The sequence below is a fragment of the Shewanella sp. 10B genome (genome assembly GCF_023475885.1).
GTDB classification, from domain to species: domain Bacteria; phylum Pseudomonadota; class Gammaproteobacteria; order Enterobacterales; family Shewanellaceae; genus Shewanella; species Shewanella mangrovisoli.
In genome coordinates this window covers 865,071-980,413 of the sequence record NZ_JAMDJO010000001.1, presented here as the reverse complement: position 1 = coordinate 980,413, position 115,343 = coordinate 865,071, and the positions used below count along the sequence as shown (strand labels likewise).

95 protein-coding genes, 1 tRNA gene and 2 pseudogenes (2 of these 98 cut by a window edge) are annotated in these 115,343 nt (G+C 47.6%); 34 read left to right on the top strand and 64 right to left on the bottom strand.

The window, feature by feature from the left end:
• The 6 genes from recB to M0415_RS04135 form a co-directional block, all read left to right on the top strand.
• A protein-coding gene (recB, locus tag M0415_RS04165; RefSeq protein WP_249555463.1) for an exodeoxyribonuclease V subunit beta crosses the window boundary here: on the top strand, positions 1–2,368 show its 3' portion. The gene continues 1,409 nt to the left of window position 1, outside the view; 2,368 of the gene's 3,777 nt are visible here — the last part of the coding sequence; the start codon falls outside the window, past its left edge; its stop codon occupies positions 2,366–2,368.
• Positions 2,365–4,488, top strand: a complete 2,124-nt coding sequence (gene recD / locus M0415_RS04160) for an exodeoxyribonuclease V subunit alpha (protein WP_249555465.1) — start codon at positions 2,365–2,367, stop codon at positions 4,486–4,488. The genes recB and recD overlap by 4 nt, the downstream gene beginning before the upstream one ends.
• Positions 4,489–4,552: 64 nt before the next feature.
• Positions 4,553–4,933, top strand: coding sequence for a hypothetical protein (locus tag M0415_RS04155; RefSeq protein ID WP_220058148.1), 381 nt, complete (start codon positions 4,553–4,555; stop codon positions 4,931–4,933).
• Positions 4,934–5,013: 80 nt separating this feature from the next.
• Complete coding sequence (locus M0415_RS04150) at positions 5,014–5,676, top strand: class I SAM-dependent methyltransferase (RefSeq protein ID WP_249555469.1); 663 nt, start codon at positions 5,014–5,016, stop codon at positions 5,674–5,676.
• 533 nt (positions 5,677–6,209) lie between these two features.
• Positions 6,210–7,517, top strand: coding sequence for a methyl-accepting chemotaxis protein (locus M0415_RS21430; RefSeq protein WP_283771436.1), 1,308 nt, complete (start codon positions 6,210–6,212; stop codon positions 7,515–7,517).
• Positions 7,518–7,687: 170 nt separating this feature from the next.
• On the top strand, positions 7,688–8,326 hold the full coding sequence (locus M0415_RS04135) for a 3'-5' exonuclease (protein WP_041412652.1): 639 nt from the start codon (positions 7,688–7,690) through the stop codon (positions 8,324–8,326).
• A 106-nt stretch (positions 8,327–8,432) separates the two neighbouring features.
• On the opposite strand, the gene M0415_RS04130 is transcribed toward M0415_RS04135, so the two are convergent.
• Together M0415_RS04130 and M0415_RS04125 are read right to left on the bottom strand one after the other, a co-directional pair.
• Positions 8,433–9,473, bottom strand: coding sequence for a LacI family DNA-binding transcriptional regulator (locus tag M0415_RS04130; protein ID WP_249555471.1), 1,041 nt, complete (start codon positions 9,471–9,473; stop codon positions 8,433–8,435).
• Between the two features lie 217 nt (positions 9,474–9,690).
• Positions 9,691–10,407 carry a DUF3334 family protein gene (locus tag M0415_RS04125; protein WP_011717202.1) on the bottom strand — a complete coding sequence of 239 codons (717 nt, stop codon included), beginning with the start codon at positions 10,405–10,407 and terminating at the stop codon, positions 9,691–9,693.
• Positions 10,408–10,756: 349 nt separating this feature from the next.
• On the opposite strand from M0415_RS04125, the gene M0415_RS04120 reads away from it, so the two are divergent.
• The 5 genes from M0415_RS04120 (at position 10,757) to crr (ending at position 15,554) form a co-directional block, all read left to right on the top strand.
• The gene (locus M0415_RS04120; RefSeq protein WP_011717203.1) at positions 10,757–12,394 is read left to right on the top strand and encodes a methyl-accepting chemotaxis protein; all 1,638 of its coding nucleotides are present in this window, start codon (positions 10,757–10,759) and stop codon (positions 12,392–12,394) included.
• Between the two features lie 165 nt (positions 12,395–12,559).
• Complete coding sequence (locus M0415_RS04115; protein WP_220053251.1) at positions 12,560–12,955, top strand: ACT domain-containing protein; 396 nt, start codon at positions 12,560–12,562, stop codon at positions 12,953–12,955.
• Between the two features lie 23 nt (positions 12,956–12,978).
• The gene (locus M0415_RS04110; protein WP_011717205.1) at positions 12,979–13,236 is read left to right on the top strand and encodes an HPr family phosphocarrier protein; all 258 of its coding nucleotides are present in this window, start codon (positions 12,979–12,981) and stop codon (positions 13,234–13,236) included.
• Positions 13,237–13,268: 32 nt separating this feature from the next.
• Complete coding sequence (ptsP, locus tag M0415_RS04105) at positions 13,269–14,972, top strand: phosphoenolpyruvate--protein phosphotransferase (RefSeq protein ID WP_249555473.1); 1,704 nt, start codon at positions 13,269–13,271, stop codon at positions 14,970–14,972.
• 72 nt (positions 14,973–15,044) lie between these two features.
• Positions 15,045–15,554, top strand: a complete 510-nt coding sequence (gene crr, locus M0415_RS04100; protein WP_011622534.1) for a PTS glucose transporter subunit IIA — start codon at positions 15,045–15,047, stop codon at positions 15,552–15,554.
• A gap of 157 nt (positions 15,555–15,711) precedes the next feature.
• Here crr and M0415_RS04095 read toward each other — a convergent pair whose 3' ends face one another.
• The 3 genes from M0415_RS04095 to trhO all read right to left on the bottom strand — a co-directional run bounded on the left by M0415_RS04095 (position 15,712) and on the right by trhO (position 18,118).
• Positions 15,712–16,068, bottom strand: coding sequence for a hypothetical protein (locus M0415_RS04095; RefSeq protein WP_249555475.1), 357 nt, complete (start codon positions 16,066–16,068; stop codon positions 15,712–15,714).
• Between the two features lie 95 nt (positions 16,069–16,163).
• Positions 16,164–16,628, bottom strand: coding sequence for a hypothetical protein (locus M0415_RS04090; RefSeq protein WP_249555477.1), 465 nt, complete (start codon positions 16,626–16,628; stop codon positions 16,164–16,166).
• 497 nt (positions 16,629–17,125) lie between these two features.
• Complete coding sequence (gene trhO, locus M0415_RS04085) at positions 17,126–18,118, bottom strand: oxygen-dependent tRNA uridine(34) hydroxylase TrhO (RefSeq protein ID WP_249555479.1); 993 nt, start codon at positions 18,116–18,118, stop codon at positions 17,126–17,128.
• 272 nt (positions 18,119–18,390) lie between these two features.
• On the opposite strand from trhO, the gene M0415_RS04080 reads away from it, so the two are divergent.
• Entirely contained in the window at positions 18,391–19,062 is a 672-nt protein-coding gene (locus tag M0415_RS04080; protein ID WP_249555481.1) for a glutathione S-transferase, read from the top strand.
• A 121-nt stretch (positions 19,063–19,183) separates the two neighbouring features.
• Positions 19,184–19,408, top strand: coding sequence for a hypothetical protein (locus tag M0415_RS04075; RefSeq protein WP_109286141.1), 225 nt, complete (start codon positions 19,184–19,186; stop codon positions 19,406–19,408).
• Positions 19,409–19,547: 139 nt separating this feature from the next.
• On the opposite strand, the gene M0415_RS04070 is transcribed toward M0415_RS04075, so the two are convergent.
• Both M0415_RS04070 and M0415_RS04065 read right to left on the bottom strand, forming a co-directional pair.
• Positions 19,548–21,305 carry a SulP family inorganic anion transporter gene (locus M0415_RS04070; RefSeq protein ID WP_086903276.1) on the bottom strand — a complete coding sequence of 586 codons (1,758 nt, stop codon included), beginning with the start codon at positions 21,303–21,305 and terminating at the stop codon, positions 19,548–19,550.
• Positions 21,306–21,499: 194 nt separating this feature from the next.
• On the bottom strand, positions 21,500–22,126 hold the full coding sequence (locus M0415_RS04065) for a LysE family translocator (protein ID WP_249555484.1): 627 nt from the start codon (positions 22,124–22,126) through the stop codon (positions 21,500–21,502).
• A gap of 92 nt (positions 22,127–22,218) precedes the next feature.
• Between M0415_RS04065 and M0415_RS04060 the strand changes: the two genes are divergently transcribed.
• Positions 22,219–23,577, top strand: coding sequence for an aminotransferase-like domain-containing protein (locus M0415_RS04060; protein WP_249555486.1), 1,359 nt, complete (start codon positions 22,219–22,221; stop codon positions 23,575–23,577).
• 130 nt (positions 23,578–23,707) lie between these two features.
• Here M0415_RS04060 and M0415_RS04055 read toward each other — a convergent pair whose 3' ends face one another.
• Positions 23,708–25,582: a choice-of-anchor I family protein gene (locus M0415_RS04055; RefSeq protein WP_249555488.1), complete on the bottom strand. Its 1,875-nt coding sequence runs from the start codon at positions 25,580–25,582 to the stop codon at positions 23,708–23,710.
• A 481-nt stretch (positions 25,583–26,063) separates the two neighbouring features.
• Between M0415_RS04055 and M0415_RS04050 the strand changes: the two genes are divergently transcribed.
• The 3 genes from M0415_RS04050 to ilvN all read left to right on the top strand — a co-directional run bounded on the left by M0415_RS04050 (position 26,064) and on the right by ilvN (position 29,966).
• Positions 26,064–27,287 carry a multidrug effflux MFS transporter gene (locus tag M0415_RS04050; RefSeq protein WP_425383146.1) on the top strand — a complete coding sequence of 408 codons (1,224 nt, stop codon included), beginning with the start codon at positions 26,064–26,066 and terminating at the stop codon, positions 27,285–27,287.
• 466 nt (positions 27,288–27,753) lie between these two features.
• Entirely contained in the window at positions 27,754–29,472 is a 1,719-nt protein-coding gene (locus tag M0415_RS04045; protein ID WP_249555490.1) for an acetolactate synthase 3 large subunit, read from the top strand.
• Positions 29,472–29,966 (top strand): acetolactate synthase small subunit, encoded by a 495-nt coding sequence (ilvN, locus tag M0415_RS04040; RefSeq protein WP_011622520.1) that lies wholly within the window; start codon positions 29,472–29,474, stop codon positions 29,964–29,966. Before M0415_RS04045 ends, ilvN begins: the two co-directional genes overlap by 1 nt.
• Before the next feature lie 134 nt (positions 29,967–30,100).
• Here the strand turns inward: ilvN and M0415_RS04035 are convergent, their stop codons facing one another.
• The 14 genes from M0415_RS04035 to trmJ all read right to left on the bottom strand — a co-directional run bounded on the left by M0415_RS04035 (position 30,101) and on the right by trmJ (position 40,459).
• Positions 30,101–30,544 carry an Hsp20 family protein gene (locus M0415_RS04035; RefSeq protein WP_011622519.1) on the bottom strand — a complete coding sequence of 148 codons (444 nt, stop codon included), beginning with the start codon at positions 30,542–30,544 and terminating at the stop codon, positions 30,101–30,103.
• A 304-nt stretch (positions 30,545–30,848) separates the two neighbouring features.
• Positions 30,849–31,280, bottom strand: a complete 432-nt coding sequence (gene ndk / locus M0415_RS04030) for a nucleoside-diphosphate kinase (protein ID WP_011717218.1) — start codon at positions 31,278–31,280, stop codon at positions 30,849–30,851.
• A 221-nt stretch (positions 31,281–31,501) separates the two neighbouring features.
• Positions 31,502–31,669 carry a hypothetical protein gene (locus tag M0415_RS04025; RefSeq protein ID WP_041412653.1) on the bottom strand — a complete coding sequence of 56 codons (168 nt, stop codon included), beginning with the start codon at positions 31,667–31,669 and terminating at the stop codon, positions 31,502–31,504.
• Positions 31,670–31,866: 197 nt separating this feature from the next.
• Positions 31,867–32,064 (bottom strand): Fe-S cluster assembly protein IscX, encoded by a 198-nt coding sequence (gene iscX / locus M0415_RS04020; protein WP_011622517.1) that lies wholly within the window; start codon positions 32,062–32,064, stop codon positions 31,867–31,869.
• 68 nt (positions 32,065–32,132) lie between these two features.
• Complete coding sequence (gene rimK, locus M0415_RS04015) at positions 32,133–33,032, bottom strand: 30S ribosomal protein S6--L-glutamate ligase (protein WP_011622516.1); 900 nt, start codon at positions 33,030–33,032, stop codon at positions 32,133–32,135.
• A 155-nt stretch (positions 33,033–33,187) separates the two neighbouring features.
• Complete coding sequence (gene fdx, locus M0415_RS04010) at positions 33,188–33,523, bottom strand: ISC system 2Fe-2S type ferredoxin (protein ID WP_011622515.1); 336 nt, start codon at positions 33,521–33,523, stop codon at positions 33,188–33,190.
• A gap of 8 nt (positions 33,524–33,531) precedes the next feature.
• A complete protein-coding gene (hscA, locus tag M0415_RS04005; protein ID WP_249555492.1) occupies positions 33,532–35,394 on the bottom strand; it encodes a Fe-S protein assembly chaperone HscA in 1,863 nt (620 codons plus the stop codon).
• Between the two features lie 67 nt (positions 35,395–35,461).
• Positions 35,462–35,986, bottom strand: coding sequence for a co-chaperone HscB (hscB, locus tag M0415_RS04000; RefSeq protein ID WP_086903272.1), 525 nt, complete (start codon positions 35,984–35,986; stop codon positions 35,462–35,464).
• 15 nt (positions 35,987–36,001) lie between these two features.
• Positions 36,002–36,325 carry an iron-sulfur cluster assembly protein IscA gene (iscA, locus tag M0415_RS03995; protein WP_011072278.1) on the bottom strand — a complete coding sequence of 108 codons (324 nt, stop codon included), beginning with the start codon at positions 36,323–36,325 and terminating at the stop codon, positions 36,002–36,004.
• A gap of 14 nt (positions 36,326–36,339) precedes the next feature.
• Positions 36,340–36,723: a Fe-S cluster assembly scaffold IscU gene (gene iscU / locus M0415_RS03990; RefSeq protein WP_011072277.1), complete on the bottom strand. Its 384-nt coding sequence runs from the start codon at positions 36,721–36,723 to the stop codon at positions 36,340–36,342.
• A 37-nt stretch (positions 36,724–36,760) separates the two neighbouring features.
• Complete coding sequence (locus M0415_RS03985; RefSeq protein ID WP_249555494.1) at positions 36,761–37,975, bottom strand: IscS subfamily cysteine desulfurase; 1,215 nt, start codon at positions 37,973–37,975, stop codon at positions 36,761–36,763.
• A 78-nt stretch (positions 37,976–38,053) separates the two neighbouring features.
• Positions 38,054–38,515, bottom strand: coding sequence for a Fe-S cluster assembly transcriptional regulator IscR (iscR, locus tag M0415_RS03980; RefSeq protein ID WP_006081858.1), 462 nt, complete (start codon positions 38,513–38,515; stop codon positions 38,054–38,056).
• Positions 38,516–38,866: 351 nt separating this feature from the next.
• The gene (cysE, locus tag M0415_RS03975; protein ID WP_011626050.1) at positions 38,867–39,688 is read right to left on the bottom strand and encodes a serine O-acetyltransferase; all 822 of its coding nucleotides are present in this window, start codon (positions 39,686–39,688) and stop codon (positions 38,867–38,869) included.
• Between the two features lie 45 nt (positions 39,689–39,733).
• The gene (gene trmJ / locus M0415_RS03970; RefSeq protein WP_249555495.1) at positions 39,734–40,459 is read right to left on the bottom strand and encodes a tRNA (cytosine(32)/uridine(32)-2'-O)-methyltransferase TrmJ; all 726 of its coding nucleotides are present in this window, start codon (positions 40,457–40,459) and stop codon (positions 39,734–39,736) included.
• A gap of 154 nt (positions 40,460–40,613) precedes the next feature.
• On the opposite strand from trmJ, the gene suhB reads away from it, so the two are divergent.
• The gene (suhB, locus tag M0415_RS03965) at positions 40,614–41,417 is read left to right on the top strand and encodes an inositol-1-monophosphatase (protein ID WP_023265639.1); all 804 of its coding nucleotides are present in this window, start codon (positions 40,614–40,616) and stop codon (positions 41,415–41,417) included.
• A gap of 115 nt (positions 41,418–41,532) precedes the next feature.
• Here suhB and lolE read toward each other — a convergent pair whose 3' ends face one another.
• The 3 genes from lolE to M0415_RS03950 form a co-directional block, all read right to left on the bottom strand.
• A complete protein-coding gene (gene lolE / locus M0415_RS03960) occupies positions 41,533–42,783 on the bottom strand; it encodes a lipoprotein-releasing ABC transporter permease subunit LolE (RefSeq protein ID WP_249555497.1) in 1,251 nt (416 codons plus the stop codon).
• Entirely contained in the window at positions 42,780–43,475 is a 696-nt protein-coding gene (lolD, locus tag M0415_RS03955; protein WP_249555498.1) for a lipoprotein-releasing ABC transporter ATP-binding protein LolD, read from the bottom strand. Before lolD ends, lolE begins: the two co-directional genes overlap by 4 nt.
• 95 nt (positions 43,476–43,570) lie before the next feature.
• Complete coding sequence (locus tag M0415_RS03950) at positions 43,571–44,803, bottom strand: lipoprotein-releasing ABC transporter permease subunit (protein WP_249555500.1); 1,233 nt, start codon at positions 44,801–44,803, stop codon at positions 43,571–43,573.
• A 94-nt stretch (positions 44,804–44,897) separates the two neighbouring features.
• Here M0415_RS03950 and M0415_RS03945 point away from each other — a divergent pair, with 94 nt between their 5' ends.
• The 3 genes from M0415_RS03945 (at position 44,898) to M0415_RS03935 (ending at position 50,115) form a co-directional block, all read left to right on the top strand.
• Positions 44,898–45,518, top strand: a complete 621-nt coding sequence (locus tag M0415_RS03945; RefSeq protein WP_249555502.1) for a hypothetical protein — start codon at positions 44,898–44,900, stop codon at positions 45,516–45,518.
• Between the two features lie 86 nt (positions 45,519–45,604).
• Positions 45,605–49,087 (top strand): transcription-repair coupling factor, encoded by a 3,483-nt coding sequence (gene mfd, locus M0415_RS03940; RefSeq protein ID WP_249556602.1) that lies wholly within the window; start codon positions 45,605–45,607, stop codon positions 49,085–49,087.
• Positions 49,087–50,115: a peptidoglycan binding protein CsiV gene (locus M0415_RS03935; protein WP_249555504.1), complete on the top strand. Its 1,029-nt coding sequence runs from the start codon at positions 49,087–49,089 to the stop codon at positions 50,113–50,115. Before mfd ends, M0415_RS03935 begins: the two co-directional genes overlap by 1 nt.
• A 143-nt stretch (positions 50,116–50,258) precedes the next feature.
• Here the strand turns inward: M0415_RS03935 and M0415_RS03930 are convergent, their stop codons facing one another.
• The 3 genes from M0415_RS03930 to nagZ all read right to left on the bottom strand — a co-directional run bounded on the left by M0415_RS03930 (position 50,259) and on the right by nagZ (position 52,777).
• A complete protein-coding gene (locus tag M0415_RS03930) occupies positions 50,259–50,531 on the bottom strand; it encodes an acylphosphatase (RefSeq protein WP_011622502.1) in 273 nt (90 codons plus the stop codon).
• A gap of 596 nt (positions 50,532–51,127) precedes the next feature.
• Positions 51,128–51,667 (bottom strand): alpha/beta hydrolase YcfP, encoded by a 540-nt coding sequence (gene ycfP / locus M0415_RS03925; RefSeq protein WP_109286191.1) that lies wholly within the window; start codon positions 51,665–51,667, stop codon positions 51,128–51,130.
• A gap of 81 nt (positions 51,668–51,748) precedes the next feature.
• Positions 51,749–52,777 carry a beta-N-acetylhexosaminidase gene (gene nagZ, locus M0415_RS03920; RefSeq protein WP_249555506.1) on the bottom strand — a complete coding sequence of 343 codons (1,029 nt, stop codon included), beginning with the start codon at positions 52,775–52,777 and terminating at the stop codon, positions 51,749–51,751.
• A gap of 384 nt (positions 52,778–53,161) precedes the next feature.
• Between nagZ and M0415_RS03915 the strand changes: the two genes are divergently transcribed.
• Positions 53,162–54,538 (top strand): L-serine ammonia-lyase, encoded by a 1,377-nt coding sequence (locus tag M0415_RS03915; RefSeq protein WP_249555508.1) that lies wholly within the window; start codon positions 53,162–53,164, stop codon positions 54,536–54,538.
• A 113-nt stretch (positions 54,539–54,651) separates the two neighbouring features.
• On the opposite strand, the gene M0415_RS03910 is transcribed toward M0415_RS03915, so the two are convergent.
• Positions 54,652–55,392, bottom strand: a complete 741-nt coding sequence (locus tag M0415_RS03910; protein ID WP_249555510.1) for a hypothetical protein — start codon at positions 55,390–55,392, stop codon at positions 54,652–54,654.
• Positions 55,393–56,013: 621 nt separating this feature from the next.
• Between M0415_RS03910 and M0415_RS03905 the strand changes: the two are divergent.
• Positions 56,014–57,067, top strand: a pseudogene (locus M0415_RS03905) (IS3 family transposase).
• A 9-nt stretch (positions 57,068–57,076) separates the two neighbouring features.
• Positions 57,077–57,574 (top strand): annotated as a pseudogene (locus M0415_RS03900) (IS5 family transposase); the annotation flags it as partial.
• A gap of 224 nt (positions 57,575–57,798) precedes the next feature.
• Here M0415_RS03900 and M0415_RS03895 read toward each other — a convergent pair.
• The 9 genes from M0415_RS03895 to M0415_RS03860 all read right to left on the bottom strand — a co-directional run bounded on the left by M0415_RS03895 (position 57,799) and on the right by M0415_RS03860 (position 67,698).
• Positions 57,799–59,160, bottom strand: a complete 1,362-nt coding sequence (locus M0415_RS03895) for an McrC family protein (protein ID WP_088211631.1) — start codon at positions 59,158–59,160, stop codon at positions 57,799–57,801.
• Entirely contained in the window at positions 59,160–61,364 is a 2,205-nt protein-coding gene (locus M0415_RS03890; RefSeq protein ID WP_249555512.1) for a DUF8426 domain-containing protein, read from the bottom strand. The genes M0415_RS03895 and M0415_RS03890 overlap by 1 nt, the downstream gene beginning before the upstream one ends.
• Before the next feature lie 53 nt (positions 61,365–61,417).
• A complete protein-coding gene (locus M0415_RS03885) occupies positions 61,418–62,104 on the bottom strand; it encodes a hypothetical protein (protein ID WP_088211629.1) in 687 nt (228 codons plus the stop codon).
• Between the two features lie 21 nt (positions 62,105–62,125).
• Positions 62,126–62,224 carry a hypothetical protein gene (locus M0415_RS21510; RefSeq protein ID WP_502957154.1) on the bottom strand — a complete coding sequence of 33 codons (99 nt, stop codon included), beginning with the start codon at positions 62,222–62,224 and terminating at the stop codon, positions 62,126–62,128.
• Between the two features lie 6 nt (positions 62,225–62,230).
• Complete coding sequence (locus tag M0415_RS03880) at positions 62,231–63,157, bottom strand: helix-turn-helix transcriptional regulator (protein WP_249555514.1); 927 nt, start codon at positions 63,155–63,157, stop codon at positions 62,231–62,233.
• 62 nt (positions 63,158–63,219) lie between these two features.
• Complete coding sequence (locus tag M0415_RS03875; protein ID WP_249555516.1) at positions 63,220–64,140, bottom strand: hypothetical protein; 921 nt, start codon at positions 64,138–64,140, stop codon at positions 63,220–63,222.
• Positions 64,141–64,519: 379 nt separating this feature from the next.
• A tRNA-Ser gene (locus M0415_RS03870) sits at positions 64,520–64,607 on the bottom strand.
• A 204-nt stretch (positions 64,608–64,811) separates the two neighbouring features.
• Entirely contained in the window at positions 64,812–66,806 is a 1,995-nt protein-coding gene (locus tag M0415_RS03865; protein WP_249555518.1) for a methyl-accepting chemotaxis protein, read from the bottom strand.
• A gap of 259 nt (positions 66,807–67,065) precedes the next feature.
• Positions 67,066–67,698 carry a YchE family NAAT transporter gene (locus M0415_RS03860; protein WP_011622460.1) on the bottom strand — a complete coding sequence of 211 codons (633 nt, stop codon included), beginning with the start codon at positions 67,696–67,698 and terminating at the stop codon, positions 67,066–67,068.
• A gap of 317 nt (positions 67,699–68,015) precedes the next feature.
• Between M0415_RS03860 and adhE the strand changes: the two genes are divergently transcribed.
• Complete coding sequence (adhE, locus tag M0415_RS03855) at positions 68,016–70,616, top strand: bifunctional acetaldehyde-CoA/alcohol dehydrogenase (RefSeq protein WP_249555520.1); 2,601 nt, start codon at positions 68,016–68,018, stop codon at positions 70,614–70,616.
• Positions 70,617–71,122: 506 nt separating this feature from the next.
• On the opposite strand, the gene M0415_RS03850 is transcribed toward adhE, so the two are convergent.
• The 13 genes from M0415_RS03850 to M0415_RS03790 all read right to left on the bottom strand — a co-directional run bounded on the left by M0415_RS03850 (position 71,123) and on the right by M0415_RS03790 (position 92,357).
• Positions 71,123–71,656 (bottom strand): cell division protein ZapC, encoded by a 534-nt coding sequence (locus M0415_RS03850; protein ID WP_249555522.1) that lies wholly within the window; start codon positions 71,654–71,656, stop codon positions 71,123–71,125.
• Positions 71,657–71,856: 200 nt separating this feature from the next.
• The gene (gene pyrD / locus M0415_RS03845) at positions 71,857–72,876 is read right to left on the bottom strand and encodes a quinone-dependent dihydroorotate dehydrogenase (RefSeq protein WP_011622457.1); all 1,020 of its coding nucleotides are present in this window, start codon (positions 72,874–72,876) and stop codon (positions 71,857–71,859) included.
• 62 nt (positions 72,877–72,938) lie between these two features.
• Entirely contained in the window at positions 72,939–77,783 is a 4,845-nt protein-coding gene (locus M0415_RS03840) for an NAD-glutamate dehydrogenase (protein ID WP_249555524.1), read from the bottom strand.
• A 265-nt stretch (positions 77,784–78,048) separates the two neighbouring features.
• The gene (locus M0415_RS03835) at positions 78,049–80,364 is read right to left on the bottom strand and encodes an efflux RND transporter permease subunit (protein ID WP_249555526.1); all 2,316 of its coding nucleotides are present in this window, start codon (positions 80,362–80,364) and stop codon (positions 78,049–78,051) included.
• Between the two features lie 31 nt (positions 80,365–80,395).
• The gene (locus M0415_RS03830) at positions 80,396–81,406 is read right to left on the bottom strand and encodes a YCF48-related protein (RefSeq protein WP_220053270.1); all 1,011 of its coding nucleotides are present in this window, start codon (positions 81,404–81,406) and stop codon (positions 80,396–80,398) included.
• Between the two features lie 55 nt (positions 81,407–81,461).
• Positions 81,462–82,826, bottom strand: coding sequence for a DUF1329 domain-containing protein (locus M0415_RS03825; RefSeq protein WP_011622453.1), 1,365 nt, complete (start codon positions 82,824–82,826; stop codon positions 81,462–81,464).
• A 12-nt stretch (positions 82,827–82,838) separates the two neighbouring features.
• Positions 82,839–84,881 carry a DUF1302 domain-containing protein gene (locus tag M0415_RS03820; RefSeq protein ID WP_249555529.1) on the bottom strand — a complete coding sequence of 681 codons (2,043 nt, stop codon included), beginning with the start codon at positions 84,879–84,881 and terminating at the stop codon, positions 82,839–82,841.
• A gap of 335 nt (positions 84,882–85,216) precedes the next feature.
• Positions 85,217–85,435 (bottom strand): DUF2835 domain-containing protein, encoded by a 219-nt coding sequence (locus M0415_RS03815; protein ID WP_011716791.1) that lies wholly within the window; start codon positions 85,433–85,435, stop codon positions 85,217–85,219.
• A 513-nt stretch (positions 85,436–85,948) separates the two neighbouring features.
• A complete protein-coding gene (gene pepN / locus M0415_RS03810) occupies positions 85,949–88,498 on the bottom strand; it encodes an aminopeptidase N (RefSeq protein ID WP_249555535.1) in 2,550 nt (849 codons plus the stop codon).
• Positions 88,499–88,583: 85 nt separating this feature from the next.
• Entirely contained in the window at positions 88,584–90,635 is a 2,052-nt protein-coding gene (prc, locus tag M0415_RS03805; protein WP_249555537.1) for a carboxy terminal-processing peptidase, read from the bottom strand.
• A gap of 28 nt (positions 90,636–90,663) precedes the next feature.
• A complete protein-coding gene (proQ, locus tag M0415_RS03800; protein ID WP_086017251.1) occupies positions 90,664–91,305 on the bottom strand; it encodes an RNA chaperone ProQ in 642 nt (213 codons plus the stop codon).
• A gap of 278 nt (positions 91,306–91,583) precedes the next feature.
• Positions 91,584–92,042, bottom strand: coding sequence for a free L-methionine (R)-S-oxide reductase MsrC (msrC, locus tag M0415_RS03795; protein WP_249555539.1), 459 nt, complete (start codon positions 92,040–92,042; stop codon positions 91,584–91,586).
• A 15-nt stretch (positions 92,043–92,057) separates the two neighbouring features.
• Positions 92,058–92,357 (bottom strand): YebG family protein, encoded by a 300-nt coding sequence (locus M0415_RS03790; protein ID WP_088211616.1) that lies wholly within the window; start codon positions 92,355–92,357, stop codon positions 92,058–92,060.
• Positions 92,358–92,563: 206 nt separating this feature from the next.
• On the opposite strand from M0415_RS03790, the gene M0415_RS03785 reads away from it, so the two are divergent.
• From M0415_RS03785 to M0415_RS03775, 3 genes are read left to right on the top strand one after another with little or no spacing between them, the layout of a single operon-like run.
• Complete coding sequence (locus M0415_RS03785; RefSeq protein ID WP_011716786.1) at positions 92,564–93,199, top strand: paraquat-inducible protein A; 636 nt, start codon at positions 92,564–92,566, stop codon at positions 93,197–93,199.
• Position 93,200: 1 nt separating this feature from the next.
• Entirely contained in the window at positions 93,201–93,818 is a 618-nt protein-coding gene (locus M0415_RS03780; protein WP_011716785.1) for a paraquat-inducible protein A, read from the top strand.
• Positions 93,805–96,441 (top strand): PqiB family protein, encoded by a 2,637-nt coding sequence (locus tag M0415_RS03775; RefSeq protein WP_249555541.1) that lies wholly within the window; start codon positions 93,805–93,807, stop codon positions 96,439–96,441. The genes M0415_RS03780 and M0415_RS03775 overlap by 14 nt, the downstream gene beginning before the upstream one ends.
• Before the next feature lie 161 nt (positions 96,442–96,602).
• Here M0415_RS03775 and M0415_RS03770 read toward each other — a convergent pair whose 3' ends face one another.
• Positions 96,603–97,829 (bottom strand): spore maturation protein, encoded by a 1,227-nt coding sequence (locus M0415_RS03770; protein WP_249555546.1) that lies wholly within the window; start codon positions 97,827–97,829, stop codon positions 96,603–96,605.
• Between the two features lie 146 nt (positions 97,830–97,975).
• Here M0415_RS03770 and rsmF point away from each other — a divergent pair, with 146 nt between their 5' ends.
• Positions 97,976–99,424: a 16S rRNA (cytosine(1407)-C(5))-methyltransferase RsmF gene (gene rsmF, locus M0415_RS03765; protein ID WP_249556603.1), complete on the top strand. Its 1,449-nt coding sequence runs from the start codon at positions 97,976–97,978 to the stop codon at positions 99,422–99,424.
• Between the two features lie 325 nt (positions 99,425–99,749).
• Here the strand turns inward: rsmF and M0415_RS03760 are convergent, their stop codons facing one another.
• The 9 genes from M0415_RS03760 to apbC all read right to left on the bottom strand — a co-directional run bounded on the left by M0415_RS03760 (position 99,750) and on the right by apbC (position 106,999).
• Complete coding sequence (locus M0415_RS03760; RefSeq protein ID WP_249556604.1) at positions 99,750–100,538, bottom strand: TatD family hydrolase; 789 nt, start codon at positions 100,536–100,538, stop codon at positions 99,750–99,752.
• Between the two features lie 353 nt (positions 100,539–100,891).
• Positions 100,892–101,218: a PilZ domain-containing protein gene (locus M0415_RS03755; RefSeq protein WP_011622439.1), complete on the bottom strand. Its 327-nt coding sequence runs from the start codon at positions 101,216–101,218 to the stop codon at positions 100,892–100,894.
• A gap of 6 nt (positions 101,219–101,224) precedes the next feature.
• On the bottom strand, positions 101,225–102,181 hold the full coding sequence (gene holB / locus M0415_RS03750) for a DNA polymerase III subunit delta' (RefSeq protein ID WP_249555548.1): 957 nt from the start codon (positions 102,179–102,181) through the stop codon (positions 101,225–101,227).
• On the bottom strand, positions 102,175–102,804 hold the full coding sequence (gene tmk, locus M0415_RS03745) for a dTMP kinase (RefSeq protein WP_249555550.1): 630 nt from the start codon (positions 102,802–102,804) through the stop codon (positions 102,175–102,177). Before tmk ends, holB begins: the two co-directional genes overlap by 7 nt.
• The gene (gene mltG, locus M0415_RS03740; protein WP_249555552.1) at positions 102,801–103,811 is read right to left on the bottom strand and encodes an endolytic transglycosylase MltG; all 1,011 of its coding nucleotides are present in this window, start codon (positions 103,809–103,811) and stop codon (positions 102,801–102,803) included. The genes tmk and mltG overlap by 4 nt, the downstream gene beginning before the upstream one ends.
• Positions 103,808–104,617 carry an aminodeoxychorismate lyase gene (gene pabC, locus M0415_RS03735; protein WP_249555554.1) on the bottom strand — a complete coding sequence of 270 codons (810 nt, stop codon included), beginning with the start codon at positions 104,615–104,617 and terminating at the stop codon, positions 103,808–103,810. Before pabC ends, mltG begins: the two co-directional genes overlap by 4 nt.
• A gap of 5 nt (positions 104,618–104,622) precedes the next feature.
• Complete coding sequence (gene dcd, locus M0415_RS03730) at positions 104,623–105,204, bottom strand: dCTP deaminase (RefSeq protein WP_011622434.1); 582 nt, start codon at positions 105,202–105,204, stop codon at positions 104,623–104,625.
• A gap of 29 nt (positions 105,205–105,233) precedes the next feature.
• The gene (gene udk, locus M0415_RS03725; RefSeq protein WP_011072566.1) at positions 105,234–105,872 is read right to left on the bottom strand and encodes a uridine kinase; all 639 of its coding nucleotides are present in this window, start codon (positions 105,870–105,872) and stop codon (positions 105,234–105,236) included.
• An 11-nt stretch (positions 105,873–105,883) separates the two neighbouring features.
• Positions 105,884–106,999 carry an iron-sulfur cluster carrier protein ApbC gene (apbC, locus tag M0415_RS03720; RefSeq protein WP_249555556.1) on the bottom strand — a complete coding sequence of 372 codons (1,116 nt, stop codon included), beginning with the start codon at positions 106,997–106,999 and terminating at the stop codon, positions 105,884–105,886.
• Between the two features lie 160 nt (positions 107,000–107,159).
• Between apbC and metG the strand changes: the two genes are divergently transcribed.
• Together metG and M0415_RS03710 are read left to right on the top strand one after the other, a co-directional pair.
• Positions 107,160–109,190, top strand: a complete 2,031-nt coding sequence (gene metG, locus M0415_RS03715; RefSeq protein WP_249555563.1) for a methionine--tRNA ligase — start codon at positions 107,160–107,162, stop codon at positions 109,188–109,190.
• A gap of 270 nt (positions 109,191–109,460) precedes the next feature.
• Complete coding sequence (locus M0415_RS03710) at positions 109,461–110,417, top strand: AEC family transporter (protein ID WP_023267346.1); 957 nt, start codon at positions 109,461–109,463, stop codon at positions 110,415–110,417.
• Positions 110,418–110,494: 77 nt separating this feature from the next.
• Here M0415_RS03710 and M0415_RS03705 read toward each other — a convergent pair whose 3' ends face one another.
• Positions 110,495–111,247 (bottom strand): Nif3-like dinuclear metal center hexameric protein, encoded by a 753-nt coding sequence (locus tag M0415_RS03705; protein ID WP_249555565.1) that lies wholly within the window; start codon positions 111,245–111,247, stop codon positions 110,495–110,497.
• Between the two features lie 60 nt (positions 111,248–111,307).
• The gene (locus M0415_RS03700; RefSeq protein ID WP_069455124.1) at positions 111,308–111,778 is read right to left on the bottom strand and encodes an outer membrane lipoprotein; all 471 of its coding nucleotides are present in this window, start codon (positions 111,776–111,778) and stop codon (positions 111,308–111,310) included.
• A 54-nt stretch (positions 111,779–111,832) separates the two neighbouring features.
• Between M0415_RS03700 and aat the strand changes: the two genes are divergently transcribed.
• From aat to infA, 3 genes are all read left to right on the top strand, one after another.
• Entirely contained in the window at positions 111,833–112,543 is a 711-nt protein-coding gene (gene aat / locus M0415_RS03695) for a leucyl/phenylalanyl-tRNA--protein transferase (protein WP_249555567.1), read from the top strand.
• Complete coding sequence (locus M0415_RS03690; RefSeq protein WP_249555569.1) at positions 112,533–113,249, top strand: arginyltransferase; 717 nt, start codon at positions 112,533–112,535, stop codon at positions 113,247–113,249. The genes aat and M0415_RS03690 overlap by 11 nt, the downstream gene beginning before the upstream one ends.
• A gap of 82 nt (positions 113,250–113,331) precedes the next feature.
• Positions 113,332–113,550 carry a translation initiation factor IF-1 gene (infA, locus tag M0415_RS03685; RefSeq protein WP_006081934.1) on the top strand — a complete coding sequence of 73 codons (219 nt, stop codon included), beginning with the start codon at positions 113,332–113,334 and terminating at the stop codon, positions 113,548–113,550.
• Positions 113,551–113,654: 104 nt separating this feature from the next.
• Here infA and clpA read toward each other — a convergent pair whose 3' ends face one another.
• Positions 113,655–115,343, bottom strand: partial view of an ATP-dependent Clp protease ATP-binding subunit ClpA gene (clpA, locus tag M0415_RS03680; protein ID WP_249555571.1) — the 3' portion only. 579 nt of this gene lie beyond the right edge of the window; 1,689 of the gene's 2,268 nt are visible here — the last part of the coding sequence; its start codon lies beyond the right edge, outside the window — the gene reads right to left on this strand; it ends in the stop codon at positions 113,655–113,657.

Below are 115,343 nucleotides of genomic sequence, written 5' to 3'. Positions count from 1 at the left end.
CAATCTGGTGGCCGGAGTAAATCATTTATTTGCCCAGCATTCGGATCCTTTTATCAGCCAATCGATTCCCTTCGATCCAGTAAAGACGCCAGCCAGTGCGGCGGCCAAACAACTCGTTGAGCATGCGCCCAATAGTGCCGCACTGCGGTTAAAACTCTTGAGTGAAGGCGAAACTGGGCTCAATAAGGCCAGTGCTCGGCAAACCTTGGCCGAAGACACCGCCGCCGAAATAACCCGTTTGCTGACGCAGGCCGCCAATGGTCAATGCCGTACGCCCAAAGGGCCATTAATTGCTAAAGATATCGCCATCTTAGTGCGTGATAGAAACGAAGCGGCCGTGATGAAAACCGCGCTGAGCAAGCGCCAGATTGGCGCCGTCTTTTTAAGTCGCGACAGCGTATTTGAAACCGTCGAAGCGCGGGAAATGGCGCTCATTCTGCGCGCCTTGGCCAGTCCCAAGGACGAGCGTGCCCTGCGTAGCGCCCTTGCGACCGCCCTGCTTGGTTATCGCGCCGAGCAAATCCATGCCTTTAACCAAGATGAAGAGCAGCGCCAAAAACTGCTAGAGCAGTTTTTTGAGCTGCACCAGATCTGGCAAAAACGCGGCATTATGCCGGCGCTGCTCAGCCTAGCCAATGCCACCCAGATGGTTGCGCGTCTGCTGCATTCCCCTGTTCCGACAAGCATTGACCAAGCGGAGCAAGATGCTGCCGCTCATCTTGAGGCGAGCAATGGCGAACGTCGACTCACGGATTTTCGCCACTTAGCCGAGCTGTTACAGCAAAAGGCGACTGAAATCGATGGGATCAGTGCCCTGCTCAACTGGTATGAGCAACAACTGATTGATAACACAGGGACAGATGAACAGCAGCTGCGCCTTGAAAGCGAGCAAAACTTAGTGCAAATCGTCACCATCCATAAGAGTAAGGGGCTGGAATACCCAGTGTGCTTTGTGCCCTTTGTCAGCCTTGCGCGGGACAATCGCCGCCGCCCGACGCCCATGCTCTACCACAGAACCAATGCCGATGGCGCGCAGGAGCTGGTATGGGATTTAGAAGGCACGGATGAAGGTTGGGAACAGGCAAAACAGGAAACCTTAGCCGAAGATCTGCGTCTGCTCTATGTGGCGCTCACCCGCCCCGTGTACCTGTGTTATTTGTACATCGCCAACCATAGCCGCATGTTAAAGGCGGGGCTTAAAAGCCAGCTGCATGAAACCGCCATAGGTTATCTGCTTGGGATCACTGACACTGATTGTGATTTTTCACGCCTACAACATGCCGCCAAGGCACTGGTCGCGGGTCTCGAGGCGAGTCAACCTGCGATCAGCATTGAAGTGGTGGCCGACGACATTGCGGCTAACAAACTGCATACGGGGGGAAGTGATTCTCATACCTTGAGTGCCCGCAAGGTCAGCCGTCAGTATCGCACTCCATGGCGCGTCGGCAGTTATTCTGGCTTAGTTAAAAATGCGCCCCACGCTAAAGCCACTCCAGGCGCCGATGATGAGGTCAATGCCGTATTGGGGACCGATACCACAAACAGCGCTATTGACCCCTTGTGGCAAGGAGTTGAACCGCAAGCACAACCTCTGCTCAATCGCTTTAGTTTTGAGCGCGGCGCCAACGCGGGTAGCTTTATGCACTTAGTGCTTGAGTTAATTGATTTTACCCAAGCTCAAATCGACTTACCTCGAGAGCTACCTAAGGCCATGTTGCAATACGGCATTGCCCCCGAATGGCAACCCGTATTAGAGGATTGGTACCTTGAGGTATTACAAGCACCACTGGCATTAATGGCGCAGGATAATCAGCTTATTAATCCCGAGCTGTGTTTAGCCGCACTCGCGCCGCAGCACACCTTAGTCGAGATGGAGTTTTACCTACCTCTGAATCGCTTAAAGGATACTGAGCTTAATCAACTCCTTGGGCAATTTGGCTACGATACCGAGCTGCAGTTTGATGAATTACAGGGCATGCTTAAGGGGTTTATCGACTTAACCTTTGAATATCAAGGCAAGTTTTACATTGCCGACTATAAGTCGAACCATCTGGGGGATAATATTCAAGCCTATCATCATAGTGCGCTAAAACAGGCGATTGGCGATCATAGGTATGATTTGCAATATATTCTCTACTCCCTTGCGCTGCACCGCTATTTAGCGATGCGCTTGCCCAATTATGATTACGATACCCATATTGGCGGTTGTTATTATTTGTTTTTACGGGGAATGTCGGTGCAATATCCTGGCTTTGGTATTTATTATGATAAACCGCCCAAGGCGCTTATTTTGGCCTTAGATGCGTTGTTTCAGCGCAGCCTAGAGACAAGCACAGTGAACCAACAGGATACGGGAGCAATGGCATGAACCACAGCACCGAACTGACTCCCCCAAAAGAATCAACCCAATGGGTTGAAGCTGGCGCACTCAGACTCAAGGCGCCACTCACAGAGCTGCTCAAATACTGGGAAAAGGAGCGGCTGATCACCCCGCTCGACCGCCATTTTGCCCTCGAGATGGCAAGGCTTCATCCTAATGATGCCCAAGAGCCGCTGTTTATGCTGCTGTGCGCCCTGTTAAGTCAACAGCTCTCGGCCCAACATACCTGCCTAGTGCTCGAACATATAGTGCCAATGAATCCGATGGCGGAGCCGGTTAATCACTGCCAGATCCGTTTGAGCCTGCCAGAGCTGATTGCAAGGCTACAAAATTTTGAGGCCGTTGGTGAACCTCACAGCAATAAGCCACTGATTTTTGATGGCGGTCGACTCTATCTTGAGCGTTATCATCATTTCGAAACTGAGGTGGCCAACGCCCTGACGAGGCTATCTTCGAGTCAGCCCGTCAACACCACGGATAAATATTCAGACGCGCCGCTACGCAGGCAGCTCGATTACTTATTTCCAAATGCAGCATCTTCCCATGCAACACCAGCCCTTGAGCCTCATATCGACTGGCAAAAGGTGGCGACGGCAACGGCGCTCGGCAAGAAGCTTGCGGTGATCACCGGAGGCCCTGGCACAGGCAAAACCACCACAGTGACTAAGTTACTGTTGTTACAGCAATTAGGCTCACCAAAACAGATAAGACTCGTCGCCCCGACAGGTAAGGCCGCCGCCCGTTTAAGTGAATCGATAAAGGCCTCGAAAGCAAGACTCGAGCAGGAGCTCAAACAGGCTCAAGCGACAAATAAACAAGAACAAAGTCACGAAACTCAAGCGCTGTTAGCCGCGCTCAAGCAAGTGCCGGAAGAGGCATCAACCTTACATCGTCTGCTGGGTGTAATTCCCAATTCGGCGCAGTTTCGTCACCATCAGGGCAATCCCCTGCGGCTAGATCTCTTGATTGTCGATGAAGCCTCAATGGTCGATTTGCCTATGATGTATAAGCTGCTCACGGCCCTCCCCGAACAGGCGGGTTTGATCCTGCTTGGGGATCAGGACCAACTGGCCTCGGTTGAAGCAGGCGCCGTGCTAGCCGATATTTGCGCAGGCCTAAAATACGAGTCGGAGCAACACTCTGAATGGCGAATGCGTTATAGCCAAGCTCAGGCCGAACAATTGAGCAAGCTCACCGGCTTTGACTTACGCGCCTATATTCACCGCGAGCCAAAGATTGGCGACAGTTTGTGTATGTTGACCCACAGCCACAGATTTAAGGGCGATGCGGGCATTGGCCTGTTAGCCAGTGCGGTAAATCGCTCCGATCTGGCGGGGATTTTGGCCGTATGGCAACGGGGACTGGCCGAGCTTAGTTGGTTAGAACACAGTATGGATCTGAGCCAGACCCAAGCAAAAATCAGCGAGCCTGCAAACAACAGCGGCCTTCATGCCCTGCTAACACAGGCCTGTGAGCAATACGCAGAGTATTTACGTCCGCTGCAAATTTCAGATCCAAGCAGTGTGCCAAGCGCCATCGAAGCCATTGCCCGCTTTAACCAGTATCGCATCCTATGCGCCATGCGCAGTGGCGATTATGGTGTCGAAGGTATCAATCAAGCTGTGACTAAAGCGCTGTCTCAGGCCAAGCTGATCCATCCGCTGCAAGAGTTTTACCTCGGCAGACCGATTATTATCCAAAGCAACGACTATAACTTGGGCCTGTTTAACGGTGATATTGGTTTGATTTTGCAGGATGAAGACAGACCAGAGCGACTGATGGCCCACTTTATCAAAGCCGATGGCAAACTGCTTAAAGTGCTCCCTGCAAGGCTGCCTAGCCATGAAACCTGCTACGCCATGACGGTACATAAAAGTCAGGGCAGTGAATTTAATCGCGTCGCCCTTGTACTTCCGCCCAATCCGAGCCTAGTACAATGGCAATTGCTCACCAAGGAGCTGGTCTACACCGCTATTACCCGTGCAAAACAACACTTTAGCTGTTTAGGCACACAGCAAGTTTTCGAGCGCGCAAGCCAGCAAGCTACCCAGCGAGCCTCAGGTTTAGCCGATAGGCTCTGGCACGGTAACGCGATGACCAATGAATAGTTAACTTATTGAGTAACATGAAGAATCAACAAGTAAAAGGATCTTAAGATTGACTGAACAAGCCATGATCAAACTGCATCAGATGCAAGATGTCATCAATTTATTTGATGGCATTAAAGCTGAGGCGCAATTACCCGCACAATGCTACGAATGCTCACGTTATATTCGTTGGTCTGAATTTGAGGCAATGCAAGTATACGAGCTTGATTTTGAACCTTATTTAACCGTTGCAGCAAACTGTGATATGCGTTTTTTTACCCTGTATCAGAGTCAGCACCGCTTATACCTTGCCCATTGCAACTATGCTGGTCACGCGCCGCGATGGGAAGCTCGCCCCATCACCTTGTCGCAACTGACGGATACCGCGTTAATGACGAGGCTGATGCAAAACCACGCCTATCAATTAGGGCTCAATATCAAGCTCGATTTGGATTATCCCGTCTAGTCTCACTTTGTTGGGCTGAAATGCATTGTACTAGACTGGTTATCACCTAAATCTTTGGTCACTGATAAAGGAAGCAAGCTTTGAAGGCGCAAATAAAAGATAACTATCAAATCACAGTGGCGACCTTTGATAAATATGCCAAACAGTATCAGGACAAATATCTGGAATTTACCCCGTACACCCAAACCTATGATTGCCTCCTGAGCTATCTCACCGCAGACAGTCGCCTACTCGATATCAGTTGTGGGCCGGGCAGTATCAGCCGCTATCTGGTTGCGAAGGAACCTAAATTAACGGTTTTTGGTATCGACCTCGCCCCGCAAATGATTGCGCTCGCGAAACAAAATGTCCCCTCGGGTCACTTTGAGCTCATGGACTGCCGTCATCTTCATAAGCTTATTGACCGAAAAATGCCGCCGTTTGATCTTATCGCCTGCGGCTTTGCACTGCCTTTCTTATCCCAAACGGATCTGGTCGCGTTTTTTGCGCATCTTCGCGCTCTGATTGCGCCGCAGGGCATAGTGTATCTGAGCACCATGGAAGGTGAAGATAGCCAGTCTGGTTTACAAACTGGTAGCACTGGCGACAGTGTCTATGTGCATTACCATCGATATGATTTTATTGAACAACAACTTGCAGCCAATGGTTTTCAGATACGAGATGTCAAGCGCCAGCTCTTTCCAACACCTGAGGGAACAACGGCTACAACGGATCTCTTTATTCTGGCGCAGTCAGGTGCTTAGCATAAGTAGCCCTAAACCGAGTAAACACGTAACCCATTGCAATCATTAATGATTCACTCACAACCGCCCTATTAGCCGATAAGGCCTATCAATATTGCGTTAATCATCTATCGATAAAAATGCTTTACCTTAGCGTTGAACCGCAGCCCTTTACTGCACAAAATAACATCACTTAGTTAGCCACAAAGCGTAAGAAGCTATCCAATCAAGGCACAGTTTGTTTCTCTTTGTCGGTTATGGGTAGATTTTTTGCTTATAAACTCGGCAAATAGGAGCATGACAGACTAGGCTTTTGTTGAAAGCCAATTCGGAGCGACTAAATAGCACACTAAACAATCAGCTAAAAATATAGTGAATATCAGATGGATATAAAGAACACCATACTATATGTTAATAATAGGTTAATTCGACGACGCGTCTAAACCTCACTCCTACATATAGGTTTGATGAACCTGTGGTGTATAAGCAGATAGCACAGTGCCGTTGTGATGCTTTCTTGTTAATAACCAAATGATTAATAAAGGAATGACATTATGTTTTGGTGGAAAGTTAAATCAAATAACAGGGATGCGAACAGCCATTCATCAGGTTTTACAGCAGCCGAAACGCTTGAGAATGAACTGGCGGCGATTCGTGCCTATACCGCCTATATTTGTTTCACACCTAAGGGTGAAATCATTGAAGCCAATGATATTTTCTTAGATGTAATGGGTTACAGTGCCAATGAAATCCTTGGTAAACACCATAGAATGTTTTGTACGGCACAATACTCAGGCTCGCAGGAATATCAAAAGTTTTGGCAGGAACTTGCTGCAGGCAATGCGTTTACGGGGACATTCCAACGTTTAAAGAAAAACCACATCCCAGTTTATGTCGAGGCCAGTTATTTCCCCGTAAAAAACAGTGCGGGTGACGTCGTGAAAATCATCAAAATCGCCAATGATGTTACGGCGTCACAACTTAACCTCATTGCTAAGAATGCCATTCTCGATGCCCTCGATCGCTCCCAAGCCGTTATTGAGTTTTTACCCGATGGCACAGTGATCACCGCGAATCAAAACTTCTTGGATATCATGCATTACCGTTTAGATGAAATCCAAGGTAAGCACCATAAGATGTTCTGCGACAACGAGTTTTACCGTATTAGACCCGACTTTTGGAAACGACTTGCCGCAGGCGAACATTTCACCGGACGCTTTAAACGCATCGATGCACATAACAATGTGATTTGGCTTGAAGCCACCTACAATCCGATTCGGGATGCATCAAACAAAGTGTATAAGATCGTAAAGTTTGCTTCGGATATCTCCAATAGGGTCAATACCGCCCTGCAAGCGGTGGACATGGCAGCGGCCACGTCAGAGCAAACCTCACAAATCACCACAAATGCAGTGCAAGTGCTGAACGAAGCCGTCTGTACTTCGCATCAAATTGCCGAGCAAGTTAAAAACGCCTCGAATATTGGTGGTGAGCTACTCGTACAATCAAAAAATATCAACGACATAGTGATCACCATCCGTGGCATTGCAGAACAAACCAATTTACTCGCCCTTAATGCGGCGATTGAGGCGGCAAGAGCGGGCGATTTGGGTCGAGGTTTTGCTGTCGTAGCCGATGAGGTCAGGAAGTTAGCCTCACGCACCTCCACGGCGACCAGCGAAATCGCGAATGTGGTTCAGCAAAATACCGACCTTATCAAAAACATCGATCATCAACTGAGCAACATCACCAATGTGGCATTGCATGGGGAGGACAGTATCAATCATGTCGCCGCCGGCCTTGCCGATGTCGGCAATGGTGTCAGCCAATTTGTCGCTATGGTTGAACAGCTAAGGCCCTAATCAACGGTAATGAACCTTAGAGTACACTTAATTAACAATAGGTTAGCACCAGTGAATAGCAGTATTCTTTTGCTGTTGATGGATAAAACCGTGCGAACTCGCGCCATGACTCTGTTACAATGCCAACGTATGAATGTCCTCTGCGACTTACGTTGATATGTGTGGAGCCTATGTCTAAAACGCCAACCTATTCGCCCGCCAATACTGTGGTCGTACTCGATTTTGAAACTTCTGGGCTTTCGCCCAATCAAGGGGCTCGTGCCATTGAAATTGGCGCAGTATTAATTGAGCAAGGGCAAATTACCGCGCGCTTTTCTGAGTTAATGAATCCGGGGTTTCGGATAAACAGTTTTATTGAAGATTACACAGGGATCAGCAATCAAATGCTCGCCCATGCGGCGCCCTGTGCAGAAGTCATGGCCCGTTTTGCTGAGTTTATCGGTAAACATCATTTAGTTGCCCACAATGCCACCTTCGATCAACGCTTTCTCGATGCCGAATTTTCCCAGATAGGCCATCAATATCCCGGCCAATTTGGTTGCTCGTTACTGCTGGCAAGGCGCTTATATCCTGAGGCCATTAATCATCAACTCGCGACCTTAGTTCGCCACAAACAGCTGCCGACCAATGGTACTTATCACCGCGCCTTGGCAGATGCAGAAATGACCGGACATTTATGGCTGCGCATGCTGGCCGATCTTAAACAAGGGTATGCGATTACTGAGCCACCCTTTAGCCTGATGCAGAAAATTATGGCTAAGACAAAGGCCGAGGTGCCTAAGTTTTTACGCCAGTACGCCAGAGGTTAGCCCTATTTTAGGTCCTCCATCAGGCAGGATGAGTATAATGAATCAATAAAAAAGCCGAGTGTTATCAATACACTCGGCTTAATGATTCAATCAAACTAGATGCGACTTAAGTGAGCAGCGTACAGTCAATCCCGCAGGAGCTACGTACCACTAATGTCGTTGGGATCAACTGCGGACTCACCGCTTGACCGCGAATAAGCTTGAGCAGGCTTTCCACTAAAATCTCCCCCGCTAACTGGGTATTTTGCTTAATGGTGGTTAGCGGCGGATTGGCAAAGCTCGCCACGGGAATATCATCGTACCCGACGACTGCGACTTGCTCTGGCACTAAGATCCCCTTCTCTTTTAAGGCGCGGATCGCACCTATAGCGATTAAATCACTGGCGGCAAAAATCGCGTCGAAATTCAATCCTTTATCGAGCAACTCCAAAGTAGCATAGTAACCCGCCCCCTCAGTGCTGATAGCCGAAATCTGCCGACGAGGATCGACAGTCAGCCCGGCAGTTTGCAGTGCTTTCACATGGCCTAAATATCTGTCCCTAAATTCAGGACAATGACTCGATGCCCCGCCCAGAAATGCAAAATCCTTACGGCCGAGGGAAATTAAATGTTCAGTGGCAATTAAGCCGCCTTGGTGATTATCACAGCCGATGGATAACACGGATTTATTGTTATGCTCGGCGCCCCAAATCACAAAATGGGTGTTCTGTGCCAGCAACTTTTCGAGCTTTTGCTCGTAATCCATGTAGTCGCCGTACCCCAACAAGATAATGCCATCGGCTTTATTGCTATCTTCATAGTCAGCATGCCAATCACTGGAAAGCTGTTGAAATGACACGAGTAAATCATAACCTTGCTGCGCCGTTGCCCGCGTGATTGAGCCTAACATCGACAGAAAAAAGGGGTTGATCAGTGAATCATCATTGGTGGGATCTTCACACAACAACAGGGCTAAGGTGTGGCTATTTTGGGTGCGTAGATTACTGGCGTTTTTATCGACTTTGTAGTTGAGTTCTTTCGCAATCGCTTGGATCCGTTGACGGGTTTCTAAATTGACTAACGGACTATTTCTCAGGGCTCGGGAAACCGTAGACTGGGATACACCAGCACGATAAGCAATATCAATCGAGGTCGCTTTCGATGCCATAGCAAGGTCACCATAATTATTATTTTGAGGCGATACTAAAACAGTTCGAATGACTTGTATAGCCGAAGGGTTTACAACTGACTAACAAGTTAGCAGGGATGAAAACCTTGATGAAAATGGCTGCAAAGCTTGTACAACAAACGCCCTCACCCATGCTAACAAAGCATGTGTCGATACAACTAAGGCTTATACCGACACCCTACAACGCTAAATAAAGTTAAATTCCTAACTCATCGAGCAAATCATCGGCATTCGTACTGGCGATGGCGGGTTTATCCGTCATACGGCTCCAGGGTGATGCGGTATCTGGGTGCGAAGACGCATTAGCGCCAAGACCATGTTGTTCGAGCAAGCTGTCAGGGTCGAACTCTTCGTCGTATTCAAACTCATCGAGTTTTATAAACTCGGTCTTATCCATGGCAAATTCGAGGTAGAAAATATGATTATTTTCAGTCTTAAAGGACACGCGTCTGGCGACAGCATCGTCTAAGTTTGCATCGATAGAAATCGTCAGCTCTTTGTTTATGGTTAACATTTTAGGCTGACTTTGGCTAATGGAGGTTTGCAGCTCCTTGGAAACCTTATTAATAAAGTCGCCCAAGATTTGGTTCATCAACTCGCCCATCACGTTCCCCACTTCATCGGACGTGTGGGAAAAGGCGAGCTCTTCCTCTGGCATGCCCATATTGAGCATATAGCGGCGATAGATTTCGATGGCCGCTGGGGCTGAAAAGTTGATCACCACTAACCCTGAAAAGCCGCCATCAAAAATCGAAAAACAGCCTAAGTCGGGTTTTAAGCGGGTGCGAGTAATGCTTTGCACCATGCCCGCGTGGCTCACATGGCTGGCACTGGTGCTCGATAACACATGGGCGACCGAGTGGCATAACTTCAGTAAAATATCATCCGAAGTCACAATAGTGTTTGTTGTCATAATCCATTCTCAAACTAAACCGATGATTAATCTTGCGCGTAAAAGCATAAAAAATCAAAACCAAAACAATTAATTAGCAGTCTGGCTCTGAAATATTAAGTATATCTAAAGGCTAACTACTTGAATTTCATAAAATACGCGATTCAGTCTAACGTCTTATTCGCCTTGGTGATACACGGATTAGCGATAAAAGCATCAATCAGTCACAGTGCTAAACAATATTCTGCTTAAGATCAAAGAATCCCAATATTCTTAACGTCTTTACACGAAATAAACTCAAGTTTGATTCATTTGATACCGATTCGAAGGTATATTGGACACCATTCTTTTTGCGCCTAAAGGACCCCACATGATCACATTCTTGCGCCGATTCACTATTCTCCAACGACTGATGATGATGTTAGTGATGGCGGCTATAGGTACTGTGTGTTTTGCGAGTTTTTCCATTAAAGAGCAATACAGCAATCTTATTGAGCAAAAGTGGCAACAGATTGATGGCCAGCTCGGCAGCCTCCTCAGTGTAATCGATATTCATCGCCAAGATGCCCTAAGCGGCAAGCTGTCAGAAGCAGAAGCGCAACAAGCGGCGGCAAACCTGATTGACCAAACCCGTTACGCCGGTGTCGGCTACTTTATTGTGATCGATGATAATAATCAGATCCTCGCCCATGGCGAACGCAGCGATCTTATTGGCACATCGGCGCTCAATTTTAAGCTGCAAAATGGCACGAATCCCCTTGCCACTATGTTGCCGCTAGCCCGCCAAAACGGCAAAACCATGCTCGAATATCCAATTGCAAATCCCGTGTCGAAGAACATTGAAGATAAGCTGGTCGAAGCCCGTTATTATCCCGAATGGGGCTGGACGCTCATCACTGGTGCCTACTTAAGCGACGTGAAACAAAGTCTTAAAGCCGTGATCATCGATTATCTGATTATCATGTTTTTAATTTCTGTGCCAATTTTCGCGTTTTTCCTGGTGCTGAATCACTCCATTACCTCACCGTTAAACGACGCTATCGATGCGCTTGAGGATATCGCCCAAGGCGAAGGCGACCTAAGCCAACGTTTAAGCACCCAAGGCAAGGATGAAGTGGCGCACCTAGCCCACGCCTTTAACCTGTTTGCCCAGAAAATTGGCGACATGGTGGGTCATTTACAGCCATTGGGCCAGTCCCTCGATAACGATGCCAAGCAGTTAATGCTGGCCGTTGAAGAGTCGAACCAAAGCGCAGAGCATATCCACCGTGAAACCGGTAGCGTAGCCACCGCCGTGAATCAAATGCTTTCAACCACCCATGAGATGGCGAGCAACACCCAGCAGGCTGCCGATGCAGCCAACAGTGTGAAGAATCAGGCGCAGCAAAGCCAAGCGGTAATCGATGATACGGTGCGTGATACCGAAAAACTGGTGCAAGAGCTAAGGGCATCAGAAGTGATCACCCAAAAACTCGGACAATCCTCGGCGCAAATTGGCAGTATCCTCGATGTCATTCGCTCTATTGCCGAACAAACGAACCTGTTAGCCCTCAATGCAGCCATCGAAGCCGCCCGCGCGGGGAGCCATGGCCGCGGGTTTGCCGTGGTCGCCGATGAAGTGCGCGCACTGGCCAATCGCACCCAAGACTCTACCAACGAGATCCAAAAAATCATCTCGGATATTCAAATGGGCGTGAACTCTGTAATGAAGAGTAATAGCCAAACACAGACTCAATCCGATGAATTACAAGCCAAAGCCCGTGAAGCGGGTAATGCCATGGCGGCGATTTTGCAGCTTATCGCCCATATCAGCGATATGAACACCCAGCTCGCCAGCGCAACCGAGGAGCAGTCGCTGGTGACGGAGGAAATCAACCGCAATATCTGTAATATTTCGGAATTAACCGAAGTCTCGGTCAAAGCCAATGAAGGCAACAGCCGCGCGGCGCAGTCCTTGCAGGATATCAGCCAAGATATGTCACATACCTTAGGCCAATTCAAAATCTAGTTCGCTGGATAAGATAATCAGAGTAACCGCCATCAAAGAGGACGTATTAGAACGTCCTCTTTTAGTTTAAAATACTTCACTCAACTAGGTTGGATGCAATCTAGACGGGTATCCATGCTATAAACTAGGATATGACTTTACCCTATTGCCGATTGAGGAACGCCCATGCGCATGACCTTAGCCGTTCACCCGCGGCAGTATACCATCCACAGTTTTAGCCCTAATGCTCAATTACCTAGCGAAGTCTTTGCCGAAGAAGTGTACTTTATCGGCCGAACCGAGGAAGGTCTGACAGTCGTGGTATCGAGTGAACTTGAGCTCGACAGTTTAGAGCAAGAACCCCATTGGTGCTGTTTTGAAGTCTTAGGCCCGCTGGGATTTTCGATGACAGGCATTTTATCGAAAATATCCGGCACCTTAGCCGATGTGCAGATCAGTATTTTTGCCCTTTCCACCTTCGATACCGACTATATTTTGGTCAAGAAAAATTGTCTCCAAAGCGCCGTTGCCGCCTTAAAAAAGGCGGGTTACAAGATTATTGAGTCGAACGAAGCGCCATAATATTGCTAAAGAGTTAAACCACTATGTACGAAAAATCTGTCACTATCACCGCAAAACATGGTATTCATACCCGCCCAGCCGCCCTGTTAGTGAAAGAAGCTAAAACCTTCAACTGCGATGTGCTAGTTGAATGCAATGGCAAACAGGCCAGTGCCAAAAGCTTATTTAAATTGCAAACATTAGGCCTGTATCATGGCGTCACCGTCAAAGTGTTTGCCGAAGGTGAGCAGGCACAGGAAGCGGTCGAGAAAGTCTCGGAACTGCTCATCACTTTAAGTTAAACGGCATCTTAGCCAGCTTGATAGGAACGAATATGTCGATTACGGGGATCATAGTGTCATCGGGGATTGCCTTCGGACAGGCGCTCCACCTTACCCAGGCCGAACACCACCTCGATTATCGCCCTATTCCCCTATCACGGATCCCGCAGCAACAGAGTAAATTTGTCAAAGCCCTACAGGCACTGCAGCAACAACTCAGCCACAGCCAAACTAAGCTCGACCCACAAGGTGAGAACTATCAGTTAATTGAAGCCGATTTGTTACTGCTTGAGGACGAAGAGCTCATCGACCAAGTGAAGGAAGCAATCCGCACCCTGCAGTTATCTGCCAGTGTGGCGGTTGAGCGGATCTTCGCCCATCAGGCGAATGAGCTTGAATCCTTAGACGATCCCTATCTTGCCAATCGTGCCCAAGATGTACGTTGCCTAGGCCAACGATTAGTTACCGCCATCAACGGACGCTTAGATCAAGGCTTAGCCCAGTTAACTGAGCCGACAATCCTCTTGGCGCAAGATCTCACTCCCGCCGAATTTGCGTTATTACCCAAGGAGCAGATCAGCGGCATAGTGCTCAAAACCGGCGGCTTAACCAGCCATACGGCGATTTTAGCCCGCGCGGCGGGGATCCCCGCCATTCTTAGCTGCCAGTTCGATGCCGAGTTTATTCCCAATGGCACACCATTGGTGCTCGATGCCCTTAGTGGCGAACTATTTGTTAATCCTGCGCCCGAACAGCAGGCACGCTTAACCGTCACATTGCACCATGAGCAAGCCCGACGTGCCGCCCTGCAAGCGTATCGAGACGTGCCCGCCAAGACCCAAGATGGCCACCTCGTAGGCCTGATGGCCAACGTGGGCAACTTGAACGATATCACCCATGTTGGCGATGTGGGTGCCGATGGTATTGGTCTGTTTCGCACCGAGTTTATGTTGATGCACACCAGTACACTGCCGGATGAAAAAGCGCAATACAATCTGTACTGCGAAGCCTTGCATGCGCTAGGCGGTAAGACCTTTACGATCAGAACCTTAGATATTGGTGCCGATAAAGAGCTGCCCTGCCTCTGCCAGGAGGTCGAGGACAATCCCGCCCTTGGGCTACGCGGAGTTAGATATACCTTGGCGCATCCAGAGCTGTTTAAGACCCAACTCAGGGCGATTTTGCGAGCGGCCAATCATGGCCCCATTCGACTCATGTTTCCCATGGTGAATCAGGTTGAAGAACTCGATCAGATTTTTACCCTCATTGCCGAATGCCAAGATGCCCTCGAAGAGGAAGAAAAGGGCTTCGGCGAACTCAGTTACGGCATAGTGGTTGAAACCCCCGCCGCCGTGATGAATCTTGCTTCTATGCTGCCAAGGTTAGATTTTGTGAGCATAGGCACCAATGACTTAACCCAATATGCCATGGCGGCAGATCGCACGAATCCGCAACTGACACGGGATTACCCTTCCCTGTCACCGGCAATTTTAGGGCTTATCAAGATGACCGTCGAGCAAGCCAAAGCTGCTGGAGTCAAAGTGTCACTCTGTGGCGAACTTGCCAGCTCGCCGCTGATGGTCCCGCTCCTTATCGGCATGGGACTCGATGAACTCAGCGTAAACTTAAGCGCATTGCTGGAGGTGAAAGCCGCCATTTGCCAAGGGCAATTGACGAAATTTTCTGCGTTAGCGCACACCGCCATGCAACAGAATAGAATTTCAGAACTACAGCAGTGTATAACAAGCTATAAATAATACATTTTATTGGTTATGCTGCTTTACAGACTAAAAAGATAACAACAAAAACAAGCGAAGGGGCACAGGATAATGGGATTTTTAAGCCGAATAAGGCGATTGGTATCAGGGCAACCACAACTGGCTGGCGGCATTATGGTTTACGCCCCAGTGAACGGGGAAATTGTGGCCATTGAAAAAGTCCCCGATGTGGTATTTGCAGAGAAAATTGTCGGTGATGGTATCGCCATCGCCCCCAAGGGAGACACAATTGTCGCCCCAATCGACGGCACCATAGGTAAAATTTTTGAGACTAATCATGCTTTTAGTATTGAGTCGCCACAGGGATTAGAGCTTTTCGTGCACTTTGGTGTAGGTACCGTTGAGCTAAGGGGTCGAGGTTTTAGCCGTTTGGCAGAAGAAGGCCAAGAGGTCAAAGTGGGCGATCCTATTCTGTCTTTCGATATTGATTATCTAAAAGATCAAGTAGATAGCCTACTCACTCCCGTTGTGCTGGCCAATATGGAAGATGTGAAATACTTAGATAAGGCCCAAGGTAGCGTTACCGCAGGTAAAGACGCGATTTTTACCGTTCAGCTTTAACTGTTAGCCGTTTTACCGCCCGCTTACGTACGCTCACTGGCAGTGCCCCTTGCCTGCCAGTCGCTCTTCCAAATGACGCACAGCTCTCCACGAACAGCTCCTCACGCACTGACATCAGGGTTTGCTCAACTGTTTTAGCCAGCGCCGATTCGCGACATCAATAAGCCGTGATCAGGATAGACTCGTCATCTTCTGTCAGCGGTAATTGCCCCAGTTGCATCAGCTTACCTCTTAACTCAGCAAGTTCTGCAGTAAAAAGCGTCGCACTTGCTTGGTTTAAGTTATGCGTCTCGGCTGCGGGAAATGTATGCTTCAAAATCCGCAGCGCTGCAATGTCTTTATAGGGGATGGTCTTGCGGACAAACACAAAATCTCGAGTCTCTATTTGGCTAATCACTCGATAAGCGGCTTCATAATCCAGCGGAAAATCAGCATCTCCCACGAGGCGAAGTTGCAGATAAACCCGATGCGCGGCCAAGATACTCAAACATTCTCGCCACTTAGTATTATTCATCTTCATCCTTGAAACACTCTCCTGCTGGCAGCACTTTGGATTGACAATCGTCTTTGTAGTGCCCGACACTCAAGCTCAATCCCGTGTAAAAAGCATTAGCCTTTAGCAGATTGACGAGTGAGCGGACGCTCCTCAAGATGTGCCACGATAAACACCAAAAACCGAAACAGTGATTTAATTTTAAGATCGTAATTGTTCTCGGGTTTTGCCGATGCGAGCTTCTGTAAGGATTTGATTTTTGAGTAGGCATTCTCCACCAGCTCGGCATTCTCTTTGCCCACATACTTAGCAAACTCGGCAAATTCACCAATAAATTTCAGTGTCACTTTACGGCGATTCAGGCTGGTCAGTGCTAAACCTTCTTTGATTTTGTCCTCAAAGAGAGTGCACTCAAGCCCTTGAATTATCGCCTGTTGCGGCAAACCACTGCTCAAGGCATCGGCGAGAAAACCTAAATTAGCCCTTAACTCGAAGCTGATGGCCTGTTTACCCGCCGTCGATTGTTGCCAGCGGCTGCGCTCTTTATCAAAAATGTCGTATAACTCTTTCCAAATACTCATGCCCTGTCCCTGCCGCTAGATGTCTGGCACTGCTGACTTTGCCGAGACTCGATTTTATTTAGGCAAATTTATCATAGGGTTAAAAATGCTAACACTGTTACTAGGGCGTGTTGACGTTTCCGGGTTATTTTTGCAGCAATTTGACTGACTTTTATGCAAGGCAACGTCCGTGCAGTGTAGTTATTCTACATAAACGGACGATAACGCAGCAGAAACGTCAGCCAAATGCTGCCCGAAGGGTTCGTCTGGCAAGCCCTTGCTCTTACTTTCTGTCATAAGTGCCGCTCGTCATTTGAGTAGAATAACTACACTTCATTCCTCGTTTCGCAAGCACTTGCTTGCCAGAATGAACAAAATCTAATCTCGAAACGTCAACACGCCCTAAGACATTTAGTAAAAAAATGGCCCGAACATGTCGGGCCATAGTGGTCATAGTCGAGAACGCTCGCGCTCAAGAGCTCGGCTTACGCCATATTGCTTAACTTTATTGCATAGCCTTATTGCTTAGCTTTGTTCTTTTCGGCCGATTGCTGGCGCAGTGCTTCTTTCTTTTGACGACGGGCTTCAATCACTTGATTCACATCGCTACCAATGTGTGCTTCGTTACGTGATTTTGCTAAGTTCACTTGGCGCTCACGTTCAACAAAGCGCTTACGCTGCTCGTCTGAAATCTTATCGATACAATGTGGGCAGCTAACGCCTTGCACATAGGCAAGGCTTAATTTTTCGGCTTCTGTGATCGGCATACGACAAGCATTACATTGATCGTATTGGCCTTTCTTTAAATCATGGTCAACGGCGACGCGGTTATCGAAGACGAAACATTCGCCTTCCCACAGGCTTTCTTCCTGTTTCACCTCTTCGAGGTACTTAAGGATGCCACCTTCGAGGTGATAGACTTCTTCAAAGCCCTGCTCTTTTAAATAAGCGGTCGATTTTTCGCAGCGGATACCACCAGTACAGAACATCGCGACTTTCTTATGTTTGGCAGGATCGAGATTCTGCTTCACATACTCAGGGAACTCTCTGAACGTTTCGGTCACAGGATTAATGGCATTTTTAAAGGTGCCAATTTGCACTTCGTAGTCGTTACGAGTATCCACTAAGATGACTTCTGGATCGGAAATCAGCGCGTTCCAGTCCTGCGGTTTAACATAGGTGCCCACCACTTTTAGCGGATCGATACCTTCAACGCCCATGGTAACGATTTCTTTTTTCAGCTTAACTTTAGTGCGGTAGAAAGGCATTTCATCGTCAAAGGATAACTTGTAAACGATATTTTCAAGGCCATTTTGGTTATTCAGCCAAGCCAGCAGTGCATCGATAGCGGCTTGAGAGCCGGCCACAGTGCCATTAATCCCTTCATTTGCCAGCAGTAATGTGCCTTTAATCTCGGCCTGTTCCATCATGGACAGGAGTGGCTCACGCAGCGACTCAAAATGCGGTAATGAAACAAACTTATATAAAGCACAAACAACAACGTTAGACATAACACCCTCAACTGCTGGCTGGAACTTAATTTCCAGTGCATTAACTAATAACCAGCCTAAGCCCAGGCTGGGTCGCAAAAATCGGCCGAAATTCTACCTGAGTCACAGTCAGATAAACACTGACAAAAACCAAGGTCATTGTTTATTTACAAGGCAAACGGTGGAAAAATCGGTAATAAACGCAGTATTTCTGTTTTAAAGTCACTAGTATTGCCAACTTTTACCCATGCTGTGGCGAAATCGCTTTTATGATTGTTTTAAGGAACAAGACGATGCCTTTACCCATACTCTACAGTTTTCGCCGTTGTCCTTATGCCATGCGCGCTCGCCTTGGCCTATTGCTCGGCCAGTGCCAGGTCGAGGTTAGGGAAATCACCCTTAAAGCCAAACCTGCACCGATGTTAGCCATATCTCCCAAGGGAACAGTGCCAGTATTGCAACTCCCCACTGGTGAGGTGATTGCCGAAAGCTTGGAGATTATGCACTGGGCATTGACCAAGACCGACTCGCCAGCGGCGCGGCAATTACTCGGACAAACGGCGTCAGCGCAAAGCTTGATTGCTGAGCTTATCGCACAGAATGATGTTGAATTTAAACCTTGGCTGGATAAGTACAAATATGCCGATCGTTATCCTGAATTCACTCAGGCGGATTATTTCGCCAAGGCCTGCACTTTTCTTGAGCGACTCGAAGCACAGCTTGAGCAACATCCTTATCTTATCGGTCCAGCGTTAAGCCTTGCAGATTTTGCGATTGTGCCTTTTATTCGCCAATTTACGGCGGTGGATGCTAAACGAGATCTGAGTGTGGCGTTTCCATGCCTGATGAACTGGTTAACTTCGCTCACCAGCAGTGAAATATTTCTGCAAGCAATGGAAAAATATGTGATCTGGAAAGCTGACAATCCGCCAATTTACTTGTTAGAGACGTCTATAAGTAAATAAGAATTAACGTTTATTTTTGATATACCCAATAGCAATCGGTAAAATGTTCGCGTAAAGTACGTAGCGCTTAGGTAAACTAACTTAATCGTTTTTAACATTTTATGCTAAATCATCAGGATGAATGACAGGGATCAGCTACTTGGAAAATACGGATATTAACATCATTGCAATGCTCTTAGGCTTGTTTCTACTCCATTGCCTGTTTGCGCGTAGAGTCTTTAAGAGTCAAGCCAAGCTAAGCACCAATGCGAAATGGTTCTGGTGTTTACTCAGCCTATTGTTAGGCCCCGTCGGCTACTACGCCTACTACGGTTTTATTCCCCTCGATAAATTGCAAAAAGACTAAGCATTATCCTTATAACGCTTAGCTTTGAAGTGCCAACGCTAAGTTGAGATAAAAAAGCGCGGACTACGCCGCGCTTTTTCGTTATCGATATTTTCAGAATATAACCGAGCGTTCAATATCAGCCATTACACATGATTCACTACAAATGGCTATGTAGTAACACATCATCCTCGGGCGCTTTTTTGATCACCGGCGCCTGGCCTTCGGCTAACGCTTGTTTGTAGCTTTGGTTCATTTTTAGCGCCAGATATAAATCGGGTCGGATCAAAATGCCACCCTCGCCAGACTGCATTCCCGCCTGTTCAAACCAGCCGAGCATCTGCCGCTTACGCCCTGCTAGCACTAACCGTATGCCGCGCTTCTTCAATAATTGGTGTAAATCCGCAAGCATGGCCATCACACTCAAATCTAAGTGAGTAAAACACGGGACAGCATCGATGATGATGCAATCAACGGGCTCAGGCTCACGGATAAACTTCTCCAGTAAGCGGCGCTTAAAGTAAGTGGCGTTGAAGTAGGTTAACGGCGAGTTGAAACGATAAATAAACACGCCGGGCACAGATTTGGCCTTACCCGAATCATCCACACTGCGGATCACCCCTTTTTGGTCAAGCCCGAGCACTTGGTCGGTTGGACGCATAACGGTCGCTAAAAACTGGAATAGACCCAGTAATACCGCCAAAGTAATACCAGGAATAACCCCAATAAAGAGCACCGAAAACAAGGTCGTACAGGCGAGTAAAAAGGCGGAGCGGTCTCTTACGCGCAGGTTCCACAGCGCCTTTAAATCAATCAATGAAATCGAAGCAATCACCAATACCACGCCGAGTGCTGAACTGGGGATGTATTTGAGCGGTGCGGTAAAAAATAGCGCGACTAATGCAATCAAAACCGCCGCGATGATGGACACCAACTGGCTCTTGCCGCCGTTTGCATCGTTCACCGCGGTGCGTGAATCGGCGCCGCTGACCGCAAAGCCTTGGGATAACGCAGAAGCGATGTTCGCGATCCCTAGGGCGCGAAACTCTTTATCCGCATCGATATCGTAGCCATTTTTCGCCGCAAAACTGCGCGCCGTCAGCATCATGCTCACAAAGCTCACCATGGCTAAGTTGAGTGCGGGCACCACCAGTTCACGGGCAATACCGATATCGAACGCTGGTGCTTGGAATGATGGCAAGCCCGCGCTCACCTCACCCACCACATTGATATCTAAGCTGGTTAAGTTAAAGGCCCAGACTAAAAATGCCGCCATCGCCATCGCACACATTGAAGCAGGCCATTGGGGACGATAACGTTTCACTAAGGCATAAGTCGCTAAGGTCACTACTCCCATCAGCAAGGTGGGCCAGTGGGTTTTGGTTAAATAAGAAGGCGCGCCAGATAAGCGTTCAATCAAGTAACGCTCATCGAAGGTGAAACCAAAAATTTTCGAGAATTGACCGACAATAATGGTGATCGCCACACCATTGAGCAGCCCCATCAGAATAGGTTTGGAGAGAAAATCCGCTAATACACCAAGGCGAAAACGGCTGGCGATTAAACACCAAAAGCCGGTCATCGCCGTCATGGTCATCACCAGTTGCCAGTGTTTCATGCTGTCGCCAGCGGCAAGCGGCGTCACCACGGCGGCAATCACAGCGCAGGTGGCGGCATCGGGGCCAACAATTAATTGTCTAGAAGTGCCAAACAGTGCATACACCAACATGGGCAGCACACAGGAGTATAAACCGACAGCGGCATTGACCCCGGTCAATTGGGCGTAAGCGATAGCGACAGGTAAAGCGACCGCCGCCACGGATAATCCCGCCCTCACATCATCCCTGAGCCATTGCTTCTCATACTGCAGCATCTGCGCCAAACCGGGCATTAACGATACTAAACTGGGAAACTTCACGCAGTAACCTCCATATACTCACTCCCAAGTTAAGAACTAACTTGCGGTGGCTAAGTATAACTAAGCCCCAATGGGATCCCCAAAAGGCCGTTACCTAAAAAAGCCACCAATATTATGTTGGTTATGGCATAAAGCCAATCCTTACGCGAGTCAGTATCCCAGAATATTTAAGGTTTTAGCGCAATTAGGTCACTTTATCGCAAGATCATAGGTAAGGACACCAACAATAAACTGCCCATAAACCAGTTAAAATGGCGTCGACGTTTATCCGTATTGAGCTTTTTACTGATAGCCGCACCGACAAACACCCAAGTAAAGGATGCGGGAAATCCCACCAGATTAAATACCAGCACGCCCAATACCGCACTGAGCCAAAAGCCATCGCCCCCTAAGGTAAACGCGCTGCAAAGGGTAATGGTGGACATCCAGGATTTGGGATTAATCCACTGAAACAGCGCCGCCTCCATCAAACTCATCGGCTTACGCCCTTCATCCAATTGCGCAGCCTTTACGGGAGAGGTCACTAATCGATAGGCAAGATGCAGTAAATACAGCAATGCCGCGTATTTCAGCACTTGGTGCAACATCGGAAACGTCTCAAACAAAGCACCAAGACCGAGTAATACCGACAGATGCAAAGAAGTCGAGCCTAAGCGGATCCCCGCGATATGTGGAATGGTGCGCATCACCCCGAAATGGGCACCTGAGCTGGCGAGTAAAATATTATTCGGCCCAGGAGTCATGGTCATAGTTGCACAAAAGAGTGCTGCTGAGGCCATTAATGCCCAGAGTTGTGGATCATTGACAAGTTGAATATCCATAAACACCTTAAATTGTACGCATACAATATTTGACAATAAACGAGACAATTAATAATATAGATAGCTTTATGGAGATCAATGGATTTATTGTCATGGGTACAATTTGGACACCAGATCTAGCGGCATTTACAGGTCCTAAATATCAACGTCTGGTCAGTGCGATCGAGCAAGGCATTTTGCGTAAAGCCCTTCCCCATGGCACGAAACTTCCGCCACAGCGACGTTTAGCCGATGCACTAGGGGTGACCATAGGCACTGTCACTCGGGCCTATGCTCTAGCGGAGCAACGCGGTTATGTGGAAGCGCGTATCGGTGATGGTACTTATGTCAACGCCTCTCCCGTGCCAGAGCTTAATCATTTGCAGCTCAATATGGCGACTTGTCAGCAGCCGCTGACGGATCAAATAAGTACGCTGAGTGATTGCCTAAGCCAACTGGCTAAGGATCCGGCTAAACTGAGTCAACTCCTTGGCTATCGCGCCAGCCCCTTAGATCAGCATCAACAGATATTTCACCACTGGCTTGCGCAACGCGGCATTGAGCAACACCCAGAGCAATTGATCTTTACCCATGGTGGGCAACAGGCCATTTTTGCCTGCCTTAATGCTTTCCTGGCCAAGGGCGAGGTACTCCTGCACGAGCAGTACAGCTATCCCGGAGTGCGTATTTGCGCTAAACAATTGGGTATCAATAGTATTGGCGTACCATTAACCTCTGACGGGGTCGATCTGGCAAGATTCGAGGCCTTAGTTCAAATCCATCAACCTAAACTGGTGTATTTAACCCTCAACAATCAAAACCCCACCTGCATTCAATACAGTGAGCAACAGAGAGAAAAACTGTTGGCACTCGCGGAGCAGTACCAGTTTTATATCATTGAAGATGATGTGAATTATTGTCTCCCCGAGGAATGGCACCCTCCGCTGTGGCAGTTAGCTCAGACGCTGAATGTGCCGAGGGTCATTTACATTTCAAGCCTTTCGAAGCTGTTTTCAGGGGGCTTAAGGCAAGGTTTTATTTTAGTGCCCGAGCCGCTTATCGCACCATTGCGCCTCGCCATTCATAGCCAATGTTGGATGGTTTCGCCGCTGAATGTGGAGCTGGCCTGTCAGCTAATAAAACGCGGGCACATCACGGCCAATCGCGATGCAATTATTCGCGAGCGTCAGCAGCAATGCATAGCATTAGGTGACAAGCTGGGGTTAACCCAACGCTGGAGGGGTTTAAATGGCTGGATCCAGTTACCCGAAGACATTAAAGCCCATCATCTGGTGACCGCCTTAGCAGCAAAAGGCGTGCTGATCCGTAATGGGGATGACTTTAACTGCCATGACAACTTTATCCGATTAAGTTTAGGTGGCGCCGAAAACGATACCCAATTCCAGCTTGCGCTCGAGTGCATCGAATCCACCTTTAACGCACTCAAGCAACACGCCTATTCGGTCGTATAGCAGTTCATTTTCGCGTTTAAAAGCGGCAAAAAGAAACGCCAGAGTGATGCTCTGGCGTTTTTAGCTTGCTTAATCACAAGCATTTCAGGTGTTGGAATTTAACGTTATGGCAGCTTGAACCAAGCTATGGCTATTGCACCTTGATTTGGTACACACTTGTTGTGCCACTGACTTCATTACCAATGATCAACAGAGGCTGACCATTAGGGCTCTTCTCGGCACTCACAAACTTCATGCCTTCTGGCCCTAAATCTCCCGCTAAACTGGCATCGCCTTTCACTTCGCCTGTATCTGTATCTATGCTGAAATCCGCCTCAAAATCACGGTTTACCACATAATCCACAAAATGCACGTCAAAGGGATTCGTCACGTCGTAAATCATAAAGCCAGAGGTACGTTCAAGCCCAATAAAGGCATAGAGTTTTTGACCAATTTTGCCTAGAGCTAAGGCTTCTGGCTCGGGGCCTTTATCGTCACTGCGACTATCGCCTTTGTTTTCTTCATTGTTATTGTTGAAGTTATTGCCTAACAAGGCTGCGGTGATCCGCTCAAAATCGCTACCACTGTCAAACACCTGTTGACCATCGGCTGTCCAGATTGAGAAAGAACGCGCGCCGAAACTCACGATTTTGTCGTAATCGCCGTCGTTATCGTCATCACCCATACTCTTAGTCACTTTCAAACGGGCTAATTGGGTCTTATCTTTTGCGGCGGCAAATTGTGGATGATTAGGATCTAAGGTTAAGTCACCGGCGCGGGCTTCCTCCGAAAACCCAGCATAATCGCGGGAATCCCCTTCGTTAGCGGTGACAATAAAGTCAGTATTATTCCAACGGTAACTCGCTACGGTATCGGGTTGATACATGCCATACACCCCCGCATAGGCCTGAAGGTTGACCATATCGTCCTTGTCACTTGCATCAATTTTATTCACATCAAGACCATAATCCTTCAGTCCTAAGGGTAAAATCTTCGCTACTTTGGCATTGGCAATATCAATCACCGCGATGGCATTGTTCTCCTGCAAGCTCACAAAGGCACGGCTGTTATCTGGGCTGACACTGATATACTCAGGCTCTAAGTCCTGCGCGACAGTGGCCATAGGGCCATTGATTTTAATGTCCTTAGTGATTTCATTATGGCGAGCATTGCCCTGATTAAACTCGGTGAATGTCACTAGCGTCGCCGTTGCTGCGGGTTTACCATCCGCAATGGCGATAATCGCCACACTGCCCTCAGGGTCAATACTATAGTCTTGATTTGGTTCGCCTTCATTCGCGACGAGTACCGTTTTGCCATCATGACTAAAGACGACGTTATCCGGTAATGCACCAACTTCAACCGCGCTGAGATACTGCGGTGTCTCATTGCCATTGAGTTGGTAGAAAGCCACATAGCCATTGGCTTGAGTCTTATTGCCTGCTGCATCGCCGCGCTCAATGGCCGCCGCTAACAAGTTACCAGAAATACTGACACTGTTAACGCTGCCCATAAAACTCAAGCCTACATCTTTGGCGACATCCAGCTCTGCCAGCTTATCAAGATTATTCAAGGCTAATGGCGCAGTTGCCTTAGTCGCGTTACTGAGCAAGTTAGCGTCGATAATGTCGACCTTACCGCTTTTCGCATTAACCACAAAAATACGCTGAGAAGCACTGTGGTATTCAACAATTTCAGCAGCGCTCAGGCCATAAGTGCCCGTTTGATGACGGCCAATCAGCTCCGCCGACACTCCCGCAGATTGGGGTTGGCAAATAAATTGGGTTTGCGCCGCATCGATTTCAGTCTCTTCCAACTGGCCATTACGATTTGTATCGAGCCCTGTATCGATGCGTTGACCACCGGCGGGACAGTTTGCATCACCTATGGCGAGTGCAGTCACGTTCACTAATGAATTTAAGCCGTTCTCCCCCTGCTCACCATTTGTACCGTCATCACCATTACAGGCACCAAGGAGTAAACTTGCCAGTATCGCACCGGCCAGCGGCAGTCGTTTTGTGTTCATTGCATCATTCCTGAATGTGTTGTTATTAGTCGTAGGGTTAAGCTAAAGCCCATTAAACTAATCCGCATTCAAGACGGTTAGATGACATACAGATGACACTGGAGTGACAATCTCAGTCGAATGAATGACGCTAAGGCGTACATTGGTAAATTAATGCAATACAAAGACAGTAAAGCGATTTTGGTTACAATTTAAGTGTAAAGATATCGTCATCGAGATTGGCTTATTTGCCCGAGCGTTTTACTATGTTATGGCTTAATATCCTTATACTCGATGACAAGACCTATCATTCAGTTCAACTGTTGGCTGAGTCTTCGCTGGTCACTCATTTCTCCCCTATACTCCTCCAATGCTCATGGCGAGATACGCTATGGCAATCGAGGCGAAATGAGCCGCCAATAGGCAAAATTGTTACCCTACAATTTTGTTTTTTCGAGTGCATAACACTTTATATCGCCTTCTTTCGCCACCCGAGGTAACTGTGGACCCACAACCGTCAAGCTATCCGACTAAACCGAGCAACATTCCCCATTTGGCCCTGCTGATCCCTATGCTCGCCGCTATTGTTGCGATCACGCCGCTCGCGATCGACATGTATTTGCCCGCCATGGCAACCCTCGCCCATAGTTTTCATACCGATATCACCTTAGTGCAGCAATCCTTGAGTGTTTACTTGGGCGGCTACGCCTTGGGTATGCTGTGCTTTGGCCCACTTGCTGACCGTATTGGTCGTCGCCCCATGGTAATAATGGGCCTCTCGGGCTTTATGTTAGTCAGCCTGTTGTTAGGCTTAGCCGAGCAGATTGAAGTGTTTTTAGGGCTGCGCTTTTTACAAGCCTTTATCGGCGCGGCCGCCACTGTGGTTGTCCCTGGGTATATCAAAGAAGTCTATGGTGAAAACACGGCTAAGGGTATGTCTTATGTCAGTTTAATCATGATGTTAGCGCCATTATTAGCCCCCAGCATCGGTAGCCTTATCCTCGAGCTTGGTGAATGGCATTTGATCTTCTTTATCCAATCGGCCTATGCCATGTTGTTGCTGTTGTTGGTCATTACGTTGCTCAGAATGCCGAGCGATAAAGATCAGAGTAGTCGCAGTCAAAAATCCTTTTTAGGGGCTTATGCTACTGTGTTTTCACGTCCCGGCGTCAAAATGAATATTGCCAGTGGCGTGCTTACCTCTTTTGCGTTTTTTTGTTATTTAACCGCGTCGCCCTTTGTCTATATGGAGGTTTTTTCCTTAGATAAATCCTTATTTGCCCTACTCTTTAGTACCAATGTGGGCGCGCTGATGCTGGCAAATATTATCAATACCCGAATTGTGGGCCGTTATGGCTCATTGAGGATGCTGCATGTGTCGACCTTCTTCGGTGCGCTGGCGGCGGTAGGTTTACTGGGAGTGAACTTACTGGGACTCAGTTATCACTTCACCGTGTTGATGCTGATCCCGCTGATGGGGAGCCTTGGCATCATGTCGGTCAACGCCGATGCTATTGTGCTGATGAAATTCAAGCAGGAAACAGGCACAGCAACGGCGGTGATTGGCACCTTAAGATTTGGCTTTGGCGCCCTTGCTGGGCCATTACTCGCGCTGTTTTATAATGGCACCGCGGTGCCCTTCTCGGCATTAATGCTGACGGCGGTATTATTGGTGGGATTCTGTCAATTTAACCGACCGACTCATCAAGTCAAGCCGAAGGAGTAATGCATCTTTATACCACGTAAACGAAGCAATTGTGGTATTCATCGCTTTTGTGGTTGATTTGTAACAAATTAAGTGTTTTCTAAATAAACGGCACTCAGGTTATATATAGAACCTTGGGTGCCGTTTTTCATGGTAAATCTGCTAACCCATTCTAATTAAAGTGATTAAATAAAATCGCCATAAATAAAAATTCCCGTTTCATAAGCGTTTATCGCGTCTAAACATGAAATTGTTTCAAGTTGGTTATTTTTTACATAAAAGCCTTGAAATGTGTTCTTTTTTGAATATGATGAAATTCTGTTCATTGCAACAGCTGCTGCATCCAAAGGGATGAGCGCTTGAAATCTATGATTTCAAGCTCAGCAATCGGAGTCTGAATTACCCTTCAGGCTTATTTTTAGAGCGATTACCGTCGCTGTAACAAGATACTGTTTACCGTAACGGTACTATGCAATAGGAGTTTCACATGGAGAAGTTATCCGGCGCCAGCATGATTGTGCGATCCCTTATCGATGAAGGTGTAAAGCACATATTTGGTTATCCTGGCGGCTCAGTGTTAGATATCTACGACGCCCTGCACCTTATCCCCGGTATTGAACATATTCTGGTTCGCCACGAACAAGCCGCCGTGCATATGGCCGATGGTTATGCCCGCGCCACGGGTAAAGTAGGCGTGGTACTCGTGACCTCAGGCCCAGGCGCCACCAATGCCATTACCGGCATCGCCACCGCCTATATGGATTCAATTCCATTAGTGGTGTTATCTGGCCAAGTACCCAGCAATTTAATCGGTAACGATGCCTTCCAAGAATGCGACATGATTGGGATTTCACGCCCAGTCGTCAAACACAGCTTTTTAGTACAAGATCCGACTCAAATCCCTGAGATCATTAAAAAAGCCTTTTATATTGCCTCCACGGGTCGCCCCGGCCCCGTCGTTGTCGACTTGCCAAAGGATTGCCTCAATCCTGCATTGCTACACGATTATATTTACCCCGAGAGCATTAAAATGCGCTCCTATAATCCAACGACATCGGGCCACAAAGGCCAAATTCGCCGTGGATTACAGGCATTACTGGCAGCGAAAAAACCCGTACTTTATGTGGGTGGCGGCGCCATTATCTCCAGCAGTGAAAAACAGATCTTAGCCCTAGCGGAAAAGTTAAATATCCCCGTTGTCAGCACCTTGATGGGCCTTGGCGCCTTCCCAGGCACCCATAAAAACAGCTTAGGCATGCTGGGGATGCACGGTCGCTATGAAGCCAATATGACCATGCATAACTGCGATCTTATCTTCGGGATTGGCGTGCGTTTCGATGACAGAACCACCAACAACATCGAAAAATACTGCCCAAATGCCACTATTTTGCATATCGATATTGACCCTTCATCGATTTCAAAAACCGTACGAGTGGATATCCCCATCGTTGGCTCGGCCGATATCGTATTAGACAGCATGTTAGCCCTGCTGGAGGAGTCGAAGGAGAGCAACGATAGCGAGGCAATTACTCAATGGTGGCAAGAAATCACAGTGTGGCGTAACCGCAATTGCTTGGCATACGATAAGGAAAGCAACCGGATCAAACCACAGCAAGTGATTGAAACTCTTTATAAACTCACTAATGGTGAGGCCTATGTCGCCTCGGATGTGGGCCAGCATCAAATGTTTGCCGCGCTCTATTATCCCTTCGATAAACCTCGCCATTGGATTAACTCCGGCGGCCTTGGCACCATGGGCTTTGGTTTACCCGCTGCCATGGGAGTCAAAATGGCAATGCCTGACGAAACCGTTGTGTGCGTCACGGGCGATGGTTCGATTCAAATGAATATTCAAGAGCTTTCAACCGCTCTGCAATACGATACGCCGGTTAAAATTATCAACTTAAACAACCGTTTCCTCGGCATGGTGAAACAGTGGCAGGATATGATCTACTCGGGTCGCCATTCCCATTCCTATATGGATTCGGTACCCAACTTTGCCAAAATTGCCGAAGCCTATGGCCATGTTGGCATGACGATTAGCGATCCCGCTGAGCTTGAGTCTAAGATGGCCGAAGCCCTAGCCATGAAAGACAGACTGGTATTTATCGACATTATGGTGGATGAGACTGAGCACGTGTATCCCATGCTTATCCGCGGCGGCGCGATGAATGAAATGTGGTTAAGCAAAACGGAGAAATGCTAATGCGTCGAATTATATCTGTATTACTCGAAAACCAATCCGGCGCATTATCTCGTGTTGTCGGTCTGTTTTCCCAACGCGGTTACAACATCGAAAGTTTAACTGTGGCACCAACCGATGATAACACCTTATCGCGCCTCAATATTACCGTAGTGGCCGACGAAAAGGTGCTAGAGCAAATCGAGAAACAACTGCACAAGTTAGTCGATGTGCTCAAGGTGTCGAATGTCACCGAATCGGCTTATATTGAGCGGGAATTGGCACTGGTTAAAGTCCGCGCCCAAGGGGAATTACGGGAAGAAATTAAGCGCACCGCCGATATCTTCCGTGGGCAGATTGTCGATGTCACCGCCAATCTCTACACCATTCAATTGGTGGGCACGACCGAAAAACTCGATGCCTTTATTCACTCCATGGGTGAAGTGACCAAAGTAGTAGAAGTGTCGCGCTCGGGCGTTGTGGGCTTAGCCCGCGGCGAAAAAGCAATGAGAGCCTAATGACGCTGAAATGCCCATCAACGCATGCGAGCTTGCCATCGCAATGCTTTGAAATAGCCAACATGGGATTTTAATTGGTGGGATAACAATAAGGGGAGCATTAAGCTCCCCTTCTTTATCCGCGCAATTCAGGATTAGGACTGACCATCTAATAGGCGCGAGGTGGTGATTTCAATCTTGCGTGGTTTTAACGCTTCAGGGATTTCACGCACTAAATCAATGTTCAATAAACCATTCTCTAAACTGGCACCCAATACAGTCACATAATCGGCCAGTTGGAAGGTACGCTCAAACCCGCGCTCGGCAATACCTTGGTATAGGTATTTACGCTCGGTTTGGCTCTCGGCCTTATTGCCTTTAACCAGTAATTTCTCACCTTCGCTACTGATCTCAAGCTCTTCCATCGAGAACCCGGCCACGGCCATTGTAATGCGATAACGATTTTCGCCAAGGAGTTCAATGTTATATGGAGGATAACCTGAGTTGCCATTATTCGCGGCAGCGTGTTCTGCCATTTGGGCTAAACGATCAAAACCAATAGCACTACGGTAAAGAGGAGTTAAATCATAAGTACGCATATTCATATCCTTGTCTTAAGCAATATGGGAAAGTGGCGAACGTTTTTCAATTGAAAACGTATTTGTCTCGCCTAAATTAACTTCTGTCCTAGCGGCACAGAATCGATTGGGATCCTCATCGAGCGATCCTGCAATAGATATAAGGATAGGAAAGCGTATTTCAAGGCAGTTTTTTAAAATTTTTTAAAAGCTAAATAAAAAGAGCAGGTTATTAGCATTAAAAACCTTGTATCTGGCGTGGTTAGTCGAATATCGCCAATAAAAAAGGAGCCCTTAGGCTCCCTTCTTCGGTCTCACACTCAGATTAACGAGTACGTGGACACAGTTCTTCAGCACTGAAGAAGTAAGCAATTTCACGCGCAGCAGATTCTAAAGCGTCAGAACCGTGAGCAGCGTTTTCGTCGATGCTTTCAGCGAAATCGGCACGGATAGTACCTGGAGCCGCTTGAGCTGGGTTAGTTGCACCTAAAATTTCGCGGTGAGCTAAAACAGCGTTTTCACCTTCTAAAACTTGAACCATGATTGGGCCAGAAGTCATGAAAGCAACCAGAGCACCGAAGAAGCCACGCTCGCTATGCTCAGCATAGAAACCTTCAGCTTGTTCTTTAGTCAGGTGTAACATTTTAGCTGCAACGATCTTCAGACCAGCAGTTTCAAAACGGTTGTAGATTGCACCGATGTGGTTTTTAGCAACAGCATCAGGCTTAATGATAGAAAATGTGCGTTCGATCGCCATAACAAGCTTCCTTTGTCAGCAAGTTTGAAAAAATTCGCGCGGATTATACGAAATTTAAAAACCAAATCCTATCTTTAAAGCAAATAAGTCTGAGATATTGCGCACATTGGCTGGATTTGTAACCGGATTGTTCACACAAAAACGCCAGTCCATGTTTTCCACCGGACTGGCGAAAGGATAACAACACAACTAAATTGGCATATTTGCCAAAGACTCAGGGGTTATTTTCTATTTTTTGCCCAAATACCCGCCCATGCAATCAAGGCAACTAAAATGATTGCAGGGGCTAAATCGAGTAGATGGTGGAATAAACCGACGCCGCCATGACCAGGATGAGCCCATGCCAAGGCGGGTAACAGTGTGAATAACATAGCAAACAAAAGTTTCATGTGAACATCCTTGCGTAGCGGAAATAACATTAAGCGATTAATCACTTAACTGATACATAACAAGGTACGTCATTCACTTAAAATGAATTTGATACTGATCAAACTCCTACAAAAATCCCCTTTTAGGGATCACTAAATGTGACAATTGTCACGTAAGTGCGCTTTTTGCGGGACAAGATGCCCCATCAGGGCGATGGTTATTTCTCTTCAATCCAGCATTGCTGAATGGCTTCCAATATCCGCTCATTGCAATGCTTAGGATCATCGTCAAAATCATCGAGAGCCAACACCCACTCGTATAACTGAGTAAAATGCAGCTTGTGGGGGTCAACCTCGGAATGCTTTTCTAGCAATTCTAAGGCGATATCTAGTGAATCAATCCATTTTAACGACATCCGCTCCCCCTTGTGCCATCTGCAGCTAAACCTTGTTCTCCTGAGTGTAGCCTAAACGCGGCTTAACTCTACGCTTGAGTGGGCTTTTTTGCCTTGAGGGCGTTCTTTTCAACAAACTCAATAATGGCACCGGCGACATCTTTTGCGGTTGCCCCTTCTATCCCTTCAAGGCCGGGCGAAGAATTCACTTCCATCACCACAGGGCCATGATTTGAGCGCAGTAAATCCACCCCTGCGACATTGAGTCCCATGGTTTTGGCTGCACGAATTGCCACCGAACGCTCTTCGGGGGTCAGTTTAACTAAACTTGCAGTGCCGCCACGGTGTAAGTTTGAGCGAAACTCCCCAGGCATAGCTTGGCGTTTCATTGCCGCAATCACTTTATCGCCCAGCACAAAGCAGCGAATGTCGGCGCCATTGGCTTCTTTAATGTATTCCTGCACCATGATGTTGGCTTTTAATCCCATAAAAGCTTCAATCACACTCTCAGCCGCCTTGCGGGTTTCGGCTAACACCACCCCAATGCCCTGCGTGCCCTCAAGCAATTTGATCACTAACGGCGCGCCGCCTACCATGTCGATAAGATCAGGAATATCACTCGGCTTATTGGCAAAGCCAGTAATTGGCAGACCGATACCACGGCGTGACATTAACTGCATCGAACGTAGCTTATCGCGGGAGCGCGAAATGCCGACAGAATCATTGAGCGCATACACGCCCATCATCTCAAACTGGCGCAGCACAGCTGAGCCATAAAAAGTAATAGAAGCACCAATACGCGGGATAACCGCATCAAAAGGCGGTAACTCTTCCCCACCAATATGGATGCTCGACTGGCGCATATTGATGTTCATATAGCATTCGAGCGGGTTGATCACTTTGACTTCGTGACCACGTAATGTCGCAGCCTCAACGAGTCGCTTTGTGGAATATAGCTCAGGCCCTTGCGATAGGATCGCGATTCTCATTTTGGTCTCCGACAACCATTTCATTTTGAGCGCATCATACGCTCGGATTAGGATAAATCAATCATGGCAATTATTGCTTGCGCAAATGCTGGGCGCCAGAAGCCAAAAACCAGTCACATGGACTGGTTTTTGACGATATCATCGCATCGGGTTGATTAACCTTCGCTCACCATATTCACAGTGTACTTCGGAATTTCAATCACCAGATCGCTATCGACAACTTTGGCTTGGCAAGACAAGCGGCTCTCAGGCTCAAGTCCCCATGCCTTATCGAGCATATCATCTTCAAGCTCATCGCTTGGCTCTAACTCATCAAAACCTTCACGCACGATGCAATGGCATGTGGTGCAGGCACAGGATTTTTCACAGGCATGCTCAATATTGATGCCGTTACGCAGCGCCACATCGAGAATCGTTTCACCTACTTTGGCTTCCAACACTGCGCCATCGGGACATAACTCAGCATGGGGAAGAAAGACTAACTGGGGCATCACATCACCTATATGTTGTCAATTGACTGACCCTTAAAGGCCACTCGAATAGAATTGTCCATACGCTTCGCGGCGAAATCCTGAGTATGTTCATCGAGGACTTCAATCGCTTGCTTAATCGCATCGGCATCATCACCACGGGCAATTTCGGCAAGCTGCGCCATGACCGCATCAATCTGCTGACGTTCATCACTTGTCAGCAGGTCGCCATCTTTTGCAAGCGCCGCATTTAACGACTCAAGCACCCTTGCCGCCTCCACTTGCTGCTCGGCCAGCATACGACGACTAATGTCTTCCTTCGCATGCTTCATCGAGTCCTTGAGCATAGTCGCGATTTCGGTATCCGATAAACCAAACGAAGGCTTGACCTGAATACTCGATTGCACGCCGGTGGATTTCTCCATCGCGGTAACGCTAAGCAACCCATCGGCATCGACTTGGAAGGTCACACGAATATGGGCTGCGCCCGCCGCTAACGGGGGAATACCTTTAAGCGTAAAGCGTGCGAGTGAGCGACAATCATCGACTAACTCACGCTCGCCCTGCACCACATGGAAGGCCATCGCCGTTTGACCATCCTTAAAGGTGGTAAACTCTTGGGCGCGGGCCACTGGAATCGTAGTGTTACGAGAAACCACTTTCTCCACTAAACCGCCCATGGTTTCAATCCCTAATGACAAGGGGATCACATCGAGCAGTAATAATTCAGACTCGGGTTTGTTACCGACCAGAATATCGGCCTGAATGGCCGCGCCAATCGCAACGACGCGATCTGGGTCGATGGAGGTTAATGGCGCCTTACCGAAAAAGGCTTCAACCTGTTCACGCACTAATGGCACGCGGGTTGAACCACCTACCATCACGGTTTCTAACACTTCATCAGCCGTTACGCCCGCATCACGTAGGGTGCGACGACAGCTGGCGATGGTTTTCTTCACTAATGCGCTGATTAAGTTATCAAACTCAGCTTTGGTCACCACTTGCTTGAGCACAGTACCATCGGCAAGTGTCAGGCTCGCTTCGACTTCACTCGCATCGGTTAAGGCTTCTTTCACACGGCGCGCTTCAATCAATAACTGACGGCTTAGCTGCGGATCAAGGTTCGTCAATTGCCACACTTGCTGCATATGAGCTTGCAACAAATGGTCAAAATCATCGCCGCCTAGCGCCGAATCGCCGCCCGTGGCCAGCACCTCAAAGACGCCACGATTTAAACGCAGAATAGAGATATCAAAGGTACCGCCGCCGAGATCGTAAATCGCGATCACACCTTCTTGCTTAGAATCTAACCCGTAGGCGATTGCCGCCGCAGTAGGCTCGTTTAGCAGGCGCAATACTTTAACACCGAGCAAAGACGCGGCATCTTTAGTCCCTTGACGCTGCGCATCATCGAAATACGCCGGCACAGTGATCACGACACCCTGCAGTTCGCCGCCTAAGGTTTTCTCGGCGCGTTCAACCAGAGGACGTAAAATCTCCGCCGACACTTGCACCGGATTCACTTGCCCTTGAGGCGTAACAAACAGCGGTAAACCGTTTTCACTGGCTTCAAACTGGTATGGGAACGCTTGCTCACCAGATTGAATATCCGTAAGGCTGCGGCCCATAAAGCGTTTGACCGATACGATAGTATTTTTAGGATCCTGCGCAGAACTTAACGCCGCCACCTGACCGACTTCAATGCCATCTTGGGTATAACGGACGATAGAAGGTAAAGAGTGCTGCCCATTTTCATCGGGTAAGGTCGCCGTTACGCCGCTGCGAACTGCGGCCACGAGGGAGTTAGTGGTACCTAAATCGATGCCAACGGCAAGTCTATGTTGGTGCGGCGCGGCGCTTTGTCCGGGCTCTGCAATCTGCAAAAGGGCCATATGTATCCAACTTAGTAACGCCGACTCAGACCCGTCTGAATCGGCTAAATAACTGCAATAGGGAAAATTAATCGAGCAGCGCGTCTTCGATACGCGTCAGCTCATCGTGTAATTTTGCCATAAATTTAAGCTTGCGTACTTGATCTGCCGCTAACAAGGCATCTTCTTCGCTGTCACTGCTTAGCTGTGCGGTGAGCAATTTCGTCAGCTTTGTCCGGTAGGCCGCGAAAGAGTCGTATAACTCATCAATGCTTTCTTGAGGATCGGCGCTATCGCGAATGTCTTCTAACGCCTCACGCCATTCCATCTGCTGCATTAAAAATGCAGTGTCTTTCACTGTGGTGGTTTCGTGGCTTAAATCGATACCACGTAGCGACAGCATATGCTCGGCACGGCGGATAGGATCTTTTAGGGTTTGATAACCGTCATTCACTTGCGCAGTGCGTTGCACCGACAATAAACGTTGTTGCTCGGTATCGTTGGCAAACTTATCGGGATGCACCGCCCGTTGCAGTTCGCGGTAGCGTTCTGCAAGCACAGCGGTGTCAATATCGAAGGCAGGGGAAAACTTAAACAGCTCGAAATAATTCATGCGTCAATTCGGCAATTAAACAGTGAAACTCTCACCGCAACCGCACTCACCTTTTGCGTTAGGATTGTTAAATTGGAAACCTTCGTTCAGGCCTTCTTTAACAAAATCCAACTCAATGCCCTGTAGATAAATGAAGCTTTTTGCATCGATAATGATTTTAACACCATCAATATCATACACTTCATCGTCATCATTCAGCGCATCAACAAACTCAAGCACATACGCCATACCCGAACAACCAGAGGTCTTTAAGCCGAGGCGCAGGCCGATGCCCTTGCCTCGATTCGCTAAGAAAGATCTGACACGCTCAGTTGCCGCTGGGGTCATTGTAATCGCCATCTTAACTCCAGATGTTACTTAGCTTGTTTCGATTTGTACTCGTCAATCGCCGCTTTAATGGCATCTTCTGCCAAAATGGAACAGTGGATTTTCACCGGTGGCAAGGCTAATTCTTCTGCGATATCGGTGTTTTTGATGGCCGCCGCTTGCTCGATAGTCTTGCCTTTTACCCACTCGGTTACCAGTGAGCTAGACGCAATCGCGCTGCCACAACCGTAGGTTTTGAACTTAGCGTCTTCGATGATGCCGTCTGCGCCGATTTTTAGCTGTAACTTCATCACGTCACCACAGGCAGGTGCTCCCACCATACCGGTCACGACCGAAGGATCGTTCTTGTCGAAAGAACCAACGTTACGTGGGTTCTCATAATGATCTATCACTTTTTCACTGTAAGCCATGGTACTGCTCCAAAATTATCTATTGTAAACGGTCGAATTAATGATGGGCCCACTGCACCTGATTCAGGTCGATGCCATCTTTGAACATCTCCCACAATGGAGACATTTCTCTTAGTTTATCAATAGATTGTGTAATAGTTTCGATAGCGTGGTCGATTTCTTCTTCGGTGGTAAAACGACCGATTGAGAAACGAATTGAGCTATGCGCCATTTCATCATTTAAACCGAGCGCACGTAACACGTAGCTTGGCTCGAGACTGGCTGAAGTACAGGCAGAACCCGATGAAACCGCTAAATCTTTTAATGCCATCATCAGCGACTCACCTTCAACATAGTTGAAGCTGACGTTCAGGCTGCCACTCACACGGTGAGTCATGTCGCCATTTACATACGTCTCTTCGATGTGCTTGATGCCATTCCATAACTTGTCACGTAGCTTGGCGATACGGGCGTTGTCCGTTGCCATTTCAGCTTTTGCGATAGAAGCCGCTTCACCTAAACCGACGATTTGGTGAGTCGCCAGTGTGCCACTGCGCATACCACGCTCATGGCCGCCGCCGTGCATTTGGGCTTCTAAGCGAATGCGTGGCTTACGGCGCACGTACAGCGCACCAATCCCTTTTGGACCATACATTTTGTGGCCAGAGATAGAGATCAGGTCGACCTTAGTCGTTTGTATATCGATAGGTAATTTACCCGCGCTTTGTGCCGCATCCATATGGAAGATAATGCCTTTTGAGCGGCATAACTCACCGATGGCATCCACATCATGGATCACACCGATTTCGTTATTCACATGCATGATGCTGACAAGAATGGTGTCGTCGCGCATCGCCGCTTCTAAACGTTCCATCGGAATAATACCGTTGGCATCTGGCTCTAAGTAAGTGACTTCAAAGCCTTCACGCTCAAGCTGACGGCAGGTATCGAGTACCGCTTTATGTTCAGTCTTGCTGGTGATGATGTGCTTGCCTTTCTTATTGTAGAAATGCGCTACGCCTTTGATCGCCAGGTTGTTTGATTCGGTTGCACCTGAGGTAAACACGATTTCACGGTGATCGGCATTGATCAGATCAGCCACTTGGCTGCGTGCCACATCCACCGCTTCTTCCGCTTGCCAGCCATAACGGTGAGAACGTGATGCTGGGTTACCGAAGATGCCATCCATCGTCATGTATTGGAACATTTTTTCCGCGACTCGCGGATCAACTGGCGTGGTGGCGGCATAATCTAAATAGATAGGAAGCTTCATAACACACTCCGTACTTAGCAGTCTCTGCCGAGGCTACATACAACGTACAAAAATAATTTTTATCGTATAACAAAAAGCCTATAAGCTGACTCTTTGCTCCTTTTGCATAGTGTCTTGCTTAAGCGAGATAAACTGCACATCCCGTTTCTGCATTAAGCCAGCAAGACTGATACCATCTAAAAAATCTGAAATTTGTTTGCTTAAATCGCCCCAGAGCGAGTGCGTTAAGCAGCGAGTTCCACTCTGGCAATTGCCTAATCCTTGACAACGAGTCGCGTCGACAGACTCGTCCACGGCATGGACAACCATGCCAACAGAAATATCATTAGCTTCGAGGCCTAAGCGATAACCACCACCTGGACCACGGACACTGGCTACTAGGCCATGCTTACGTAACTTTGCGAAGAGTTGTTCCAGATAGGAAAGCGAAATCCCTTGTCTTTCAGAGATATCCGCTAAGGGAACCGGTCCCGAAGCCGAGTGGATGGCCACATCGAGCATTGCGGTTACTGCATAACGACCTTTAGATGTAAGTTTCATAACTACCATAGCTCCCAAACAGGTATGGGGTTATTTCAACATACCCGAGTATTTCAGTCAAGTATAAAACCTAGTAAAACACTCAAGTATATAAGCGCGCAGTGAACCAATACCCTTTCATCTTGGTGGGGTATTTAACCTTTTTCTGCCCTAAGATTCAATGCTAAAGGGTCAATTAATCGTCCTAATCGCCCCCATATCGGGATCTAACGCACTCTCTTAGAATGAATGCTAACCACCTAGGTCCACTCGGTTTAAAAACCGCGCAACCACAGAGTGAATTGAACCACGATAATCGTTGGCAGAAGCATGTGGATTAACATCAACATGCCACTGCGCAAAACACCTTAATTAGATGCTGGGGTCAAACTCATCGAGCGCACTCTGGCGCTTATCGGCGGCGGCTTTTTCCGCGTCGTTAAACTCACCCACATTCAGCTCTGGCAATCTTTCGGTGCAGACATCGCCACCTAAGCGCTGAATGGCTTGACACAATTCCTGCACTTTTGAATCCATCAAATGCATATGGTCCAGCATTTGACCGATAGCGTTCGCGACGGGATCCGGATTGTCGGGAGACACTGCATACGCATCGAAGCCATATTTCTTGGCCATGGCGCTACGACGCTCAGACTTCTCTTTCGATTGTGGCGAAGGTGTGGCCACTACGCGCCCAGGGATCCCGACCACAGTCGTATCCTTAGGCACATCTTTCACCACCACAGAGTTAGAGCCGACACGCGCCCCATCATGCATAGTGATAGGACCTAAAATCTTAGCCCCTGCGCCCACGACCACGTTATTGCCCAGTGTGGGATGGCGTTTACCCGCTTGCCAGGTGGTGCCGCCCAATGTCACGCCGTGATACAAAGTACAGTCATCGCCAATCTCGGCGGTTTCACCGATCACCACGCCCATACCATGGTCGATAAAGAAACGATCGCCAATGGTGGCACCGGGGTGGATCTCCACTCCCGTCAACCAGCGCGAAAAAGTCGATAAACAACGGGCCATTAAGCGCCAATCACGCTTCCATAATTTATGGCTTATCCGGTGCAGCCAAATGGCGTGCATGCCAGGATAGTTGACCAAGATCTCAAAGGCGCTGCGCGCCGCGGGATCACGGTGATATATAGATTCAATGTCTTCTTTTAGCCTAGCTATCACACCCATGCTTCAATCCTTCGCGATTAGCGTTATATGCCAAATGTACTTTGGCTATTTTTGTTTGTTACCCACCACTTTATCGATCGAGGTTAAAATACCTCGAAGAATATTCATCTCTTGGCTTTCGATACGTGCACGGCTAAACAGACGACGTAGCTTAGTCATCACTTGGCCGGGGTGGTTTTTAATAATAAACCCTGTCGATGATAAGGTGCTTTCTAAGTGCACAAAGAAACGCTCGAGATCGGCAGAAAGCGGATATTCTTCCTCCACTTGCGGCGCCGCTGTTTGCGCTAAGTGTGCCACACGCGTCTCATAACAAATGATCTGCACTGCTTGTGCTAAATTCAATGAGCTGTATTCAGGGTTAGCAGGAATCGCCACATGATAAGTACATTGCTGTAATTCTTCATTGGTCAAACCATGATTTTCACGGCCAAAGACTATGGCGACAGGCCCTGTTAAGCCTTCAGTGACCAACTTTTGCCCCGCTTCACGGGGGTCAAGCATTGGCCAATCTAAGGTACGACTGCGGGCACTGGTGGCAATCACTAAACTGCAATCGGCGATGGCTTCCTCTAAGGAATCCACTTTCACCAGATGCTTTAAAATGTCCGATGCACCGGCGGCTAAGGCGATGGATTGACCATCCACTTCACATCTTGGTTCGGCAAGATACAGGGTTGATAACCCCATGGTCTTCATCGCTCTGGCGGTCGAGCCAATATTGCCGGGGTGCGATGTCCCCACTAAAATCACACGAATATTACTTAGCATGAAACGACTTAATTTAATTCACAAAACACAGGGAGCGAATACTATCACAGGCGTGCGTGAATGCTTATATGAAAATCGGTATTTGATATAACATTCAAATCGAGTATAATGCCGCCCGCTATTTTTAACGTTCTTTAACATCCAGGGGATTGCAATGCATCCGATGCTGACGATTGCTGTTCGCGCTGCCCGCGCGGCTGGCCAAACTATTATGCGCGCCTACACTGAACTTGACCGAGTTGAAGTCAGTGCTAAAGGTATCAACGATTTTGTTACCAGTGTAGATAAGGAAGCAGAAGCTGCTATTACCTATCAAATTCGCAAATCTTACCCTGATCACACTATCGTGGGTGAAGAAAAAGGCGAAAATCGTGGTGAAAACAAAGACTATATTTGGATAGTCGATCCTCTGGATGGCACTAATAACTTCGTTAGAGGCATTCCCCACTTCGCAGTTTCTATCGCACTGCAACACAAAGGCAAAACTGAAGTTGCCGTTGTGTACGATCCTGTTCGTGAAGAATTATTTACCGCTATCCGTGGTAAAGGCGCCAAATTAAACGATTTCCGTATCCGCGTAACCAATGTGACTGAATTGGCTCCAACCATTATCGGTACAGGTTTCCCATTCAAAGCCCGTCAACACACCGAAAGCTACATGGCAATCTTTGGCGAAGTGTTCGGTCAGTGTTCTGACTTACGCCGCGCAGGTTCTGCCGCATTAGACTTAGCCTATGTGGCTGCTGGACGTTTAGACGGTTTCTTCGAAATCGGTTTAAAGCCATGGGATATCGCTGCTGGCGACTTAATCTGTCGCGAAGCGGGTGGTACAGTCACCGACTTCACTGGTGGTCATAACTACCTGATCTCTGGCAACATCGTTGCAGGTTCACCGAAAGTGACCACAGAGTTAGTGAAAACCATGCGTCCTTTGCTGAACGAAGGTTTAAAGCGTTAATCATACCCTTGCGGCAGTAACGCATATTAAAAAGGCCAGTGAATTCACTGGCCTTTTTGTTTTCTGCTTTCGTTTTTCTGCTTTGGATATTCGTACTTGTCGGCTTAAAGATTTTCTATCTACCCGCCAATGCCTGCGCAGGGCCAATCTGGCTCGCCTTCCACGCGGGATACAACGTTGCGATAAGACTCATCACAAACGCCGTAGCTATCACTAAACCAGCATCCGTCATATGTAGCTCTGATGGCAGAAAATCCACAAAATACACATCGGCCGACAGGAGTTGAATCCCGAGCAGCTGCTCAATGCCACGGGCGATACCACTGAGATTAATCGCGGTCGCAATCCCAATCACACCGCCAAGGGCACAACCCACAAGGCCATTTAACGCGCCTTGCACCATAAAAATCCCCATCACTGAGAGACGGCTTAAGCCCATGGTCATCAGAATGGCAATTTCACTGGCTTTATCCCGCACCGCCATCACGAGCGTTGAGACAATATTAAAACAGGCCACACCTATCACTAATACCAACACGAGATACATGATAGTGCGAACCAATTGAATATCTTGGTATAAATGCCCTTGGGTACGCGTCCAATCACTAATATAAACAGACTGGTTTAAGGCATAACCCAGCTCGCGAATTTTCGCTGGCGCATCAAACACCTGTCCCACACTGATGCGAACACCAGTCACACCTTGATGTAAATTCAGGATATTCGCCGCATAGCGCATCGGAATATACGCCGTGGTTAACTCAAGCTCGCCGCCTAAACGGTACACACCCGACACCACAAAGCGATGGCTCTTGGCTGCCCGTAAACTGCCGGCATGTTCAGGATCAAGATCTTGCACATACAAAGCGAGGGTATCGCCGACTTCGAGGCCTAACTTTTTCAGCAGACTCTCCCCGAGGACGATGTGATTGTCATCCTCGCTCAAGCCTTGCCAAGTCTCTTTCGACATAAATTGCGAGAGGGTCGAGACTTTTGCCTCTTGCTCAGGATCGATTCCCACAACGGCAAGCCCCTGAAAACCACCGGGCTTTTGTACTAATCCTTGCATCCTAATAAAAGGTGCCGCCGCCGTAATGCCTTCAATCTGCATAGCGGTTTGTTCAACCGCTCGCCAATCGGCAATCGGCTCATTCACACCAACCACATCGGCTTGGGAGATAACGCCTAACAAGCGCTGCTCTAACTCGCGCTCGAAACCATTCATGGCGGAAAGCACCACAATCAGCACCGCAACCCCGAGCGCAATGCCCGCAGTCGATGCGAAGGAGATAAAGCTAATAAAACTATTCGATTGGCGCGCACGATAAAAACGCCAACCAATGGAGAGGGCTAATGGTCCTTTCATTGGGCGTGTTCCGCCACAGCTTGCAGATAACCATTCTTCATGGTGAGTTGTCTGTCCATCCGCGCCGCCAATTTGGGATCGTGAGTCACCACCACAAACGCCGTTCCGAGTTGATTGGCTAATTCGCGGATCAGCTCATACACCGCCTCGCCACTCTTGGCATCGAGATTTCCCGTCGGTTCATCGGCTAATACGAGTTTGGGTTTGTTGATCAGCGCCCGGGCAATTGCCACCCGTTGACGCTCACCACCGGAAAGCTCGGCGGGAATATGGCTCATTCTGTGCCCAAGCCCGACTCTCTCGAGCAACACTTTGGCATCGGCCTGAGCCTGAGCGCGGTCTCTGCCTTGGATAAACGCTGGCATAGCCACGTTTTCCAGTGCGCTAAATTCAGGCAAAAGGTGATGGAACTGATAAATAAAACCTAAGTCTTGGTTGCGGATCTGCGCCTGACGGGCACTGCTCACCTGATATAAATCCTCACCCGCTAACAAGACTTTGCCAGCAGAAGGTTTATCTAGAGTGCCCATAATATGCAGCAGCGTACTCTTGCCCGAGCCAGAGGTACCGACAATCGCCAGTTGCTCGCCCTTAAATACCTGTAAATCCACCTCAGTCAGCACCTGAGTAGTGACATCGCCATCGTGATAACTCTTACTCACCGCCTGCACTTGCAGTAACACGTCTTGCATTGAGATTCTCGCTATTGATTCTAAATACATGGATAAACCCATGTCCAAACACGTCTCTCATCATGGGAGCGACGCTTTTATTCTTTATATGACCGTTATTCGTAACGCAGCGCCGTGGCAGGTTGCACCCGCGCCGCTCGCAATGCGGGGTAAAGTGTCGCCACTAAGGTCACGACTAAGGTGCCGACAATAATCATCGACAATTGCCCCAGTTCTAATTTAACCGGCAGCACTTGTCCTGTGCCTAAAATGGAAATCCCCAAGGTCGCCATAATGCCATTTAAATTAAGGGTGAGCAGAATGCCGACCACCAGCCCCAGCACTAAACCTAAGACAGCATTCAATAAACCTTGTACCACAAAAATGCCCATCACCGCCGAGGTACGTAAGCCTTGGGTTTTGAGTACCGCGACGTCGGTGGTTTTATCCACCACCATCATCACCAACGCTGACACTATATTAAACGCCGCCACGGCCACGATCAGGCTCAGCATCAGCGACATCATGTTTTTTTCCATCTTCACGGCACTAAACAGATGACCATAGGTGTCGCGCCAATCACTGGTTGTCGCCTCAATCCCCTGCTGGGTAAGCACCTGCTTTACATCCTTAGCCAGTGCGGGCGCCATAAATGGGTCGCTCAGATACAGCCTTAACTGATTGATTTCATCGCTCGGTTGGCGCATTAAACGCTTGGCATCTTGGTAATGAATGTATGCGACGCCTGCATCCACCTGTGAGCTCATCTCAAACACGGCGGACACTAAAAACTTACGTTGGCTAGGGACTGGACCAAGCGGCGAATACACTACGCCATCGCCACTTAACAGGCGCACGGTATCACCCGGGCTGACCTTTAATTGGCGGGCAAGCTCGCTGCCTAAAATGACTTTATATTGGCCACTTGTTAGCTCGTTAAATGCACCCGAATAGGTATGCTGTGCAACCATAGAGAGTTTTTCGGCAAGCTCAGGAAACACCCCAAATACTTGCACGGCGCGGATATTCGCCGCCGACTGCACCATAGCTTGGGTCGACACGCTAGGCGTCACGCCCTGCACGCCCGGTAAGGCTTTGAGTTTGTCCGCAGGTATAGTCCAATCGCTTAAGGGCGCCTCAGTCACCACAGTCAATTGAGGTACAGCGCCTAAAATGCGCTGCTTTAATTGTCCTTCGAGGCCATTCATTACCGAGCTGACCACTATCAAGGCCGCCACCCCTAGAAAAATGCCCGAAACGGCAAATAAGGTAATAAAAGAAGCAAAGGCGTTTGTTTTTCTGGCCCGCCAATAACGGTAACCAACGTAGAGAGGAAATCGAAGATCCATTGAAAGAGGGCTGCGTCCTGTGTGCTGAACTTGCTAAATCATAAAGATGGGCACGATAATAGGGGTTTAGGTCCTATAAATAAAGAGGCAAGCCTTGTTCACTGACACCAATCCGTATTTTAGTGTGCCTCATCCCTTCACCGCTTACTTAAGCCTCTGGGACGAAAACCAGCCACTACCCAGTGAAATGGCTTTAAGATCAATGCAATCCCTAGGGATCCAGCTGCTGAGCGAAGTCAAAGCACTCGAGGCCAGTTGCCTGCTGCAACTGCGGCATTTAGACAACGAAGCCAAGGTGGTGGTGGACTTTCTCAAGCTCCAATCCCGCAAGGTCGATTTAGTCCTGCAGCATGTGCTCGAAAAAGAAGTGCAAGAGGGCGATAAATTTAGCGGTTGTCAGTTCGGTGGCAGCGGCATTCGCCTAATGAGCAATGAGGCCCTCCCCCTTGGCCGCCAATATAAGGTGACCTTATTTATCCACGAAGAATTGGTCGCCATTTTATGTTTTGCCAAGGTCACGGCCTGCTTAGTTTCGCAGGAAGGCCAATCCGATGGGCAGCAAGTACATAGCCCCAATGCCGCATTGCCCTATTTCGTTGACCTCGAGTTTAGTCAAATACTGGATGCAGATGTGGAGCAACTGGTCAAAGCGAGCCTCAATGTGCAACAAAAACAACTTAAACTGCGTAAACAGGCCCGTGACGAGCGTCAATAAAGGCTAGCGTTTTTGCTGGCACCCTAGCGCCCAAGTCACTACAATGAACGCAACTTATTGTGAATGAATCAGTTTATCCCACGCCAATGACACAAATTTCAGCCCTAACACCGCCCGTTGTCAAAAATGGAACTCAAATGCAAACCCTGTCGTGTCTCGCCGGGGTTGGTCAAGCTGTTACCCTCGCCAGCCTAGTTCGCCAACACAAGGGCACAACACTGATTGTGACCAGTGATACGCCGACGGCATTGAGTATCGAGTTAGAGCTCAACTACTTGTTGGCTAAAAGCGCTATTAAGGTGCGACTGTTCCCTGACCGTGAAACCCTGCCCTACGACAGTTTTTCGCCCCATCAGGATTTGATTTCCCAACGTTTAGAGACCCTGTCGCAAATCACCCATGCTGAGCACAGCGTAGTGATAGTGCCGGTGACAACGCTAATGATGCGCCTACCGCCGAAATCCTATTTAAGCTCCAATGTGTTTGTGCTTAAAAAAGGCGATAAATATCAGCTCCATGATGTGCGCCAGCAGTTAACCGACACGGGTTATCACTTGGTTGAACAGGTGTACGAACATGGCGAGTTTGCCATTCGTGGCTCGATTCTCGATATCTTTCCCACTGGCGTGAATATGCCGCTGCGTATCGAACTGTTCGATGATGAAGTCGAGACCATTCGCCATTTCGATCCTGAAACCCAGCGCTCATCCACGCCAGTCGACGCGGTGCGCCTATTACCTGCTAAGGAATTCCCTACCGACAGTAGCGCCATTGAAGGTTTTAGGCAGCGTTATCGCCGCCGCTTTGAGGTGATCGTTAAAGAACCAGAATCGGTTTATCAATTGGTGAGCCGCAATTTGATGCCCGCCGGCATTGAGAACTATTTGCCCCTGTTTTTCGATGAGGTCGCGACATTGTTCGATTACCTGCCGAAGGATACTCAGTTAGTCACCTTAGGCGATATCGAAAAGTCCGCCCGTGCACATTTGCAAGAGGTGGAAACCCGCTATGAAGACAGACGGGTCGACCCATTGCGGCCGCTGTTGGCACCTAAAGAGCTGTATTTACTGATTGAAGAATTATTTGCCGCCTTTAAGCCGCTGCCTCGCTATCAGTTTACTGCGCCGCAACCCGATGCCGTCACCGGCGCAGTGCAAATTGATGCCAGTGTGTTGCCCGAGGTGAGCGCTAATCACAAGTTAAAACAACCGCTGATTGCGCTGCAAGAGTATGCCGAACATGCGCCGCGCATGTTGTTTAGTGCCGAATCGGAAGGCCGCCGCGAAGCCTTGCTCGAGCTCTTAGGTAAAATTCAGTTAAAACCGGCGCTATTCGGCCATTTTGATGAGTTTATTCAAAGTGATGCCAAACTTGGCTTAATCGTATCTCCCCTCTCCCGTGGTTGTTTACTCGGGCTAGGAAAGCAAACCGCCGTTAGCATCATCTGCGAAACAGAGCTCTTTGGTCATCGCATCTCCCAGCAGCGCCGCCGTGAAAAACAACGCCAGATCAGCAACGATACTCTGATCAAAAACTTAGCCGAGCTCAAAGTCGGCCAACCAATTGTGCACTTAGAGCACGGTGTGGCGCTGTATCAAGGCTTAGTCACCTTAGATACTGGCGGATTAGTAGCCGAATACCTACAGCTAGAATACTCGGGCGGCGATAAACTCTATGTACCAGTGTCTAACCTGCACATGATCAGCCGCTACAGTGTCGGCGCCGATGGCGAGGCTCACCTTAATAAACTCGGTAACGACACTTGGGCCAAAGCAAAAAACAAAGCGATTGAGAAAATCCGCGATGTGGCCGCCGAGTTGCTCGATGTCTACGCCCGTCGCCAAGCACGTCCCGGTGAAAGCTGCGACATTAACGACGAAGAGTATGCGCAATTCGCCCAGGGTTTCCCCTTCGAAGAAACCGTCGACCAAGAAAGCGCCATTCATGCCGTGCTCGCCGATATGCAATCCCCCGTAGCTATGGATCGCCTCGTCTGCGGTGATGTGGGCTTCGGTAAGACCGAAGTCGCGATGCGCGCCGCCTTTGTGGCGGTCAATGCGGGTAAACAAGTGGTTGTGCTGGTGCCTACCACACTACTCGCCCAGCAGCACTACGAAAACTTTAAGGACAGATTTGCCGACTGGCCCGTGGTGATTGAGGTGATGTCACGCTTTAGAACCGCCAAAGAGCAGACCCAAGTGCTGAAACTGCTCGAAGAAGGCAAAGTCGATATTGTGATTGGCACCCATAAACTGCTGCAATCCGAGGCAAAATTTGAAAACTTAGGCCTGCTAATCATCGATGAAGAACACAGATTCGGCGTCCGTCAGAAGGAAAAAATAAAAGCGCTGCGTGCCAACGTGGATATTTTAACCCTCACCGCCACGCCTATTCCCCGCACCTTAAATATGGCGATGTCGGGGATGCGCGACTTATCGATTATTGCCACACCTCCCGCTAAGCGTTTGGCGGTGAAGACCTTTGTGCGCGAATCCGATCCCGCCACCGTGCGTGAGGCCATACTGCGTGAAATCCTCCGTGGTGGCCAAGTGTATTATTTGCACAACAATGTCGAAACCATTGAGAAATGCGCCCAAGATATTAGTACCCTGCTACCCGAAGCGCGGGTGGTGGTGGCCCATGGCCAAATGCGTGAGCGAGATCTTGAGCGGGTGATGTCGGACTTTTATCATCAAAGATTCAACGTGTTAGTCTGTACCACTATTATCGAAACCGGTATCGACGTCCCGAGTGCCAATACGATTATTATCGAACGTGCCGACACCTTCGGCTTAGCTCAGTTGCATCAGCTGCGTGGCCGCGTCGGACGCTCTCACCATCAAGCCTATGCGTATTTGATGACACCGCATCCTAAACGCATGACCAGCGATGCTCGCAAACGTCTCGAAGCCATCGATGCCCTCGAAGATTTAGGCGCTGGCTTTATGCTCGCGACCCAAGACTTAGAAATCCGCGGCGCGGGTGAACTCTTAGGCGATGAACAAAGCGGGCATATTTCTAAAATCGGCTTTAGCCTCTACATGGAAATGCTAGAGGCGGCGGTCAAGGCCCTCAAACAGGGTAAAGAGCCATCGCTAGCGCAAATGCTCAATCAGCAATGTGATATGGAGCTGAGGATCCCAGCGCTATTGCCGGAAGACTATGTCGGTGATGTGAATATTCGTCTGTCACTCTATAAGCGCATCGCCAGTTGTGACAGTGAAGAAGCCTTAGATGAACTTAAAGTTGAGCTTATCGACCGCTTCGGTCTGCTGCCGGATGCCACCAAAAACCTGATGGAAATGACTCTGTATAAACATCAGGCAACTCGGCTGGGGGCGACTAAAATTGAGGTACATGCCAAGGGCGGCAGCATCGAATTTAGTGATGATCATGTGATTGATCCCGGCTTTATCATCGGATTACTGCAAAGTCAGCCACAAATCTATCGAATGGATGGGCCGAATAAGTTAAAGTTCATCCTCAATGCCGAAACGGCAAAAGATAGGCTCGCTTTGGTCAAACTCTTGCTCGAACAACTATCGCAACATCGTCTTGGAGATAAATAGTGTTACGTCAACTCGCGGTCTCTATCGCTACACTTATTGCACTTTCACACAGTTCACTTGCCCGTGCTGAAGCTTGGTTCGAGGTTGAAGTCTATATTTTTGAACGCCAAAGCCAGTCGACCGAACAATGGCCGATGGCGCCAATTGAGACCAAAACCAACCGCGCTATCGATCTGATTTCACCGGTTGTGGGTCAAGCTGTGGTCTCCATGAGCAATGAATCCACCCCCTGCACCTTAGTGTATGACGCCGATGCTAATAGCCATTGCGCTGAAAACACCAGCACAGGTACGAATACGGACGCCACTCCCGAGATGAGTAACGGCGGTACTTTAGCCATTTCAGGCCCAAGCACTGCAAGCTCAAATGCGGTAACCAGCTATCGCTATCCGAGTGTGATCCCATCGGAAATCGGCAGTGGTAGCCAAGCCTACGCGTCTCAAGGCAGTGGCCCAGTATTACTCGCCAGCAGCCAAGGCCAATTTGCCAGCATCATCAATAGCCTATCGAGAGAGCGTGGTAACCTCAGCTTACTGCATATGACATGGCAACAACCTATGATGGGCAAGAGTGGCTCAGTGCCCATTCGCCTGTTTGCGGGTAAAGATTATTCCGCCAGTTATCACTTCGATGGTCGTCAAATTGTGCAGCAAGCCATGGCCACCTCAATGCAAGGCGCTAACGGCACGACTGGCATGATGGCTGAAACATCTGCGCCTTTACAGCCCTCTCCCGTGTGGCAACTCGATGGCACGCTCAATATTTATCTTAGCCATTATCTGTATATCGAAACCGCGCTCAATTTGCGTAAAGAAGGCCGCAAATTAATGCCTGTGGCGGCCGATGAAGTGAGCATCAACACAGCAACAAGTACCGCCGCAGCCCCAGCTAAAGTGATGACACCTTATTTAATGTCTATTCCGTTGGAGCAAAATCGTCGAGTGAAAAGTGATGAGATCCATTATCTCGATCATCCCGAAATGGGCATGGTGATCCAAATCCGTAAGATGGCGCAACCTAACGCTTAAAACCTATTAGCCCTAATCGAATAAAAAGCGGTCATGCAATGCATACCGCTTTTTTATTGCCTAAGGTTTTTTATTACCTAAGGTTTTTTATTGCCTAAGGGGTGAACAGCCATTCAGGCGACGCCGAAAGTATAAAAATAAAATTAGCGCACTATCGAGAAATCCAAATAAATATCATCACCTTGGTCTTCATTCACCGTCACCCTCAGTCCATCGGTACAAGGTACTCCAACCTCACACCAGGCGATAAGACTATCCACTGCAGGATCACTGCCCTGGGCAAGAATTTCAACACTGCCATCGGCGCAGTTAGTCACATAACCTGTGACACCAAGCGTGCGAGCCTTTGTTAGGGTCGCATGTCTGCAGCCCACGCCCTGCACTTTTCCCGTTAATTGAATAAGCACCCGTTTCATTGCGCCTCCCCTATAAGGTAAGCCTTGTTATTAGCATGCGGTTGTTATCATGCGGCTATTATCATGCGTCTTTGCGTCGCTCACGTAAAAACGATTCCAGCCTAAGCATAGCCGAGTTTTCAGCTGCGATAAGGGAGAGTTTTGCTAAGTAATGGATTTAAGAGTAAAAAAGCAAGTATAAAAAAACAGCTAACGAGACCGCTGTTAGCTGTGTCGGGCGACATACGCAAAAGGTTATCCATGAATGGACAAATTGGCATAAAAGTTTGTAGCATTTTGTAACAAACTATTAAGAGGGGCTACTTTACACAATTCATGATTAATTTCAACAAAATGATAGATAAAGCCATACAAATAGAGTCTATTTAATGCTTTTTGCTGAAATAACCAGCTAAACCAGACACATATACCGTTGAGCATTCTAAATAACAGCATAACTTCATCTGAGTCTGGCTTCACTCATACAAGGTAACCAAACACCAACAGCTTGAAAATAGGATGCTTCTTGAAGGGGAAAACATGAACAGAGACAAAGCGCTTATCGCCAGAATATTCCGCGATAAGCCTCTTTAACGAAAAGATAAGCGAATAACGATTTAACTCAACTTAAAGGCTTTTATCTTAGGTAAATGGGCGGCTAACTGCGGGAATTTATGGGCCTGCGTCTCATCCCATTCGATGGTGTAATAAGGCTTAAGCGCCTCGGCAGTAGCCTCACTGTCGAGCACTTCATCCACACGAGACAAAATACACATGGCTCTGTGGGTATTCTTCAACCTGAATTCAGAGACACACTTATTGGCGATATCGGCATACTCTTCCGGGCGGTCAATTTTCCCTTGCATCGTCTCTTCGGGATGAAGATTGGGATTGATTAACACTGACTTTAATCCGTTTAAAAAACCAATTCGCTCAGCCCAATACGCCCCTAAGCCGACCCCGACCATTAACGGTGCGGGATCGTCGCAATACTGCATTTGCTTGGCGACTTCTTTCAATAAATGCTGCATATCATGCTTGGGATGCAAAGTGCTGTAGCTGATAAGCCGCACATCTGGGTCAATAAACTGCAACTGACGCATTTTTTCGTGATTACCAGGGCTAGTTGCATCGAATCCATGAAGATAAAAAATCATATTGAGACCTTTTAACAATCTGCCAAACACGGCGCATGCCACTAACCCTAGCAAATATTCATTGCAGAACCTTGCGCTACATCAAACTTTTACCTGTTGTGCGAGCTGGATTTGCTCAGCCAGCTGCTTAGCATTTTCCCAACGGGCACTGTTTTCCAATGCGATAGCAGTTTGCGCCGCATTGGGTTTGAGTAAACTCGCCGGATGTTGTGGCGCCGCGGCGGGCCACACAAAGCCATTTAACAGTGACATCACACCCGGATTATCGTTACACACCAAAATCATATCACAACCCGCATCCAATGCAGCTTGGGCGCGGCCTAAATAATCCCCCGCAAAGGAAGCGCCCTTCATACCCAGATCGTCGGAGAAAATCACCCCGTTAAAGCCCAGCTCTTGGCGTAGGATCTGCTTTAACCAATAAGTTGAAAAGCCCGCAGGATTAGGGTCAACTTTAGAGTAAATCACATGGGCTGGCATAATGCCCGATAATTTACCTTTAGCAATCAACTCTTTAAACGGCAAAATATCTTGATTAAAAATCGCTTCAGCTTCACGTTCATCGATAGGTTGCGCGATATGGGAGTCCGCTGCAACACTGCCATGCCCCGGGAAATGTTTACCCACAGCGCCCATGCCCGCCTCGGCCATGCCCTCAATAAAACTCTGGGCTAAGGCAATCACTTCACCGGGCTTTGCGCTAAAACTACGTTTGCCAATGACTTGACTGATACCGTTAAGATCGAGCACAGGCGCAAAGCTTAAGTCGATGTCACAGGCGAGTAATTCGATGGCCATTAAAAAGCCTAATTCACAGGCCCAACGTTTAGCGAGAAGCATATCGCCCTTAGCCGCCGGCAAAATATCCCCCATGGCCGGAATCAAGGTAAATCCATCACGGAAACGCTGTACTCGCCCGCCCTCATGGTCGACGGCAATCAAAATCTCGGGACGAATTTGGCGGATCTGATGCACTAAGGTGATTAATTGCTCACGGCTGGCAAAATTGCGGGAAAACAGGATCAAACCACCCACCTGCGGATGGCGCAACATCTCGGCTTCTGCTTCGCTAACGTCTAAAGACAGCAGATCCAACATTAGATAACTCATATTTCTCCCTAAAAATTCTTATTCATACTCAAAAAATAACCATAGCGATACTGGCCATTGGGTTCACAAAAATCCCCGAAAAGCGAGCCATTCGCCGTCACGCTTTGCCACAAAGCGATTATCTTGCCGATTAATTCGACATTCACCACAAGCTAATTAAGCTCAGCTTATCCGAAGTCTTTCTAATCAAAAAAACTAATGTGAATCTTGATACTAAACTGTGGGATACTGACCTTAAACGTATCACACAAGCACATTTTGTGTGGTTGATGGGTGCAGTTTGCCAGAGTTTACGACATAAAAACCAGCGTATTGGCGCGGTAACTGCAAAGATCTTCCACGCACAGACTAAAATAAAAATCGAGACACAACAGGACTTCAATCATGATTAGCGTATTCGATATGTTCAAGATCGGCATTGGCCCTTCGAGTTCACACACTGTTGGCCCAATGAAGGCGGGCAAAATTTTTATGCAGCACCTTGCTGATGCGGGCCAGATTGCCCAAGTGGATGAATTAAGAGCCGAACTCTTTGGCTCACTAGGTCAAACAGGTAAAGGCCACGGCACGGGTAAAGCTGTTATTTTAGGCTTAATGGGTGAAGATCCTGAAACCGTCGACACCGACAGCATCGATGGCATTCTTGAGCACGTGTCTAAAAATGAGACTCTCACCCTCAGCTGCGGCAAAGTAGTCAAGTTTACCCGTGAAGACGGCATTACCTACCACAGACGTAAAACCCTTCCCGCCCATGCCAACGCCATGACACTGTATGCCTACAGCAAAGGCGAATGTATTTTTGAGCGCACTTACTACTCTGTCGGTGGCGGATTCATCTTAGACGAAGATGAAATCCATCAACGCAATGCCTCTCCAGCATCACAAATTGAATCAGCACCTTACGATTTTAATAGCAGCGCCCAATTACTGGATTTATGTACTGAGCATGGCCTGAGTATTTCTTCCCTGATGATGGCCAACGAGCTTAGCCTCGCCAGCGAAGAAGAAGTCAAAGCCAAGCTGTGGAATATCTGGCAAACCATGAAAACCTGTATCGAACGAGGTTATCAGAAGGAAGGTATTCTGCCTGGCGGCTTAAAACTGCGTCGCCGCGCACCAGCACTCTACCGTCGTCTCAAAGCCGAAGGCCGTAACAACGTCGATCCGTTAACCGCAATGGATTGGGTCGATTTATTCGCCCTCTCGGTCAACGAGCAAAACGCTGCAGGCGATCGCGTGGTCACCGCGCCAACAAACGGCGCTGCGGGCATTATTCCTGCCGTGCTTTGTTACTACGATACCTTCGTGCAAGAAGTCGATATCGACGTTTGCGCCCGTTACCTGTTAACCGCCGCTGCGATTGGTATTCTTTACAAGAAAAACGCTTCGATTTCGGGCGCAGAAGTCGGCTGTCAGGGCGAAGTTGGCGTAGCCTGCTCAATGGCGGCTGGCGCATTAACCGAGATCATGGGCGGCACAGTGGAACATGTTGAAAATGCGGCTGAAATCGGTATGGAGCATAACTTAGGCCTGACCTGTGACCCCGTAGGCGGCCTAGTACAAGTCCCTTGTATTGAACGTAATGCGATGGGTGCAATCAAGGCGATTAACGCATCACGCATGGCGCTGCGCGGTGACGGTAACCACAAGGTGTCACTGGATAAAGTGATTAAAACCATGATGGATACAGGTAAAGATATGCGCAGCAAATACAAAGAAACCGCCAAAGGCGGCCTCGCAGTGAACATTGTAGAGTGTTAATCCACTCAAGCTTGTAATCCACTTAAAGTGTTTAACACTGTCATGCCGCGCTTAACCGTTCAAACCTAAACGATTAAGCGCGGCATTTGTTTATTGGTAAACGAGTACAACGTTTAGTTCGTCGCCTTCATTGACAAACTCGCATATTGGGCAATCACCCCCGACCATGTTTTTTCAATTTCAGGAATAAGCTGCGAAAACGCCTGTTTTTCAGTCTCTCGGCGTAAATAATCGACTGCATCAGAAGTGCTCCATACCGACGCATGTCGACTCCCCTTAGCCGTCGACTCCGCTAATCCATACAAATATTCGGTGCGAACATCAAACAGAGCCGCCGATACGGTTGTCGTCACACTGACTTCTTTATTTTTTAACAGCCCTAGAGAAATCACATTTAATGGCGCAAATTGCTGCTCACCTGCATGGAAAGAGGTATCGAAAGTATAAATCAGTAAGATATCTGCCTTGAGCCTTGCTGCGGCCTCCCGCAGTGATTTAATGGAGTCTAACTGCTCGGGCAATAAAATACGGTTTAACGGTGCAATCCCTGCCACCTGCGGCATTTTGGCTAGCTGAACAAAATCGGCTTCGGTTTCAACTTCACGGGTAGTAACGACACTGTAACGGCCTGTGCCAAAACTGCTTAAACGATAGGATGCATATCCCGGCGCTTGAATACGTGCCACAGCAATATGCGCGGGAAATGTTGCCGCCGCTTGTACTGACATCAGCGCATTAATATCCGACTCCGCCAAACTACCAATAGCCACACTGCCGCCAGGCGTAGTATAGGAAGCGCAACCTCCTAGCATCATAATCAAACTCAAAAATGCCGCTAATTTAAACTTTCTCATCATAACTCCTTTATCTGTGACGCTCTTTTGCAATCCACACTTAATCTAAATATCTAGATCCTGTGCAACTAACTTACTGGTGATAAATACTTTTTACAATCTTACCTTGCATTAATAATCTGATCGGTGACGGTGATTTTTAGAGAGGTATTACGAGCTAGGTCATTACCTTGTTAAGATTGGCGAGTGAGAGATAAAACTACTTAATCGGAAAGATGAAATACTGATGATACATTCGCTAGTCTGTCACTTTAAAACTACGTTCAGCTTCAGTGGGTAGCGCGCCAACTTGGTCACAATCACACCACTATGGTCAAGAAGCACTATGGCAAGTGGATACCTAAAGACTCGCAAAGAATGGCAAGTCGTATATCTGAAATGATGGGCTTTAATGCGGACATAAGCGGACATAAGCGGACATAAGCGGACATAAGCGGACATAAGCGGACATAAGCGGACATAAGCGGACATAAGCGGACATAAGCGGACATAAGCGGACATAAGCGGACAGGAAAACACAGATTTTGCCCAGAAGCAACAATGGGAACCAGTAAGATACTGAATCGCCGCCGATTTTCTAGACACCTTTTAGTTAGATAAACTAACCCAAAAGAGGTGTCTATGAACCATAAACGTTATCCCGAAGAATTTAAAATCGAAGCCGTTAAGCAAGTTACCGTTGCTGGCCATTCTGTTGCTGATGTTGCTCAGCGGTTAGGAACAACCACCCACAGTCTTTATGCCTGGATTAAACGCTACGGCCCCGATTCAGAAGAACATTTGCAAAAGTCTGAAGAGTCCGCTGAGATTCGACGGCTACAGAAAGAGCTCAAACGTGTCACTGAAGAACGTGACTTGTTAAAAAAAGCCGCGGCGTACTTCGCAAGCCACCCCGAGTAAGATACACCTTTATTCAAGAGCATCACCACAGCCATTCAGTGCGACAACTTTGTCAGCTGTTTGATGTTCATCCGAGCGGGTATTACGCATGGAGACTAAGCCCTAAATCAAAGCGGCAGAAGGATAATGAACGGCTTACTGGGCAGCTTAAGCAGAGTTGGCTCGAATCTGGTGGAGTTTATGGATATCGGAAACCGCGTGCTCGGGGCGGTGAACAGCATGTAGTGACGCCAAATCGTTTAGAGCGACAATTTAATCCATCGGCTCCCAATTTGGCTTGGGTAACGGATATTACCTACATCAAAACTCATGAAGGTTGGTTATATCTCGGTGCAGTGATGGGCTTATTTTCTCGTCGGATTATCGGGTGGTCGATGGGCAGCAGAATAACCAAAGAACTGGCATTAGACGCGCTTTTAATGGCGGTGTGGCGCCGTAAGCCTACAGGTAAAGTGTTAGTCCATTCAGACTAGGGAAGCCAATATCTAATCATGACTGGAGTGAATTTCTGACCGCGCATGGATTAGAAGGCTGCATGAGTCGACGTGGTTATTGCCATAATAATGCAGTGGCTGAGAGTTTCTTTCAGCTGTTAAAGCGTGAGCGGTTCAAGCGGAAAATCTATTCGACAAGAGAAGCGACTAAAAGTGATATTTTTAATTATATCGAGATGTTTTATAACCCTAAACAGCAGCATAGTTCCAATCATGGCTTATCACCGTTAGAGTATGAACGTCAGTATTTTAATGAGGCTCAAAATTGTCTAGTGAAATAGTGGCGATTCAAACGCCGAGTGTGGCGTAAGCTACACATTGCCGTTGATACACATACTCACGAGATCATTGGTGCAGAACTCAGCTTATCAAATGTGACCGACGCTGAAGTCATGCCGAGTTTGCTCAAACAACCCCATCGAAAAATCCGTAATATCTCAGGTGATGGTGCTTACGACACGAGAGCCTTTCACGATGCCGTCCGTAGAAAATGCGCTTTAGTACTCATTCCACCGAGGGAAGGTGCCGCCCTCTGGGAACCAGGACATCCACGTAACTTAGCTGTCAGTTGGCAACAACTTCATGGTTCAAATAAACAGTGGAAGAAGCGCTATGGGTATCATCGTCGGTCAATCTCAGAAACGGCCATGTACAGGGTGAAGCAACTACTAGGTGGCAGATTAAGCTTGCGAAATTATAACGGTCAGGTAGGAGAAACTTACGCGATGATAAGGGCGTTGAACAAGCTCACAGGGCTAGGTATGCCAGAAACTCACTATGTAGTTTGATATTTGAACAATTATGAGGGGCTTTGTTTGCTGAGTCGATTTAGGAAACAAAGCCTCTGACGACCTCAACTATGCGCTTTAAAGGCATGAAAACAGGCTTTCGTCTTTGCTATCTAGCAAAATCTGACAAATAAACTTAATTAACTTGATGAGGTGAAGGCTAGTGTAAGCCTTCACCATTTTATCTCAAGAAGTTCGATTATGCACACCTGCAGCCATTAGCTTCATCGTATATTATCAAAGCTACTGTTTGCTATGAATGCTGTTGCCACCTGTTGATGTATTCTTGGTAGATGCAGCTTGCCCAGTTTTTCATTAATTTCGAATGGAACAAGCCATAATCTTAAAGTCTCTCCATTTGAGCTTGATGAATGGTAAAGAAGTGGTAACTGCACGGCTTTGCTGAATCCAAATTGCATTGGGTAAATCAAATACATATCTCCACTGCCATTTAAGTAAGTATGCCCATAGGCGAACATTTGATAGAGATCTGCCGTCGAAACACCATATTTAGCAGAAACGTTATTCTCTTTCTGATCGAGAATCTTCCACTTAGTATCTAGAACAAAACAAGCTTCAGTAGTATCAATGACGATGTCTGGCTTTAAACGAAACCAATTTGCTGAATCATGAGTAACTAACCAGTGAGAGCGAGCTTGCGCAGTCATTTTGCAGGTGGGGAGCAATTGGCGTTTAAGCTCAGCTGCGACATAAGCTTCAAACACTGCTTCCATGGGAAAGAGCAACGAAAAGGCTTGCTGTGTTCCCAGCATTGACTGCGGCGATAGTCCATCGATAATGATTTTCGCCCAGGCTAATGGCACTTCATAAGTGTGCATACTGCGATCTGAGCGAACATTTTCAAAATCGTTAACATAGTCGCGGCTAGGTGGAACAGCATCAAAAGAAAAACGAAGCTCCTTAATTAGTCGCTGGTGACTGGCTAGCCGAGAATACTTAGCGACTATCGTTAGCGCACTGTGGATTAATCGGTTTTCAGCCCTATCGACAGAGAACTCATCAAAATCTACCGCAAATCGTTGGCGGTTAACTAGGTTATAGCGAAGTTGACGAGTGACACTTAATTTTCCTTTTAGAAATAATAAGTTGTCTTGACGTCCTCGATAATCACTTCGTAAACCACGTTTTACCAAAACACTAACGGCGGTCAAAAATTGGCTTATAAAAAGCTCCATAAGGGGCATTTTCTGCGTTTTGATATTAGCTTGGTTGGTTTGTAGATGTCGAAATCCTTTAAGACGTTTTAACATCCATAGCAAGGTCATACGCCCCTGTTCTGACGTATAACACTCTGTTTGCTTACCAATTTTGGGTAAAATTTCGATTTGAGTACCATCAGGAGTAATGACAACACCCGCGAAATTTTGCGCCTGGAGTACTTCTCGCTGATGTTGAATTCGCAGCTTAAAGGCTGCTTGCGCAGCCTCTTTTGATAAACATAACTGTTTTATGTACTCAAACGCTTGTATCGAAATTTGGCGAAAACGTTCCTGTCCATTGCTGGGTAACTCAACACACAAAAAATCAAACTCAAAGACACTAATTAGTTTGCCATCACTAACCATCAAAGAGTCCCTGCGTTTTGTGGTTCGTAAATAGCAATATAGGCAGCCGGCTGTCTCCAACAATTCCCTTCACTTTGAAGCTGATAACTTGTACTCGTATCTAAATCAAAATCAGTGTCATAACCAAACAACTTGTCTAGTTCAACTGACTTAGTTATGACGAACGCTAAATCTTGATTCACCTTTTGATTATCACCAAGAACTAAACGAATCTTTTGCCAATCGTCAAAAAAGTATTCTTGCAGTAACGGAATAATTTTATTTTTGAATGCAGAAATAAGTAGTTCGAAAGCTCTGTCTTGATCTTCATCTTTCGCGGCCTCAAAAGCGGGGAAGAAAAATGCATGACCCAGCGTGTGCTCACGATCGTATAGGACACTAATACGTTCATTTATCGTGGTGAGAAGACGCGATAGATCAATACCATTAATGAGGGGATGCCCTGCAATTTTAGATGGTTGTGGCATCAGTTCTTTAAAATCAAAGCGGCGACGTAATGCGGTATCCATCAATGCTAACGAGCGATCTGCAGTATTCATGGTACCAATAAGGTAGAGGTTATCAGGAACTGAAAATGGCATTTGCGAGCATTGTAAGGTTACCTGTAGTGCTTCAGTTTGATTGTGGCCGCTACGCTTAGATGGTTCTATCAAGGTTATCAATTCACCAAAAATCTTGGAAATGTTGCCACGGTTAATTTCGTCGATAATCAGCACGTAATTTTGAGTTTGTTGCTGTAATTGTGTCTGTTTTAGTGCAACACCATATGAATTCAGGTGCTCCAAGACATCAGCAACACTGAGCCGTGAGAGTGGATAACAAGTGGAGAGGTTAAAACTGGTATTGCCGTTTAGCTCCTTAAACTCGACAGATATATCTGTTGCTAACCAAGTTATATTTCTCTGATGTCTAAAATCTGAACGAGTAGGTACAGCCGATTCAACATATTGATAGTCCCCCGTCACGACACCAACAGCGCCAACGGACGTCTTGCTATCAATACACAGTACTAGGTCACCAACCTGCATCTGTTGGCTGAAATAATAGAGGGAGTTTTTCGCATTTTTCCCTAACGATTGATGGTAAGAATTTTCCTCACCTCCAGTAAGATCACCCGTATTTCCCCAGCCAATGGCCCCTATCCCGTTGGCTAAGCAGTAATCTTTGGTACTATTTTTTTGCGCACTTTCAATTGAAAGCTTCCAAACCTGGCCAGATTTATTAATTTCATTATTGATGGTATAACGACTTGCTTGGGCATCTTCACAGATTTCTCTAAAGATGCCTTTCTTCACAAAGTAACGAATGACATCTGGATTCTCTTCGTCACTCAGCGCACTTAACCCTTCAACAAAATCCTCGTAACCATAGCTCTGGTGAAATGTGACAAAACGAATACGCTTCTCTTTAACCAGTTGATTGTATTTATCCTTCAACTCTGTCCTAGAACTCCAATTAAATTCAGGTTCAGCAATGGCGACAGCGGACTCAATGGTAGAATAGGTTTTGCCTGTTCCTGGAGGGCCAAAGAGGATTTGGTTTAACGGAGCGATGGGAGCACTATCGAGATAATCATCGCCATTATCAAACTGCTCACTACTTATCTTTCCTTCCAGTTCATCAGCCTTTCGCCATAGCTCCATACCGTATTCCAACGGTGTTTTGTTCCCTCGTGACTGTAACAACTTAGTGTAAGCAGTTGAGTGAGTTAACGGTCTTTCATCAAGTAACACATTAAATTTTTTCAGCTTATAAATAGGTAGAACTAAAGGAGCATTATGATCTTGATAAATAAACGCCAATTTCCATTTTAGAACTTGCTCAAAATCCAGTAACTCAATTTTTTCGAGTTCTGCGTGCTTAGCAGCTTGAATAACCAACAGTATTTTCGATTTGATGTTAGAAAATGCCTGTTCTGCCGATGAACCATACTTTCGCTTCCATGAATATACATCGTCAGAATCAATAAATTCTCGAATCCCTTTCGGCTCAGATTTACGTTTATAAATGCCAAATTTAGAAGCATCACCACCTTTGATCGAGCCTAAATAACGACCAACACCGAACTCAATCCAATACGCAAATGTGTTTTGATCATCTACGGAGGTATACTCTTCGAGGCTCAATGACTCTAAACGTTCAACGGGCCATTCGTGAATAAATTGCTCTAAAAATTGTTGACGCTCTTGATTACTAATACTCATGTAACTTAATTTCCTTTCCTTGAAATAAACTGGAGAGCTTAAATTTCTGCTTACTAAAATAACTCTTTAGTCATTTCTAATCCCAAACGTATTTTGCAGGATGTGACTTCGCCATTTGCAGCCCAATGGTCACTAGGGAATTGCCCGGAATTGATAACCTTGCCTGATTCGTTAGTCACATGGATCACACCATTCCAATGTGACAATCTTGGAGTTTCCTCGCTTGGGTCTAATAACAACAGCTTTGTGATAATTGACCCCGAGTCATCACTGTCAACGAACTCGTAACCAACGACAAGAGCCCAATGCGCACCACCTCCCTGCCAGTCGATCCAAATGAGTACAGGTTTATCATCATCAATAGCATCGGCAGTTCTATGCGCTAGTTCCTTGGTACTTTTTGCTTTAAGTGGCTCAATATTAATCTGTGAATAGGGAGAGCTCTTGAAATAGTTGCCTAAACGAACCAAATCATCCTCATCAGTACCATCTCGAACCATCGCGTTAAATTCATATAAACAATTCATGAACTTACCAATTCGAGTTCGCCCATCTAATCGAGCTAAACTAGTTACTTCGTCACGAGTTACAGCACCTTGATAAATCAACCCCATCAATACGCTGTATGGTCCGCAGGCTCCGTCCATATCCCCTTGTCTTAGTGCGACTTCCTCATTATCTGTTGTTTTCACACCTTGAAAGCTAAGCTCAAGACGGTCAAGTATCCTTATTTGTTTCATAACAACTTCCTTTATTACACACTAGCTAGAATAGTGAGCCAAGGCTTCTGACAGCTGACGCTTAATTCCCTCTCTTAATGACTTAGGCTCAAGCATCTCAACATTGGCAGCGTGCGACATAATCCACTAGCGCAGTTGCCAGCTATCAATAACAGTGGCGGTTAACAAACACCATTCATCATCGATTTTGCTAAGCTGCATATCGTCGCTTAACGGTTGTTCTTCAAGGTGATCGGCTTGCTGCGCCTTCACTTTGGCTTTAAAGGTTATTAAACCCGCAGAACCTTCACTGGTGAATTGCATGCCACCAGTATCGAGATAGGCTTGCAGGTTAAAATCTCGTTTGGGGTTCGCTCCGCCATAAAGCTCAGCTGCCAGCATACGATGCATGGCAAACCGGCGCACATCTGTATGCTTCCCAACTGTTGCGAGTAGATACAGCACTTGGCCTCGCAGCACTAATGCTAAAGGAGCTAGTTGGTAAGATTTAGGCCCAGACTGGTGAATGGGTTGATAACTCACTTCAAGCTGCTGTTCGCGTAACACTGCATTTTGTACTCGTTCCAACACCTTTTCATCAATAGCAGGCGGCGAGCAGGAAAGGTCTGGCTCAATACTGGCAAACTTTTGCGACCAATTAGCCAATGTTTTTGATTTCGATAGCGTACTTGCTGCTAGTGTAAATTGCGACTCTAGTCCCTTAAATAACAACTTAGGTAGCAACGACGTCAGCGAGCTTTGCACCAACAGCAGTGAAATACTGTCTGAAAATGAGAGCCCAGTCATCAGCTCAGCACGACTATCACGTTGCCAATACCAGCGCACCTGATGACCGTCTCTATCGCATTGCAGAGGGAAAATATCTGCCAACAATGCAAGATCACGTTGAATGGTGCGCTGCGTCTGGTTTACTCCCTCAGACGTCAAATAATCGCGAAGCTCTTCGGTTGTCTTACGTTCTGCAGTCCTTGAGAGATATTTCAAGATCATCCATTGACGATGGACTGTATTCACCGTTTTACTTGAGCACTTTAAAACATCCTTGTTCGTCATCTATCGTTCTCTGTGTCCAAATTTTCTTATATTGGCGTTATCAAAGCCAATTTCCCAAAACATTACAAGTATTCAGCTTTAGTATGTGAACAACCTATCAAGCCATCACTCGGATACAACTCGTCAAAATAACGCACTAAAGCTTCTCCCTCAGACACACTGAAGTGAGTTCTACTACAGAGAAATAAAAACGCCTCGGGCATAATATGACGCATCAGTTCGAATAGGAACCAAGGGTTAGCATTACGCAGGTATAACTCTTGCACATAACGTTGAAAATAGGGCTCAAAGTAGTCATATGATGCCGGAAAATATAATGGCACTGTTGCCAAAGCTCGGAGAAGAGGACTTTTGGGGTAGTACTCATTTAGCACTGTCGCCGCCATAAATAATTCTGCAAAGTAACAATCAAATTTTCGGTCTCTTTTAGTTCTGAACCCAGCTTTGCCTTGTGTCAGATCATTTTCTAGTGCTGCAGAAGAGAACCAATCTGCCTCCTGCCAACGACGCTTGTCACCTCTAAAACGGCGGTTAAGCCTTTCACATCGACGGAGGTATTGGTCCAACACTGTTTCAGCGGCAGTGATCAATGCTGCAGGGTTGGCATCATTTCCAGCAAAGGTACCATTCTGTATATGACGCTTTAGCGAGATATTATCTTCTAAAAATAAAGTGTACAGTCGCTGTAGTAACGGCTGGGAAAATTTGAAGCATGAGGCCGAATAGATTATGTCTTTTTTCAACCATGCCGCTAAGCCCTGTAAGGGTTTTGACCACGAGATTACAAACAGCCGCATTAACAGAAGGCTGTCAAAGTACTCGTTTTCAAACTCTTGCGATCTCCAGTCATAAATAGCCGAAAAATCATCACTTTCTTGGAGAAAAATTATCGGATTTTGAGAGATTAACTCCAAACCATCCCGCCCCTTAACAAAATCATTAAAAACGTAATTGAACAGCTCATCCCAATACTGACTCATCATAGCGTTTACCCTATATGCCAAATGATGCTGCAACTAAAGCAACATCCTGAACAATATGATGCAATTTTTAACGTCATATTGCGTCGCCAATATCAGTCAAAAGATAAAATTTGGGGAAAATACTACTGTCTACAGCAGATTTAACAAGATGAGGAGCGATTTAAGGCCGCTTCATCCTTCTAGGTGACAAACTTCATCTCAATAAGCGAGTTAACTCACTTAGCGAGATGTCCAAAAGTATTGAATCAGATTACTTCTCGCATTACTAAAAATTTAGGATGCAGTAGGATGCCATCAAACAATATAGGAGGTAAGTGATTGATTTTTATAAAATACAGATAAGAAAAAAGACGCCCTAGGACGTCTTTAAACTTGAATTTGGCGGTGAGAGAGGGAGTCGAACCCTCGATACGTTTCCGTATACACACTTTCCAGGCGTGCTCCTTCGGCCACTCGGACATCTCACCAGATTGTTGTGATTCGTTTTACGTGTTAATCAGCCACGATGTTACAACTTTAATAAGCTTTACTCGTAAGCTTTCGTCGTTAACGGAGCGGTACTGTACGCAAAAGGCTGTGGGTGGTCAAGTAAAAAAGAGAGGATTTCAGGCGGTTGCGCAATTGCTAAACAAACCGCCTGATAAAGTGGGATTTATGTCCGACTTTCGCCGTTAATTGACGTTGAACTTGTTCACTTCCTTAGACATTAAGGCCGCATCGTAGGTCAGTGCTTTGGTCAATTCCCGTAATTCATCCGAAATCCTTTGGGTATTGAGGTAAATTTCACTGATTTTTAATGCGTTGCGATTCACATCCTCAGATACGGCAGACTGCTCATGGGTTGCAGTGGCAATTTGCTCATTCATGCGGTCGATAATATCCACTTGCTCGACGATGCGTTTAAGCTCAATTCCCGCCTGTTCAGCTTCGTGCACGCTGTTATTGGCCTGCATCAGCCCGCGCTCCATCGCTTTAACGGCGATGCTGGCACCCGATTTGAGTCTATCCGTCATGTTTTTAATATCCGAGGTCGAGGTTTGTGAGCGCTGCGCGAGGCTTCGCACCTCATCGGCTACTACAGCAAAGCCTCGTCCCATCTCACCAGCCCTTGCTGCTTCAATTGCCGCATTGAGTGCCAGTAGGTTCGTTTGTTCAGCGATGCCGCTGATCACATCGAGCACCACTACAATACCGTGAATTTCACGGTCGAGTTCATTAATGGCTTTAGAGGCACCATCAATATCATCGGCTAAGGCCTTAATGGCAGCACTGGTGCGGCCCACTTCGATATTACCCGCTTTCGCCTCATGATTCGCCGCGGTGGAGGCTTCCGACGCATTAACGGCGTTGCTGGCGATTTCTGCCACAGTTGCGCTCATCTCTGTCATTGCCGAAGCCACTTGCTCAGCCTCACTGTGCCCTGCCATCACATCTTGCTCCATTGCGTGGGTGCACACATCCATTTGCTCCACTGCTTGCTGTAACTTGCTGGCACTGGCACGCACTTGCAGGATCACACTTTCGAAATCATTCATCATATCGTTGAATGCAATGGCTAATTCCCCAAATTCGTCCGAGCTGTTTTGGGTTAAACGCACACTAAGATCATAATGTTTTCTTGCCTTGGTCACCGTCGAATACACATGATGCACACTGTCGTGTAGATAACGGATCACCGACAGACTCAGCAATAACACTAAGACTAGCACCACAGTTAAGGTAACCAGCACAAAGAACATATGCTCGTTGGCAGTAAAGAGTCGGTCTGTGGTGGTTTTTAACAGATCAGCAGAAACTTGTTGTTCAAAGTCCCGCAAACGGTCGATACGTGCCGTGGATTTCGCAAACCAGTCCTCTGGGTTTTGTTGTTGAATTTTCTGATTATCTTGATCGGTTGCTATTTGTCTTAATGCCTCAACCTCTTTAACTTCGTTACCATTTTGCAGCTGACGAATACCATCCACTAGATTGGGCGTGGCCAGTGCCAAGAAGCGCTCAAGATACGTATTTTGCTCTGAGACTAAGGTAATAAACTTGGCATAAACCTTAGGCTTAAACCCCGCTTGGCCGAAGGTTGAACTCAGTACAGCACGCTCAATCCCCGCCCTCTCCTTCATCTGCAGATAGGCACTGAATGCAGCAGCCTTAATGGCAATTTCTTGGTTAGCCCCCGCCTTTGCCGTTTCATCGACGATGGCTAATAGTTGTTTATTTAAGTCGGTGTAATAGGCCACTTCATCGGCCACACTAATGGATAAGCTATCTACCTGCGAGCGTATGCTAGAAAGGCGGCCAAGTTGGGTGTTTATCTCCCGCAACTTAGGCGCAAATACTTCAGGTAACGCATTGTTTGCAATGAAATCCTGGAATTGCCTCAACTGAGTGTCGGTCAACTGTCTTTGACCAGGGATTTTACCTGCAAAGGCTTTACCCGCAGAACCAATAAAGCCAGCGCTCATGCCGCGCTCTTTTTGTAACTCATGCACCAAATTACTGTTGGTGACGGCGAGTTCACTCAATTGCACAATCAGCTTGAGTTCTTGACGATATTCATATTTTTCAATGAGAAACAACGCACCATACAGAAAACACGCAAATAACGGTGGCAATACAACCATAAGTAATTTTTGCTTTAAGCTGAGGTTGCCAATCCATTGCCATTTCATAGCGATATCCTTATTAGATGGGGTTAAAAGGTAAGACAAATAAGGTATAGCATAGGATTAACACGATAACGACCATTTTGCACTAATTTAGCAACTGCTAAACACCTAAAAAACAGATGCTTGCATTCATTAGCGTGGTAGAAGACCTACTCTAGTCGGAGAATAAGACTTAAGGGAAACCAAAAGAACTAGGTCGATAATTGTGCCAATGCCACAGCTAAAACAAGGGAGGAACATGCTCCTCCCCCAATAAGATCAATTAGCTAAATAATTGTGGGAACAGCCCTTTAATCCCAGCGGCAATTACCTCAATCCCGATCGACAGCATTAATAGCCCCATCAAACGGGTAATAACGTTAATCCCTGTTTTACCAAGAATTTTGTAGATGATTGACGCCATTCTGAACAGTGCAAAGCTCACCAAACCAAAAATGATTACGGTAATGAACATCGCCACAAAATTGGAGAAGGAATTATGCTCTGCGGCAAATACAATAACCGAGCTGATCGCACCTGGGCCTGCCATTAACGGCAAGGCTAACGGTACTACAGCGACAGACTCCATCGCCGAAGATTCGCGGTCTTCCTCTTGGTTGCGTTTCACCTCGCCCAATTTACCCTGCAGCATCGACATCGCAATAATCGCGATCAGCGTGCCGCCAGCGATCCTAAAGGCCGAGAGTGAAATGCTGAACATATTCAAAATATGTTGCCCCGCCACTATGGTCACCAGCAGGATCACCACCACCGCAAAGTTAGCCACTTTACCCGTATGGTTGCGCTCGGCTTCGGTTTGATGACTGGTTAAGCTCACAAACACTGGCAGCAAACCAATGGGGTTGATAATGGCAACAAGGCCAAGAAAAAATTTAACGTAAAGTGTTAACTCCAAGTTGCAGTCCTTATTGAGCGTGTCACGCCAATTTCATCAAACTAACCGTAAGGGCAAGTATAGTAGCTTAACCACAGATGACTGAAAAATGAGATTTTTGAGGTTAAATCACAAGTTTGAGTAATAGCTGCTTTAGATACTCGACTCATTTTAGGTCAAAGAGGCTAAAACAGATCATTGTTACTGTATTTTTATTACATAAAAGCGCCAAACTGATTGAACGATCACACTTTCACTTAGGCTTTAGGTGTAATTTTTCATCATAAAGAAGATTTAGCGAATCGCGCATTCCCTAAATCTTTTTAGGAGTTTTAATCATGACAGTAACCAATGCTCAAGAACTGGATCTCATGGTCGAGCGCGTCGCCAAAGCGCAAGCCGAATATGCCAGTTTTAGCCAAGCCCAGGTCGATGCGATTTTCCGTGCAGCCGCACTGGCCGCCGCCGATGCACGTATATCGCTTGCGAAAATGGCCGCCGCCGAAACCCGAATGGGGGTGATTGAAGACAAAGTGATTAAAAACCACTTTGCCTCCGAGTACATTTATAACAAGTACAAAGATGAAAAGACCTGCGGGATTTTATCTGAGGACCCCACCTTCGGCACTATCACAATCGCCGAACCTGTGGGCATTATCTGTGGGATTGTTCCCACCACGAATCCCACTTCCACCGCCATCTTCAAAGCGTTGATCAGCCTTAAAACCCGCAATGCGATTATTTTCTCCCCTCACCCAAGGGCGAAAGTCTCGACCACCACAGCGGCCAAACTGGTGCTAGATGCCGCCATTGCCGCCGGTGCGCCCAAGGACATTATCGGTTGGATTGATGAGCCCAGTGTGGCACTTTCCAATCAATTGATGACCCACCCTAAAGTGAACCTTATCCTCGCAACTGGTGGCCCTGGTATGGTGAAAGCCGCCTACTCCTCCGGCAAACCCGCCATTGGCGTAGGTGCGGGTAACACGCCGATTGTGATTGATGAAACCGCCGATATAAAACGCGCTGTCAGCTCGATTCTGATGTCTAAAACCTTCGATAACGGTGTGGTCTGTGCCTCAGAGCAAGCGGTGATTGTCGTCGATAGTATCTATGAACAAGTTAAAGAGCGCTTTGCCACCCACGGTGGTTATCTCTTAAATGCGGCGCAAACTGCTGCAATGCAACAAGTCATCCTTAAAAATGGCGGCTTAAATGCAGATATCGTAGGCCAAAGCGCCGCAACTATTGCGCAAATGGCGGGCATTGATGTTCCCCACACCACCAAGGTATTGATTGGTGAAGTCACCGACATCACTGAGGCCGAAGCCTTTGCTCACGAAAAACTCTCACCATTACTTGGCATGTACCGCGCAGCCGATTTCAATGACGCCGTCGATAAAGCCGAAGCCTTGGTTGCCTTAGGCGGTATTGGCCACACATCCGGCTTATATACTGACCAAGACACTCAAACCGAGCGGGTGAAAACCTTTGGTTTTAGAATGAAAACCGCGCGTATTTTAATCAATACCCCAGCCTCGCAAGGCGGAATTGGCGATCTGTACAACTTTAAACTCGCTCCCTCACTCACCTTAGGTTGTGGCTCTTGGGGCGGAAACTCGATTTCTGAAAACGTCGGGCCAAGCCATTTAATCAATAAAAAAACCGTCGCTAAGAGGGCTGAAAACATGCTGTGGCACAAGCTTCCTTCGTCTATCTACTTCCGCCGCGGCAGTTTACCCATCGCCCTTGAAGAATTGAGCGATAAAAAACGCGCCCTCGTGGTGACCGACAGATTCCTGTTTAACCAAGGTTATTGCGACGAAACCTTAAAGATTTTAAAAGCCCAAGGTCTTGAAACCGAAGTCTTTTACGAGGTAGAAGCCGATCCCACACTGGCCACAGTGCGCCAAGGTGCCAAAGTCGCCAATAGCTTTAAACCCGATGTGATTATTGCCTTAGGCGGTGGTTCGCCCATGGATGCGGCCAAGATTATTTGGGTCATGTTCGAGCATCCCGATGTCGACTTTGCCGATTTAGCCCTGCGTTTTATGGATATCCGTAAACGTATCTATAAATTCCCTAAAATGGGTGTCAAAGCCACTATGGTGGCGATCCCGACCACTTCCGGCACAGGCTCAGAGGTCACCCCTTTTGCCGTGGTGACCGATGAACAAACGGGTAAAAAATACCCCATCGCCGACTATCAACTCACCCCAAACATGGCGATTGTTGACCCAAATCTGGTGATGGATATGCCGAAATCCTTAACCGCTTTCGGCGGAATCGATGCGATCACCCACGCACTCGAAGCCTATGTCAGCGTAATGGCGAATGAGTACAGCGATGGTCAAGCCCTGCAAGCACTTGACCTACTGTGCAAATATCTGCCCGATGCTTATCAGCTTGGCGCCGCATCCCCTATTGCACGTGAAAAAGTGCACAATGGCGCCACGATTGCTGGTATCGCCTTTGCCAACGCCTTCCTTGGGATCTGTCACTCTATGGCCCATAAACTGGGCGCCGAGTTCCACTTAGCCCATGGACTCGCCAATGCGCTACTCATTAGTAACGTGATCCGCTTTAATGCGACCGACTTACCCACTAAGCAAGCCGCATTCAGCCAATACGATAGACCCAAAGCCCTCTGTCGCTACGCGGCGATTGCCGATCATTTAGCCTTAGGTGGAGGTTCAGATGCGGAAAAAGTCGAGAAATTGCTGGAAAAAATCGAGCAACTCAAGAAGACGCTGGGCATTCCAGCATCTATCCAAGAAGCGGGAGTTAACGAAGCCGACTTCCTCGCCAAACTAGACGAGCTCGCCGAAGATGCCTTCGATGACCAATGTACGGGCGCGAACCCTCGTTATCCTTTAATCAGTGAGCTAAAACAGCTACTGCTCGACAGCTACTATGGCCGCTCCTTCACCGAGCAATAGCACATTAAAATAGTGCATTAAATAGTAACTGAAATTGACAGGGCTTTGTTTCCTTAGCGATATAGGCAAACAAAGCCCATTATTCACTAAAGTATCGACAAAGAAATTTGAAGATATATTCAACTGGTCGACTTATCTTAAGGTTTACCAATCGAATGAATCACCTGTTCCTAAACTTATTGTCTATCCTCAACCCAATAGTTTATTAACACATTTCTAAGATAAATGGAAAGTAATCCGAGAGCGCTCTTATCTATGTTTACCCACATATCTTGAGTTCAAAATGTCGGGACGACAAGTATTACTAAAGCCTACGATTTGGATTAACGAGGAAGTATAACGCTGTCGATATTCTAAATTGACCTTTCAGTAAATCATGTCTATTTATAGGGTAAATGAATAGTGTCAGATAAGCGGAAAACCGTGCGGAAATAATGAAAAATACCATGCTATGTTGGCAATAGCTCGAAATAAATAATGACGGCCAAGACTTGGCTAGACCGTCATTATGCCGCGACAACATGGCGCTGTACCCTTAGTGGGTGTAAGCGATTGTGCATTACCTTAATGGTTTCAAATTGCGTCATAGTTTTCGCACCGGATAACGCACATTCTGGCGATAATAACATCACCAACGCGGATTGTAGGGTGTTTTCGATGACTAAGACTAGTGCCCGTTGTTTTTGGCATTTAAGCTCAAAGACTTTGCCCACATCGCTAAATACACACACATCGCTGCAATCAAAAAACCATGATTTTGGCATTTGCGGTGTCAGCATAAAATGCGCGGCTGTCGCATTTAGGGCGATTTGCACTATGGCGGCATCGGTAAGGGATAAGGTTTTCGGCAACTTGTCGAGCAAGCTCATATAGAATTTGGCGTGCGCAATATTAAATTCCATGCTTGATAAGGCATCAGGAATTAATGATTTTGCTTTATAAGCCGTCAGAAATTCTATCTCGGAACCTAACGAAACGCCTAATACACCATACGAATCGTTATATTTCCAGTGCCAATCCTTTTGTGGCAATAATAACATAACGTTTACCTACTATTTGAACACTGGCACATCATAGTAGATATTTTATTCAATATCAAAATAAAAATATAAAAATACAGATTAGTTAACAATTACTTAGTAGATCTATTTAAGGATCTTAACTGCGATCTATTGATCGTTTTAGATCGCAGTTAAGATAAATGATCGTAATTTAGATCCCTATTGAGATCTAAAGATCATTATTTTAAGCGATAAGCTTCAACAATTTCTTTAATTAACTTTGGACCTTGGTAAATAAAACCTGAGTAAATCTGTACCATAGTCGCGCCCGCATCAAATTTAGCTAACGCATCTTCTGCACTGTTAATTCCACCCACACCAATGATCGGGATCTGACCATTTAAACAGGTAGCTAATTGTTTGATCACTTTAGTTGAAAGCTCAGTCAATGGTTTACCACTTAACCCACCACTTTCATTGGCATTCGCAAGGCCGCTAACACCGTCACGGGTTAACGTTGTGTTAGTCGCAATCGCGCCATCAAACTTGTTTTTAATCAAGGATTGAGCAATATTTTCGATTTCTTCCGTGGTTAAATCAGGCGCAATTTTAAGGGCAATTGGCACATATTTTTTATGTTTCTCGGCCAACTCAAGTTGCTTAGTTTTTAATGCGCTTAATAATTCGTCTAATAGATCGCCATATTGTAGCGATCGTAATCCGGGTGTATTCGGTGATGAAATATTCACCGCAATATAGGCTGCATAGGGATACACTTTGTCCATGCAGATCAAATAATCGTCTTTACCCTGCTCTACTGGGGTGTCTTTATTTTTACCAATATTGACCCCAACCATGATATCGGTTTTCTTTGCGATCAAATTTTTGACCAGATTATCGACACCTTTGTTATTAAAGCCCATCCGATTGATGATCGCCTTTGCGGGTTTTAATCTAAATAAACGGGGTAAATCATTACCGGGTTGTGGTCTTGGGGTCACTGTACCCACTTCCACATGACCAAATCCCATCGCATGAAAGGCATCTATCGATTCGCCATCTTTATCCATACCTGCGGCAAGACCGACAGGGTTTGGAAAAGTCAGTCCCATAAAGCTGACGGGCGCTGGCGCAATATTCTGGGCATAAAACGCATTCAATGGACTATTACCTGTCATTTTCAGGCTGCCAATGGCTAAATTATGCGCTCGCTCAGGATCCATCTGAAACATGACTTTCTGTGCGATTTTATAAAACATGTATTTTCCTCGACCTAAAAAAAGCCCCGGCGATCGCCAGGGCTTCTGATTGTTATAAAAGTTTACTTATGGCCTTCGCAATGAAGGATCAGAAGGTTCAGTTCACGCAGGGCGACAGAGAACTTAGCAAACTCATGGCTTTGCGACGTTTTGAAGTCAGCGAGCATATGGAACCATCTTTCCAGTAGGGCTTGATTGGTATCAATCCACTGAGAAATAACGCTTTGAGCGTCACAGGTTGCACTGCATGTTCTTAAGACCACTGACGTCAACGCACGTTGTTGCCAATCCAACTCTTCCCTAAAGGCTGCACGAGCCAGTGCTTGCCAATGGTTTGCCACAGGCTGTGCACTGATCTGCTCTAGGAACCAATGCAGCTCAACGCGGGCACCGAGTTTGAAATATGTCTCGGCAACGAGCTCAACTGTTTTCTCTTCGGCTTGGGCAATTTGCGCAATATCCAGAGCCGAGAACAGTGTGCTCATGTTAGCCACGACGGTCGCCACATTCTGAGGCACATTCTCTTTGATAAGAGCGTTGATCTCAGCTTGGATACCCGCCGCTTCTTCTTCTACCAAGTAGGAATGAACATTTGCTTTGATTTGTTCAAATACGGGTTTGAAGAAGGCTACAGTTTGCTCGATGCTCCAAGTACGGTTGCGGTGACGCAGGAACCAGCGGCATGCACGGCGCATGTTGCGACGTAATTGATGCAGCATTTCGCCCTGAACCACAGCAGGAACAATACCGTTTAAGTCAGTGATCGCTTTAGTTAATTCAGCTAAACCAAACACTTCGCGAGCCATAGTGTAACAAATTGCCGCGTCGGCAACTGAGGCACCAGTCTCATCTTGCATACGTTGAACAAAGTTCAGACCCATGTCGTTGACCAATTCGTTGGCCAGTGACGTGGCAATGATTTCACCGCGCAGTGGGTGCGTCACCATTCTGTGGCTGTACAGTTCCTGAAGTTGTTTCGGGAAGTAAGCAATCAACAGTTGGCTCAGCAGCGTGTCTTCGGTGATTTCTTGAGTCAGTAACTGCTCTTTCAGTACCATCTTAGCGTACGCCACCAGTACCGACAGCTCAGGACGCGTTAAGGCGCGACCATTGGCTAAACGTTCTGCCAGCTCTTCTTCCGACGGTAAGAATTCTAAGGCGCGGTCTAACTTGCCTTCTTTTTCCAGATACTGGATAAAGCGAATTTGCTCTTTTAACTGCTCAGCACCGCGGACTTGGGTGACCGAAATCGTACGGGTTTGATCTTTACAATCCTGCAGTACGATTTGGCCGACTTCTTCAGTCATCTCTTCCAGTAAACGGTTACGTTGCTTGAGTGTCAGTTCACCCTCAGCCACTAACGCGTTTAATAGAATTTTGATGTTAACTTCGTTGTCAGAGCAGTCCACACCACCTACGTTATCCACGAAGTCAGTGTTGATACGACCGCCGTTTGCCGCGTATTCGATACGACCTAACTGAGTACAACCTAAGTTACCACCCTCGCCCACGATCTTGGCGCGCAGTTCGCGACCATTGACACGCAGTGCATCGTTAGCGCGGTCGCCCACTTCTGCATGGGTTTCGCGTGATGACTTAACATAAGTACCGATACCACCGTTCCAAATCAGATCCACTGGCATTTTCAACAGTTCTTTCATCAGCTCAGTCGGAGTCATCGACGTCTTTTCCGTTTCCAGCATTTGCTTCATTTCAGCAGACAATGGAATGGACTTAGATGAACGCAGGAAGATACCGCCGCCCTTAGAAATCAGCTTGCTGTTGTAGTCTTCCCAAGTTGAACGTGGCAGCGCGAATAAACGGGCACGTTCTTCATAGCTGACAGCTGTATCTGGATTCGGGTCGATAAAGATATGCATGTGGTTGAATGCAGCCACAAGTTTTGTGTGCTTAGACAACAACATACCGTTACCGAATACGTCACCCGCCATGTCACCAATACCTAAACAGGTAAAGTCTGTGGTTTGACAATCGATACCCACTTCGCGGAAGTGACGTTTAACCGATTCCCAACCACCTCTGGCCGTGATACCCATTTTCTTATGGTCGTAACCGTTACTACCACCCGATGCGAACGCATCGCCTAACCAGAAGTTATATTCTTGAGAAATGGCGTTAGCGATGTCAGAGAAGGTGGCAGTCCCTTTATCTGCCGCGACCACTAAATATGGATCATCTTCATCGTGACGGACTACATCTACCGGGTGAACGATTTCACCGTTAACGATGTTATCTGTGATATCGAGCAGTGCACGGATAAAGATGCGGTAACATTCTTGACCTTCGGTGAAGAAGGCTTCGCGGCCACCTTCGGTAGGTAGTTGTTTACAAACGAAACCACCTTTCGCGCCCACAGGTACGATTACGGTGTTCTTCACTTGTTGTGCTTTTACTAAGCCAAGCACTTCGGTACGGAAGTCTTCACGACGGTCTGACCAACGCAGACCACCACGAGCCACTTTACCGTAGCGTAAATGCACACCTTCAACCCGTGGCGAATAAACGAAAATTTCGAATTTCGGCAGCGGGCGCGGCATTTCTGGAATTAACGAAGGCATGAATTTAAACGAGATATAACTCTTAGATTCGCCTTTGGCATCCAGTTGGTAGAAGTTGGTACGCAGCGTTGCATTAATCAGATCGAGGTAACGACGGATAATACGGTCATCATCTAGGCTCGATACTTCGTCTAAACGTAGGTTGATCTGCTCCATAAACTTGCCCAGAGTACGGGTCTTCAGTTTTGGATTGAACTTACGGATAAACATTTTCACCAACAAATCAGCGATTTGTGGGTAACGGCCGAAGGTTTCTTCGATGTAAGCTTGGCTGAATGTCGCATCGATTTGACGCATGTACTTAGCGTAAGCACGCAGTACTGACACTTCACGGCCAGTTAAACCTGACGCTAGAATGATGCGGTTAAAACCGTCATCTTCTAATTTCTTTTGCCACACTTGAGAGAGTGCAGTTTGGAATCTGTCTTGGCTGTCGGCGATATTGTCGGTATTAGTGACTTTAACCGTCATTAAGAAGTCTAAGATCCAGAAGGTAGAACCGTCTGAGGTCGTCACTTCGTATGGGCGCTCGTTAATGACGCGCAGACCAAAGTTCTCCAACATCGGCAGTACGTCAGAAAGATGGATTGGCTCATCTTTATGGAACAGTTTTAAACGCACTTTATTGTCGTTCAACGCCGCTTCCTGCGGTTGATAGAACAACATGCCTAACTTGTGTTCGTCATCCAGCGCTTCAAGCTGTTGCATATCCACAACGGCTGAGCTTGGTAATACGTCTTCTTTATAGCTTTGTTCGAAGGCGTTAGCGTAACGCTTCATCAGATGAGTACCGGCTTCTTCACCTAAGGCAGTGTTTAGCGCGGTGTTTAACTTATCTTCCCACGAGCGTGCCGCTTCAATTAAATTGTTTTCAATGGCAGCCACATCTACATCCATATTATTGTTATCAACTTTGACTATGTAGTGAGTACGGGCCAGGGTTGACTCGGAGAAATACGTCGTAAACTCTACATCTTCTTTGCTGTTGAAATGCTGAGCCAGAATACGCTGGGTATCTTGGCGAAGTTTAGTGTTGTAACGATCTTTTGAAACGTACACTAAACAGGATAAGAAACGACCGAAACCATCTTTGCGAACAAAGAGTTTCAGTTTGTCCCTGTCTTGCATCTCGAGCACACCGTGCGCCGTATGTGCTAAATCATCCACATTGGCTTGGATTAGCTCATCGCGCGGCAGGTTTTCGAGAATGTTCAGCAGGGCTTTATAGTCGTGAGAACGTGGCGTTAAACCTGAACGGTCTAATACGCGCTGGACTTTTTCGTTCAGCAGTGGGATCTCACGTGGGCTGCGGTTATACACATTTGAGGCGTACAAACCGATGAATCTGTCTTCACCGACCACATTGCCTTTCTTGTCGAAGCGTTTGATACCGATATAGTCCACATAGGCAGGACGGTGAACACGGCTCTTGGCGCTGCTCTTGGTCAGGATCAGTAAACTGTGGTCTAAGGCTTCTTTACGGGCGCTGTCAGAGAAGCTTGATAATAACAAACCTTGCTCTGGCTGAGTCTTATGGTGCTTATTCATTAAGCCTAAGCTAGAGGCCATATTTGGCACTAACTCGACGTCGCCTTCAACGCGTTTTAAATCGTATTGACGGTAACCCAGTAAGGTAAAGTGATGATTATTAAGATAAGTTAAGAAGTTAATTGCTTCTTCTAACTCTTGCTTCTCACCGGGGAATGGACGCTTAGGTAACTCTTTAATGGTCTCACTCAGCTTAGCTGACATCGCGCTCCAGTCGTTGACTGATGCAGCCACATCACCCAGCACAGATTGGATTTCGCGCTCAAGGGCTTTGATATCCACACTGCTGCTTTGACGGTCGATTTCAATCAGGAAAACGGCAACGTGTTCAGTGCTGTCAGGGCTTTGATTCAGGTAAGTGACTTTAGTTACATCCTGGGCTGAACGCTCAATCGCCAGCGGAGTGTGTAACATCATATGAGCCGTAATACCCATACGATTCAATGCCATACCAACTGAATCTACCAGGAATGGCATGTCAGGTTGGATAACTTCAATGATCGAATGAGTTGATTGCCAGCCGTGCTTTGACTGACTTGGATTGAATACTCTGAGGTGAGTCTCCCCTTTCGGGGTTTTGTTTAGTGCATTCCATAAACTGAGAACCGCACCATACAGGTCGCTGTCGTTACGCGCATTGAGGTCGTCTTTCGACATGTGGGCATAAAGGCAGGTCGCGAACTGTTCAACTTGCTTGGCTTGTGAATTAGGGACTTTAGCGTGAATTAAACTGACTACATTTTCAAGTAGTACTGAAGGCATTGCATCTTTCAAGGCCATGTTGCTGTTTCCTTAAGCGTCTATGGCAGCGCTTTTTTTCATTATTTGGATGCTTCGGCTTAACGATCTCAGAAAATTAGTGTGATCCAGATCGTCGCGCGAAGTTTATTACTAAATCCTCTGTATTTCGAGGAAAATTTTAGTGGTACATCCTCTGTAATTCCAGCCAGAGCGTAAAGATGTGATAACAGGTGAGCAAAAAATCAAAAAAACAGCGTTTATATTCAAAGACAATGGGGAGTCAAAAACTCCCCATTGTTTGTATCTACTTAGCCTGCCGCCAGAATACCGCTGCCAGTGCTGGCAGGATAATTATGGCGCCCAACATATTTACCACAAACATGAAGGTGAGCAGGATCCCCATGTCCATTTGGAACTTAAGCGCCGAGAAAAACCAAGTACTCACCCCAATCGCTAATGTCAGGCCAGTGAAGATCACCGCACTGCCCCGCTCGACTAACGCTTCATAGTAGGCTTGCTGTACTGGCATCCCATTCGACAACTTAGATGACATGGTCGACAGGATATAAATACCGTAGTCAACACCGATACCCACACCCAGCGCAATTACGGGTAAGGTACTGACTGCTAAGCCAATATTGAGCTGAGTCATCAGCGCTTGAGCTAGGGTAGAAACCACATAGAGTGGAATAATCACCGCAACAGTCGCTTTTAATGACTTAAAGCTGATAAGACAAAGTACAAATACCGCGCCATACACATAAATCATCATAGGTAATTGGGCTTCCGCCACCGCTTCGTTGGTCGCCGCCATTACCCCGACAGGGCCAGACGCCAGCTTAAATTGCAGCTTGTCATTGTCCATTTTGGCCGCGACCGCTTTCACCTTAGCGACAACCGTTTCAATGGTTTCCGCCTTGTGATCCTGCATAAATAGATAGACTGGCATCACAGAGCAATCACCATTTAACAAGCCCGATGTCGTTGGGATTTGGCCAATCGCCTGCACTAAACTCGCGGTAGTGCGCGGTAAGACTTCCCATCTTGGGTTGCCTTCGTTAAAGCCCGCATTCACTTTTTTCGCCACCGAAGCCAAGCTCACTGTCGATTCAACACCCGGGGTATTACGCACTAACCATTCAAACTCATCAATTTGCGTCAGCATATCATGGTAAGTACAGGCCTCAGGGCTCGCTTCTACAATCACAGTCATCACATCTGTGGTGATAGAAAAGTGATCAGTAATAAAGAAAGTGTCCAAGTTGTAGCGTGAATCTTGGTGTAAAGCTGGCGCCCCGCCCTGCAAATCGCCAATTTTCATCTGATTAGCCTGTTGCAAACCCGTAAAATACAAGGCAATGGTTGCCACAATTACCACTACCGCGTATTTCGGCGTGGCAAATTTGGCAAGGTAGCGCCAAATCGCCTCGGCTCGCACTTCATCCGAAGTCGGCGTGCCCTGTGGTGCAACCTTGAGTTCAGTGAAAGAGATCACTAAAGGCAGAAGGATAAGGTTAGTGAAAATAATCACACCCACACCGAGTGAGGCCGAAATGGCCAGCTCACGGATAATACCGATATCAATGGATAACAGTGTGATAAAACCGACCGTATCAGAGAGCAGCGCCACCCCACCCGGCACCAATAAGCTGCGAAACGCAGAAGCCGAAGCCGCCTTAGTGGTTTGTCCGTCCATCACCCGGCGTCTGACCGCGTTGATCATCTGCACCCCGTGACTCACCCCAATAGCAAAGACGAGGAATGGCACCAAAATTGACATGGGATCTAAGCCAAAACCGATGACCGTCAGTAAACCCAGCTGCCAGATCACCGCCGTTAAGCTACAAACTAATGGCAATAGGGTCAGGATAAGTGACTTTGAAAACAGATAAACCATTACCGCCGTGATCAAAATGGCAATCACGAAGAACAGCAATACGCCTTTGGCGCCATCGGCCACATCACCCGCCATCTTAGCAAAACCGATAATGTGGATTTTCACCTTATCGGTTTCATACTTGCCGCGAAGTTCCTTTTCCAGCTGAGCGGCAAAAGCGATGGTATCTAAGGGCTTACCCGTTTGCGGATCAAAGTCCATCAACTGAGCCGACACCATGGCGGCACTATAGTCGTTGGCGATCAACCGCCCCACAATGCCTGCTTTTTCAATGTTATCGCGCACCGTATTCAAACCCGCTTCGGTGGTTGTAAAATCGGCGGGGATCACAGGGCCACCCGCGAAACCATCTTCCACGACTTCGGTAAAACGGGTCGAAGGTGAAAATAAGGATTTCACCTGCGAGCGGTCAACACCGGGAATAAAAAACAGCTGATCGTGAACGTTTTTAAGGGTGTCGAAAAAGTTAGGGTTAAAAATATTGCCGCTGGTGTCTTCCACCGCCACCATAATGCTATTCGCGCCCCCAAAATCTTTTTGGTGTTTGAGGTAGGTTTGCATATAGCTATGATTAAGCGGAATATTTTTAATGAATGCCGCATCCATTTTTAATTGGCTAGCTTGGTATCCCAAAAAAACCGTCAGCAAAATAAAAATGCTCACCACCCAAGCACGGTTGCGGAATAAAAATGACTCAAATCCGTTGACCAGTTTTTCTAACATCTTATCGGCCCTGTTATTGTTGTTTTATCATTTATGGCTTTAGAGTGAGTAGCCCTTGGCTACCCGATAACCACACATTCCCTTGGTTATCTTTGGCAATCGAAACTAAGTTTTCCCCCTGGCGGCGCGTGACAATACTCGCACTATCATCCTGATTTAGCTGAATAACAACGCCAGCATTCCCCACTAGGTACAGGCTAGTGTCTGAGCTCACCAAAGCGCCATTAATGGATGACTGCACGGGCATTTCAATCTCATCCCATTGGCCAAGGCTCAAATCCGCCTTAAATACGTGTCCCCTCAGTCCCATCACATAGACCGCATCCTGCAATTGAATGGCATTGAACATAGAGCCGTCGTAATCAAACCCAGTACGGGTAAAGGTTTGGCCCTTATCGGCCGATACCGCCACAAGCCCAAGCTCTCCGACCAGTAACAAACGACCATCATTAAGCATTATCATCCGGTTAAAATGCGGCAGTAACGAGGCGCGCTCGGTCAGATAAGCGGCTTGGTCGCTATTCTTTAACTCAGCCAAATAGGACACGTCTTCTTCGGCCAGCAACTCTTCGTGGAATTCTTCTGCCCATGTCTTGCCGCCATCATGGGTTCGATAAAACAGTCCGTACGCCCCTATCGCCATGCCGTCCTGCTCATTGAGAAACAGCACATCGAGGAAAGGCTTTTCAATTTCGCTCGACTGCATTTGTAACGACCATGTCTGGCCGCCATCTTGGGTGTGTAAAATAGTGGCATCGTGCCCGACTGCCCAACCGAGTTTTTCATTTAAAAAGAACACTTTTGTCAGCTGCGCCGAGGTCGGTGTCGGCACCTGTTGCCAAGTATCATTGAGCACGAGCACATGGCCACGCTCACCAACGGCGACTAAACGCTGTCCCGCATGGGCAATATCTAACACTAAAGAAGATGCCGCTAAGGGCTGAATTTGCGGGAAAGTCTCAGACACCGCAGAAAATGAAGGGGAAGAAAATAAACAACCAACACTGATTGCAGCGGCGCATTGAAGGATGCGAAACGACATACAAACTTCCTTAAACTAATGAGGGGCGCTTAGCGCCCCTTTATACCGTGGCTGATTAACGGATACCTTCGCGACGCAGCGCGTCTGGGGTGAAGTTTGCTTCACTCAACTTGGCATCGAAGTTATACATCCCACTCTGGTTGTCTAAGCCCATGGCCAAATAACGACGGGACTGTAGGTCGTGGAACACTTCTAAGGTATCCCACTGGGTTGGGACTTCGTAGTAGTTCAAGCCGTGGGCAACCGCCACACGGTAGAGTTCATCACGGTTGTCATACAGATCGGCAATCGAGACTTGCCATGAGTCTTCGTCAAGATACATCACACGGGTTTTGTAGATGTGGCGCATACCGTCTTTTAAGGTCGCCTTCACTTCCCATACGCGGTGTTTTTCCCAACGAACAAACTCAGGATTGATATGACCGGGTTTTAAAATCTGGTCATATTTCAGCTTGTCTGAGTGCAATTTGTAGTCGTTGTAAGGAATATAGATTTCCTTCTTGCCCACAAGCTCCCAGTTATAGCGCACGGGTGAGCCGTTAAACATGTCGAAATCGTCTGTGGTGCGCAGACCATCGGATACGGTACCCGGTGTATCGAAGGCAACGTTGGGTGCTTTACGAACGCGGCGCTGACCTGTGTTATAGGTCCATGCTTGGCGCGGCAGCGCCTCTTGGTCCATGGTTTCTTTCACTAACAGTGCCGTACCTGCTAAGCGAGCTGGCTGAGTCACCACTTGTTTAAAGTAGAACAGCGTGTTGCTGGCCTTTAACTGATCAAGGGTGATTTCAGGGCGAGAATATTCAAAACGAATTTCTTCAGCGGTTTCCACTAAGGTGTAACTACCATCGGCCGTCGGTGCCGCTTGGCTACGTGAAGTTTCCACATCCACACCACGGAAGCGCAGAATATGGTTCCAAATCGCTTCTAAGCCATTGGCAGGGATAGGGAATGGAATACCAATCGATGCACCCGCAATACCATTACCCTGTGCAACCAGTTCTGCGCGAGTGGCGTTGGCTTTGGTCGCATCATAGACAAATTGTGGCACTGACGCGCTGCGGCGCGTTTTGTACACATTCATCTTGTAAGTATCTGGGTAAAGCTCAAACAGTTTCATTTGACCCGGGGTCAAAAAATCCTTGTATTGGGCTTTGTTGGCATTGGTAATAGTGAATTCAATTTTATCCTCAGGGAAAGGATCGGGGTGATGCATACCCTTAGTGTATCCAGCAACTGGCTTAGTAATACCGCCATCCCAAGCGGGAATAGAGCCATCGGCATTGCCGGCTTTTTCTGCGCCTAATGGCGTTAATTCGTTACCCAATTTAGCGGCGTCGGCTTCAGAAACCTTTGCCATCGCTACAGGTGCTACAAGGGCCATCATCACGGCGCTTGCCAATATCGACAGTTTCTTCATTGTTATAGTCCTTTAGATCGAATACTTGATATTGAAAGAAATATAATCACGATCTGACATCGCGTTGGTTGTTCCTACACCGCCAAAGAAGTTGTTGTAGGATAAGTCTGCCCCCCAACGGTTTTGGTATTCAAAATTAACACCTAAGGCCACTGACTTACGTCCTTCGGTAAAGAGGAACATAGGATCAGGCGTAATACCGTCGACATCGTGTGAGAAAATCAACCGAGGAGACATGTTCACGCCCGCAAACAAGTTGTTAAAGTCCGCTTTAGCCACCAGACGGTATCCCCACGCGAAATCCGTTGGGAATGGGTTGGTTTCAGGACCATTGTGCAACGCTTGAATGATGCCAGGCATATCTGGGTTGCCGCCAGAACGTGCGGTACCTGGGCCATTGAGGCGCAATTCATCAAAACCTGGCATGTCATGGATCCATACCCCACCGACTTCCGCCAACATCGTCAGGTTATCCAATCCCAAGGTAGGACCGAACAAGTGAGTAAAGGTAACTTGCGCTTGAGTGGTATCTAGGCGGATAAAACCGTCAACGGTTTCACCAGGCTGTACGCCATCAATCTGTGAAATGCCGTCAAAATCGGGGCGAATACCCGCGTTGGCTAACTGTTGTGGCATACCCGCGAACAGTAGTTCTACGTCATCGATTTGCAGCGGTTCGTCTTGACGGTGAGCGATTTCAGCGCCGACAGAGGTATCACCCAGTGAGGTGTTAAAGCTGAAGCCATAGAGTTTAATGTCTTCAGGATAAACAATTTGCGCCTTAGAGAAGCTCTTTAAGCTGAGCAGCAATTCGCGGTTAATATCACCCGCGTTTTGACCCAGTACAGCAAGATCTGACAACAGTGCGCCAGTGCTAAAGTCGGCGGCGGTACCGCTGATCAGCGGACGACGGCTGTGGTAGTTCATAAAGTAGAAACCAAACTCGGTATCGCCTAACTCAGGGGCGTAATAACCCAACTTGATACCATATTGGCCACCGTTGCTTGGGGCTTGCTCATCTTGCACTAACGTCACTTTAGTGGGATAAGCCAGTGCCATTGCCACCAATTGCTGTGTAGGAATCGTTTGACCACTGGCGATCATCCCAGCGAGTTTCTGATATTCCTGCGTCAAGAAGTCTAAATTGATGTCTGGGTTAGCGTTAAAGCCTAATTGCGCGTTCTGGTTATAACCACCGTAACCGGCGAAATCGTTGGTCGCAAAAATCGAACCTGGGGTTGGGATCCAAACGGGTTCCCAATCATATTGATAGAAACCTTCTACCGATAAGTTTTCGGTGATCCCCAATGAGGCCCACACCATACCCTGAGGACGGAAAGCTTCTTTAAGTTCCGCGCCAGGCGCGTTCAGGATGTTCAAATCGACGGGGTTGATTTCACCAATACCGTGGGCGATCAGCGTACTTTCACCCCAAGAAACCACTTGGTTACCTACGCGGATAGAAAGCGGGTTGGCACCATCGTTTAAATCAAAATTCGCGTATACGAAGGCATCCAGCAGACGGATGTCCTTACATTGCACTTCAGAAGCTTTGCTATCGCGGCAAGGATCGTATTCTTTCCCGGTTAACGGGTCATTGAAGTCGTAATTACCATCGTTTAGCTTACGATCGTAGAAATACATACCACGAACGAACAGACCATAGTTCTCGTACTTAAGGGATAACTCGTGCAATCCTTTAACGATTTCGGATGTAGTATCACCTTGAGAATAAAGTAAATTACTCAAATCGTTGTTGCTAGAGTAAGAACCTGGCTGTGCCCAAATCTCAGCAGAAGTGTACTTGGTATTGCCAAATGCGGAGTAATTTGACCAATCAAACTGCGGCTGGTTTACCTTACCAATTTGTCCGTCCCAATCGCGCTCCCCAACACGCCAACTGGCACCCGCAGTCCAAGTCGAGTCAAAAGTCCCTTGTATCTCCCCCCAATCGAACGCAACCGCATTAACATTCGACACCATCAATAAACTCAATGCCGACGCCACCCCCAAAGCAAGCGCCGACTTGTTAAAACTTTTTTTAACAATTTTCATTTTAGCTCTCCGTACCCTGCTGGATTCTTTGTTCTTGGAATTACAACCAACATCTTGTTAGCTCACAGGTAACATCATTGTTACAGCAATTAATCCCCATGAGCAAGGCACAGTTAGAGAAAATTTTCTAAAGAATTAAGCACGTAGACACATTTATGTCATCTACTACGGCAATGGGATTTAAATTAGAAAAGCAGCAGATTAAAAAGCGTGGGAAAAAGCAGGTAAAAGACTTTATATTTCATTAACATAATCACAAAGAAAATATCATATTTACGCGATTGTAATTAGTCGACCGTTTAAAGTAATTGCTCTAAATAAAAATCAACAATTTATTAGGCTAACTGCTCCAACGACACAAATTGCCCTTTATCATCGAGCACCAGTTTGAACTGTCCATGGATACCGTTATCGGTTAAAAAACGCCTAAAATGTCGGCCATTAATCCAGAGGATCCGCCCCTGACGTTCACGCACTTCAACCTTATCGGCAAGGCCTTGGTAGTAAGGCAAAAACTCTCGATAACTTAGGTTTAGCTTAAAATACAATTCCATATTGATACTCAAAATAATCTGCGCCTACTGAACCAAGCAGGCTTTATGGCGAAAATGCGTGACATTATTAGACTCGCCAAAAAGTAAATAAACGATAAGGACTTACAGTAACTCATAATCTAACCGCTACAGCGCTGTATCACTGCAAAACCTTAGACTCCCCAGTATAAAGCGGCTTTCCTTAGGTTTAACTTAACAAGCAAAAGAGTATGACTAAGGTATGCCCCTGACTGTGCATCCATCCAAAAGAGCGCAATTTTCACAGGGTTTAAAAAGGAGTATAGGTGCTCATTCCAAGGTACTAACACATAGAGTACGCATTGATAGCCCCTTACTTCTAAGGCATTTTGCCTAGAACTTAACGTTCAAAGCCTCTATGTGTTTAGCATCTATATTTAGGACACTCAGTTTAAGACGCTCGACATCAAGCCACAAAATATCCAGCAGTTTGCAAATTTTCGCGGAAAACGGCTTAAAAAATAAGGGCAGCAAAGCGCTGCCCTCGCCCAACTCTTATTGCGCTAAGGCTTTAGATACTTTCTCGAATAAGTCCTTTGAAAGCTCTGGTAACGCCAGTAATCGCGTTAAACAAGCCTTGATCTTGGCCTGACGCGCCGCATCAAACTTACTGAATTGGATGAGTGGCGTCACCATCCGCGCTGCAACCTGCGGGTTGAGTTTATTTAAGCTGATAAGGCATTCAGTTAAAAACTCATAACCTTTGCCATCGGCGCGGTGGAACTGATAAATATTCCCCGCAGCAAAACTGCCAATCAGTGAACGCACGCGATTAGGATTGCTCATGCTAAAGCTCGCGTGTTGCTGTAATTGACGCAAGCTATCAATCACCCCTTCCTCATCATGGGTCGCCTGCAACATAAACCATTTGTCCATCACCAGCGGCGTATCGCGCCAGCGGGCTTCAAACATTGCCATCAAATGTGCGCGGCAAGGTAACGAGCCGACATTGGCCGCGCTTAATGCGCCGAGTGAGTCGGTCATATTGGCAGCCTTCTCAAACTGCTCAACCACAAAGCTTTCGGCATCGCTACTGACTCGGCTCAACCAGTTAAGGCACTGATTTTTTAACGCGCGCGCTTTTGTGCAATCACGGTTTACCAATGAGCGATACAGCGCTGTTAACTCATCTTCACAATAGGCGGCAAGCTCCGTGAGCACAAATTCACGGGCTAAGGCTAAGGCATCTAAATCAACGGTATCGGTTTGCTCAATCAAGGCTGAGGCCGATGGTATGGCTAATATTTCCGCCATCAGCGCCTGATCTAACTGCTCATCGAGTAAGGCGCCTTTGAAACTGTCTTTCACACGCTCATCTAAGGTCATGGTGTGATGTTGCTGTAAATGCGCCACATTTTGCCAAATCGCTTGGCTCACGAGCGCCACCGACGCCTCCCAACGCGCCACTTCACTCGAGGCAAAGCGCATCAAATGTACTAGGTGGTCGATTTCAAAGGGATAATGTAATTTAACCGGTGCAGAAAAATCCTGTAGTAAGGAGGCTACGGGTTTATGCTGCATACCTTCAAAGCTAAACACTTGCTCTGATTGAGTAAAATCAAGTACTTGATTTATCAGTGATTGCCCTTTCTCATCTAACAGCTCTAGGCTAAAGGGAATATGTAAGGGTGAAGCGCAGCCCGCTAACGTTTGTTTGAGGGTTAACTGATAAGTCCCAGCCTCAGCGTCAAAACTGTCGCTTGCGGTGACAATTGGCGTACCCGCTTGGCTATACCAGAGACGGAATTGCGTTAAATCTATACCACTGGCATCTTCCATCGCCGCGACAAAATCATCGCAAGTCACGGCTTGGCCATCGTGGCGTTTGAAGTATAACTTCATCCCCGCTTGGAAATGGGCTTCACCCAACAGGGTGTGCATCATGCGAATAACTTCGGCGCCCTTGTTATACACAGTAACAGTATAAAAATTATTCATCTCAATCACAGACTCGGGGCGGATAGGATGCGCCATTGGGCCCGAGTCTTCAGCAAACTGCTGGTTTTTGATGACTTTAATCGCGTGAATTCGGTTCACAGCACGAGAGCCTAAATCCGAACTAAACTCCTGATCGCGAAACACTGTTAAGCCTTCCTTGAGGCTTAATTGGAACCAGTCACGGCAAGTCACACGGTTACCCGTCCAGTTGTGGAAATACTCATGGCCGACCACAGATTCAATGCCGTGGTAATCCTCGTCGGTTGCGGTCAAGGTATCGGCCAACACATACTTGGTATTGAAGATATTTAAGCCTTTGTTTTCCATCGCCCCCATATTGAAAAAGTCGACGGCGACTATCATGTAGATATCTAAGTCGTACTCGAGGTCAAAACGGGACTCATCCCAAGCCATGGACTTTTTCAGGGACGCCATCGCATGGTGCGCTTTGTGCAAATTACCTTTATCGACAAACACCTGCAGTACCACTTTGCGATGACTGCGGGTGATAAACTCATCCTGCAGCAGATCGAAATCGCCAGCGACTAAGGCAAACAGATAGGCGGGTTTTGGGAAGGGATCTTGCCAGCGCACGTAATGACGGCCACCATCGAGCTCACCTTTTTCAACCAAGTTGCCGTTGCTAAGCAGGAAAGGAAACGCCAGTTTGTCGGCCTCGATTCGCACGGTGTATTTAGCTAATACATCCGGGCGGTCGAGAAAATAAGTGATACGTCTAAAGCCTTCGGCTTCGCACTGAGTACAGTAGGCACCATCAGACATATAAAGCCCTTCGAGGCTTGAGTTAGCCTCGGGATCGAGTTGGGTGATGATGGTCAACTCAAATTCATTCAGGGTTGTCTCGATTGACAACTGCCCTTCACTCGCGTGGTACGCCGCCGCTTGTCCATCAATGGCCACACTCACTAAGGTCAAACTTTCACCATCGAGCACTAAGGGATTGGTGTGGGAAGAAGTGCGTTTGACTTTGCTAACGGCTGTTACCAGAGTGTTTTTACCATCGAGATTAAAATCTAAATCAATGGTTTCGATCGTGAACTGGGGAGCTTGATAATCTTTAAGGTATTTTGCTTGTGCTTGTGTCATGTCGTTCCCTTTAACACTTTGTTCTAAATAAGAAAAACGCGCCATAAGCGCGTTTTAAGATACGGTAAACAGGCGCAATAACCGCCTATTTAGTGCCAGCGTTAGCCAGCTTTTTTGCATCCGCCATATCTAAAGTGATATAGGCCGTTTCGTCTAAGAAGGCATCTGGTGCTTCAACATCGTCTTTGTCTTTAATGTCTTCCATCGATTTAACCGCGGCTAAACCATGGGCAACACGACGCTCGTTAGTTCTATCGAGTACTTTCTTCTCATCGGCTTCACGCGAGGCAATGCGCTCACTTTCAACTAAGGAGACAGTTTTCTCTTTATGATGCTTTTTAAAGTCGGCAATATCTTGATTGATATAGTTAAACTCAACATCGTTTTGAATACGGGCAAGGTGCTTTTTATCTAAACTCGCCACCAACTCAGGGGTGATGTCGTTTAGGGTGCCGTATTGCGCCATTGGCACTTTGTCCCAAGGTAAAGCATTCTTCTCTTCCGCTTCACCGTATTCACCCGGCTCTAACGCACTTGGGTAAGCAATGTTAGGGGTTACGCCCTTGAGCTGAGTGCTGCCACCGTTGATACGGTAGAACTTTTGGATCGTGTACTGTACGTGACCAATCGGCTTCTCGTACATATCGTAGATGCGACCTAGGCTCTTATGCTGCTGCACTGTACCTTTACCAAAGCTTGACTCACCGACAATCAGCGCACGGTCGTAATCTTGCAAGGCAGCGGCAAAAATCTCAGAAGCTGATGCACTGTAACGGTCAACCATAATGGTTAACGGGCCTGCGTAGGTCGTCTTGCCATCGTTATCACGGTGGGCAGACACTCGACCATCGGCGTCACGCACTTGCACCACGGGGCCCATATCGATAAAGAGTCCGGTCAGTAACACGGCTTCGGTTAACGCACCGCCGCCATTACCACGTAAGTCGATAACGACACCTTCAACCTTGGCTTCGTTTAACTTCACCAATTCTTTTTCGACGTCCTGGGATAAATTCATATAGAAACCAGGAATTTGAATCACACCCACTTTACGATTGGCGTATTCACCGTCTTTCGGCTCGATGATCTTTGAGGTCGCGGCACGGTCTTCTAAACGGATTTTGTCGCGCACTAAGGTCAAATTAAACGGCTTAGCGTTTGAGCCGCCCTTCTTAGGTAAAATCTGTAATACGACTTTACTGCCCTTAGGCCCTTTAATCAGATCGACGACATCGTCTAATCGCCAGCCGATCACATCAACAATCTCACCGCCTTCTTGGCCGACGCCGACGATCTTATCTTCCGGTGACAGCTTTTCACTGCTGGCCGCAGGACCGCCTGCAATCAAACTCTTGATGACAGTGTAATCGTCTTCGAGCTGTAACTGTGCACCAATCCCTTCGAGGCTTAAGTTCATTTCCATTTGGAAACGCTCAGCATTACGTGGCGATAAATAGCTAGTGTGTGGCTCGATGCTGCGAGAAAACGCATTCATCACCGCTTGGAACACATCTTCGCTATTGGTCTGGGTCAGACGTTTGATGGCGTTGTTATAACGCTTTTGCAGAATATCGACGATCTCAGGCCATTTCTTGCCTGTGAGCTTCAGATTCAACGCATCGTATTTAACACGTTGGCGCCACAGCTCGTTGATTTCGGCTTGATCTTTTGGCCACGCCGCATCTTCTCTGTCGTACTCGTAGGCATCACCTGGCACGGTGAAATCCATCTCTTTATCGAGCAGAGAAAGCGCGTACACAAAACCTTCGTAGCGACGCTTTTGCACTAAATCAAACATCTTGTAGGCAGGGTCAAGATCGCCCGAACTCAACATATCATCGAATTGATTGGTATAAGGCTTAAAACTGTCGACATCGGCTTGCGTCAGCACATTACGACGGTAATCGAGTTGCTGCAGGTAACGGTCGAAGATCTGCGCCGAAAACGCATCGTCTAAGGCGAATCTGTGATAGTGGGAACGAGTGTATAAATCCGTCACTCGCTTACTCGCCACTTTATGCTGCGCTTCCTGCTTGAGAGTGGGTAACTCGCTGATTTGAATCGTGGGTGGTACAGCCCAAGCCGAGAATCCGACAAAAACAGTGGCAATGGATGTAGCCAAAGTGAGTTTTCGCATCAACAAGTTACTCCGTTTGATTAAATGATTACAGCAGGATATGTTCCGCTTTCACTTTTACCGTTAAGCCGCTATCCAGCTGAACATGAATGTCCTCTTTGTTAATGTCGGTGATCACGCCGGCTACTGGCGTCATACCTAACTTAACATTGACACGTTGCTTCTTGGTTAGATCGGTCAATTGTGCTTGCACTAAGTTAACCGCAGGTTCAGCCTTAGGGGCTGCTTTTGCTGGGCGCTCAGTCTTACGTGCAGGTACAGCCACTTTCTTAGGGGCTTTTTTCGCAGGCGCTTTGCCAGCAGGTGCCGCTTTAGGTGCTTGAGCAGCACGCTTAGCTTTGGCTTTATCTTGGCTTTCTTTCAACATAGCTTGAGCATGATCGATATGCTCTTGCTCTAACTCACCGCATGGTTGACCGTCGAGGTCTACACGCTGTGCACCGGCTTTTACCGATTTCAGGTAGCGCCAGCTGCTGGTGTAGCGTCTTAAGGCAACTCGCAGTTGAGTTTTACTGACTTTAGAATCATCAGCCAACCTTTCAGCCAAATCTTGAAACAATCCGATTTTTAATGGCTTAGTTTCACCTTCAGCAATAAAGCACAAAGGAAATGTTTCATACAAATACGCCAAAATTGCGTTGGTGTCGGTCAACTTATCTGTTGATTCCATCATTACTTCCACAGTTAAAAAGGGACATCGAATCCGAGGTGATAAAAATCAGCTTCTTACGAGTCGTTTATCTTGGTTAAGCCCACATATGAGCCAAAGTACAAATTAGCATTCTCGCCGAGTTAACTAAAGTTAAAAAATATAAGTTAACAATTTTTCACGGCTGAACCTATCAGGCTTATTTCGGCAGCGCTCAAAATAAGCCTTATCAGTGCATGCGCTATTATAAGGCGCACGCCACCGATTGCGACTATGAATTATGCGTTATTGTACGCAAATTAAGCAAATAGGCAGTTTTCGAAGCTTTTTACCAATAATTCCAAGCCCTTTTGGTCTTCTTCATCGAAGCGGTCAAAAATAGGGCTATCGATATCCAGCACGGCCACAACCTTACCATCGGCGCGGACTGGGATAACAATTTCAGAATTACTGGCCGAATCGCAGGCAATGTGACCATCAAATTGATGCACATCGGCGACGCGCTGCGTCTGATTGGTTTGCGCGGCGGTACCACACACGCCCTTACCCATAGGAATACGGGTACAGGCCACTTTGCCTTGAAAAGGACCCAACACCAGTTGGTCACCACGCATCACGTAAAAACCCACCCAGTTCAGTTCGGTCAGGTTATCGTTCAGCAAGGCAGAAAAGTTAGCCATGGCAGCCACTAAATCATCCTCGCCATCGAGTAAGGCCAGCGCTTGACGATTCAGTGACTCATAAAATTGCGGTTTCATAGACTTCCTAAAAAATTATTCGGCAGCGTCGTCCTTCTTAGGCGCTTTCTTCGCTGCATTTTGTTTTGATGGCGTACTATTAACTTGAACCACGCCTTTAAGCAAGTTTGTCAGCTCATCTTTATTGTTAGCAAAATAGAATGCGAGCTGTTCGCTCACGGTTTCATCAATTCCGAGCTGCGCTTTTTGAATAAATGGAATGAGGTTGTCGGCGATGTCGAGCATCTTATCGTAGGCATCAGCCTCCTTTTTCGATATGAATGTCATCTTCTCCACCCCTTCTCTTACCACGACAAACTGTGTAATAACTGCCATGACTGCCCTCGCACTGTTTTTATATACAGTGATCAGGATGACATAAAGTGAACTAGTGATGCAAGTGTTCTGATTATTCTGATATTATGAGTGCGCTTTTCGTTGTCGAGATGGGTCAAGCTGTTTGATGTCTCATTGGATAATCTGCTCGTTTACAGATTATTTGCGCAATCTCAATGGCTTTGGGGCTAATTTAATATTTTTATATGCATGAAAATACAGCAGAAAACTCTGTAATCCTCTGTCGTTCCTGCGACTTGGCCATTCGAAAGCGCGCCCTACCTACGGGTGTTAGGGCGTTGTGCCCGCGCTGCAGTACCGCACTTTATGACACACCATACTGCTCTGTAAACGGCATGTTGGCGCTGTGCATTACCGCGCTGGTGTTCTATTTCCCCGCCAATTTTTTCCCTGTACTCGAAATCCACTTTTTGGGCAGTATTCGCACCACAACAGTGTTTCAGGGCGCCTTTGCGGTGTTCGACCAAGGTTATTGGGTCGTGGGACTAGCCGTGCTCGCCGCCGCCGTGATTGGTCCGGGTTTATTGATCCTATCGATCCTCAGCCAGATTTTGATTGTCAAATGGGGACTTGGTAGCCCCTTTTGGCGTCGCAGCCTCAAACAGTTATTAAAACTTCAAGGGCTGCTATCCCAGCTGACTATGCTGGAGATTTATGTGATTAGCTTTCTGGTTTCTTCATTTCAATTATCTGATTTTTCTGATATTTACTTCGGAATGGGCACCTTTTGCTTCACTATGCTTTTTTTAGTCACCCTGTTCTTACAGCGGGAATACGATATTGAGCATATGTGGAGTCTACTGATGCAGGGGCGCCGCTAAGATGAAACAACAGGGGAAAGATTTAGACCTGTGTCTGTGCCGAGTGTGCCGGCAGCTCAATAGCAGTGATAACACTCATTGCAGCCGCTGTGAAGCCGAGTTACAGGTGCGCGATTACAGTAGCTTACAAAAAAGTTGGGCGCTGCTGATCACCGCCGCCATTTTGTTGGTTCCCGCTAACCTCTACCCTATTACTATGCTCACCAATCAGGGGCAAGTGCGCCACGATACGATCTTCTCTGGCATTATCCATTTAGTGCATTCGGATATGTTACCCATCGCTATTATCGTGTTTATCGCCAGTATCTTAGTGCCTTGGGTGAAGATTATCGGTTTGGCCACTTACCTCTGTGCCATTAGCTTTAATTTGCCGATTTCAAAAAAGAAACTCATGGTGGGATTTCATGTGATTGAGTGGATTGGCCGCTGGTCGATGCTCGATTTGTTTGTAATTTCCCTAACCGTTGCCCTCGTCAATATGGGGCAACTACTCGATGCAAAGCCTGCACCCGCGGCCACGGCGTTTGCATTGGTGATTTTACTGACGCAACTTGCCGCAAAAGTTTTAGACACTCGTTTACTCTGGGATCGATTGGAACCTCAAGATGACACAAATTGAATCGCCAAAAGTTGTGAAGAAAAAACTCTTTTCGCCGATTTGGCTGCTCCCAATTGTGGCGCTCGCACTCGGCGCATGGCTGGGCATTAAGAGCATCAAAGAATCGGGCATTGAAATTCAGATCCACTTCCCCAGTGCCACGGGGATCGACGTGGGTAAAACCTTAGTCAAATATCAAGGTCTTACCGTCGGTAAGGTGAAAGACATTGGTATCGATGAGGATCTTAAGGGCGTAAACGTCAAAGTCATGATGGACTATCGCGCTAAGCCTTTCTTAAATAAAGAGACCCTTTTCTGGTTAGTCACTCCAAAAGCCAGCATCACGGGTGTTGAAGGCCTAGATGCGCTGTTTTCGGGCAACTATATCGCAATTCAGCCCGGTAAAGGCAATGCCGCCACCTTCTTCGAGGCTGAGCGTCAACCACCACCGATGCAAATCGGTACTGAAGGGGTGATGATTGAACTGACGGCCGATAAACTCGGCTCGTTGGACGTAGGCTCGCCGGTATTCTTTCGTCAGATCCCCGTCGGCAGCGTGGTCAGCTACCGTTTAGACGGCAACGCCAGAGTGATTATCAGCGCCTTTATCCAAGAGCAATATGCGCGTTTAGTGAAGAAAAACTCCCACTTTTGGAACGTATCCGGCGTGAAAGTCGACGCCAGCTTAGCGGGCATTAAAGTCAACACTGAGAGCCTTGCTTCGATTCTAGCTGGCGGCGTGAGTTTCAGCTCCGATGATAAAGCGCCTGCGGCACAAAATGGTGACAGTTTTGCCCTCTATGATTCCGAAACCAGCGCCCTTGGCGGAATTGAAGTCAGCCTGACCATGAACGATGGCAACGCGATTGATAAAGGCACTCGCATTGTGTATCGCGGCATCACCATTGGCACCCTACAAAGCAAACAACTCACCGCAACCGGCGTGACTGCGGTGGCAAAGTTTGAGCCTGAATACGCTAACCTGTTAACCAGTGACGGGCTGTTTTGGCTTGAAGGCGCCGATATTTCGCTCTCTGGGATCAAAAACCCCGAACGCTTACTCACGGGCAGCGTGATTAACTTTTTACCCGGCACCAATGCCAATACGGCGCTGCCTAGTAGTTTTGCCCTGCAAGAGTCGGCGCCCGATCTACTTAAGGCCAAGAAACGTCAGCTCACTATCACCTCAACTGAAAATATGGGGCTCACTGCTGGCGCTGAAGTGCGTTACAAGCAGCTGCCTATCGGTCAGGTGCTGGCGGTGAAATTAACTAAAGATCTGTCGGCCGTTGAATATCAACTCGAGCTGCAACCTGAGTTTGCCAGCTTAGTTCGCAGTGATAGCTATTTTATCCCCGAGTCGGCTCTGAGCATCGATGCCTCACTCGATGGGGTGTCGGTGAAAACCCGTGATATGGCTACCCTCACCAAAGGGGCTGTGAGTCTTATTCCTGGAAGCAGCGACACACCACTAGCGGCGAATACTCGCCTGCCACTCTTTAGTTCGATAGATGAAGCAAAACAATTCTTTGCTCGGCAGCAACGTCTGTACTTTACCCTCACCAGTGTCGATGGCGCCGATGTCAGCCAAGGCTCACCGATTTACTATAAAAAAATGCAAATCGGCAGTGTTGAGTCGGTCAACTGGCAGAGTAAAACTGAAGACTTTGCGATTAAGATCGCTATCGATAAGCAGTTCCAACCCTTAGTACAAAAACCTAAAGTGTTTTGGCGCAACAGTGCCGTGGATGTCAGTGCCAGTCTTGCGGGTATTGATGTCGCCGTCGCACCACTACAAGGTGCGTTAAAGGGCAGCATCAGCTTAGGTTTGTTGGATAGTTCAACGGCTGAACCGAATGCGGCACTTAAACTATACGAAAGTAAACAGCTCGCCTTAGCCCAGGCTCAAGCAATCAAACTCACCTTACCCGCCTCGGCGAAATTGGTCGCCAAAGCCGCCATTCGTTACCAAGGCCATCAAGTAGGTGAAGTGACGCAAGTTAAGCTCAATGCCGACTTAACTACCCTCACGGCAACGGCTTATCTCTATGGCGATTATGCCGAGCACTTCAGCCGCAGTGATACTGAGTACCATATGGTTGATGCGCAAATCTCCTTAGCGGGGATCAAAGCGCCAGAAACCTTAATTACTGGACCTTATATTGGCGTGTTACCGGGTAAGAGCAACCAAAAAGCCACCCACTTCCAAGCCAAATTGGTTGAGAGCAGCTATGCCAACGTGGCCGAAGATGCGCTTAAGTTTACCTTAGAAGACAGCAACCTTGGCTCGATGAAAGTCGGCACGCCTATCTTCTTCCGTGGCATTAAAGTCGGCCAAATCGATGGTTATAGTCTGTCGTCTCAAGGTAACAGTGTGCTAATGCAAGCGCATATTGAGCCGCAGTACAGTCACTTAGTGAATCAGAGCAGTCAGTTCTGGGACGCTTCAGGCATTAAAGTCGATGTGGGGATTTTCTCTGGTGCGCAAATTGAAGCTGGCTCGCTCGAAACCCTATTGGCGGGCGGCATTAATGTCGCTACCAAGGAAACGACACAAGCAGGTAATCGCTTAAGCCAAGGTGCTGTGATTAAGTTGCAACACAAGGCCCAGAGCGAATGGCAGGAATGGGCTCCGGCTCAATAAAGTCAAGCCTTATCTGTAGTTTGGCCAGTTTGATAATAAGCCTAGCGAATTCGATATCTCTTAAAAATCAGGCGCATTAGATAAACTCTAATGCGCCTGATTTTTATCCGCTAAAGCAACGGTCTACTATCGGTGTCAATCAGCTCTTCTCAATTGCATCCTTAGCCATAGAACCAATAACAAACCGCAATCGCGGCGCAGATCCCTGCAAAGTCGGCCGTTAAACCACAGGCGAGCGCATGACGCCCGTGACGGATCCCAACGGAGCCAAAATAAACTGCCAGCACATAGAAAGTCGTTTCAGTACTCCCTTGGAAAATCGCCGCCAAGCGCCCCGCAAAGGAGTCCACACCATGGTGCGCCATGGTTTCGAGCATCATGGCCCGCGCGCCCGAACCGCTAAAAGGTTTCATTAATGCGGTTGGCATCGCATCGACAAAGCGAGTATCAAATCCGAAAAGACTCACGCCACTGGCAATCAGTTGCAGCAGATAATCCAACGCGCCCGACGCCCTGAGTAAGCCAATCGCCAGCAGCATGGCTAACAGATACGGTATCAGTTGAATCGATTGGTTAAACCCCGCCTTGGCACCTTCGATAAACTCATCATAAATCGCCACTTTTCGCACGCCCGCCACCAGCACAAAACTGAAGACTAACAGTAGCAATACCCCGTTGCCTAAGGCGGTCGAAACAGTGCCAATCGCGTCTGCCGTTAAGGTCATCAAATAAAAGCCACTGGCAACTAATGCCGACAGCAGTACTGCGCCATATCCGAGCACCACGGCATTGAGCAGTGAAAGCCGCTGCACAACAGCAACGATCAAAAGCCCCGCTAAGGTTGAGGCAGATGTGGCGAGGAGTATCGGTAAAAAAATGTCCGCAGGTGCGGCGGCGCCCTGTTGGGCACGGTATAAAAACACAGTGACAGGGACTAGCGTCACCGAGGAAGTATTGAGCACTAAAAATAGAATTTGTGCATTGGTCGCGACGGTTTTGACCGGATTTAGACTCTGCAAATCCTGCATAGCCTTAAGCCCCAATGGCGTGGCAGCATTATCTAGCCCAAATACGTTGGCCGTTAAGTTCATCGTCATACTGCCAAATGCGGGGTGTCCCTTGGGCACTTCGGGCATCAAGCGGCGCAGCAGCGGCTCAAACACAAAGGCAATCGCCCCAACAACCCCAGCCTTTTCACCGATTCGCATTAATCCCATCCACAGGGACAAAACGCCCACTAAGCCTAAGGCAATTTCAGCGGCGAGTTTAGCGCTGGCAAACAGGGCCTCTACCGCGTTGGCAAGTACGTCGATATGCCCATTAAACAACTGTACCGCCATCGCCAGCAGCGATGTGAGGAAAAACACTAACCACACCCGATTTAGCACTCTGCCCCTTCCTTATTCTTATTCATGCTTTGTCTTTATGTTGCTTTAATGACTCGTTTTGGATGGCAAAAGCCAAGGGAGAAAATCCCAGCCCAGTAAGGGATTATGATATACTTGCCGCAGTTGATACACAGCCTAATCCCATTATGGTTCAATTAAATCAAAATTTTATCAATACTATTGCCCAAGAACTGCCCGCCCATCTCTCAATGGATGACTTTATCGCGGCCTGTTCGAGACCACTACGCCGCTCGATTCGCGTCAATACCTTAAAGATCAGCAGTGAAGACTTTAAGCAGTTAATGCAGCCCAAAGGATGGACCTTTGCGCCCATTCCATGGTGTGAGGATGGCTTCTGGATAAGCTACGATGAAGAAGAGCAGCTCGGCAACGCCCTAGAGCATATTCAGGGATTGTTCTATATCCAAGAAGCCAGCTCCATGTTGCCCCCCACAGCGCTATTTACCCCGAATGCGGATTGGCAATGTGTATTAGATTTAGCCTCTGCGCCCGGCTCTAAGACCACTCAAATGGCGGCATTGATGAATAATCAAGGCTTATTAGTCGCCAATGAATATTCCGCCAGCCGCGTCAAAGTGCTCCATGCCAATGTGCTACGCATGGGTGCCAGTCACTGTGCCCTAACCCACTTTGATGGACGGGTATTTGGCGAATATCTGTATGAAAGTTTTGATGCGGTATTGATTGATGCTCCCTGTGGTGGTGAAGGCACAGTTCGTAAAGATGCGGACGCGTTAAAATCTTGGTCCCTCGATGAAGTAATCGAAATTAGCGAAACCCAAAAAGCGTTAATCGAATCCGCCTTTTTGGCGTTAAAACCGGGTGGCAGTTTAGTGTATTCCACTTGCACCCTTAATCGGCATGAAAACCAAGGCGTGTGCGAATATTTACAGCAAACCTATGGCGATGCGGTGCAATTTGAATCCTTAAGCCAATTGTTTGATGGCGCTGAAAAAGCCACTACGCCAGAAGGCTTTTTGCACGTTTGGCCGCAAATTTACGACAGTGAAGGCTTTTTTGTCGCTAAGCTGACTAAAACCCGCTCCGTGCCCCGTCTGCAACCTGAGCCTAAATTGCAAAAGAATTTCCCCTTTACGGAGGCGAGTGCCAAACAAGCCAAAGCCATTCAAGCCTATTTTGCCGATGATCTAGGTATCGAACTGCCCGATGATCTCATTATGGTGCGTGACGATGAGTTTTGGCTCTTCCCCCACGAATTTAGAGACTTTATTGGCAAAATGCGCTTTCAGCGGATTGGGGTTAAGCTTGCCGACCACAGTAAACATGGCTTTAAAGTCCGCCATGAGGCGATTATTGCGCTTGCGTGTAAAACGCTTAAAGCTGGGGCAAAAAACGGCGCTAAAGTCGTCGACGTTAGCGATGAGCAGGCGAAAGAGTATTTGATGGGACGAGATATTCCCCTCGATACGGCGGGCAAAGCTCAAGGTGAAGTGATTGTCTGTTATGGCGGCGCGCCTTTAGGCATGGCTAAACATTTAGGCAATAAATTAAAAAACAGCCTGCCCAGAGACTTAGTAAAAGATAAAGTCCTATTGCTACCACCACAGGCATAATGGTTATAAATCGGCGATTTTTTAGCGAGAAATAACCTAAAAAACGGGGCGGAGAAAGTGTCACTCACACTAAACTCAACTACACTGAGTCTATTGTAAAGCGCACTGCATGGCGCTTTCATCTGTAGCGCACGGCTCTTCAACGAGCCATTCCCCTAGGCCCAAACAGTTGGAATCGTTTTGGGCCTTTTTTTTATGGGCTTACGCCTAATCAAATTAAGCTATTAGGTGTTAGCTTTATGGAGCTAGCTTTACCGACGACCATTTTACTCACAAGGCGTAAGTAAAAGCTTAGCCTTTGCGGACTTCAGCAAGAGTTGACACATTATCGGCCGACTAAACGGGCCGCATCCTTAAACAAGTTAAAGAAGTTCTCACTGGTGTACTCGGCAAGCTCTTCGTAACGCTCTCCGCGCAGCTCTGCCACAAACTCAGCCACATCACGCACATAAGCGGGTTGATTTTCCTGTCCTCTGTGTGGAATAGGCGCAAGATAAGGCGAATCGGTTTCCACCAATAAACGCTCTTTCGGCACTTTGCGGATCACGGTTCTTAACTCACCGGCGTTTTTAAAGGTCACAATGCCGGAGACGGAAATATAAAAACCTAAGTCAATCGCCGCCTTGGCCATTTCCCAGTTTTCCGTAAAGCAATGCAACACACCGCCGACTTTGTCCGCCTGCCCCGCTTTAAGCATGTTGATGGTGTCTTCACGAGCATCACGGGTGTGAACAATCAACGGCTTATTGACTTCAAGAGCTAAGGCAATTTGTTGCTCAAAACACTGTTGTTGCAGGGCTTTGGTCTCATCGGCATAAAAATAATCTAAGCCGGTTTCACCAATAGCCACCACTTTCGGATCTATCGCAAAACGGCGAATTTGCTCAACATCGAGGCCGTCTTTCACATCCAGCGGATGCACGCCCGAAGACAAAAAAACTTGCTCGAAAGCGGCAACCTTGTCACGCATCGACTCGAATCCCTGCTGGCGCACATTGACACAGAGCATATAGTCGACACCGCGCGCCTTAGCGTTAGCGAGAATGAGTTCTAAGGTTTGTTGATCGGGCGCCGCTTTCAGGCGATCGAGATGACAATGTGAATCGATAAGCACAGCAATTTCCACACAGAGAAACAAAAAAGGAGCACAAGGATACTCAGCGATGGGATCGAGGTCAAATTCCGCTAAGGCTTCACTCAGCACTAAATAACCTGAGCTCGGGATAAGTAGAGCCGCTGAATAGGCATCTTTTCGGGCCTCTTTGCGTTGCTCAGTCTAACCATAGCTCGCTATGGCGTACGACAGAGCGCCTTGATATGCCCAAAAATCTGCGCATTCAGTCAGAAAATATTATCAACTTAAAAAAATTGGTTACAGCATTGATTTAGGTTGTTAAATTTAGATTTTTCGACACTCGTTACCCCGAGTTCAGGTTAAATGTAGGCCCTAGCTGACCAAGATAAAAGTTACATAGTGCAGGTTAAGTCGCCCGAAGCGAGCTCTCGGGATAACAGTTTTTCGATATGGTGTTTATGGCTATCAGGATCTGAAACGATTTTAATCCCAATCCCCACGGGGCGGCCGCCCGATGCGCCCAGCGGATTAATCCACACAACCACTCCACGGAACTCGTTTGAGGTGGTCGCGCCGGGTAAACGATAGGCAATAGTTAACGTCTCACCGAGGTAATGGGTTTCCCCGGTGGCGACAAACAGCCCTGCCGGTTTGATAAACGGCATATAGGCGCGATAAAGCTGATGTAAGGTATCAAAATTGACGACAAGATCGACCATGGCATGTTACTTATTTGTTATTTCTCTATATTCTAAGACATAACTTTGACACAAGCCTAAATAATTGACACTCGGCATTGCACTTAAGCTATGACACATTCCCATGATTTTCGCCGCCAAGTTCCCTATTTGCGCTTGCACAAACGCATCTTGGTCGCCGTACTTCAGTAAAATTTGTCTCAGGAGTAAGTATAAAACCTTAAGAGCATCAATGATTTGTTGTTCACTTATCGTTAACAAACTAGCACACAGATGGCCTGACGACAAACTTTGCGCCCAATCTTTGCGAAAACCTAACAAAGTTTGATAGCGACTCGGCTGTGCCCCATCAGTCTGCAAACTTTCGGCCAACTTTAATGGGCCGCCGACCACACTCAAACACCAAGTCACATCCTCTTGGATCTGACAGTGCTGAATTAACCAGTTTTTGATCAACATCTTAGACGGCGCCACAAAGGGAAGCCGCTGGCAACGGCTGCTGATCGTTGCCATTAAACGCGCAGGCGTATCGGAATGTAATAGCAGTAAGGTGTCTTTGCCCGGCTCTTCAAGCGTCTTGAGTAAGGCATTGGCAGAGGCTGAGTTTAGGCGCTCGCAGTGGTGAATGATGGCGACGCGCCGACCACTCTGCTGGGCGGTTGCACTCAAGCGGGTACACAGCTCACGGATTTGGTCGACTTTAATTTGATGGCCATCGGCCTCAATTTGATAAAAATCGGGGTGATTACCCGCATCAAATAGCTGGCAGGACTTACAAAAACCACATCCACCCGCAGGAGTGGGTTGCGAACACATGGCGGCGCGCGCCATAAACACACTCAGAAGTTCACCGCCATAGGCGGAATCGATACCCACGAGTTGCGCGTGGGGGACTTTTTGGGTTTGTAACTGGGTTAAAAACGCCTGTCTTGGCGCATCAAGCCAAGGCAGGGTTAATACATCAAATCCGCTTTGCGTTACCATGCCATCGCCTGTAACACGGCCAGAATATCTTTATGCACTTCGGCCATGGTTTGGCTGGCATCGATGACGACAATCCGCTCATCTTCGCTGGCAAGCTTGAGGTAAGTTGCGCGCGCCCGTTCAAAAAAGTCGATGGCTTGTTGCTCGATCCTATCTAGCTCTCCCCGCTTTGCTGCGCGCTGCAGCCCAAGCTTTGGATCAAGGTCAAGATAGAGGGTTAAATCGGGTTTAAAGCCTTTGAGCGTCGCGTCACTCACGGCTTCAACTAAAGGCATTAAGCCGCGTCCACCACCTTGGTAAGCTAAGGATGAAAGATTGTGTCTATCCCCTAACACCCACTTACCTTCTGCCAGCGCGGGTTTGATCACATTGGCGACGAGCTGGGCTCTGGCGGCGTAGATCAATAAACATTCGGACTCATCACACAGAGGATCGCTTGGGTCAGCAATTTTCACTAAGTCACGAATGCGCTCGGCCAGCGGCGTACCGCCTGGCTCGCGGGTACACACGGGTGCAAGGCCGGTATGTTTTTCAATAAAATCGCGAATAAGGGCAATCGCACTCGATTTGCCTGCGCCTTCCAGTCCTTCAACAACAATGAATTTGGCGGATGCTTGGGTCATTTTTTCTTTCTCTGATAAATATCGACGGCGCGATTGTGTTCTTCCAAGGTGGTCGAAAACACATGGGTGCCATCGTTGCGCGACACAAAATATAAATAACTGACCTTGGCAGGTTTAGACACCGCCTGCAATGACGCCTTACTCGGCGCAGCAATCGGCGTTGGCGGTAAACCGAAAATCCGGTAAGTGTTAAAAGGGGTCTCTTCGACGAGATCTTTACGGGTGATATTGCCTTTAAATCTATCGCCCATACCATAAATGACCGTTGGATCGGTTTGCAGCTTCATCCCCAGATTGAGTCGATTGATAAAGACGCCAGCGATTTGATCACGCTCAAACGCTTGGCCAGTTTCTTTTTCGACAATCGATGCCAAGATCAACATCTGGTAGGGCGATTTAAGTGGTAAACCGGGCACACGCTCCGCCCATGCTTTGGCCAGCTCCTGCTCCATCATCTTGTAACTTTGGGTGAGCAGCGCCTTAGCATCGCTATCGGCGGTGTAGTGGTAAGTATCGGGGAAGAATTTTCCTTCGGGCAACGCAGAATCGTCGCCCTGCTCCATCAATACCGCACTAAAGACTTCGGGGGACAACTGTAAGTGCGGCGCACTCGCGAGTTGTTGTTCCCACTCGGCAATGGTTTTGCCTTCGACTAAAGTCAGGCTAAAGGTTTTCACCTTGCCATTAACTAAATCGTTGAGTAAGTCGGCAATCGACTGCGAAGGAGACATCTCGTAAAGACCGGTACGGATCTTCGCCAGCTCAGGGCGCAATCTCAGTAACCATTTGAGTTTCCATTTGTCTTGGATAACACCATCGGTTTCTAACTGCAGCGCTAATTGGTGCACACTGGTGCCACGGGCAATGGTTAATTCTTTGGCTTCGGTTAAGACTAAGGGGGTTTGGCTGTAATCAATAATCGTTCGATAGCCCCAATAACCAACCAAACAAGCTAAGGTCAGCAAGGTCAACAAAGTAGAACTTGCGATCAGAATGATTTTCTTCATAGTGAGAGTGAAAGTGTTTGTCTAAGATCTGCTGTCAAAGGAGAAGGAGTAAAAGTGTGCGAATCAATCGCCAGCACATCCACTACACCTAAGACGCTGTTAGTGATAAATGCCGAGTCAAACTCCACTAAACGCTCGGCGCCAAACGGCAAACAATCGATATTCATCTGCTGTGCAAGTAAGGCTAACATAACTTGCTCGCGCATCACACCCGCGACGCCGCAGTGCGCCAACGATGGGGTAATCACTTGATTGCCTTTGACAAAAAAGATATTGGCCATCGAGGACTCAATCACCTGCCCAGTGCAATCCAGCACCAACCAATCATCAAAACCCTGTGGTAAGGGCTGAGATTTGATCAACACTTGCTCGAGGCGATTAAGGTGCTTTATGCCCGCCAATAAAGGTTGATGGCCTAATTGGACCGCTGACGTCGCAAGGCGAATGCCCTGTTGCTGCCACAAGGCATATTGGGCAGGAATAGGATGAACAGAGACCACTTCAGTGACTTGAACCTGCTCTGGCGGCGCATAGCCTCGGCCACCGACGCCCCGCGTGAGCATCAATTTAATGCAGTGCTGTGGGTATTGCTTGGCGAGAGTATCGAGTTGTTGGCTTAGGGCTTGACTCATTTGCCAGTCGAACCCTAGCCGCGCAGCGCCCGCCGTAAGACGAGCTTGGTGCTGCTCAAAAAATAAAATGCCATGCGCATCGGTTCGCATCGTGGCAAATAGGCCATCACCATAGGCAAGCCCTCTGTCCATGGGAGCAATGCTTGCCTGTGATACCCCATTAACCCAAATCAAGGGTATTAGTCCTGACTGATACGGCTGGCGACCGCATCTTGCTGATCTTTATATTTCGCGTTTTTACGCTTGTTATAAGGACGCGCCACTGGGCCGCTTAAACGTTCAAAGTTTAATGCACCAATGGTCATCCGTGGACGCAGCGCTAAAGGCAACTTACCACTGTTATAAAACTCGAGCACAATTTTACCCTGCCAACCCGGATCAATTCGGTGTGCAGTGACGTGCACCATCAAACCTAAACGCGCCAGTGAAGAGCGGCCATCGAGCCAACCGACGATATCGGCAGGCAACGTCACGCTCTCATAGGTCACGGCGAGCGCCAATTCACCGGGATGCAGGAAGAAGGCTTCGCCGTCAGGGATTTCGATGATTTCGCTCATCACCCGATCAAGCGCCGCCTGCACTTCCGTACTCGGACCACTCAGGTCGATAAAAGGCGCGGTATGATCTTTAAAGACGCGAAATTGCCCCCCTAATCGCACATCGACACTCACACCAGAAATCGCATCGTTGCTTGGGCGAGGTTCAATCACAATCGAGCCGTTATCAAGGGCCTGTTCAATTTCGATATCGGTTAAGCGCATCTTGCCTTTTACTCCCTGAGTTTTAGTCGTTATTTTGCCAGTAGGTGTTGAATACGAGTCTTTAAAATATCGGTCGCGATACGGTTTTTACCGCCGCGAGGCACGATAATATCAGCGTATTGTTTTGAAGGTTCAATAAATTGCAGGAACATGGGACGCACTGTCTTCTTGTACTGTGAAATCACCGATTCCATCGTACGGCCACGCTCGGCCACGTCGCGGGTTAAACGGCGCAGGAAGCAGATGTCCAGCGGCGTATCCATAAACACGCTCGCATCCATCAATTCACGCAATTTAGGGTCTGTTAACAGCAGAATGCCTTCTAAAATGATCACTTTTTTCGGTGTCATTTTCACAGTTTCAGCCATACGCGTATGTTCGGTATAGCTATAACAAGGAATATCAACAGCTTCGCCAGACTTGAGCAACTGCAAGTGCGTGCATAGCAGCTGATGGTCTAACGCCTTAGGATGGTCGTAGTTGGTTAACACACGCTCATCCATGGATAAATGACTCTGATCGCGGTAGTACGCGTCTTCGTTAATTACCCCAATCTGATCTGTGCCTAAATCGCGGCGAAGTTCGTCAAAAATCGTCTTGGCAATTAAACTCTTGCCCGATGCTGACGCGCCAGCAATTGCAATAATGACACACTGCTGAGAATTCATACCCTTAAACCTTACTCGTCATCTGATACGCTAATAGAAACTGTTTTTTGACTCTGTTTGAGAGCCAATTCGGCGCCCACTTTACGGGCAATTTCCCGATAAAGTGCCGCCACTTCACTGTCAGGCTCGGCCACAACCGTCGGCGCACCCACATCCATGGCTTCACGGATATTGATGTGCAGCGGTAAGGCGCCTAACAGTGGAACTTGATAACGCTCGGCCATTTTACTGCCACCGTGCGTACCAAATGGGTGTTCTTTATGACCACACTCGGGGCATAAATGGAAACTCATATTCTCAACAATCCCAAGGACGGGGATATTCACCTTTTGGAACATGGTGATGCCTTTCTTGGCATCGGCCAGTGCGATGTCCTGCGGCGTTGTCACAATCACAGCGCCACTCACTGGGACTTTTTGTGACAGGGTTAATTGAATGTCACCAGTCCCCGGCGGCATGTCGACCACCAGATAATCCAGTTCAGGCCACTGGGTTTCATTGAGCAGCTGCGCAAGAGCGCCCGCCGCCATAGGGCCACGCCATACTGCTGCCTCATCACCACTTAACATAAAACCAATCGATTGGGCGGCAATGCCATGGGCGCTGGCGGCGCTCATGTGTTTACCATCGAGGGAAACGGGTCTGAAGTTGGGGATCCCGAGCATTAATGGGACGGAAGGACCATAAATATCGGCATCTAAAATACCGACCTGGGCACCTTCTGCAGCAAGAGCTAAGGCAAGGTTAACCGCCGTGGTCGATTTACCCACACCGCCTTTACCTGATGCGACGGCAATCACTTGCTTCACATTGGCAATCGGTGCGATAGAGGCAATCGCCGAATATACTTTTGGTTGGAAATCGATTTCGCACTCAACTTCGTCGATGGCATCCAGCACCGCGAGTTTGTTGGTGAGTGCCATAACAGTATCACGGTATTGGGTCATGCAAGGGTATGGATAGACTAAGCCAAGCTGCAAACGCTTACCTTCAATCGCCAATTTATTCACGCATCCTGCGCTCACTAACCCCTTCGCTAAATACGGGTCGATATATGCATCGAGAATGGCCAGAACGGGCCCGAGAAGATCGTCATTTAAACGATAATCAGTTTGAGTTGAAGACAAAAGAATTACCCCCACCAATAAATTTGCCCAAGTGTACCAGATAATGACAAAAACATTAGCGCAGATTTAACCCAATCGACTCAGGTTTTGATGAAAATCATCCTGTAATCGGTTAGTATCTCTACCATTATTTTTGGCCCACCACGATATTTGAGACAAGATGGCAACTTCACAACGTAAAATTCTCGTGACCAGCGCACTTCCCTACGCGAACGGACCGATTCATTTAGGTCACATGCTGGAATACATCCAGACGGATATCTGGTCGCGTTATCAAAAGCTTCGTGGACATGAGTGCCACTATATTTGTGCCGATGACGCCCACGGCACACCGATTATGCTCAAGGCGCAGCAATTAGGCATGGCGCCTGAAGAAATGATCGCTCAAGTCAACAAAGATCATCAGCAGGATTTCGCCGATTTTAATATCGCCTTCGATAATTATCACAGCACCCACAGTGAAGAAAACCGCGTGCTGGCGAGTGATATTTACTTAAAACTGCGCGCTAATGGCTATATCAAGAGCAAGAGCATTTCTCAGTTATTTGACCCTGAAAAGTCGATGTTCCTGCCAGACCGCTTCGTCAAAGGCACCTGCCCTAAGTGTAAGTCACCGGATCAGTACGGCGATAACTGTGATGCCTGCGGCGCAACTTACAGTCCAACTGAGCTGATTAACCCTAAGTCAGCCGTCTCTGGTGCGACGCCTGTGATGAAGGACACTGAGCACTTTTTCTTCGACTTACCCGCCTTCGAAGACATGCTCAAAGAGTGGACTCGCTCGGGTGCACTGCAAACCGAAATGGCCAACAAACTCGACGAATGGTTCGAACAGGGACTGCAGCAATGGGATATTACCCGCGATGCGCCTTACTTTGGCTTTGAGATCCCAGATGCACCGGGCAAATACTTCTACGTATGGTTAGATGCGCCTATCGGTTATATGGGCTCATTCAAAAACCTCTGTGACAAACGTCCCGAGCTGAGTTTTGACGAATTTTGGGCGAAGGATTCTAAGGCCGAAGTTTATCACTTTATCGGTAAAGACATCGTTTACTTCCACAGTCTGTTCTGGCCAGCCATGCTCCATGGCTCGGGCTACCGTCAGCCTAACAGCGTCTACGCCCACGGTTATGTAACAGTAAACGGCGCTAAGATGTCTAAATCTAAGGGCACCTTTATTAAGGCGCGCACCTATTTAGACCACTTAGATCCTGAATACTTACGCTACTACTACGCCGCCAAGCTGAGCAGCCGTATCGACGATCTCGATCTGAATTTAGAAGACTTCGTACAACGCGTAAACTCAGACTTAGTGGGTAAGCTGGTGAATCTAGCATCTCGTACCGCGGGTTTTATCACTAAGCGTTTCGATGGCAAGTTGGCCAAGATTGCCGACACTACGCTCACAGATGCGTTTTTAGCTAAGCAAGAGCAAATCGCCGAGTTCTATGAAACCCGCGAATACGGTAAAGCGATGCGCGAAATCATGGCATTGGCCGATATCGCCAACGGTTTTGTCGCCGATGCCGCGCCTTGGCAGTTAGTGAAGCAAGACGATCAACAGGAAGCGGCGCACCAAGTGTGTTCGAATGCCCTGAACCTGTTCCGCATTCTGGTCACTTACTTAAAACCTGTGTTGCCACGTTTAGCGTTGGATGTTGAAGCCTTCTTCCAACAGACCTTAACTTGGGATGCGCTAAACCAAGATATGGCTGGCCATGAAATTGCACCATTCAAAGCCATGATGCAACGTGTTGAATTAGACAAGGTTAACGCTATGGTGGCCGACTCTAAAGAAAACCTGCAAGCCACGAGCGAGCCAGAAGCACCTAAGGGCCCATTGGCGACCGATCCGATTAGCGACACCATCAACTTTGAAGATTTCGCTAAAATCGATCTGCGTATTGCGCGTATCGTCAAAGCCGAGCATGTGGCCGAAGCCGACAAACTGTTAAAACTGCAATTGGATATCGGCGGCGAGACCCGTCAGGTATTTGCAGGCATTAAATCGGCCTACTCGCCTGAGGATCTCGAAGGTAAGCTGACAGTGATGGTCGCTAACCTTGCGCCACGTAAGATGCGTTTTGGCATGTCAGAAGGCATGGTACTGGCAGCAGGCCCAGGTGGTAGCGATTTGTGGATTTTAGAACCCCACGAAGGCGCACAACCTGGCATGCGTGTGAAGTAAGCTAGGCTAAACACGAGTCAAGCTACAGCTAAATCGACATAAGGCCGCATTTAATGCGGCCTTATTTGTTGGTAAAAACATCCCGTTACGCTTTTCTGGAAACGTAAGTTGATGTGCTCTCGACAAGCGACTCACTGTGCGACACTATCGCGCCTGTGGCTAAAGTTGCTCTATCTAGTGAGCGGTGATGACTAAACAGTAATGGCTGAGTGTAATAGCTAAGCGCACTATTTCTGCGGCAACGCACTATGGAATTTTCGAGGAGAAGTTATGGGCAATATCATTGAGCAGTTGTTGTTTTCTGCTTCAATAACCGGTCCCATCTGTTTAATGTTAGCCTTAGGCGTGATGCTTAAACGCACCCAAGTGATTGATGAGCACTTTATTGATGTCGCCTCTAAGCTGGTTTTTAATGTCACCCTGCCCGCGCTGTTGTTCCTCAGCATCATCAGCTCGCATCACGATCTTGCCGCCAGTGCGCCATTAATCGGTTATGGCTTATTAGCCAACTTACTGTTTTTTATCCTCTCGACCTACGCGACGAAACGATTTTTCCCCGAGCCGAAGGATCAAGGCGTCATCATTCAAGGGGGATTTAGAGCCAATACCGCCATTATCGGCTTAGCCTATGTCTCGAATGCCTACGGCGAATCGGGCGTTGCCTTAGCGGCCGTTTATGTGGCGTCCATGACGCTGCTCTACAATATTCAAGCCGTAATTTGTTTAAGCCCACGGGGAGAGGAATCGAGCCGCCGCGCCTTTGCGGTGATCATTAAAACCATCACTAAAAACCCGCTGATCATTGCCATTATGCTCGGCATGCTGTTTTATCTGCTGGCGATCCCTGTCCCTAAAATGGTCCTCGATGCCGGACAATACTTTGCCAATATGACGCTCCCCTTAGCACTGCTGTGCACCGGCGGCTCACTGGATATTGGCTCGCTCAGGCATGAAAAGTATTCCACTTGGTTCTCGACCGCGTTAAAACTGATCTTTGCTCCACTATTTATCACCCTAGGAGCCTTGATACTTGGCTATCGCGGTGTGGAACTGGCTTTAGTGTTTTTGATGAGCGCCGCGCCCACGGCGGCCGCAAGCTATGTGATGGCGCGGGCCATGGGGGGAAATGCCACCTTAGCGGCCAATATTATCGCCCTCACCACAGTTTGCTCACTGCTCACCTGCACCTTAGGCATTTTTATTCTATCGACCCTAGGGCTGATTTAAAATTAGGGGTAATTTACATAAAACAAAGGCGAGCATGGCTCGCCTTTCATTTACTCTATGTCGATAAGGCAACGCCATTAGACTGGGTTAGCGATATCCACAAAATGGTGCACTAAATTAAATTCGCGGGCGAGATGACGCCCCAGCGCCTCAATGCCAAAACGCTCGGTCGCATGGTGACCCGCAGCATAATAGTGGATACCCTGCTCCACCGCACTGTGGAACGTCCGCTCGGACACTTCGCCACTGATAAACGCATCGACCCCAAGGCTTGCGGCAATATCGATATAATCCTGAGCGCCACCTGTACACCAAGCTAAGTGCTGGATTTCATCCGAGCTTTCACCAATATGCAATGGCGTTCTGCCAAGCACTTCACCTAAGGTTGCGGCAAATTCACTGGCACTCACGGGTAAATCCAGTTTGCCACGCCACACGAGCCCCTGCGCAACATCTTCAACCGCTTCGGCATCGAGGATCCCAAGTTTGCGGCCAAGTGTGGCATTGTTACCCAACATAGGATGAGCATCTAAGGGCAAGTGATAGCCGAACAAGTTGATATCATGGGCGAGTAAAGCTTTGATCCGGCGCTGTTTCATGCCAGTGATCACCTCTGGTTCACTCTTCCAGAAAAAGCCATGGTGAACCAAAATCGCATCGGCTTTTAGGCGGATCGCTTCATCAATTAACGCTTGGCACGCCGTCACACCTGTCACTATAGTGCGGATCTCTGCTTTCCCTTCAACCTGTAATCCATTCGGGGCGTAATCTTTAAAGGCCGCTACGCGCAAAAAATCGGCTAAATATTGGGTTAGTTCTGTCCGTGTCATTCTATCACCGTTTACACTTTTGTATTGTTTATAGGCAGTTACGCTTAAGTTCGTACTTTATCACATGGCTAAATCAACGCGAACCCCACCTTGCAGGTACACCACACGTACCCTATCTCCCGCATTGAACACCATGCCGGGATCATAATCTTGGATCACCATGACTTGCGTGCCATCTTCCTGAGTGATCATCAGCTCCACTAGCTTAAGTGATTGCACTGTGGTGCCACTGCCATAACGATTGCCAACACCTGCGCCAATCAACGCCCCCAATACCGTTGCGATATCTTGGCCTGAGCCGCCACCAAATTGATGACCAATCACCCCGCCCGCTAAGGCGCCACCAAAGGTTTTCCAACCTTGGTTTCTGTCTTCAATCAATTGGGTTTCGGTGATATTGCGTACCGAGTTGATATCGCCATAGAGGACTTTTTCGACCGGCACAGCCTGATTACGATCGTAGCCTGCTTGCACGGGAGAAATCACTAAAGCACAAATAAACATAAAGCTCGCTAGTGTAGGTTTCCACATATCCGAATTTCCGCTAACTTAATATAAGGGTCTATTACTGAATCATACGCAATTGTGAACTCACTGTCTTTTCTGAATCACGAATTTGAAGCTTTTCCTTCGCCCGAACTCGCCCTAACCGATCCAAACGGTTTATTGGCGATAGGCGGAGATCTCCGCCCTGAACGTTTATTGACCGCCTATTATCATGGTATTTTTCCTTGGTTTAACGCCGACGATCCCATTTTGTGGTGGTCACCGGATCCCCGCGCCATTTTTATTCCTGGCCAAGTGAATATCAGCACCAGTTTACGGAAATATTTAAAAAAACAGCCTTGGCGTTTCACCATCAACCATGCCTTTACCGATGTCATGGCGGGTTGTGCTCAACCTCGGCGTAAACAAGCTGGCACTTGGATAACCCATGAAATTCAAATGGCTTATCGCGAGTTACACCATAATGGCCATGCCCATTCCGTCGAAGTCTGGCACGGCGAGCGTTTAATTGGCGGCCTTTATGGCATTGCCATCGGCCAAGTCTTTTGTGGGGAGTCCATGTTCCACCGCGAAACTAACGCGTCAAAGGCGGCCATGGCGGTGTTGCAACAGCATCTTATCACAATGAATTTTAAACTGATTGACGCACAAGTGATGAATCCACACCTTGAGAGCTTAGGGGCAAAACTGGTGAAACGCGCTGATTTTATTCAGCTCTTAACTCAGTTTAGGGATAAGCCAGTCAACCCTGCGGCTTGGATAGCGAGTGAGGTCACACTTGAACTCTAACGCGAGTAACACGCCCATCGCCATTGGGATCAGCCAAATCTTTCCCTGCAGCTATCTGGATGGACAGCAGGAACAGCTGTTGGTGATCCAAGAGGAAACACTCGACCCGATTTTATTTGACCGCCTATTAGCCATAGGTTTTCGCCGCAGTGGCAGCGCCATCTATAAACCGCGCTGTCCTCGTTGCAGTGCCTGTCAGCCGATTCGTCTGCCGATTAATGAATTCATGCCTTCTAAACGGCAAAAACGCAACTTAGCCCATAACCGCGATTTAACTTGGCGTATTACCTCTGAGCACACCGAGGCTCAATATGCCCTATATGAAAAATACATCAGTGAGCGCCACTTCGATGGCCCCATGTTTCCCCCGAGTAAATCGCAATATGAGCAGTTTTTATTTTGCCATTGGCTACCGCCAACCTTTATCGAAGTCTATGATGGTAATCGACTTTTAGCGGTAGCTGTCACAGATACACTCCCCAATAGTTTGTCGGCCATTTACAGTTATTTTGACCCCGACGAAGAACGGCGCTCCCTTGGCTCACTGCTGATTTTACTCCAGTGCCGCTTAGCAAAATTACAGGACAAAGAATTTCTGTATCTCGGATATCAAATTGATGCCAATCGAAAAATGTCCTACAAGCGCTTATACCGCCCTTACCAGATTTTAACCCCCCAAGGCTGGGAGTATTCCCAAGTTTGCTAGGCACTTCCCCTTTACAGCAAGGTGAATTTGCGGCATGATACGCCCGTTTTTTATATTCGAAGGCTAATGGGATAACTAATTAATGGCGAAAGAAGACAACATTGAAATGCAAGGCACTATCCTTGAAACCTTGCCAAACACAATGTTCCGCGTAGAGCTTGAAAATGGTCATGTGGTGATAGCCCACATTTCTGGCAAAATGCGCAAAAACTACATCCGCATCCTGACTGGTGACAAAGTGACCGTTCAGTTGACTCCTTATGATCTGACCAAAGGTCGTATTGTCTTCCGCGCACGCTAATAGTACCCCTTAGTTGAAAAACCCGGCGAGGCCGGGTTTTTTTGTTGGCGAAAGATCAGAAAAATGGCTGCAATTGCAGCCATTTTTATTGGATTTCAAAGCGTTTACGCTTTGCTGGTACTCTTCTCATGCCGTTCGGTGTGGATAACGATTTCCCCTTCCTTCGCATCGACATGGGCAATACCGCCATGCTCAAGCTCACCGAAGAGGATTTCATCCGCTAACGGACGTTTGATAAGCTCTGTCACCACACGGGCCATTGGCCGCGCGCCCATGCTCTTATCATAGCCTTTCTCGGCGAGTAAAGTTCTGGCTTCATCGCTGACTTCAAGCACCACATGTTTCGCATCCAGTTGCGCCTGCAATTCCACCAAGAATTTATCCACCACTTTGGCAATGATGGTCATGTCTAAATGGTTGAACCAAATGATGGAATCTAAGCGGTTACGGAACTCTGGCGAAAATACCCGGTTGATTTCCGACAGGGCATCTTGGGTATGATCCTGCTGCGTAAATCCAATGGACTTACGGATCGTTTCCTGAACCCCTGCGTTTGTCGTCATCACTAAGGTGACATGCCTAAAGTCCGCCTTGCGACCGTTGTTATCGGTCAAGGTGCCGTGATCCATGACTTGCAGCAACAGGTTATACACATCGGGGTGAGCCTTCTCAATTTCATCGAGCAGCACCACGCAATGGGGATTCTTAATCACAGCATCGGTCAATAAACCACCTTGGTCGTAGCCCACATAACCTGGAGGCGCACCAATTAAGCGAGAAACCGTATGGCTTTCCATGTACTCAGACATATCGAAACGCACCAGTTTCATGCCAAGGCAACTGGCTAACTGATTGGTGACTTCTGTCTTACCGACCCCGGTTGGGCCTGCAAATAAGAAGCTGCCCACAGGCTTTTTATCGGTCCCTAATCCACTGCGTGATAAACGAATCGCCGAACTTAATGACTCAATCGCCTTATCTTGACCAAAGACCACCATCTTGAGATTGCGCTCAAGATTACGCAGTAAGTCTTTGTCGGTGGCAGAGACAGACTTTTCTGGGATCCGAGCAATCTTCGCCACTATGGTTTCAATCTCGGCCTGACCGATGGTTTTCTTACGCTTGCTCTGTGGCAACATGGCCATGCGCGCACCCGCCTCATCGATCACATCGATGGCTTTATCGGGTAAATGACGGTCATTAATGTGTTTTGCCGACAGTTCAGCCGCACTATTAATCGCCGCTTGGGTATAACGTACGCCATGGTACTCTTCGTACTTAGCCTTGAGCCCCATCAGAATCTTCGTGGTTTCAACCACTGAAGGCTCATTGATATCGACCTTTTGGAAACGACGCGCCAATGCGCGGTCCTTCTCAAAAATGCTTTGATATTCTTGGAAGGTGGTTGAGCCCATGCAACGCAAGTTACCGCTCGATAATAACGGCTTAAGCAGGTTCGACGCATCCATCACCCCACCCGATGCGGCGCCCGCACCAATGATGGTGTGAATTTCATCGATAAATAAAATAGCGTGCTTATCGGCGCTAAGCTCCTTAAGCAGACTCTTGAAACGTTTTTCGAAATCGCCACGGTATTTAGTGCCAGCAAGCAAGGAGCCTAAGTCGAGGGAATAAACCGTCGCCTGCGACATCACCTCTGGCACTTGATTATTAACGATTCGATAGGCCAAACCTTCGGCAATCGCAGTTTTACCCACGCCCGCTTCACCCACTAACAGCGGATTATTTTTACGGCGACGGCATAGGGTTTGAATTGCCCGCTCTATTTCTTG

What these genes read in the sequence shown, in the direction of transcription:
- M0415_RS03700 (WP_069455124.1), bottom strand. Translation starts at nt 111,778, where the DNA reads ATGTGGAAACCTACACTAGCGAGCTTTATGTTTATTTGTGCTTTAGTG.
- M0415_RS03950 (WP_249555500.1), bottom strand. Translation starts at nt 44,803, where the DNA reads ATGGATCTTCGATTTCCTCTCTACGTTGGTTACCGTTATTGGCGGGCC.
- M0415_RS03930 (WP_011622502.1), bottom strand. Translation starts at nt 50,531, where the DNA reads ATGAAACGGGTGCTTATTCAATTAACGGGAAAAGTGCAGGGCGTGGGC.
- crr (WP_011622534.1), top strand. Translation starts at nt 15,045, where the DNA reads ATGGGATTTTTAAGCCGAATAAGGCGATTGGTATCAGGGCAACCACAA.
- mfd (WP_249556602.1), top strand. Translation starts at nt 45,605, where the DNA reads ATGACACAAATTTCAGCCCTAACACCGCCCGTTGTCAAAAATGGAACT.
- M0415_RS04130 (WP_249555471.1), bottom strand. Translation starts at nt 9,473, where the DNA reads ATGGCATCGAAAGCGACCTCGATTGATATTGCTTATCGTGCTGGTGTA.
- infA (WP_006081934.1), top strand. Translation starts at nt 113,332, where the DNA reads ATGGCGAAAGAAGACAACATTGAAATGCAAGGCACTATCCTTGAAACC.
- M0415_RS04120 (WP_011717203.1), top strand. Translation starts at nt 10,757, where the DNA reads ATGATCACATTCTTGCGCCGATTCACTATTCTCCAACGACTGATGATG.
- M0415_RS03830 (WP_220053270.1), bottom strand. Translation starts at nt 81,406, where the DNA reads ATGTCGTTTCGCATCCTTCAATGCGCCGCTGCAATCAGTGTTGGTTGT.
- adhE (WP_249555520.1), top strand. Translation starts at nt 68,016, where the DNA reads ATGACAGTAACCAATGCTCAAGAACTGGATCTCATGGTCGAGCGCGTC.
- M0415_RS04090 (WP_249555477.1), bottom strand. Translation starts at nt 16,628, where the DNA reads ATGAGTATTTGGAAAGAGTTATACGACATTTTTGATAAAGAGCGCAGC.
- dcd (WP_011622434.1), bottom strand. Translation starts at nt 105,204, where the DNA reads ATGCGCTTAACCGATATCGAAATTGAACAGGCCCTTGATAACGGCTCG.
- M0415_RS03835 (WP_249555526.1), bottom strand. Translation starts at nt 80,364, where the DNA reads ATGTTAGAAAAACTGGTCAACGGATTTGAGTCATTTTTATTCCGCAAC.
- mltG (WP_249555552.1), bottom strand. Translation starts at nt 103,811, where the DNA reads ATGAAGAAAATCATTCTGATCGCAAGTTCTACTTTGTTGACCTTGCTG.
- M0415_RS04035 (WP_011622519.1), bottom strand. Translation starts at nt 30,544, where the DNA reads ATGCGTACTTATGATTTAACTCCTCTTTACCGTAGTGCTATTGGTTTT.
- M0415_RS03820 (WP_249555529.1), bottom strand. Translation starts at nt 84,881, where the DNA reads ATGAAAATTGTTAAAAAAAGTTTTAACAAGTCGGCGCTTGCTTTGGGG.
- M0415_RS04025 (WP_041412653.1), bottom strand. Translation starts at nt 31,669, where the DNA reads ATGAAACTTTTGTTTGCTATGTTATTCACACTGTTACCCGCCTTGGCA.
- M0415_RS04095 (WP_249555475.1), bottom strand. Translation starts at nt 16,068, where the DNA reads ATGAATAATACTAAGTGGCGAGAATGTTTGAGTATCTTGGCCGCGCAT.
- M0415_RS03705 (WP_249555565.1), bottom strand. Translation starts at nt 111,247, where the DNA reads ATGACACGGACAGAACTAACCCAATATTTAGCCGATTTTTTGCGCGTA.
- M0415_RS03780 (WP_011716785.1), top strand. Translation starts at nt 93,201, where the DNA reads ATGAAACAACAGGGGAAAGATTTAGACCTGTGTCTGTGCCGAGTGTGC.
- M0415_RS04155 (WP_220058148.1), top strand. Translation starts at nt 4,553, where the DNA reads ATGATCAAACTGCATCAGATGCAAGATGTCATCAATTTATTTGATGGC.
- pepN (WP_249555535.1), bottom strand. Translation starts at nt 88,498, where the DNA reads ATGACACAAGCACAAGCAAAATACCTTAAAGATTATCAAGCTCCCCAG.
- M0415_RS03850 (WP_249555522.1), bottom strand. Translation starts at nt 71,656, where the DNA reads ATGTTATTATTGCCACAAAAGGATTGGCACTGGAAATATAACGATTCG.
- M0415_RS03755 (WP_011622439.1), bottom strand. Translation starts at nt 101,218, where the DNA reads ATGGTCGATCTTGTCGTCAATTTTGATACCTTACATCAGCTTTATCGC.
- rimK (WP_011622516.1), bottom strand. Translation starts at nt 33,032, where the DNA reads ATGAGAATCGCGATCCTATCGCAAGGGCCTGAGCTATATTCCACAAAG.
- proQ (WP_086017251.1), bottom strand. Translation starts at nt 91,305, where the DNA reads ATGGAATCAACAGATAAGTTGACCGACACCAACGCAATTTTGGCGTAT.
- M0415_RS04065 (WP_249555484.1), bottom strand. Translation starts at nt 22,126, where the DNA reads ATGGATATTCAACTTGTCAATGATCCACAACTCTGGGCATTAATGGCC.
- M0415_RS03775 (WP_249555541.1), top strand. Translation starts at nt 93,805, where the DNA reads ATGACACAAATTGAATCGCCAAAAGTTGTGAAGAAAAAACTCTTTTCG.
- fdx (WP_011622515.1), bottom strand. Translation starts at nt 33,523, where the DNA reads ATGCCCCAGTTAGTCTTTCTTCCCCATGCTGAGTTATGTCCCGATGGC.
- trhO (WP_249555479.1), bottom strand. Translation starts at nt 18,118, where the DNA reads ATGTCTAACGTTGTTGTTTGTGCTTTATATAAGTTTGTTTCATTACCG.
- iscX (WP_011622517.1), bottom strand. Translation starts at nt 32,064, where the DNA reads ATGTCGTTAAAATGGATTGATTCACTAGATATCGCCTTAGAATTGCTA.
- recD (WP_249555465.1), top strand. Translation starts at nt 2,365, where the DNA reads ATGAACCACAGCACCGAACTGACTCCCCCAAAAGAATCAACCCAATGG.
- M0415_RS04135 (WP_041412652.1), top strand. Translation starts at nt 7,688, where the DNA reads ATGTCTAAAACGCCAACCTATTCGCCCGCCAATACTGTGGTCGTACTC.
- ycfP (WP_109286191.1), bottom strand. Translation starts at nt 51,667, where the DNA reads ATGATTTTTTATCTTCATGGATTCGATGCAACTAGCCCTGGTAATCAC.
- M0415_RS03910 (WP_249555510.1), bottom strand. Translation starts at nt 55,392, where the DNA reads ATGAGAAAGTTTAAATTAGCGGCATTTTTGAGTTTGATTATGATGCTA.
- M0415_RS04060 (WP_249555486.1), top strand. Translation starts at nt 22,219, where the DNA reads ATGGGTACAATTTGGACACCAGATCTAGCGGCATTTACAGGTCCTAAA.
- M0415_RS04125 (WP_011717202.1), bottom strand. Translation starts at nt 10,407, where the DNA reads ATGACAACAAACACTATTGTGACTTCGGATGATATTTTACTGAAGTTA.
- nagZ (WP_249555506.1), bottom strand. Translation starts at nt 52,777, where the DNA reads ATGAGTTATCTAATGTTGGATCTGCTGTCTTTAGACGTTAGCGAAGCA.
- cysE (WP_011626050.1), bottom strand. Translation starts at nt 39,688, where the DNA reads ATGGGTGTGATAGCTAGGCTAAAAGAAGACATTGAATCTATATATCAC.
- ptsP (WP_249555473.1), top strand. Translation starts at nt 13,269, where the DNA reads ATGTCGATTACGGGGATCATAGTGTCATCGGGGATTGCCTTCGGACAG.
- M0415_RS03825 (WP_011622453.1), bottom strand. Translation starts at nt 82,826, where the DNA reads ATGAAGAAACTGTCGATATTGGCAAGCGCCGTGATGATGGCCCTTGTA.
- M0415_RS04115 (WP_220053251.1), top strand. Translation starts at nt 12,560, where the DNA reads ATGCGCATGACCTTAGCCGTTCACCCGCGGCAGTATACCATCCACAGT.
- M0415_RS21510 (WP_502957154.1), bottom strand. Translation starts at nt 62,224, where the DNA reads ATGTCGCACGCTGCCAATGTTGAGATGCTTGAGCCTAAGTCATTAAGA.
- M0415_RS21430 (WP_283771436.1), top strand. Translation starts at nt 6,210, where the DNA reads ATGTTTTGGTGGAAAGTTAAATCAAATAACAGGGATGCGAACAGCCAT.
- M0415_RS03985 (WP_249555494.1), bottom strand. Translation starts at nt 37,975, where the DNA reads ATGAAGCTTCCTATCTATTTAGATTATGCCGCCACCACGCCAGTTGAT.
- trmJ (WP_249555495.1), bottom strand. Translation starts at nt 40,459, where the DNA reads ATGCTAAGTAATATTCGTGTGATTTTAGTGGGGACATCGCACCCCGGC.
- metG (WP_249555563.1), top strand. Translation starts at nt 107,160, where the DNA reads ATGGCAACTTCACAACGTAAAATTCTCGTGACCAGCGCACTTCCCTAC.
- udk (WP_011072566.1), bottom strand. Translation starts at nt 105,872, where the DNA reads ATGAATTCTCAGCAGTGTGTCATTATTGCAATTGCTGGCGCGTCAGCA.
- M0415_RS03880 (WP_249555514.1), bottom strand. Translation starts at nt 63,157, where the DNA reads ATGACGAACAAGGATGTTTTAAAGTGCTCAAGTAAAACGGTGAATACA.
- lolD (WP_249555498.1), bottom strand. Translation starts at nt 43,475, where the DNA reads ATGCAAGACGTGTTACTGCAAGTGCAGGCGGTGAGTAAGAGTTATCAC.
- M0415_RS03915 (WP_249555508.1), top strand. Translation starts at nt 53,162, where the DNA reads ATGATTAGCGTATTCGATATGTTCAAGATCGGCATTGGCCCTTCGAGT.
- M0415_RS03885 (WP_088211629.1), bottom strand. Translation starts at nt 62,104, where the DNA reads ATGAAACAAATAAGGATACTTGACCGTCTTGAGCTTAGCTTTCAAGGT.
- prc (WP_249555537.1), bottom strand. Translation starts at nt 90,635, where the DNA reads ATGCGAAAACTCACTTTGGCTACATCCATTGCCACTGTTTTTGTCGGA.
- M0415_RS03785 (WP_011716786.1), top strand. Translation starts at nt 92,564, where the DNA reads ATGCATGAAAATACAGCAGAAAACTCTGTAATCCTCTGTCGTTCCTGC.
- M0415_RS03710 (WP_023267346.1), top strand. Translation starts at nt 109,461, where the DNA reads ATGGGCAATATCATTGAGCAGTTGTTGTTTTCTGCTTCAATAACCGGT.
- hscB (WP_086903272.1), bottom strand. Translation starts at nt 35,986, where the DNA reads ATGAATTATTTCGAGCTGTTTAAGTTTTCCCCTGCCTTCGATATTGAC.
- M0415_RS03790 (WP_088211616.1), bottom strand. Translation starts at nt 92,357, where the DNA reads ATGGCAGTTATTACACAGTTTGTCGTGGTAAGAGAAGGGGTGGAGAAG.
- lolE (WP_249555497.1), bottom strand. Translation starts at nt 42,783, where the DNA reads ATGAAAGGACCATTAGCCCTCTCCATTGGTTGGCGTTTTTATCGTGCG.
- iscU (WP_011072277.1), bottom strand. Translation starts at nt 36,723, where the DNA reads ATGGCTTACAGTGAAAAAGTGATAGATCATTATGAGAACCCACGTAAC.
- M0415_RS03840 (WP_249555524.1), bottom strand. Translation starts at nt 77,783, where the DNA reads ATGGCCTTGAAAGATGCAATGCCTTCAGTACTACTTGAAAATGTAGTC.
- M0415_RS03865 (WP_249555518.1), bottom strand. Translation starts at nt 66,806, where the DNA reads ATGAAATGGCAATGGATTGGCAACCTCAGCTTAAAGCAAAAATTACTT.
- msrC (WP_249555539.1), bottom strand. Translation starts at nt 92,042, where the DNA reads ATGAAACCGCAATTTTATGAGTCACTGAATCGTCAAGCGCTGGCCTTA.
- hscA (WP_249555492.1), bottom strand. Translation starts at nt 35,394, where the DNA reads ATGGCCCTTTTGCAGATTGCAGAGCCCGGACAAAGCGCCGCGCCGCAC.
- M0415_RS04080 (WP_249555481.1), top strand. Translation starts at nt 18,391, where the DNA reads ATGCCTTTACCCATACTCTACAGTTTTCGCCGTTGTCCTTATGCCATG.
- M0415_RS04055 (WP_249555488.1), bottom strand. Translation starts at nt 25,582, where the DNA reads ATGAACACAAAACGACTGCCGCTGGCCGGTGCGATACTGGCAAGTTTA.
- ilvN (WP_011622520.1), top strand. Translation starts at nt 29,472, where the DNA reads ATGCGTCGAATTATATCTGTATTACTCGAAAACCAATCCGGCGCATTA.
- tmk (WP_249555550.1), bottom strand. Translation starts at nt 102,804, where the DNA reads ATGACCCAAGCATCCGCCAAATTCATTGTTGTTGAAGGACTGGAAGGC.
- suhB (WP_023265639.1), top strand. Translation starts at nt 40,614, where the DNA reads ATGCATCCGATGCTGACGATTGCTGTTCGCGCTGCCCGCGCGGCTGGC.
- M0415_RS04075 (WP_109286141.1), top strand. Translation starts at nt 19,184, where the DNA reads ATGACAGGGATCAGCTACTTGGAAAATACGGATATTAACATCATTGCA.
- M0415_RS03875 (WP_249555516.1), bottom strand. Translation starts at nt 64,140, where the DNA reads ATGATGAGTCAGTATTGGGATGAGCTGTTCAATTACGTTTTTAATGAT.
- holB (WP_249555548.1), bottom strand. Translation starts at nt 102,181, where the DNA reads ATGGTAACGCAAAGCGGATTTGATGTATTAACCCTGCCTTGGCTTGAT.
- rsmF (WP_249556603.1), top strand. Translation starts at nt 97,976, where the DNA reads ATGGTTCAATTAAATCAAAATTTTATCAATACTATTGCCCAAGAACTG.
- iscR (WP_006081858.1), bottom strand. Translation starts at nt 38,515, where the DNA reads ATGAAACTTACATCTAAAGGTCGTTATGCAGTAACCGCAATGCTCGAT.
- pyrD (WP_011622457.1), bottom strand. Translation starts at nt 72,876, where the DNA reads ATGTTTTATAAAATCGCACAGAAAGTCATGTTTCAGATGGATCCTGAG.
- M0415_RS03895 (WP_088211631.1), bottom strand. Translation starts at nt 59,160, where the DNA reads ATGGTTAGTGATGGCAAACTAATTAGTGTCTTTGAGTTTGATTTTTTG.
- iscA (WP_011072278.1), bottom strand. Translation starts at nt 36,325, where the DNA reads ATGGCGATTACAATGACCCCAGCGGCAACTGAGCGTGTCAGATCTTTC.
- ndk (WP_011717218.1), bottom strand. Translation starts at nt 31,280, where the DNA reads ATGGCGATCGAACGCACATTTTCTATCATTAAGCCTGATGCTGTTGCT.
- M0415_RS04045 (WP_249555490.1), top strand. Translation starts at nt 27,754, where the DNA reads ATGGAGAAGTTATCCGGCGCCAGCATGATTGTGCGATCCCTTATCGAT.
- M0415_RS03890 (WP_249555512.1), bottom strand. Translation starts at nt 61,364, where the DNA reads ATGAGTATTAGTAATCAAGAGCGTCAACAATTTTTAGAGCAATTTATT.
- M0415_RS04110 (WP_011717205.1), top strand. Translation starts at nt 12,979, where the DNA reads ATGTACGAAAAATCTGTCACTATCACCGCAAAACATGGTATTCATACC.
- M0415_RS03815 (WP_011716791.1), bottom strand. Translation starts at nt 85,435, where the DNA reads ATGGAATTGTATTTTAAGCTAAACCTAAGTTATCGAGAGTTTTTGCCT.